This window comes from Mesorhizobium sp. M0208 (genome assembly GCF_040322015.1).
In the GTDB taxonomy this organism is placed as follows: domain Bacteria; phylum Pseudomonadota; class Alphaproteobacteria; order Rhizobiales; family Rhizobiaceae; genus Mesorhizobium.
The window spans coordinates 168,676-277,979 of the sequence record NZ_JAMYSP010000003.1 but is presented as its reverse complement, the minus strand read 5'-3'; the positions used below and the strand labels follow the sequence as shown (position 1 = coordinate 277,979).

Annotated in this window: 121 protein-coding genes, 1 tRNA gene and 3 pseudogenes (2 of these 125 only partly in view); 59 read left to right on the top strand and 66 right to left on the bottom strand. The window is 62.6% G+C overall.

Annotated elements, in window-relative coordinates; translation table 11 throughout:
* A protein-coding gene (locus NKJ17_RS05210; RefSeq protein ID WP_352687330.1) for an alkaline phosphatase family protein crosses the window boundary here: on the top strand, positions 1-1,375 show its 3' portion. It extends 203 nt beyond the left edge of the window; the window shows 1,375 of its 1,578 coding nt (coding positions 204-1,578); its start codon lies off the left edge, out of view; its stop codon occupies positions 1,373-1,375.
* A 50-nt stretch (positions 1,376-1,425) separates the two neighbouring features.
* Here the strand turns inward: NKJ17_RS05210 and NKJ17_RS05205 are convergent, their stop codons facing one another.
* Positions 1,426-2,784 carry a PRC-barrel domain-containing protein gene (locus NKJ17_RS05205; protein ID WP_352687328.1) on the bottom strand — a complete coding sequence of 453 codons (1,359 nt, stop codon included), beginning with the start codon at positions 2,782-2,784 and terminating at the stop codon, positions 1,426-1,428.
* A 254-nt stretch (positions 2,785-3,038) separates the two neighbouring features.
* Here NKJ17_RS05205 and NKJ17_RS05200 point away from each other — a divergent pair, with 254 nt between their 5' ends.
* Entirely contained in the window at positions 3,039-3,959 is a 921-nt protein-coding gene (locus NKJ17_RS05200) for a diacylglycerol/lipid kinase family protein (protein ID WP_352687326.1), read from the top strand.
* Positions 3,960-4,017: 58 nt separating this feature from the next.
* Here the strand turns inward: NKJ17_RS05200 and NKJ17_RS05195 are convergent, their stop codons facing one another.
* The gene (locus NKJ17_RS05195) at positions 4,018-4,191 is read right to left on the bottom strand and encodes a hypothetical protein (protein WP_292659198.1); all 174 of its coding nucleotides are present in this window, start codon (positions 4,189-4,191) and stop codon (positions 4,018-4,020) included.
* 146 nt (positions 4,192-4,337) lie between these two features.
* On the opposite strand from NKJ17_RS05195, the gene NKJ17_RS05190 reads away from it, so the two are divergent.
* Complete coding sequence (locus NKJ17_RS05190) at positions 4,338-5,864, top strand: sensor histidine kinase (RefSeq protein WP_352505032.1); 1,527 nt, start codon at positions 4,338-4,340, stop codon at positions 5,862-5,864.
* 56 nt (positions 5,865-5,920) lie between these two features.
* Here NKJ17_RS05190 and NKJ17_RS05185 read toward each other — a convergent pair whose 3' ends face one another.
* Complete coding sequence (locus NKJ17_RS05185) at positions 5,921-6,400, bottom strand: hypothetical protein (protein WP_352687324.1); 480 nt, start codon at positions 6,398-6,400, stop codon at positions 5,921-5,923.
* Between the two features lie 10 nt (positions 6,401-6,410).
* Positions 6,411-6,737, bottom strand: a complete 327-nt coding sequence (locus NKJ17_RS05180; protein WP_352505030.1) for an ElaB/YgaM/YqjD family protein — start codon at positions 6,735-6,737, stop codon at positions 6,411-6,413.
* A gap of 283 nt (positions 6,738-7,020) precedes the next feature.
* On the opposite strand from NKJ17_RS05180, the gene NKJ17_RS05175 reads away from it, so the two are divergent.
* The gene (locus tag NKJ17_RS05175; protein WP_502896068.1) at positions 7,021-7,341 is read left to right on the top strand and encodes a response regulator; all 321 of its coding nucleotides are present in this window, start codon (positions 7,021-7,023) and stop codon (positions 7,339-7,341) included.
* A gap of 29 nt (positions 7,342-7,370) precedes the next feature.
* Here NKJ17_RS05175 and NKJ17_RS05170 read toward each other — a convergent pair whose 3' ends face one another.
* Together NKJ17_RS05170 and NKJ17_RS05165 are read right to left on the bottom strand one after the other, a co-directional pair.
* Positions 7,371-7,922: a sigma-70 family RNA polymerase sigma factor gene (locus NKJ17_RS05170; RefSeq protein WP_023678544.1), complete on the bottom strand. Its 552-nt coding sequence runs from the start codon at positions 7,920-7,922 to the stop codon at positions 7,371-7,373.
* A gap of 3 nt (positions 7,923-7,925) precedes the next feature.
* The gene (locus NKJ17_RS05165) at positions 7,926-8,129 is read right to left on the bottom strand and encodes a NepR family anti-sigma factor (protein ID WP_023678543.1); all 204 of its coding nucleotides are present in this window, start codon (positions 8,127-8,129) and stop codon (positions 7,926-7,928) included.
* A 215-nt stretch (positions 8,130-8,344) separates the two neighbouring features.
* Here NKJ17_RS05165 and NKJ17_RS05160 point away from each other — a divergent pair, with 215 nt between their 5' ends.
* The 6 genes and pseudogenes from NKJ17_RS05160 (at position 8,345) to NKJ17_RS05135 (ending at position 11,651) form a co-directional block, all read left to right on the top strand.
* Complete coding sequence (locus NKJ17_RS05160; RefSeq protein WP_352476204.1) at positions 8,345-9,139, top strand: response regulator; 795 nt, start codon at positions 8,345-8,347, stop codon at positions 9,137-9,139.
* A 239-nt stretch (positions 9,140-9,378) separates the two neighbouring features.
* Complete coding sequence (locus NKJ17_RS05155; RefSeq protein ID WP_023678541.1) at positions 9,379-9,543, top strand: DUF1328 domain-containing protein; 165 nt, start codon at positions 9,379-9,381, stop codon at positions 9,541-9,543.
* Positions 9,544-9,734: 191 nt separating this feature from the next.
* Positions 9,735-10,760: a sensor histidine kinase gene (locus NKJ17_RS05150; protein ID WP_352687321.1), complete on the top strand. Its 1,026-nt coding sequence runs from the start codon at positions 9,735-9,737 to the stop codon at positions 10,758-10,760.
* 130 nt (positions 10,761-10,890) lie between these two features.
* Entirely contained in the window at positions 10,891-11,061 is a 171-nt protein-coding gene (locus NKJ17_RS05145; RefSeq protein WP_254816578.1) for a hypothetical protein, read from the top strand.
* Between the two features lie 55 nt (positions 11,062-11,116).
* Positions 11,117-11,323: pseudogene (locus NKJ17_RS05140) on the top strand (hypothetical protein); the annotation flags it as partial.
* A gap of 82 nt (positions 11,324-11,405) precedes the next feature.
* Positions 11,406-11,651, top strand: coding sequence for a YMGG-like glycine zipper-containing protein (locus tag NKJ17_RS05135; RefSeq protein ID WP_006328050.1), 246 nt, complete (start codon positions 11,406-11,408; stop codon positions 11,649-11,651).
* 97 nt (positions 11,652-11,748) lie between these two features.
* Here the strand turns inward: NKJ17_RS05135 and NKJ17_RS05130 are convergent, their stop codons facing one another.
* From NKJ17_RS05130 to xylF, 4 genes are all read right to left on the bottom strand, one after another.
* Positions 11,749-13,371 (bottom strand): CHASE domain-containing protein, encoded by a 1,623-nt coding sequence (locus NKJ17_RS05130; protein WP_352687319.1) that lies wholly within the window; start codon positions 13,369-13,371, stop codon positions 11,749-11,751.
* A gap of 129 nt (positions 13,372-13,500) precedes the next feature.
* A complete protein-coding gene (locus NKJ17_RS05125) occupies positions 13,501-14,301 on the bottom strand; it encodes an ATP-binding cassette domain-containing protein (protein ID WP_254816576.1) in 801 nt (266 codons plus the stop codon).
* 15 nt (positions 14,302-14,316) lie between these two features.
* The gene (locus NKJ17_RS05120; RefSeq protein WP_352505025.1) at positions 14,317-15,681 is read right to left on the bottom strand and encodes a sugar ABC transporter permease; all 1,365 of its coding nucleotides are present in this window, start codon (positions 15,679-15,681) and stop codon (positions 14,317-14,319) included.
* Positions 15,682-15,823: 142 nt separating this feature from the next.
* The gene (xylF, locus tag NKJ17_RS05115) at positions 15,824-16,864 is read right to left on the bottom strand and encodes a D-xylose ABC transporter substrate-binding protein (RefSeq protein WP_352505024.1); all 1,041 of its coding nucleotides are present in this window, start codon (positions 16,862-16,864) and stop codon (positions 15,824-15,826) included.
* A gap of 284 nt (positions 16,865-17,148) precedes the next feature.
* Between xylF and NKJ17_RS05110 the strand changes: the two genes are divergently transcribed.
* Entirely contained in the window at positions 17,149-18,393 is a 1,245-nt protein-coding gene (locus NKJ17_RS05110) for an ROK family protein (RefSeq protein WP_352505023.1), read from the top strand.
* A gap of 9 nt (positions 18,394-18,402) precedes the next feature.
* Here the strand turns inward: NKJ17_RS05110 and phoB are convergent, their stop codons facing one another.
* From phoB to pstS, 6 genes are read right to left on the bottom strand one after another with little or no spacing between them, the layout of a single operon-like run.
* Positions 18,403-19,092 (bottom strand): phosphate regulon transcriptional regulator PhoB, encoded by a 690-nt coding sequence (gene phoB / locus NKJ17_RS05105; protein WP_031212149.1) that lies wholly within the window; start codon positions 19,090-19,092, stop codon positions 18,403-18,405.
* A gap of 16 nt (positions 19,093-19,108) precedes the next feature.
* Positions 19,109-19,816 carry a phosphate signaling complex protein PhoU gene (phoU, locus tag NKJ17_RS05100; protein WP_023678534.1) on the bottom strand — a complete coding sequence of 236 codons (708 nt, stop codon included), beginning with the start codon at positions 19,814-19,816 and terminating at the stop codon, positions 19,109-19,111.
* Between the two features lie 32 nt (positions 19,817-19,848).
* Entirely contained in the window at positions 19,849-20,652 is an 804-nt protein-coding gene (pstB, locus tag NKJ17_RS05095) for a phosphate ABC transporter ATP-binding protein PstB (protein WP_352687316.1), read from the bottom strand.
* A complete protein-coding gene (gene pstA, locus NKJ17_RS05090; protein WP_023720929.1) occupies positions 20,649-21,500 on the bottom strand; it encodes a phosphate ABC transporter permease PstA in 852 nt (283 codons plus the stop codon). The genes pstB and pstA overlap by 4 nt, the downstream gene beginning before the upstream one ends.
* A 3-nt stretch (positions 21,501-21,503) precedes the next feature.
* Positions 21,504-22,493: a phosphate ABC transporter permease subunit PstC gene (pstC, locus tag NKJ17_RS05085; RefSeq protein WP_254816570.1), complete on the bottom strand. Its 990-nt coding sequence runs from the start codon at positions 22,491-22,493 to the stop codon at positions 21,504-21,506.
* A gap of 59 nt (positions 22,494-22,552) precedes the next feature.
* Positions 22,553-23,611 carry a phosphate ABC transporter substrate-binding protein PstS gene (gene pstS / locus NKJ17_RS05080; RefSeq protein WP_352687314.1) on the bottom strand — a complete coding sequence of 353 codons (1,059 nt, stop codon included), beginning with the start codon at positions 23,609-23,611 and terminating at the stop codon, positions 22,553-22,555.
* Between the two features lie 653 nt (positions 23,612-24,264).
* Here pstS and NKJ17_RS05075 point away from each other — a divergent pair.
* Positions 24,265-24,618, top strand: coding sequence for a hypothetical protein (locus NKJ17_RS05075; protein ID WP_254816568.1), 354 nt, complete (start codon positions 24,265-24,267; stop codon positions 24,616-24,618).
* A gap of 84 nt (positions 24,619-24,702) precedes the next feature.
* Here the strand turns inward: NKJ17_RS05075 and NKJ17_RS05070 are convergent, their stop codons facing one another.
* Positions 24,703-25,674 (bottom strand): DUF2865 domain-containing protein, encoded by a 972-nt coding sequence (locus NKJ17_RS05070; protein WP_352687312.1) that lies wholly within the window; start codon positions 25,672-25,674, stop codon positions 24,703-24,705.
* A 326-nt stretch (positions 25,675-26,000) separates the two neighbouring features.
* On the opposite strand from NKJ17_RS05070, the gene NKJ17_RS05065 reads away from it, so the two are divergent.
* The gene (locus tag NKJ17_RS05065; RefSeq protein ID WP_254816566.1) at positions 26,001-26,216 is read left to right on the top strand and encodes a hypothetical protein; all 216 of its coding nucleotides are present in this window, start codon (positions 26,001-26,003) and stop codon (positions 26,214-26,216) included.
* A 34-nt stretch (positions 26,217-26,250) separates the two neighbouring features.
* On the opposite strand, the gene tolA is transcribed toward NKJ17_RS05065, so the two are convergent.
* From tolA to NKJ17_RS05045, 4 genes are all read right to left on the bottom strand, one after another.
* On the bottom strand, positions 26,251-26,655 hold the full coding sequence (gene tolA / locus NKJ17_RS05060) for a cell envelope integrity protein TolA (protein WP_254816565.1): 405 nt from the start codon (positions 26,653-26,655) through the stop codon (positions 26,251-26,253).
* A 359-nt stretch (positions 26,656-27,014) separates the two neighbouring features.
* Positions 27,015-27,878 carry a glutathione S-transferase family protein gene (locus tag NKJ17_RS05055; protein WP_352687310.1) on the bottom strand — a complete coding sequence of 288 codons (864 nt, stop codon included), beginning with the start codon at positions 27,876-27,878 and terminating at the stop codon, positions 27,015-27,017.
* A gap of 27 nt (positions 27,879-27,905) precedes the next feature.
* The gene (locus NKJ17_RS05050; protein WP_352687308.1) at positions 27,906-28,487 is read right to left on the bottom strand and encodes a VOC family protein; all 582 of its coding nucleotides are present in this window, start codon (positions 28,485-28,487) and stop codon (positions 27,906-27,908) included.
* A gap of 417 nt (positions 28,488-28,904) precedes the next feature.
* Positions 28,905-29,345: an SRPBCC family protein gene (locus NKJ17_RS05045; protein ID WP_352687306.1), complete on the bottom strand. Its 441-nt coding sequence runs from the start codon at positions 29,343-29,345 to the stop codon at positions 28,905-28,907.
* 114 nt (positions 29,346-29,459) lie between these two features.
* Here NKJ17_RS05045 and NKJ17_RS05040 point away from each other — a divergent pair, with 114 nt between their 5' ends.
* Positions 29,460-30,527, top strand: a complete 1,068-nt coding sequence (locus tag NKJ17_RS05040) for an adenylate/guanylate cyclase domain-containing protein (RefSeq protein ID WP_352687303.1) — start codon at positions 29,460-29,462, stop codon at positions 30,525-30,527.
* A gap of 512 nt (positions 30,528-31,039) precedes the next feature.
* Here the strand turns inward: NKJ17_RS05040 and NKJ17_RS05035 are convergent.
* The 3 genes from NKJ17_RS05035 to NKJ17_RS05025 all read right to left on the bottom strand — a co-directional run bounded on the left by NKJ17_RS05035 (position 31,040) and on the right by NKJ17_RS05025 (position 31,992).
* Positions 31,040-31,114: transfer RNA gene (locus tag NKJ17_RS05035), tRNA-Glu, on the bottom strand.
* Between the two features lie 90 nt (positions 31,115-31,204).
* On the bottom strand, positions 31,205-31,612 hold the full coding sequence (locus NKJ17_RS05030; RefSeq protein ID WP_352505017.1) for a VOC family protein: 408 nt from the start codon (positions 31,610-31,612) through the stop codon (positions 31,205-31,207).
* On the bottom strand, positions 31,609-31,992 hold the full coding sequence (locus NKJ17_RS05025; protein WP_352505016.1) for a fimbrial protein: 384 nt from the start codon (positions 31,990-31,992) through the stop codon (positions 31,609-31,611). Before NKJ17_RS05025 ends, NKJ17_RS05030 begins: the two co-directional genes overlap by 4 nt.
* Before the next feature lie 26 nt (positions 31,993-32,018).
* Here NKJ17_RS05025 and NKJ17_RS05020 point away from each other — a divergent pair, with 26 nt between their 5' ends.
* From NKJ17_RS05020 to NKJ17_RS05010, 3 genes are all read left to right on the top strand, one after another.
* Positions 32,019-33,059 (top strand): RluA family pseudouridine synthase, encoded by a 1,041-nt coding sequence (locus NKJ17_RS05020; protein WP_352505015.1) that lies wholly within the window; start codon positions 32,019-32,021, stop codon positions 33,057-33,059.
* A 187-nt stretch (positions 33,060-33,246) separates the two neighbouring features.
* A complete protein-coding gene (gene rpoH, locus NKJ17_RS05015; protein WP_023678514.1) occupies positions 33,247-34,158 on the top strand; it encodes an RNA polymerase sigma factor RpoH in 912 nt (303 codons plus the stop codon).
* A 354-nt stretch (positions 34,159-34,512) separates the two neighbouring features.
* A complete protein-coding gene (locus NKJ17_RS05010) occupies positions 34,513-35,028 on the top strand; it encodes a hypothetical protein (protein WP_352687298.1) in 516 nt (171 codons plus the stop codon).
* 200 nt (positions 35,029-35,228) lie between these two features.
* Here the strand turns inward: NKJ17_RS05010 and NKJ17_RS05005 are convergent, their stop codons facing one another.
* The 4 genes from NKJ17_RS05005 to NKJ17_RS04990 all read right to left on the bottom strand — a co-directional run bounded on the left by NKJ17_RS05005 (position 35,229) and on the right by NKJ17_RS04990 (position 37,842).
* Positions 35,229-36,101 (bottom strand): MBL fold metallo-hydrolase, encoded by an 873-nt coding sequence (locus NKJ17_RS05005; RefSeq protein WP_352505013.1) that lies wholly within the window; start codon positions 36,099-36,101, stop codon positions 35,229-35,231.
* A 151-nt stretch (positions 36,102-36,252) separates the two neighbouring features.
* On the bottom strand, positions 36,253-36,912 hold the full coding sequence (locus NKJ17_RS05000; RefSeq protein ID WP_352476179.1) for a peroxiredoxin: 660 nt from the start codon (positions 36,910-36,912) through the stop codon (positions 36,253-36,255).
* A gap of 287 nt (positions 36,913-37,199) precedes the next feature.
* Positions 37,200-37,565 (bottom strand): cell division protein ZapA, encoded by a 366-nt coding sequence (locus NKJ17_RS04995; protein ID WP_254816554.1) that lies wholly within the window; start codon positions 37,563-37,565, stop codon positions 37,200-37,202.
* Positions 37,566-37,569: 4 nt separating this feature from the next.
* Positions 37,570-37,842: a DUF4164 domain-containing protein gene (locus NKJ17_RS04990; RefSeq protein ID WP_006200774.1), complete on the bottom strand. Its 273-nt coding sequence runs from the start codon at positions 37,840-37,842 to the stop codon at positions 37,570-37,572.
* A gap of 260 nt (positions 37,843-38,102) precedes the next feature.
* On the opposite strand from NKJ17_RS04990, the gene tkt reads away from it, so the two are divergent.
* The 3 genes from tkt (at position 38,103) to NKJ17_RS04975 (ending at position 43,370) form a co-directional block, all read left to right on the top strand.
* Positions 38,103-40,094, top strand: a complete 1,992-nt coding sequence (gene tkt, locus NKJ17_RS04985; RefSeq protein ID WP_352687295.1) for a transketolase — start codon at positions 38,103-38,105, stop codon at positions 40,092-40,094.
* Positions 40,095-40,251: 157 nt separating this feature from the next.
* On the top strand, positions 40,252-41,262 hold the full coding sequence (gene gap / locus NKJ17_RS04980; RefSeq protein WP_352505011.1) for a type I glyceraldehyde-3-phosphate dehydrogenase: 1,011 nt from the start codon (positions 40,252-40,254) through the stop codon (positions 41,260-41,262).
* A gap of 218 nt (positions 41,263-41,480) precedes the next feature.
* Positions 41,481-43,370: a potassium/proton antiporter gene (locus NKJ17_RS04975; protein ID WP_352505010.1), complete on the top strand. Its 1,890-nt coding sequence runs from the start codon at positions 41,481-41,483 to the stop codon at positions 43,368-43,370.
* Positions 43,371-43,542: 172 nt separating this feature from the next.
* Here NKJ17_RS04975 and NKJ17_RS04970 read toward each other — a convergent pair whose 3' ends face one another.
* Positions 43,543-44,460 carry a polyprenyl synthetase family protein gene (locus tag NKJ17_RS04970; protein WP_352505009.1) on the bottom strand — a complete coding sequence of 306 codons (918 nt, stop codon included), beginning with the start codon at positions 44,458-44,460 and terminating at the stop codon, positions 43,543-43,545.
* Between the two features lie 79 nt (positions 44,461-44,539).
* On the opposite strand from NKJ17_RS04970, the gene NKJ17_RS04965 reads away from it, so the two are divergent.
* From NKJ17_RS04965 to NKJ17_RS04955, 3 genes are all read left to right on the top strand, one after another.
* Positions 44,540-45,298, top strand: coding sequence for a biosynthetic peptidoglycan transglycosylase (locus NKJ17_RS04965; RefSeq protein WP_352505152.1), 759 nt, complete (start codon positions 44,540-44,542; stop codon positions 45,296-45,298).
* 139 nt (positions 45,299-45,437) lie between these two features.
* Entirely contained in the window at positions 45,438-45,620 is a 183-nt protein-coding gene (gene rpmF, locus NKJ17_RS04960; protein ID WP_006203806.1) for a 50S ribosomal protein L32, read from the top strand.
* A gap of 199 nt (positions 45,621-45,819) precedes the next feature.
* Positions 45,820-46,221 (top strand): hypothetical protein, encoded by a 402-nt coding sequence (locus NKJ17_RS04955; protein ID WP_023720966.1) that lies wholly within the window; start codon positions 45,820-45,822, stop codon positions 46,219-46,221.
* 10 nt (positions 46,222-46,231) lie between these two features.
* Here the strand turns inward: NKJ17_RS04955 and NKJ17_RS04950 are convergent, their stop codons facing one another.
* The 3 genes from NKJ17_RS04950 to NKJ17_RS04940 all read right to left on the bottom strand — a co-directional run bounded on the left by NKJ17_RS04950 (position 46,232) and on the right by NKJ17_RS04940 (position 47,592).
* Positions 46,232-46,663: a GlcG/HbpS family heme-binding protein gene (locus tag NKJ17_RS04950; RefSeq protein ID WP_352505008.1), complete on the bottom strand. Its 432-nt coding sequence runs from the start codon at positions 46,661-46,663 to the stop codon at positions 46,232-46,234.
* Positions 46,664-46,760: 97 nt separating this feature from the next.
* Entirely contained in the window at positions 46,761-46,991 is a 231-nt protein-coding gene (locus tag NKJ17_RS04945; RefSeq protein WP_023678501.1) for a hypothetical protein, read from the bottom strand.
* A 76-nt stretch (positions 46,992-47,067) separates the two neighbouring features.
* Complete coding sequence (locus NKJ17_RS04940) at positions 47,068-47,592, bottom strand: winged helix-turn-helix transcriptional regulator (RefSeq protein ID WP_352505007.1); 525 nt, start codon at positions 47,590-47,592, stop codon at positions 47,068-47,070.
* A 96-nt stretch (positions 47,593-47,688) separates the two neighbouring features.
* On the opposite strand from NKJ17_RS04940, the gene NKJ17_RS04935 reads away from it, so the two are divergent.
* The gene (locus tag NKJ17_RS04935) at positions 47,689-48,540 is read left to right on the top strand and encodes an alpha/beta fold hydrolase (protein ID WP_352505006.1); all 852 of its coding nucleotides are present in this window, start codon (positions 47,689-47,691) and stop codon (positions 48,538-48,540) included.
* A gap of 49 nt (positions 48,541-48,589) precedes the next feature.
* A complete protein-coding gene (locus NKJ17_RS04930; RefSeq protein WP_352505005.1) occupies positions 48,590-49,246 on the top strand; it encodes a glutathione S-transferase family protein in 657 nt (218 codons plus the stop codon).
* Positions 49,247-49,388: 142 nt separating this feature from the next.
* Here NKJ17_RS04930 and NKJ17_RS04925 read toward each other — a convergent pair whose 3' ends face one another.
* The 3 genes from NKJ17_RS04925 to NKJ17_RS04915 all read right to left on the bottom strand — a co-directional run bounded on the left by NKJ17_RS04925 (position 49,389) and on the right by NKJ17_RS04915 (position 51,246).
* Complete coding sequence (locus tag NKJ17_RS04925; RefSeq protein ID WP_023678497.1) at positions 49,389-49,676, bottom strand: ArsR/SmtB family transcription factor; 288 nt, start codon at positions 49,674-49,676, stop codon at positions 49,389-49,391.
* Between the two features lie 31 nt (positions 49,677-49,707).
* Complete coding sequence (locus NKJ17_RS04920) at positions 49,708-50,955, bottom strand: MFS transporter (protein WP_023678496.1); 1,248 nt, start codon at positions 50,953-50,955, stop codon at positions 49,708-49,710.
* A gap of 96 nt (positions 50,956-51,051) precedes the next feature.
* The gene (locus NKJ17_RS04915; protein WP_023678495.1) at positions 51,052-51,246 is read right to left on the bottom strand and encodes a DUF1192 domain-containing protein; all 195 of its coding nucleotides are present in this window, start codon (positions 51,244-51,246) and stop codon (positions 51,052-51,054) included.
* 124 nt (positions 51,247-51,370) lie between these two features.
* On the opposite strand from NKJ17_RS04915, the gene NKJ17_RS04910 reads away from it, so the two are divergent.
* The 3 genes from NKJ17_RS04910 (at position 51,371) to NKJ17_RS04900 (ending at position 53,703) form a co-directional block, all read left to right on the top strand.
* Entirely contained in the window at positions 51,371-52,381 is a 1,011-nt protein-coding gene (locus NKJ17_RS04910; protein WP_352452476.1) for an NAD(P)H-quinone oxidoreductase, read from the top strand.
* A 132-nt stretch (positions 52,382-52,513) separates the two neighbouring features.
* Positions 52,514-52,654 carry a DUF1127 domain-containing protein gene (locus tag NKJ17_RS04905; protein WP_023720976.1) on the top strand — a complete coding sequence of 47 codons (141 nt, stop codon included), beginning with the start codon at positions 52,514-52,516 and terminating at the stop codon, positions 52,652-52,654.
* Positions 52,655-53,007: 353 nt separating this feature from the next.
* A complete protein-coding gene (locus NKJ17_RS04900; protein ID WP_352505004.1) occupies positions 53,008-53,703 on the top strand; it encodes a DUF1013 domain-containing protein in 696 nt (231 codons plus the stop codon).
* Between the two features lie 58 nt (positions 53,704-53,761).
* On the opposite strand, the gene NKJ17_RS04895 is transcribed toward NKJ17_RS04900, so the two are convergent.
* From NKJ17_RS04895 to NKJ17_RS04885, 3 genes are all read right to left on the bottom strand, one after another.
* Entirely contained in the window at positions 53,762-54,481 is a 720-nt protein-coding gene (locus NKJ17_RS04895; protein ID WP_023678491.1) for a helix-turn-helix transcriptional regulator, read from the bottom strand.
* A gap of 18 nt (positions 54,482-54,499) precedes the next feature.
* Positions 54,500-54,814 (bottom strand): hypothetical protein, encoded by a 315-nt coding sequence (locus NKJ17_RS04890; protein WP_352687287.1) that lies wholly within the window; start codon positions 54,812-54,814, stop codon positions 54,500-54,502.
* Between the two features lie 235 nt (positions 54,815-55,049).
* Positions 55,050-55,217, bottom strand: a complete 168-nt coding sequence (locus NKJ17_RS04885) for a hypothetical protein (RefSeq protein WP_352505002.1) — start codon at positions 55,215-55,217, stop codon at positions 55,050-55,052.
* Positions 55,218-55,420: 203 nt separating this feature from the next.
* On the opposite strand from NKJ17_RS04885, the gene NKJ17_RS04880 reads away from it, so the two are divergent.
* Positions 55,421-55,582, top strand: coding sequence for a hypothetical protein (locus tag NKJ17_RS04880; protein WP_008873884.1), 162 nt, complete (start codon positions 55,421-55,423; stop codon positions 55,580-55,582).
* Between the two features lie 116 nt (positions 55,583-55,698).
* On the opposite strand, the gene NKJ17_RS04875 is transcribed toward NKJ17_RS04880, so the two are convergent.
* The 7 genes from NKJ17_RS04875 to NKJ17_RS04845 form a co-directional block, all read right to left on the bottom strand.
* Positions 55,699-56,430, bottom strand: a complete 732-nt coding sequence (locus NKJ17_RS04875; RefSeq protein ID WP_352505001.1) for an SGNH/GDSL hydrolase family protein — start codon at positions 56,428-56,430, stop codon at positions 55,699-55,701.
* 86 nt (positions 56,431-56,516) lie between these two features.
* Entirely contained in the window at positions 56,517-57,254 is a 738-nt protein-coding gene (locus NKJ17_RS04870; protein WP_352687284.1) for a DUF899 domain-containing protein, read from the bottom strand.
* Positions 57,255-57,405: 151 nt separating this feature from the next.
* Positions 57,406-58,431, bottom strand: a complete 1,026-nt coding sequence (locus NKJ17_RS04865) for a class I fructose-bisphosphate aldolase (protein ID WP_352504999.1) — start codon at positions 58,429-58,431, stop codon at positions 57,406-57,408.
* A 140-nt stretch (positions 58,432-58,571) separates the two neighbouring features.
* Positions 58,572-59,768 (bottom strand): phosphoglycerate kinase, encoded by a 1,197-nt coding sequence (locus tag NKJ17_RS04860; protein ID WP_352504998.1) that lies wholly within the window; start codon positions 59,766-59,768, stop codon positions 58,572-58,574.
* A gap of 161 nt (positions 59,769-59,929) precedes the next feature.
* Positions 59,930-60,784, bottom strand: a complete 855-nt coding sequence (locus NKJ17_RS04855) for a lytic transglycosylase domain-containing protein (RefSeq protein ID WP_352504997.1) — start codon at positions 60,782-60,784, stop codon at positions 59,930-59,932.
* Between the two features lie 4 nt (positions 60,785-60,788).
* Entirely contained in the window at positions 60,789-62,042 is a 1,254-nt protein-coding gene (gene ispG / locus NKJ17_RS04850; protein ID WP_352504996.1) for a flavodoxin-dependent (E)-4-hydroxy-3-methylbut-2-enyl-diphosphate synthase, read from the bottom strand.
* A gap of 207 nt (positions 62,043-62,249) precedes the next feature.
* The gene (locus tag NKJ17_RS04845) at positions 62,250-62,429 is read right to left on the bottom strand and encodes a YdcH family protein (RefSeq protein ID WP_254816530.1); all 180 of its coding nucleotides are present in this window, start codon (positions 62,427-62,429) and stop codon (positions 62,250-62,252) included.
* 239 nt (positions 62,430-62,668) lie between these two features.
* Between NKJ17_RS04845 and NKJ17_RS04840 the strand changes: the two genes are divergently transcribed.
* Positions 62,669-62,872 carry a YdcH family protein gene (locus NKJ17_RS04840; RefSeq protein WP_023678480.1) on the top strand — a complete coding sequence of 68 codons (204 nt, stop codon included), beginning with the start codon at positions 62,669-62,671 and terminating at the stop codon, positions 62,870-62,872.
* Positions 62,873-62,904: 32 nt separating this feature from the next.
* Here NKJ17_RS04840 and NKJ17_RS04835 read toward each other — a convergent pair whose 3' ends face one another.
* The gene (locus NKJ17_RS04835; protein ID WP_352504995.1) at positions 62,905-63,708 is read right to left on the bottom strand and encodes an IclR family transcriptional regulator; all 804 of its coding nucleotides are present in this window, start codon (positions 63,706-63,708) and stop codon (positions 62,905-62,907) included.
* 128 nt (positions 63,709-63,836) lie between these two features.
* On the opposite strand from NKJ17_RS04835, the gene NKJ17_RS04830 reads away from it, so the two are divergent.
* From NKJ17_RS04830 to NKJ17_RS04775, 12 genes are all read left to right on the top strand, one after another.
* On the top strand, positions 63,837-64,718 hold the full coding sequence (locus tag NKJ17_RS04830; protein WP_254816528.1) for a transporter substrate-binding protein: 882 nt from the start codon (positions 63,837-63,839) through the stop codon (positions 64,716-64,718).
* Positions 64,719-64,786: 68 nt separating this feature from the next.
* Positions 64,787-65,452, top strand: coding sequence for an amino acid ABC transporter permease (locus NKJ17_RS04825; RefSeq protein WP_352650808.1), 666 nt, complete (start codon positions 64,787-64,789; stop codon positions 65,450-65,452).
* Position 65,453: 1 nt separating this feature from the next.
* Positions 65,454-66,104, top strand: coding sequence for an amino acid ABC transporter permease (locus tag NKJ17_RS04820; protein WP_352650810.1), 651 nt, complete (start codon positions 65,454-65,456; stop codon positions 66,102-66,104).
* A 4-nt stretch (positions 66,105-66,108) separates the two neighbouring features.
* A complete protein-coding gene (locus NKJ17_RS04815; protein WP_352489302.1) occupies positions 66,109-66,903 on the top strand; it encodes an amino acid ABC transporter ATP-binding protein in 795 nt (264 codons plus the stop codon).
* A 34-nt stretch (positions 66,904-66,937) separates the two neighbouring features.
* Complete coding sequence (locus NKJ17_RS04810) at positions 66,938-67,396, top strand: RidA family protein (RefSeq protein ID WP_254816524.1); 459 nt, start codon at positions 66,938-66,940, stop codon at positions 67,394-67,396.
* Between the two features lie 26 nt (positions 67,397-67,422).
* Positions 67,423-68,628, top strand: coding sequence for an aminotransferase class V-fold PLP-dependent enzyme (locus NKJ17_RS04805; protein ID WP_352687277.1), 1,206 nt, complete (start codon positions 67,423-67,425; stop codon positions 68,626-68,628).
* Between the two features lie 166 nt (positions 68,629-68,794).
* The gene (locus NKJ17_RS04800) at positions 68,795-69,742 is read left to right on the top strand and encodes a metallophosphoesterase family protein (RefSeq protein ID WP_352687274.1); all 948 of its coding nucleotides are present in this window, start codon (positions 68,795-68,797) and stop codon (positions 69,740-69,742) included.
* Positions 69,743-69,756: 14 nt separating this feature from the next.
* Entirely contained in the window at positions 69,757-70,101 is a 345-nt protein-coding gene (locus NKJ17_RS04795; RefSeq protein WP_352687406.1) for a cupredoxin domain-containing protein, read from the top strand.
* Positions 70,102-70,126: 25 nt separating this feature from the next.
* Complete coding sequence (locus NKJ17_RS04790) at positions 70,127-70,687, top strand: sigma-70 family RNA polymerase sigma factor (RefSeq protein ID WP_352687272.1); 561 nt, start codon at positions 70,127-70,129, stop codon at positions 70,685-70,687.
* On the top strand, positions 70,684-71,517 hold the full coding sequence (locus NKJ17_RS04785) for an anti-sigma factor family protein (RefSeq protein ID WP_352687269.1): 834 nt from the start codon (positions 70,684-70,686) through the stop codon (positions 71,515-71,517). The genes NKJ17_RS04790 and NKJ17_RS04785 overlap by 4 nt, the downstream gene beginning before the upstream one ends.
* A 124-nt stretch (positions 71,518-71,641) precedes the next feature.
* Positions 71,642-72,139, top strand: a complete 498-nt coding sequence (gene purE, locus NKJ17_RS04780) for a 5-(carboxyamino)imidazole ribonucleotide mutase (RefSeq protein WP_023678468.1) — start codon at positions 71,642-71,644, stop codon at positions 72,137-72,139.
* Positions 72,136-73,212, top strand: a complete 1,077-nt coding sequence (locus NKJ17_RS04775; protein ID WP_352687266.1) for a 5-(carboxyamino)imidazole ribonucleotide synthase — start codon at positions 72,136-72,138, stop codon at positions 73,210-73,212. The genes purE and NKJ17_RS04775 overlap by 4 nt, the downstream gene beginning before the upstream one ends.
* Positions 73,213-73,303: 91 nt before the next feature.
* Here the strand turns inward: NKJ17_RS04775 and NKJ17_RS04770 are convergent, their stop codons facing one another.
* Positions 73,304-73,435, bottom strand: coding sequence for a hypothetical protein (locus NKJ17_RS04770; RefSeq protein ID WP_352687416.1), 132 nt, complete (start codon positions 73,433-73,435; stop codon positions 73,304-73,306).
* Between the two features lie 15 nt (positions 73,436-73,450).
* Positions 73,451-73,626 (bottom strand): annotated as a pseudogene (locus NKJ17_RS04765) (lysozyme inhibitor LprI family protein); the annotation flags it as partial.
* A 334-nt stretch (positions 73,627-73,960) separates the two neighbouring features.
* Here NKJ17_RS04765 and ykgO point away from each other — a divergent pair.
* Together ykgO and NKJ17_RS04755 are read left to right on the top strand one after the other, a co-directional pair.
* Positions 73,961-74,086, top strand: a complete 126-nt coding sequence (ykgO, locus tag NKJ17_RS04760) for a type B 50S ribosomal protein L36 (RefSeq protein ID WP_006203764.1) — start codon at positions 73,961-73,963, stop codon at positions 74,084-74,086.
* A gap of 94 nt (positions 74,087-74,180) precedes the next feature.
* Positions 74,181-74,780 carry a tetratricopeptide repeat protein gene (locus tag NKJ17_RS04755; RefSeq protein ID WP_352687263.1) on the top strand — a complete coding sequence of 200 codons (600 nt, stop codon included), beginning with the start codon at positions 74,181-74,183 and terminating at the stop codon, positions 74,778-74,780.
* A gap of 124 nt (positions 74,781-74,904) precedes the next feature.
* Here the strand turns inward: NKJ17_RS04755 and NKJ17_RS04750 are convergent, their stop codons facing one another.
* From NKJ17_RS04750 to NKJ17_RS04740, 3 genes are all read right to left on the bottom strand, one after another.
* Positions 74,905-75,987, bottom strand: a complete 1,083-nt coding sequence (locus tag NKJ17_RS04750; protein WP_352687260.1) for an NAD(P)H-dependent flavin oxidoreductase — start codon at positions 75,985-75,987, stop codon at positions 74,905-74,907.
* A 218-nt stretch (positions 75,988-76,205) separates the two neighbouring features.
* Entirely contained in the window at positions 76,206-77,636 is a 1,431-nt protein-coding gene (gene pyk / locus NKJ17_RS04745) for a pyruvate kinase (protein ID WP_352687257.1), read from the bottom strand.
* Positions 77,633-78,097, bottom strand: a complete 465-nt coding sequence (locus NKJ17_RS04740; RefSeq protein ID WP_502894192.1) for a DUF1036 domain-containing protein — start codon at positions 78,095-78,097, stop codon at positions 77,633-77,635. The genes pyk and NKJ17_RS04740 overlap by 4 nt, the downstream gene beginning before the upstream one ends.
* Before the next feature lie 268 nt (positions 78,098-78,365).
* Between NKJ17_RS04740 and NKJ17_RS04735 the strand changes: the two genes are divergently transcribed.
* The 4 genes from NKJ17_RS04735 (at position 78,366) to NKJ17_RS04720 (ending at position 81,299) form a co-directional block, all read left to right on the top strand.
* Positions 78,366-79,163 (top strand): N-formylglutamate amidohydrolase, encoded by a 798-nt coding sequence (locus tag NKJ17_RS04735; RefSeq protein WP_254816514.1) that lies wholly within the window; start codon positions 78,366-78,368, stop codon positions 79,161-79,163.
* Between the two features lie 26 nt (positions 79,164-79,189).
* Positions 79,190-79,498: a DUF1244 domain-containing protein gene (locus NKJ17_RS04730; RefSeq protein ID WP_254816513.1), complete on the top strand. Its 309-nt coding sequence runs from the start codon at positions 79,190-79,192 to the stop codon at positions 79,496-79,498.
* 11 nt (positions 79,499-79,509) lie between these two features.
* On the top strand, positions 79,510-79,971 hold the full coding sequence (locus tag NKJ17_RS04725) for a cupin domain-containing protein (RefSeq protein ID WP_352687254.1): 462 nt from the start codon (positions 79,510-79,512) through the stop codon (positions 79,969-79,971).
* A gap of 146 nt (positions 79,972-80,117) precedes the next feature.
* Entirely contained in the window at positions 80,118-81,299 is a 1,182-nt protein-coding gene (locus NKJ17_RS04720) for an MFS transporter (protein ID WP_352687251.1), read from the top strand.
* On the opposite strand, the gene NKJ17_RS04715 is transcribed toward NKJ17_RS04720, so the two are convergent.
* The gene (locus tag NKJ17_RS04715; RefSeq protein WP_352650941.1) at positions 81,257-82,168 is read right to left on the bottom strand and encodes a LysR family transcriptional regulator; all 912 of its coding nucleotides are present in this window, start codon (positions 82,166-82,168) and stop codon (positions 81,257-81,259) included. The two genes, NKJ17_RS04720 and NKJ17_RS04715, sit on opposite strands and share 43 nt — an antisense overlap.
* A gap of 94 nt (positions 82,169-82,262) precedes the next feature.
* On the opposite strand from NKJ17_RS04715, the gene NKJ17_RS04710 reads away from it, so the two are divergent.
* Entirely contained in the window at positions 82,263-83,225 is a 963-nt protein-coding gene (locus tag NKJ17_RS04710) for an SDR family oxidoreductase (protein ID WP_352650943.1), read from the top strand.
* Positions 83,226-83,288: 63 nt separating this feature from the next.
* Here the strand turns inward: NKJ17_RS04710 and NKJ17_RS04705 are convergent, their stop codons facing one another.
* From NKJ17_RS04705 to NKJ17_RS04680, 6 genes are all read right to left on the bottom strand, one after another.
* Positions 83,289-83,447, bottom strand: a complete 159-nt coding sequence (locus NKJ17_RS04705) for a DUF3309 family protein (RefSeq protein WP_023678456.1) — start codon at positions 83,445-83,447, stop codon at positions 83,289-83,291.
* Between the two features lie 98 nt (positions 83,448-83,545).
* Positions 83,546-86,722 carry an efflux RND transporter permease subunit gene (locus NKJ17_RS04700; protein WP_352687248.1) on the bottom strand — a complete coding sequence of 1,059 codons (3,177 nt, stop codon included), beginning with the start codon at positions 86,720-86,722 and terminating at the stop codon, positions 83,546-83,548.
* Between the two features lie 2 nt (positions 86,723-86,724).
* Positions 86,725-87,936, bottom strand: a complete 1,212-nt coding sequence (locus NKJ17_RS04695) for an efflux RND transporter periplasmic adaptor subunit (protein WP_352687245.1) — start codon at positions 87,934-87,936, stop codon at positions 86,725-86,727.
* A gap of 384 nt (positions 87,937-88,320) precedes the next feature.
* Positions 88,321-89,451, bottom strand: a complete 1,131-nt coding sequence (locus NKJ17_RS04690; RefSeq protein WP_352476433.1) for a patatin-like phospholipase family protein — start codon at positions 89,449-89,451, stop codon at positions 88,321-88,323.
* 26 nt (positions 89,452-89,477) lie between these two features.
* Positions 89,478-90,260, bottom strand: a complete 783-nt coding sequence (locus NKJ17_RS04685; RefSeq protein ID WP_352687242.1) for a 3-hydroxybutyrate dehydrogenase — start codon at positions 90,258-90,260, stop codon at positions 89,478-89,480.
* Positions 90,261-90,459: 199 nt separating this feature from the next.
* Positions 90,460-91,548 carry a citrate synthase/methylcitrate synthase gene (locus tag NKJ17_RS04680; protein ID WP_352687239.1) on the bottom strand — a complete coding sequence of 363 codons (1,089 nt, stop codon included), beginning with the start codon at positions 91,546-91,548 and terminating at the stop codon, positions 90,460-90,462.
* A gap of 93 nt (positions 91,549-91,641) precedes the next feature.
* Here NKJ17_RS04680 and NKJ17_RS04675 point away from each other — a divergent pair, with 93 nt between their 5' ends.
* Entirely contained in the window at positions 91,642-92,790 is a 1,149-nt protein-coding gene (locus NKJ17_RS04675; protein WP_352687236.1) for a citrate/2-methylcitrate synthase, read from the top strand.
* 43 nt (positions 92,791-92,833) lie between these two features.
* Here NKJ17_RS04675 and NKJ17_RS04670 read toward each other — a convergent pair whose 3' ends face one another.
* On the bottom strand, positions 92,834-93,487 hold the full coding sequence (locus NKJ17_RS04670; RefSeq protein ID WP_352687233.1) for a TetR/AcrR family transcriptional regulator: 654 nt from the start codon (positions 93,485-93,487) through the stop codon (positions 92,834-92,836).
* Positions 93,488-93,588: 101 nt separating this feature from the next.
* Here NKJ17_RS04670 and NKJ17_RS04665 point away from each other — a divergent pair, with 101 nt between their 5' ends.
* On the top strand, positions 93,589-94,035 hold the full coding sequence (locus NKJ17_RS04665; protein WP_352687230.1) for a hypothetical protein: 447 nt from the start codon (positions 93,589-93,591) through the stop codon (positions 94,033-94,035).
* Between the two features lie 109 nt (positions 94,036-94,144).
* On the opposite strand, the gene phaR is transcribed toward NKJ17_RS04665, so the two are convergent.
* Positions 94,145-94,753 (bottom strand): polyhydroxyalkanoate synthesis repressor PhaR, encoded by a 609-nt coding sequence (gene phaR / locus NKJ17_RS04660; protein ID WP_254816501.1) that lies wholly within the window; start codon positions 94,751-94,753, stop codon positions 94,145-94,147.
* A 278-nt stretch (positions 94,754-95,031) separates the two neighbouring features.
* Here phaR and NKJ17_RS04655 point away from each other — a divergent pair, with 278 nt between their 5' ends.
* The gene (locus NKJ17_RS04655; protein WP_254816500.1) at positions 95,032-96,216 is read left to right on the top strand and encodes an acetyl-CoA C-acetyltransferase; all 1,185 of its coding nucleotides are present in this window, start codon (positions 95,032-95,034) and stop codon (positions 96,214-96,216) included.
* Between the two features lie 104 nt (positions 96,217-96,320).
* A complete protein-coding gene (phbB, locus tag NKJ17_RS04650; protein WP_352504974.1) occupies positions 96,321-97,046 on the top strand; it encodes an acetoacetyl-CoA reductase in 726 nt (241 codons plus the stop codon).
* 65 nt (positions 97,047-97,111) lie between these two features.
* Here phbB and NKJ17_RS04645 read toward each other — a convergent pair whose 3' ends face one another.
* Positions 97,112-98,311: an FAD-dependent monooxygenase gene (locus NKJ17_RS04645; RefSeq protein WP_352687225.1), complete on the bottom strand. Its 1,200-nt coding sequence runs from the start codon at positions 98,309-98,311 to the stop codon at positions 97,112-97,114.
* On the opposite strand from NKJ17_RS04645, the gene NKJ17_RS04640 reads away from it, so the two are divergent.
* From NKJ17_RS04640 to NKJ17_RS04620, 5 genes are all read left to right on the top strand, one after another.
* A complete protein-coding gene (locus NKJ17_RS04640) occupies positions 98,298-99,029 on the top strand; it encodes a TetR/AcrR family transcriptional regulator (protein ID WP_352687222.1) in 732 nt (243 codons plus the stop codon). The genes NKJ17_RS04645 and NKJ17_RS04640 overlap by 14 nt on opposite strands.
* A 697-nt stretch (positions 99,030-99,726) precedes the next feature.
* The gene (locus NKJ17_RS04635) at positions 99,727-103,125 is read left to right on the top strand and encodes a helicase-related protein (RefSeq protein WP_352687220.1); all 3,399 of its coding nucleotides are present in this window, start codon (positions 99,727-99,729) and stop codon (positions 103,123-103,125) included.
* Positions 103,126-103,137: 12 nt separating this feature from the next.
* Positions 103,138-103,524, top strand: a complete 387-nt coding sequence (locus NKJ17_RS04630; RefSeq protein ID WP_023680553.1) for an RNA-binding S4 domain-containing protein — start codon at positions 103,138-103,140, stop codon at positions 103,522-103,524.
* Between the two features lie 148 nt (positions 103,525-103,672).
* A complete protein-coding gene (gene fdxA / locus NKJ17_RS04625) occupies positions 103,673-104,011 on the top strand; it encodes a ferredoxin FdxA (protein ID WP_254816494.1) in 339 nt (112 codons plus the stop codon).
* Between the two features lie 368 nt (positions 104,012-104,379).
* Positions 104,380-104,961, top strand: a complete 582-nt coding sequence (locus NKJ17_RS04620) for a CarD family transcriptional regulator (RefSeq protein WP_006327799.1) — start codon at positions 104,380-104,382, stop codon at positions 104,959-104,961.
* 76 nt (positions 104,962-105,037) lie between these two features.
* Here NKJ17_RS04620 and NKJ17_RS34010 read toward each other — a convergent pair whose 3' ends face one another.
* The 4 genes and pseudogenes from NKJ17_RS34010 to NKJ17_RS04605 all read right to left on the bottom strand — a co-directional run bounded on the left by NKJ17_RS34010 (position 105,038) and on the right by NKJ17_RS04605 (position 107,383).
* Positions 105,038-105,322 carry a hypothetical protein gene (locus tag NKJ17_RS34010; RefSeq protein ID WP_502906525.1) on the bottom strand — a complete coding sequence of 95 codons (285 nt, stop codon included), beginning with the start codon at positions 105,320-105,322 and terminating at the stop codon, positions 105,038-105,040.
* A gap of 36 nt (positions 105,323-105,358) precedes the next feature.
* A pseudogene (locus NKJ17_RS34005) lies at positions 105,359-105,810 on the bottom strand (ATP-binding cassette domain-containing protein); the annotation flags it as partial.
* Positions 105,807-106,487, bottom strand: a complete 681-nt coding sequence (locus tag NKJ17_RS04610; RefSeq protein WP_352471183.1) for an ABC transporter permease subunit — start codon at positions 106,485-106,487, stop codon at positions 105,807-105,809. The pseudogene NKJ17_RS34005 and the gene NKJ17_RS04610, both read right to left, overlap by 4 nt.
* Before the next feature lie 122 nt (positions 106,488-106,609).
* Complete coding sequence (locus tag NKJ17_RS04605) at positions 106,610-107,383, bottom strand: amino acid ABC transporter substrate-binding protein (protein WP_352454874.1); 774 nt, start codon at positions 107,381-107,383, stop codon at positions 106,610-106,612.
* 325 nt (positions 107,384-107,708) lie between these two features.
* Between NKJ17_RS04605 and NKJ17_RS04600 the strand changes: the two genes are divergently transcribed.
* Positions 107,709-108,566, top strand: coding sequence for an RNA polymerase factor sigma-32 (locus NKJ17_RS04600; protein WP_254816490.1), 858 nt, complete (start codon positions 107,709-107,711; stop codon positions 108,564-108,566).
* Between the two features lie 13 nt (positions 108,567-108,579).
* Here NKJ17_RS04600 and NKJ17_RS04595 read toward each other — a convergent pair whose 3' ends face one another.
* Positions 108,580-109,304, bottom strand: partial view of a M48 family metalloprotease gene (locus NKJ17_RS04595; protein WP_254817057.1) — the 3' end only. It continues 745 nt past the right edge of the window; the window shows 725 of its 1,470 coding nt (coding positions 746-1,470); its start codon lies beyond the right edge, outside the window; it ends in the stop codon at positions 108,580-108,582.

Sequence of the window (109,304 nt, the reverse complement as noted above, 5' to 3'; positions counted from 1 at the left end):
GAACAATCGTGTCTGCCGCAACGGCACACCGCTCGACGCCCGCCACGGCAACATAGCGCTCTGGGCGCGCGCCCTCGGCTATGATCCGACGCTGTTCGGTTATACCGACACGGCGCGCGACCCGCGCACGCTGGCGCCTGGCGATCCGCAGCTGAAGAGTTATGAAGGCGTGCTGCCGGGCTTTACCGTGCGCCAGCTTCTGCCCGAGCATCAGAGGCCCTGGCTGTCATGGCTCAAGGCGCGCGGCGTCGATGCCGGCGCCGGCTCCCCCGACATCCACCGCCCGGCGGGCGAAATCCTGGAAAACGACGGCGAGATCAGCAACGCCCCGCCAATCTATTCGAAGGACGAGACGCCGTCGGCCTTCCTGGCTGGCGAATTCATCCGCTGGCTCGGCGAGCAGGAGCACGATGCGCCGTGGTTCGCGCACCTTTCCTTCATCAGCCCCCATCCGCCCTTCATCGTGCCGGCGCCTTACAACACCATGTACGATCCGGCCGTCGGCCCAGCTTTTGACCGCGCTGAAAGCTGGCAGGCCGAAGCAGCAAGCCACCCCTATCTCGCCTATGAATTAGACCGGCAGGAACGGTCGAAATTCCGCCCCGGCTCGGAAGGTAAGGTGCGCGACTGGAGCGACGATAGTTTTCGCCGCATCCGGGCGCTCTATTACGGCATGATCTCGGAGGTCGACGCGCAGCTTGGCCGTGTCTGGCAAGCGGTCAAGGCGGCCGATGCATGGGACGACACCGTCATCGTGCTGACCTCAGACCACGCCGAGATGATGGGCGATCATTTCATGCTGGGCAAGGGCGGCTTCTTCGACGGCAGCTTCCATATTCCGCTGATCATTCGCGATCCGCGCCGCCGCAAGGCTGCCGGCAGCAGTGTCGACCGCTTCACCGAGGCGGTCGATTTGGCACCGACCTTGCTCGAGCTCACTGGGCTCGAGCTCACCGGCGGCGAAGTGCTGCCGCGGCTCGACGGCCGCTCGCTGGCGCCTTTCCTGGACGCAACGGAGCCGGACGATTGGCGCGATGCGGCGCATTGGGAGTTCGATTTCCGCTCGATCGCCGATGGTGATGCAGAACGCTATTTCGGTATCGGTCCGCGTCAGTGCAATCTCGCTGTCATCCGCACCCAAAAGTTCAAATATGTGAATTTCGGGGGCGGCCTGCCGCCCTTGCTCTTCGACCTGGAAAAAGATGCCGGCGAGCTGGCCAACGTCGCTGACGACCCAGCCTATCTGCCGGTGCGGTTGGAACTTGCCGAAAGGCTGCTTGCCTGGCGGGCCGAGCATCTCGACCAATCTCTGGCGCTCGCCGAATTGACGGACAATGGCGTTGCCGGCCATGTCGCCGGCTTTCCCTCGCCATAAACAAAGCCCGCGCCGTTGCCGGCGCGGGCTTCTATCGACCTGTGTGCTGCTTAGCGCATGATCATGCGCTGTTTGTCGCGGTTTTGCGCATAGCTGGCCTTGTCATAGGGGGCCTGCGCTTCGAGCTGCTCCTTGGTGAAGTTCGTGTAGAGATAGCGCTTGCCGTTCTTGTCGGTCATGAATTTCAGGTTGTCCATGCCGACCGCCACCTCCTTCTCGCCGACACCGAGGAACCCGCCGACATCGATAATGACTGCATCGACCTTTTTATCGGCGCCCAGCACGATATCGCCGATCTCGCCGACATTGACATCGTTGGCGCCATAAACGGTGGTGCCAACCAGATCCTCGGCCCGGATCTGGCCGATCGGCATTTCAGTCAACGTCGACTTGTCGATCGACCCGGTCTTGGTCTGGTCGGCCGTTGCGGGCGCTGGGGCGTTTTGAGCCGTCTTGCCGGCCTGGTCGGCGTTGTTGGTCGTCGCGGTGTTGTTGGTCGGCGCGGTGTTGCTGGCCATCACGGTAGGCGTGACGGTAGCAGGCGCATTGGCATCGTTCGACGCAGTGGATGCCGGCGCCGGATCATAGGCCTTGCGGTTGAAGTCCGGCTGCGCCTGCAGCTCTTCCTTAGTGGTTTGCGCGACCAGCCAGCGATCGCCGTTCCTCTCGGCCCACTGCGCCTTGTCGAAATCATAGGCGACGTTCTTTTCGCCGATGCCGAGGAAGCCGCCGACGCCGATGATCAGCGATTGCGCTTTGGCTTCCTTGTTGATGACGATGTCGTTTACGTCACCGATGTTTTGGGCGTCGTCGCCGGTGCCGTTATAGACGGTCTCGCCGATGATATTGGTGGCGAGATTGCCTTCGGCGCGCTTCACTGGCTCAGCCGGCGCGGCAGGCGCTGGCGTTGTATTTTGCGCGCTGGTGGAAGCCGAAGGGGCGGCGGGTGCCGCATTATCGGCCGAAGCTGGCGGCGGAGGCGGATCGTAAGGCTTCCGGTCGAAATCCGGCTGAGCCGTCAACTCATCCTTCGTCGTCTGAGCTATCAGCCAGCGGTCGCCGTTCTTTTCTGCCCATTGCATCTTGCCGTAGTCGAAGGCGACATTCTTGGTTCCGATGCCCAGGAATCCGCCGACGCCGATGACGACGGATTTTACCTTGCCGCGCTCGTCGAAGACGATGTCGCTGACGTTGCCGATATTCTGGGCATCGGCGCCGGTGCCGTTATAGACGGATTCGCCGATGATGTTGGTAGCAAGGCTGCCCTCGGCCCGTTGCACCGGAGCGGCTGGAGCGGGGTTCTCTACTGCGGGTGGCTGCGCCGGCGCCGGGGTCGTCGCCGACTGCGCAAAGGCACCCGTCGCAATCAATGTTGCGACTGCTGTCGTGGTTAAAAGGGTGCGGATCATCTTAGTGTCTCCTCGTCGGTGATTTCGTGCACGCCCTGCCCGCCTGGCGTCACTGCGGGCGCAGCGTCTTCTGCATGTTCACAACGTTGTGACCACACTGTTGTTCCGAAAAAAGCCGTGGTGCACCCGGTACGATGTCAATGGTTCTCGGATTCACTGCGCTGGTCGAAAGGAACATTTTCTCGGCCGCGCCGTTCCACTCCCGGCTGGGACCCCGTCCCGGCCGGATAGGTGCTGGAAAAAATGGAACGGCCATGCGGTTTGCAGCGGTGCTGAACAAGGACGGCGGCACCCTGCGCACCATCGATCTTGAGGCCTTCGCCAGTCGGATGCGCAGCACGCTTGAGACTGCCGGCCACTCGATCGATATCGAAATCGTTGCCGGCAAGGATATCGTCGCCACACTGGACGGCGTAGCTTCCAGGCGCGACATCGACGCCGTGCTGGCCGGCGGCGGCGACGGCACCATTTCGGCCGCGGCAGCCCGTTTGATGAATGGGGAGAAGGCACTGGCAATTCTGCCGGCTGGCACAATGAACCTTTTTGCGCGCGGCCTCGGCATTCCGCAGACCCTCGATGCGGCGCTGAAATCGTTTGCCGACGGCGAGGTGATGGCGATTGACATTGCAACAGCCAACGGCCGGCCTTTCGTGCATCAATTCTCGATCGGCATGCATGCCAGGATGGTGCAACTGCGCCAGAAGATGGAATTCGGCTCGCGGCTGGGGAAAATGCGTGCCTCGGTGCGAGCCGCTTGGGCAACGATCAACAACCCGCCGGCGATGAACGTAACGCTGACGATCGGCGAGGCCGAGATCAAAACCCGGATCACCGGTATCGGCATCACCAACAATCTGTTTGGCGAGGGCCACCTGCCCTATGCCGATGATCCGGCAGGCGGCGTGCTGGGCATCTATGTCACCGTAGCACGGCGGCGCGGCGAATTGATCAGGTTCCTCTTTGACGTCGCCCGTGGGAAATGGCGCGGCAACGAACATGTCGAAATCCATCAGGCAAACCGCGCCGTTTTGAAAATCCATTCGACGAACAGGAAAGTTCAGGCCGTCATGGACGGCGAACTGGTAAAGCTCGATCGCGAGACGACCGTCGAAATCCATCCGCGCGCGTTGAATGTTCTCGTCCCGGCGCGCGCCGCCGAGGCAAAGGTTGCCTGACGTGGGATGCCTGATGTGGGGCTGCGTGATGCGAGCTGGCACGAGCGATGGGGAGAACCTAGCCGCTGGGCGTGTTGCCCTGTTCGGTCTTCGGCGTCTCGATCATCCAGCCGTAGATTTCGGCGACGCCCCAGGCGATAAAGGCCAGCAGCAGCGCGGCGATCAGGATACGAAGGACATGCCGACCCCGCCGCCCTTGACGGGCTTTGTTTTCAGGAATGGTTTTTGGCATTGTCTGGCTCCATATTTGGCGCCGGCAGGCGTAACTGGCGGGGCGTTGGCTGGTAACGGTCCCCCGCAGCGAAAGTTCCGGCTCTGCAAGGCGGCAAACGGGCCGGTTGGCCTGATCAATCAGCGGAGCCGGCCACTGGGGGCATAGTGGACGACAATAGCCAGAACACGCCGGGTCTGCCGGCCGATATTCGCCGTGTGGTGGGCGCCGCGGACCGTCTTGCCGTGCTGCACGGCCTCGACGCGCTGGACAGGGCTGCCGACCCTGATTTCGATCGCATTGGCGGTCTTGCCGCTTCGGCGATGCAAACGCCTGTCGCACTGATCACGCTGCTCGACGCCGAGCGGCAGTGGTTCAAGTCCTGTATCGGCCTCGACCAGACCGAAACCGCGACCGAGACATCGTTCTGTGCCTATGCCATCGCAGCCGGCAACGTGCCGATGGTGGTGGCCGACGCGGCGGCCGATCCGCGGTTCAAAGCCAATCCGCTGGTCACCGGCGAGCATCATATCCGCTTTTACGCAGGCGTGCCGATCATGATCGACGGCGCGCTGATCGGCACGCTGTGCGTGCTCGACCGGAAGCCGCACGCGCATCCCTCCTCTGTCCAGCTCGACCAGTTGTCGGCGCTGGCTGGACTCGCCGCCAGCCTGTTCACGCTGAAGGATGCAACCCGCAGCGCGGCGATCGCCAAGGCCGCATTGGTTCGAGAGGAAAAGCGGCGCGCTATCGCGCTCGACGCGGCTTCGCTTGCCAGCTGGGCATGGGATATCCGCAGCGACATGATCGACTGCGACGTCCTGCTGCCCGAATTGTTCAACCTGCCGAAGTCGAACAGGCTGAGGGCGCGCGACATCCTGACCGCCATCGACCCGCGCGACGTTCACCAGACCGAAACACGCTTTCGCGACGCGCTGACCGGCAGCGATGACTATTTTGGCGAATACCGTGTCAGAGGCCTCGATCCGCCACGATGGGTCGCAACGCGCGGCCGCGTCATAGAGCGCGACGGCGAGGGCAAGCCGACGCTGATCTTCGGCGTCAATTACGACATCACTGAACGCAAGCTAGGCGACGAACGCCAACGGCTGTTGCTGCGCGAGCTCAATCATCGCGTCAAGAACACGTTGGCAACTGTACAGGCGCTGGCCACGCAGACCGTTCGCCATGCCCGCCAGCCAAGCGAATTCCTCGGCGCCTTCAGCGCCAGGCTGCAGGCACTGGGCGTTGCGCACAGCCTGCTGTCGGACCGCGAGTGGCGCGGCATCGGCATCCGCGAGCTGGTGCAGATCGAGGTAAAGCCGTTCCAAGCCGCCGGACAATCGCGGATGGCGATCTCCGGCGCCGATGTCTTGCTCTCACCCGACCAGGCAGTCGGACTCGGGCTGATCCTGCATGAACTGGCAAGCAACGCACTGCAATACGGGTCGCTCTCGGTTTCTTCCGGAAAGGTCGATCTCGATTGGAAGGTACAAGGCAGGAAGGGTGCACGGCGTCTGTTGCTGGCCTGGCGCGAAAGCGGCGGCCCGCGGGTTGCGCCGCCCGAACGCCATGGCTTCGGCTCGATCCTGATCCGCCGCAGCCTGGCCAAGGTCATTTCCAGCGAGGTGACCCATGAATTCCGGCCGGATGGCGTGGTCGCGGAAATATCGATTCCGCTCGAAGATTTGTAACGCCGGCATTTTGCGACCGGCGCCAGAACCGTTTGCCCTGAACTATCCCCTCCGAACTATTCGGGTTTGCCGGTATCCGGATTATCCGAGCCGCGCTTCACATTCTCGCGGTAGATGGCGTAGGCAGCGAGTGCTATCGCCGGGCCGAGAATGGCGCCCAACCCGCCCTTCGCCAGGCCACCTTTGCCCTTGAGCAGCGCCGGCAGCACGGCGAGTGCCGCAGTGATGCCGATAGCCTTCATGTCGGCGTTGCGTCGCTTCGCCCGGCGCCTGGCGCGCGAGCCGGCCGACATCCGGTAGACGAGCAGGATGAGACCGGCGATTGCCAGAAAGCCGATCCCGAAGCTCAGGCAAGCTGCCATCGGCCCATAGCGGGCCGCCGCCCAGATATAGGCCGCCCCGACGAGGAACCCGAGGCCGCACAGCGCCGCGAGCGCTGCGACCGAATAGACAATCCCAGCGACGCGCACGCGTTGCACCGCCGCAATGGTTTCGCCCGAGGCAAGGCCCGAGATCAGCGATGCAAGCATTCCCATGCGTGCAGAACTAGCGGCGCGCGAGAAGCGCGAAGAGGAATCCGACGCCTGCGGCGATCGCCAGCGAAGTCACCGGTTTTTCGCGCATATGCGCTATCATCTGCGCCTCGATGTCCCTGGCGTTGGCGCGCAAGCTATCGAAAGCTGCCTCGCCTTGGGTTCGCAACTGCTCGACGCCTTCGGCGGCGGCTCGCCGCGCTGCCCCGTAGCCATGTTCGCCAGTTTTGGCCAACAGCTTGGTAAGTTGATCGATGTCGGCCTTCAATTGTGCGATGTCGGCCTCAATATCGGAATTCGTGCGGGCTTCGTTCCCGGCCTTACCTGCGGCAGTCGCCATTGCTTCACTCTCCATGATTTTGCTCGGTCGAAACGCCCGACAGACCCCAAGGTTCCGGCGCGAACCTCTTCTAACCCTATCTCCGGCAGCGCGCGTTGCAAATGCCTTGCATGGGCCGAGGCCGACGCATCCGCGCCGGCACGTCTTTTTTAAATGACAGCATGCCAAATAACGATCATGACTTCCCTCGTTTCACGATACGCATTTAAGGAGATATTGCTGCGTGCGCGCATCACTTGACGGTTTGCGGATTCTTATCCTGGAAGATGAGTTCCTGATTGCCATGGATATCGAGCAGCTTTGCCGCGACTACGGCGCGCTCAATGTGGTCATCGCCCGTGATCTGACTGAGATCGAACAGCAAGACGTTGCCGCGCAGTTCGATGTCGCCATCGTCGACCTCATGCTGAGCGGCGTTTCGACGCTCCAATTTGCTTCGCGGCTGCGTGAAGCGGGCATCCCGTTCGTCTTCGCCTCGGGCTATTCGGATACCGATGAGATCAAGAAATCCTTTCCCGGCGTCAGGCTGGTCACCAAGCCCTATTCGGGAGACGATCTCCTCGAGGCAGTGGCGGCGGCCTGCAGGCGAACGCCTCTCCGCTGAGGCGCGGAGCGGTTCGAACACGCCGCGCCTCACGCAGCCGTCGACCCGGTTACCTGAGCCGAAATTGCGTCCGGGCCATACTCGTCTTCACCGGAGATCTTCAGGATTTCCTGCAGCCGTGTGCGGGCGCGGCTGACGCGGCTCTTGATCGTTCCGACGGCGCAGCCGCAGATCTCGGCCGCTTCCTCGTAGGAGAAGCCGGACGCGCCGATGAGGATAATGGCTTCGCGCTGGTCTTCTGGCAGCAATTCGAGCGCGCCGCGAAAGTCCTCGAGGTCAAGCTGGCCGTGCTGGGCCGGGTGAACGGCAAGCCTGGCCGTCATGACGCCATCGCTGTCCTGCACCTCGCGGCCGCGCTTGCGCATCTGCGAATAGAATTCGTTGCGCAAGATCGTGAACAGCCATGCCTTCAGATTGGTGCCGGGCTGGAAGCTTTCATGCTTGTCCCAGGCCTTGACCAATGTTTCCTGCACCAGGTCGTCGGCCTTGTCGGCGTTTTGCGTCAGCGACACGGCAAAAGCCCGCAGGCTCGGGATCGAGCCGAGCAAGTCGGTCTTGAAGCCCTGGGAGACGGCCGCCATGCCTCAGTCCTTCTTTTGTACAGGTTCGGCCTTTTCCAACTGGCTGAGCAGTTGGGCGAAGCGATCCGGCACATTGTCGGAGACCAGCTCGTCGTAGTATTGTTTGAGTTTGCGGCCGATTTCCGAGTTCGGCCCAAGCGGGTCGCGGGAAGCAGCCCGGCGCCCGTTGCCAACGCCACCCATGGTAGCTTTCGTCATGTTCTTCATTCGCCCTTTTGTCCCAGCCTTAAGCCGCCCTTCAACACATAACGCAAGGCAAGCGGCAGCCTCGTCTGGTTGCCCAACCCGCCCTTAAACGCCAGCCCATATACTTAGTTCCGCATGATCGGAACTTTTTCGCAGAACCTGCGTTTTCACCCTTGGGCCCTGCGAACCGTTTTTAGCTGTAACATGCATCACGTCATATGAGGGAGACGTCCAATATGAGCCTATCAGCAACCATCGCTCCGCACCTGCCGTTCCTGCGTCGCTTCTCGCGCGCTGTATCCGGATCGCAGGAGAGCGGCGACGCGCTGGTCGCCGCAATGCTCGAGGCCATCATTGCCGATGTCGACATCTTTCCGAACGCATCGAACGACCGCATCGCGCTCTACAAGGTCTTTGCCAAGCTCTTCACCTCAGTGGCCATTCGCGTTCCGCAGGAGCATGCCCAGTCGGCATGGGAACAGCGTGCCGCGGCCAATCTGAATGCAATTGCGCCTCGTCCCCGCCAAGCCTTTCTGCTGGTCGCGGTTGAAGGCTTCAGCGAAGATGAGGCGGCGGAGATTCTCGACGTCGACGAACAGGAATTCTCCGAACTTCTCGCGCAGGCGAGCAACGAGATCTCCCGCCAGGTGGCAACCGATGTGCTGATCATCGAGGATGAGCCGCTGATCGCCATGGATATCGAGGAAATGGTCGAAAGCCTCGGCCACCGCGTCGTCGGAACGGCGCGCACCCACGCCGAGGCGGTGGCGATGTTCGGCAAGACGCGGCCAAAGATGGTGCTTGCCGATATTCAGCTTGCCGACGGCAGTTCGGGCATCGCGGCCGTCAATGAGATCCTGTCGTCCACCTCGGTGCCAGTGATCTTCATCACCGCCTTTCCCGAGCGCCTGCTCACCGGCGAGCGGCCGGAACCGGCTTTCCTCGTTACCAAGCCGTTCAACCCGGATATGGTCAAGGCTCTTATCAGCCAGGCCCTGTTCTTTGACCGGCACGCGAAAGCCGCGGCATGAACAGCGGGCGGCCGAGTTGCCGCCGCCAGGGTGTGGGATAGCCACTCCTCTTGGACCAGATGGGGCGTGACGCCGGCTTAACACACGACAGCCAACTGCTGCCGAACCTGACGAGGACCTTTTCGCACACATCGCAGCAATTCGGGCCGCAACGATTTTCAGCATCGTCTTTTTCGGGAAATGGTGGAACAAACGGAGGCGAATCACGTTTTCACCGCAGCATTGGAAGGAGATGGATCATGCTTTACTGGGCGCTCGTATTTCTAGTCGTGGCGATTATCGCCGGTGCGCTTGGTTTCGGCGGCATCGCTGGCACCTCGGCCGGCATAGCGCAGATATTGTTCTTCATCTTTCTCGCCTTCCTGATCATATCGCTAATTGCCGGCCTGATCAGACGGGCGTGAATGCCAAGCGGCCATTCAAGCGAACACTGGAAGCCGCACCCCTCAAACGGTTTCCAGCCACCGCCGGGCAGTGTCCTCCAACGGGATGCCGCTCGGCGGACCGCTTTTAGGGCTTGATCCGCAGCTCCTCCTTTTGGAACCCATTTTTCCGTGAGCCGTTCAGCCTGACGTGGGTTGAGCAAAATTGACCGATGCGTTCCAGAGTCGGAAAAATGAAAGACCGCGGCCGGAGTGATGAGATCATCGCTTTGCATCCCGGAATGCAGCTTGGCCGGGCCCTTCTCCATGCACTGCACAATACCGGGATTTCCGTTCTATACCAGGATCGCGAGATGAAAACTGTGTGGGCGCGCAACATGCGCGCACCATGGACTTCCGATGCCTCCGACAACAACGGCATCTTGCCACCGGCGCAGGCAGAGCGTATCGGCGCCGCCAAGCACGACGTCATCGTCTCCGGCAATCCTCAACATCTCGAACTCAGCGTGCCGGCCGATGATGGCGCCCGCTGGTTTCAGGTGTGGATCGACGCCGACCGCAGCGACACCGGCGCGGTGCAGGGCGTCGTGACCACCATGGTCGAAACAACCGAGCAGAAACGCCGGGAGCAGACGCTGAAGGCGCTGCTGCGTGAAGTCAGTCATCGCTCCAAGAACCTTTTGGCCATCATCCAGAGCATCGCCACCCAGACAGGCCGTTATTCCGGCAGCATTGATGATTTCCTGACGCGTTTCCGTGGCCGATTGCAGTCGCTGGCCTCCTCGCAGGACCTAGTCACGTCATCCAACTGGCGGGGCGCAGCGCTGCGCGAGCTGGTTTCCGGTCAGGTCGGCAGGTACGGCGCCGACCCTTTACACAGCCTGCGTTTCCGCGGCGCAAATCCATATCTCAACCCCAATGCCGCCTTGCACATCGGCTTGGCCATGCATGAGCTCGCCGTCAATTCGGTCAGCTATGGCGCGCTGTCGCGCAGCGACGGTTTCGTCGAGGTGACGGCCGATCTGACGGCAGCTTCCGCTGGCGAGCCTGCGCTGTCGCTGACATGGGCCGAAGTGATCGGAGCCAACGACAATCAGCGCAATGAGAAGCGTTTTGGCAGCGTCGCGCTTGAACGCGTCGTACCCACATCGTTGAATGGAACGGCGACACTTGAGATCACCGGGAACCGCCTCGAATACCGCCTTGTCGTTCCTCACGGCAATTTCGAGACGGATTGAACGAGCGGCGGCCGCCGCGAGAAGGCTTCTGCGCATCGCCAACTTTAACCGACTGTTCACCATAAAGTCCGATCCTGTCCGACGTGTCGATCCATCGATTGAGTTTGGCACAAAATGAAAGGAATGGGCCTTGACGGCTGCCGACTTGAACAGACTGGAACAGGCCGCTCGCGTCTCGATGGGCGGTTTTCAGGATCCTGAAGCGTCCGCAGCGCCCGCGCCTCGTGCTTCGCCCCTCCGCTTCGCCGCCGTCGCGCTTATGGTCGCGATCGTCCTGACCGCCGCGTCCCAGCTGATCTGATCGAGCTCGCCTCTGCTTGACCGCTTTGAAACCACTGCCCGAGTACTGGCCGTGCCCATTCGCGGTCACCGACCTGCAAGGCCAGGCCCAACATCTCGTCGCCAAATGCCTTGCCGTCGATCCGGCGCTCGAGGACGACTATGACAGGATGGTCTGGAACGTGCGTCCCGACGGCACGCTCGATGCGTCCTTGGAGATTTCCGGGTTCGTGGTAGCATCGAACGGCGCACGCCCCGAAAAAGACTATCTTAATCAACAATGAAATCGTGCGGGCAAAGGCCGTACTTTCATGCTAAATGGCGGCTGGAGCTTATTAAAGTGAGGACAAAAGTGAGGATGACTTCATGCGGAAGATGATTATTGCCATGGTTGCCGTGGTTGCGGTCAGCGGCTGCACCACCACGGAAGAGAACGTGGGTATCGGCACTGTGGGCGGCGCGCTCATTGGTGGCGCTGTCGGCGGCGGCAAGGGCGCTTTGATCGGCGCTGGCGCTGGTGCGATTGGCGGTCTGCTGGTTCGCCGTCTGCAAAATGGCTACTGCCAATACAGAGATCGTCACGGCCGGATTTACACAGCTCGCTGCAACTAGTTTCGAGCTCCAGGCGAATAGCAAACGCGGAGGCAGGCCACCTGTCTTCGCGTTTGCCCTTTGAAGCGCTGTTGCGACGCGGCCCGCGAGAGGCGTTTCAGGCCGGCAGCGGAACCCTGATTTCCACGTTCAAACCATCTTCGCGAAAATCGCGCCTGATTGTGCCCCGCAATTCGCGTGTGATGTTGAGATCGATCAGTCTGGTGCCAAAACCGCTCTTTGCCGGTGTCGCGAGCTTCTTCTGACCGGCCTCGCGCCAGTTGAGGGCCAATGTCCGGGCGCCGCTACGGCCTTCGAGCGACCAGTCGACCTTCAGCGCACCGACTGAATTGCCGGCTTCGCCATGCTTCAGCGCGTTAGTCGCCAGTTCGTGAAAGACGAGGCCGAGTGCCTGCGTCGTCTTTTCATCGAGAAGAACCTGCGGTCCCGACAGCAGCCCTTCAGGAAGCTCACTGCCGAACACCTGGCCTAGCTCGATGCGCAGCAGGTCGCCGAGATCGGCTTTCTGCCAGCGTGAGCGCGTCAGCATGTCCTGGGAAGCCGCCATCGCCTGCAGCCGGGCCGAGAAAGAAGCCGAGAATTCCTGGACGTCGGTAGTGTGCGATGCTGTCTGGCGCGCGATTGCCAGCACCCGCGTGATCGAGTTCTTGATGCGATGCTTCATCTCCTGCAGCATCAGGTCTTTTTCCAGCAGGCTCTTTTCGGTCGTTTCGTGAAGCAGCGAGATCGCCTCATAGGCCCGCTCCTGATAGCGGGCCACCAGCGCGATGGCGCCCGCAAGCAGCAGTCCGAACAATCCGAGCATCACCGGGATGGCGCGCGAGGAAGGTTGCGAGAAAGCACTTGTCGGCCTGAACAGGACGACCCACGGCCGGCCGGCGACGGTGATCTTGCGGGTGACCAGCAGCCTGTCGCCGAGGCTCGAAACAGGCGGCGTTTCCGATTGGAACAGCAGGTTGTCGCTGTCCACCGTGCCGTCATAGATCTCGGTGTTAACCGGCAGCAATGGTGCCCGACTGAGCGCAGCCTGGAACAGGTCACGGGCGCGGAAGGCCGCATAAAGGAGGCCGGCAGTCGAGGATCTCGTCGCGTTCACGGCGTCCGGCGCGGTTTCGACATTGAGCCGGACGAAGACGAGGAACCCGGTAAAGGTCTGCGCGGCACCCGTATCCTTGCCGAGCTGCACGAGCCCGCTGGCGTGCTGCTGGTCGTCGGCCATCGCCTTTTCGATCGCCTCGCGCCGCGCCGGCCCGGTGAACATGTCGTAGCCGATGCTGGATTTGTTGGACGGATCCAGCGGTTCGAACAGCACGATGGGCGTACGCCACGGTAAGTTCGTGTCGGGGTAGATCGGGTGGCTTGCGCCGTGATCGTGCAGGATGTCGCGCTCGACCGCCGCCTCGTTGCCAGTTTTCGCCAGGCGGAGGAAACCGATGCCGCGCAGACCGGCGAAATTATTGTCGATGTCGAGCGCGTTGAAGAAAGCCTTGAACTCGCCTTGCGAGATACCGCCATTGCGCGCGTCGAACAGCGCTCGCGTTGCGCGCAGCAGCGACAGGTCCAGGTCGATGCGGCTTTCGATCCGGTTAAGCGCGTCGTCCGCCGTCGCCTCGAATTTAATGCGGGCCGCCTCCTGGGTGGCAAAATAGGCAAAGCCCGCCATCGTCAGGCTGATCAGCGCGACGGCGATAAAAGCGACGGTCGGAAACAGCTTCTTCAATTGCAGATACGTCCCGTGGACGGTTCGGCATCTTTATGGGCAAGTCCCGACGCCAACACAATGCCCAGGCCAAAGCATGGTGACGACTGGCACATTTTGGCGGCTTGTGATTAGCCGGCTAATTCTCGTTCATGCGGCGATCTTCAGCGCGCCCGGCCCCGGAATGGCGCCGGGTGGGCACTTGCCGAGGATGATCATACCGAGCACTTCGTCCTGGGTGACGTCGGTTGTGCGCGCCGTGCCGACAACCCGACCGTTCTTCATGACGCAGACACGGTCGGCAAGCTCGAACACGTCGTGAATATCATGGCTGATCAGGAAGATGCCGATGCCGTCGGCCTTGAGCTGCTTGACCAGTTCGCCGACCTGCGCCGTCTCTTGCGGCCCAAGTGCCGCCGTCGGCTCGTCCATGATCAGGATGCGAGCATTGAACAGGATGGCGCGGGCGATCGCCACCGACTGCCGCTGGCCGCCCGACAGCTTTACCACCGGCTCCTTGAAGCGTTGGAAACGCGGATTGAGCCTGCCCATCACCTTACGCGCCTCGGCCTCCATGGCGACGTCGTCGAGCGTACCCCAGCCGGTCATCAGCTCGCGGCCGAGAAAAAGGTTGGCGGCCGCATCGACATTGTCGGCCAGCGCAAGCGTCTGATAGATCGTCTCGATGCCGTACTTCTTGGCGTCGCGGGGGTTGGAGATCGAAGCCTCCTCGCCGTTGACGAAAATCTGGCCCGCATCGCGCTTATAGGCGCCGGACAGGATTTTTATCAACGTCGATTTGCCGGCACCGTTGTGGCCGAGCAAAGCCATCACCTCGCCCGGGAAAAGATCGACCGAGGCATCGTCGACGGCGCGAATGCCGCCGAAGGCGATCGAGATGTTGCGCATGTCGATCAGCGGCGTGCCCGTGGGAGCGGTCTTGTCGGCCATGATCGTTCCTCCTCCCTAAACGCGTTTGCGATAGACGGTATCGAGCCAGACCGCGAGCACCAGCACGGCGCCGACGACGATGCTCTGCAGCGGTGAATCGATGCCGAGCAGCACCATGCCGGATTGCAGCGACTGCATCAAAAGTGCGCCGAGCATGGCGCCGAGCACCGTGCCGGAGCCGCCTGCAAGTGACGTGCCGCCGATGACCGCGGCGGCGATGACCAGCAGTTCGTCTAGCGTGCCCAGCGCATTGGTCGACGAGTTCTGCCTGGCTGACGAGATCGCCGCGGCGATCGTCGCCAGCACGCCCATGATCATGAACACCTTCATGGTCACCCAACGCGTGTTGATACCGGCAAGGTTGGCGGCTTCCGGATTGCCGCCGATGGCGAAGACATAGCGGCCGAAACGGGTACGCTTGGTGATGAAGGTCATGATCAGCCCGACGGCCACAGCCATCAGCACGGGTATGGCGATGCCATGGGCGATGAACAGCCCGCCTTCGGGAACTGTTATATTGTTGGCCGCCGCGTATCTGTTCACGATGCCGACCGGCCAAGGATAGGAATTGGCGAGCCATATGGCGCCCATGATGACAGCGCAGGTGAGGACACCGAGGAACGTCTCGGCCCAGATCGGGCGCAACGGAAAGCGGAACCGCTTGCGCTGCACCCGTCCGTTGAGCAGCATGAACACAACCGCCAGGCACGCGATAATTCCGACGATCCAGCTCCATCGCGCGCCGATCGAACCCGCCGGCCCACCGCCCATCAGCTGGAAAGTGGCATCAAGCGGCGCAATCGTCTGACCGCTGGCGACCCACCATGCGGCACCCCGCCAGACCAGAAGGCCGCCCAGCGTCACGATGAAGGCCGGCACCTCGAGGTAAGCGATGATGTATCCCTGGAACGCTCCGATCAGAAGGCCGAGCGCCAGGCCAATGGCCAGCGCCAGGATCCAGATCCAGGGGTTGCCGAGTTGTAGACCGATCATTCGCACCAGGAAATGCACCTGCGCAAAGCCCATGACCACGCCGATCAGGCCTTCGGCGGAACCGACCGACAGGTCGATATTGCGCATGACGATAACCAGCACCATTCCGGCGGCCATTATGGCCACGGCGGAAGTCTGCACCGAGAGGTTCCAGAGATTGCGTGGCGTCAGGAAGGTCCGGCTGTCGAAGTCGAACGGATTGACGCCGAGCCGTACGCTGGAAACGACATGCAGGCCGACCCAGATGACCAACAGCGCGCCGACCATGCCGAGCATGCGGGTGTCGATCTCGGTTGCCTTGAGAAACCGGGCAACGATGCCGAGCTCGGATTCCCGCGCCCGGTCTGCCGTGCTGTCGACCGGCGTGTTGGAAGTCGTGTCGGTCATCATGTTTCTCCCGCCGGGTTGCCGTCTGCCGCGGATGCCGGAAGCAGCCTAGAAGTTATCCGCCGGAAGCGGAAAAACAATTCTTTTTGAAAAAACGCCGCGGCGAGCGGCCGCGGCGTTCGGACTTCTCGGAAACGTCGGCTCAGTTGCAGACCGCAACAGTGCCAGCCGCCACGCCGGCGCAGACCTCTTCTTTCTTGATCCAGCCGGCGTCGATGACGACGTTGAGGTTATCCTTGGTGATGGCGACCGGAGTCAGGAACAGCGACTTGACCGTGTTGCCGCCGGGCGTGGTGAAATCCTTCACGCCGGCAATGTCGGTCATCTGCTTGCCGTCGGCAAGCTGCGAGGCGATCTCGGCGGCGTTCTTGCCGAGCTCGCGCGCGTCCTTCCACACCGACACGGTCTGTGTGCCAAGCGCGATGCGGTTCAGTGCGGCGTGGTCGCCGTCCTGGCCCGAGACCGGAACCGATCCGGCCAGCCCTTGCGCCGTCAGCGCGGCGACGACGCCACCGGCGGTGCCGTCATTGGCCGCGACCACGGCATCGACCTTGTTGTCGTTGGCGGTCAGGAACTGTTCCATGTTCTTCTGAGCGTTGGCCGGCAGCCAGCCGTCCGTATAGGCCTCGCCGACATTCTTGATCTTGCCGCTGTCGATGGCCTCCTTCAGCACCTCCATCGAACCGGCAAACAGGAAATCGGCATTCGGATCGGAACCCGAACCCTTGATGAAGACGTAGTTGCCTTCCGGCTTCACCTTGAAGACTTCGCGGGCCTGCATGCGGCCGACTTCCTTGTTGTCGAAGGTCAGATAGAACACGTCCTTGTTCTCGATCAGCCGGTCATAGCCGACGACCGGGATGCCTTCGTCCAGTGCCTTCTGCACGGCCGGCCCGATGGCCGAGGCATCCTGTGCCAGGATGATCAGCGCATTGGCACCCTGCGAGATCAGGCTCTCGACGTCGGTGAGCTGCTTGCCGGGGTTGGACTGTGCGTCGGCGGAAATATACTTGTCGCCGGCGGCCTCGATGGCCGCCTTCATTGCGGCCTCGTCGGTCTTCCAGCGCTCTTCCTGGAAGTTCGACCAGGAAACGCCGATGACCTTGTCTTTCGCCTGCGCCACCGACGCCAGCGCCAGCGTCATGGCGACACCCGCCAGAATGGCGGTCGTGAATTTCTTCATCATATCCTCCCTGCGCCGCGTACGGCGTGACCAATTGCTCAACGACCAGCTTAGAAGCTCTAATTTTTTCGAGCCTCGAAAAAATACTGGCCCGATCTCCGGCTGCTGTCAACATCGATTGTGATGGATTTTGATGACTGTGCGAGTTTTTTCGAGCGTCGGAATAAACGATGACAGCGCCACCTGCATCTGACACTATTTGCCGCATCCGACACTATTTGTCGGACATTACCGACGGCTTCCGGTTCATGAGCGGCCGCGGCAACCGGGAGGAAAGCAAAACGATGTCGGTCGGAATCCGCCACGACGATTTGCGCCGGCGCAACCGGGCGATGGTGATCTCGGCGGTGCGCCGGGCCGGCCAGCCGTCGCGTACGGAGATCGCAGCCACCACCGGCCTCAGTCATTCAACCATATCGGCGATCTCCTCCGACCTGATACGGGAAGGCATCCTCGCCGAGAGCAAGGCAAGTGAGGCCGTTTCGTTGAAACGCGGTCGTCCGCAGGTCGGCCTCGCCCTCAACCCGGAAGCGGCGGCGGTGCTGACCGTGGTGTTGTCACTGAATTTCCTGTCGGCCGCCATTATCGACTATGCGGGACAGGTGGTCGCCGAGGAACAGCGCCGGCTGGACACGCTGACCATGCCGCGCGACGAGCTGATCCGCGAATGCATGGCCATCGTCCGGCGCCGGCTCGAGGACCCAGACCTTGACGCCCGCAGTGTCGCCCGCATCGCCCTGGCGATTCAGGGCATTACCGACTCCCCTGCACGCGCCATGCTGTGGTCGCCGATCACGCCGCAGACCGACATCGCCTTTGCCGACATGCTGGAAGACGAATTCGGTATCCCGGCCACGGTGGAGAACGACTGCAATATGATGGCGGTGGCTTTGCGCTGGCGCGATCCGGATCGCTATCGCGACGACTTCATCGCCATCCTGCTTTCGCATGGCATCGGTATGGGGCTTGTGCTGAAGGGCGAACTGTTCACCGGGACGCATTCCTCGGGCGGCGAATTTGGCCACATGATCCATCGTCCGGGCGGAGCGCTCTGCCGTTGCGGGCGGCGCGGCTGCATCGAAGCCTATGCCGGCAACTATGCCATCTGGCGCAACGCCAGGCAGATGAGCGAAGACAGCGAACCTATCGCCGACGTCAGCGACGCCGACATGCGCGCGCTGGCCGCCCGCGCGCGCGAGAAGGATGGGCCGGAACGCGAGGCCTACCGCAAGGCCGGCGAAGCGCTGGGTTTCGGTCTCGGCTCGCTGTTCGCGCTGATCGATCCGGCACCGGTCGCGATGGTCGGCGCCAGTGCCGCCGCCTTCGATCTGATCGAGCCGGCCTTGCGCAAGGCCATCGCCCAGACCGCCGGCGGCCAGCACTCGGGCTCGATCTCCTTCGATACCGAGCCGAACGAATTGCCGCTGATCCGCGAAGGCTGCGCGATGCGGGCGTTAAGCTTCGTCGACCAGGAGATTTTCGCGCCGGGCGCGCAAATGAGGCCCGGCGTCAGAAAGAACGTCGCCTGACCAGGCGGGTCAATCTTCCCTGATCGCATAGCCGGCACCGCGGATGGTGCGGATGACATCCGGCATGCGGCCGTTATTGACGGCTTTACGCAGCCGCCCGACATGGACGTCGACGGTGCGTTCGTCGATGTAGATCGTCTCGCCCCAGACATTATCGAGCAACTGGCTACGCGAGAAGACGCGGCCCGGATGCCGCATCATGAACTCGAGCAACCGGAATTCGGTCGGCCCGAGCCTGATTTCGCTCTTCTTGCGATAGACCCTGTGCGATTCGCGATCGAGCACGATGTCGCCGACCTTCAGCACGCTGGACAGCACTTCCGGCTTGGCGCGCCGCAGCAGCGCCTTGACCCTGGCCATGAATTCCGGCGTCGAAAACGGTTTGACGAGATAGTCGTCGGCGCCGGTCGAAAGACCGCGCACCCGATCGCTCTCCTCGCCGCGCGCGGTCAGCATGATGATCGGCAGCCGCTCGGTTTCGGGGCGCACGCGCAACCGGCGGCAGAGCTCGATGCCGGAAACCGCCGGTATCATCCAGTCGAGCACCAGAAGGTCGGGCACATTCTCCTGCAAACGGATCTCGGCTTCGTCGCCGCGTGTCACCACCTCGACCTGGTAGCCTTCGGATTCGAGATTGTAGCGGAGCAGCACGCCCAACGGCTCCTCGTCCTCCACCACCATTATGCGTGGTGCGATCATCGGCTGGGCACCCCCATCATGTCACCGGCGCGGACATTGTCGTTTCGTCCTGCTTCGGACGATTGACCGGCAATTGTTCGCCGGTCAGCACATAATACGCATTTTCGGCGATGTTGGTGACATGGTCGCCGATCCGCTCGAGATTCTTGGCGCAGAACAGCAGATGCGTGCAAGCAGTGATGTTGCGCGGATCTTCCATCATGTAGGTTAACAGCTCGCGGAACACGGACGTGTATTTGACGTCGATACGCTCGTCGGCGGCGCGCAGCTTGGCCAAGGCGGCCGCATCGCCTGCAGCATACTCCTCGATGACGCCCTGCACCTGGATGAGCACTAGCTGCGCCATCGCATCGATGGAATGCGATAGGTCGCGCGGCGTGGCGCTGAGGCCGACCGCGCTCACACGCTTGGCGATATTCTTGGCAAGGTCGCCGATGCGTTCGAGGTCGCCGGCCATGCGGATCGCTCCGACGACATGGCGCAGATCGTGAGCCATTGGCTGGCGCTTGGCGATCAGGGTGATGGCGCGATCGTCCAGTTCGCGTTGACGCGCATCCATGATGGCGTCGTCGGAGACGACGCGTTGCGCCAGCACGTTATCGGAATTCAACAGGGCCTTGGTCGCCCCGCCGACCATCGAACCGGCGAGGTCGGCCATGTCGCGGATCAGCTTGCTGATCTGCTCGAGATCCTCGTCGAAAGAAGCGACTGTGTGTTCGCCCATGGTCCTGTCCTCATATGCATGATCGGAACGGCTCAGCCGAAGCGGCCAGTGATGTAGTCCTGCGTGCGCTTCTCGCGGGGCGACGTGAATATCTTCTCGGTCCGGTCGAACTCGACCAGTTCACCCAGATACATGAAGGCGGTCTGGCGCGACACGCGCGCCGCTTGCTGCATGTTGTGGGTGACGATGACGATCGTGTAGTCGGCTTGCAACTCGTCGATCAGTTCCTCGATCTTGGCCGTCGACAGCGGGTCGAGGGCCGAAGCCGGTTCGTCGAGCAGGATGACTTCCGGCTTCACTGCCACGGTGCGGGCAATGCAGAGCCGCTGCTGCTGGCCGCCGGACAGGCTCAAGCCGCTGGCGTTTAGCTTGTCCTTGACCTCGCTCCACAGCGCGGCCCGCTTCAACGCTTGCTCGACGCGGCCGTCCATCTCGGACTTGCCGAGATTCTCGTAGAGCCTGACGCCGAAGGCGATGTTCTCATAGATCGACATCGGGAACGGCGTCGGCTTCTGGAATACCATGCCGATCTTTGTCCTGAGGAGGTTGAGATCCTGCGACCGGTCGAGAATGTTCTTGCCGTCAAGCAGCACCTGGCCCTCGGCGGTCTGTTTCGGGTAGAGCTCGTAGATGCGGTTGAAGACGCGCAGCAGCGTCGATTTCCCGCAACCCGAAGGGCCGATGAAGGCCGTGACGCTGCGCTCGGGCAGCGACAGGCTGATGTCCTTAAGCGCCTTGCTCTGGCCGTAGTAGAAGTTGAGGTTCTTGACCTCGATCTTGGTCTTCTTGGCGACCGTTTCGGTCATCGTCATGTCTGGGGACAACATCTGTGTCATCTGTCCTCTCTGCGTCCGGTAAGGCTGCGGGCGAGGATGCTCAAGCCCAGAACCGTCAGGGTGATTATGAGTGCGCCGGTCCACGCCAGTTGCTGCCATTCCTCGTAAGGGCTGAGAGCGAACTGGAAGATGGTCACCGGCAGGCTGGCCATCGGCGCGTTGATATTGCTGCTCCAGAACTGGTTGTTGAGCGCGGTGAAAAGCAGCGGCGCCGTCTCGCCGGAAATGCGTGCTATCGCCAGCAATATGCCGGTGACGATGCCGGACAATGCGGCGCGGTAGGCGACCGAACGGATCACCACCCAGCGTGGCGCGCCGATCGCGGCACCGGCTTCACGCAACGCGTTCGGCACCAGGTTGAGCATGTCTTCAGTGGTGCGCACGACCACCGGAATGACCAGGATGGCAAGCGCCACGGCGCCGGCAATGGCCGAGAAATGTCCCATTGGCCGCACCATCAATTCATAGACGAACAAGCCGATGATGATCGACGGCGCCGACAACAGGATGTCGTTGATGAAGCGGACGACGGTGGTGATGCGCGAAAAGCGTCCATACTCGGCCATGTAGGTTCCCGCCAGCACGCCGATCGGCGTGCCGACGACAACGGCGATGATCGTCATCAGCAGGCTGCCCGCGATGGCATTGAGCAGGCCGCCGGCTTCGCCCGGTGGTGGCGTCATCTCGGTGAAGACCGCGAACGAAAGCCCGGCTGTGCCCTTATAGACCAACGCACCGAGAATGAGCGCCAGCCAGGCAAGTCCGATGCCGGCGGCGACGACGCAAAGCGCCATCATCACCGAATTCCTGGCTTTGCGGCGGCTGTGGAGCGATGAGGATGTCGACATCGGTCAGGCTCCCGTACGGGCGTCGATCCGCATCAGCATATAGCGGGCGGCGGCAAGGATCAGGAAGGTGATGACGAACAGGATCAGGCCGAGCGCGACCAGCGAGGAGGTGTAGAGGTCGCCGTCGGCCTCGGTAAATTCATTGGCGATGGTCGCCGAGATCGTCGTGCCCGGTGCGAACAGGGAGGCACTGATGCGATGCGCGTTGCCGATGACGAAAGTCACCGCCATGGTTTCGCCGAGTGCCCGGCCGAGGCCAAGCATGACGCCGCCCATGATGCCGATGCGGGTATAGGGAATGACCACGCGCCGGGTCACTTCCCAGGTCGTGCAACCGATGCCGTAGGCCGATTCCTTCAGCACCGCCGGCACCGTATCGAAGACATCCTTGGTGATCGAGGTGATGAAGGGCAACACCATTATGGCGAGGATCAGCGCCGAGGTCAGAAGGCCGATGCCGTAAGGAGGGCCGGCGAAAAGGCTGGATAGTCCCGGCACGCCGTGGAAGATGTTGATGATGAAGGGCTGTATCGTCGTCTGCAGGAATGGCGCGAACACGAACAGGCCCCAGATACCATAGATGATCGAGGGAATGCCGGCCAATAGCTCGACCGCTATGCCGATCGGGCGCCTGAGCGGGCGCGGGCAGAGCTCGGTGAGAAAGATCGCAATGCCGATGCCGATCGGAACCGCGATCAGGATGGCGATGGCCGCCGTCACCAGGGTGCCGTAGATCGGCGCCAGTGCGCCAAATTTTTCCGTGACCGGATTCCAGCTCTCAGTCGTCAGGAAAGAAAAGCCGAAGGACGACAGCGCCTGCCATGAGCCGGCAAACAGCGAGATCGCGACACCGCCGAGGATGACCAGCACAAGGATTGCGGAAGCGCGGGTGAGTCCGCGAAATATGGCATCTGTGAGCGCGAAGCGCCGCACCGTAGCGTCCCTGGCCCGGGCTGCTGCAGATGATGGCATGGCATCGGAAGCGATGGTCATTGGGTCCTCGCGATTAAAGGCAACAGGGAGGGCGCCGTCGACGCCCTCCCTGGAGGAGATTACATAGCCGAGTAGAGCGGCTTGCCATCATCGCCGACGACTTCCTTGGCCCACATGGCCTTGACGCTCTCAACCACCTTGTCGGGCATCGGAACGTAGTCCAGCTCGCCGGCCATCTCGTCGCCCTTGTCATACGCCCAGGCGAAGAATTTGAGCGCTTCGGCGGTGGCCGCCGCGTCGTCCGGCTTCTTATACAGGAGGATCCACGTCGCCGCCGTCATCGGCCAGGACTCGGCGCCCGGCTCATTGGCGAGGATCACCCCATAGCCCGGCTGCGAGCTCCAGTCGGCATTGGCCGCTGCCGCCGAGAACGCGGCTGCGGTGGGCTCGACCTTCTTGCCGTCCTTGTTGATCATGTCGGTGTGGGTGAGCTTGTTCTGCTTGGCGTAGGCGTATTCGACATAACCGATCGCGCCGCCGGTCTGGGAGACGTTGTTGGCAACGCCCTCATTGCCTTTGGCGCCGATGCCGACCGGCCATTCCACGGCCTTGTCGACGCCGACCTTTTCTTTCCAGTCCGCGCTGACGTCGCCGAGGTAGTATGTGAAGTTGAACGTCGTGCCCGAACCATCGGAACGGTGAACGACCGCGATCGCCTGCGAAGGCAGCTTGACGTCGGGATTGAGCTTCTTGATCGCCTCGTCATCCCAGCTCGTGATCTTGCCGAGGAAGATGTCGGCCAGCGTCGGGCCGTCGAGAACCAACTCGCCCGGCTTGAGGCCTTCGAGGTTGACGACCGGAACGATGCCGCCCATCACCATCGGGAACTGAGCCAGTCCGGACGCTTCAAGCTCGTCGCCCTTGAGCGGCGCATCCGAAGCGCCGAAGGTAACGGTCTTGGCCTTGATCTGCTTGATGCCGCCGCCGGAACCGATCGACTGGTAGTTGAGGCCAACGCCGGTGTCTTTCTTGTAGGTGTCGGCCCACTTCGCATAGATCGGGTAGGGGAAGGTGGCGCCGGCGCCGGAGATGTCCGCGGCGAGCGCGGCGGACAGGGTGAGGGTGGTCGTCGCCGCCATTGCAATCGCAACGGCCGCCGAGCGGATGAAATGTCTCATGTGGCCTGCTCCTGTTCGGAATATGGTCTCTCGGCGCCATTCCTCCGGCGCCCGCTGAGGCCAATAGCCCCCGATTATTACAGTCGCATGACAGTTTCATGTCGCTCCGGTAACGTCGTCCAGCCGGGTTAAGAAGGAGCGGCCGCGGGCTTTGTCGGCATGGGCCGCGGTTTGCCGCTGGAATCAGCAGCTTGCGTGATTTCCGGCCGGCATCGTCGGCTCGGCGATCGCAGCCACCGGCTTTAAAAGAAAAAAACCGGACGGGAGCGCGTTGCATGCAGCCAGAACGTGTCATGGCCGCGCCATCGCCGAAACAGGTCCGTTGGGGTAAATCTGACCCTGTTTCTTGCCGGCGGTCGCTGCTCCCGCCCGTAACTGGAGGAGCGGAACTTCGAACATCCCATTGTCGCCACTGAGCGCGGCTTTGGTATGGTGCGATCGCACCATGGCCTTACGCTGGAAGCGTTGACGAATCGCAAGTTTCTAACTCGCGCTGGATCCCCATTCGCGCCCGACTCGGCGCTCGATCTTCGAGCAAGGCCTTCGACGGGAAGCGCGACGACTTCTACTTCACGGTATCTACTCCCTTCGCCCTATTCCGCCGGTTGTCGGTTAGGCCGAAGCGGCGTTATAAGCTTGCAGGGGTATTGCTGATGTCTCGACGGATTCTGCCTGTCTTCCTGTGCCTGGCGCTGCCTCTGGGAAGCGGCTGCGCTCGCAGCTATGACGGCACCGTGATCATTCCCAAGCCGCTCGATGTTCGCCGGTTCTGGGACCGGCCTTCGCCGCAGGCGCAAGCCGAACAGTCGCAACTGGAGACCGACGTCTTTCCAGTGGCGCCGCAAACGACGAAAAGGCCGGCGATGCGCAGGAATGCAGCTTCCGTTGCAGCGCCACGGAGGAGGGCCACCAACAACCCACCCGTGCTGTCGCCGGAGCCGACGAAGGCGCTAACTTGCAGGAACGTCAGCGAGCCCGGCAAACGTGCCCGCATGGTCTGCGAATAACCAGCCGACGTCGGTCGACGGCCCTACGCCTCGAAGCGGCTATCCGGTCAAAAGTTCGCCGTCTCGGAACATCGCCCGCCTGAATCAGTCCGCCGGGAAAAAGGCCGGCCCGACCACTCTCACCGGCCGCGCGCCGATCGCCGTTTCGATCGGCTGATGCTGGGCGGCGCCTTGCACCTCGGCAACAGGCGTTTTTGCCTCTGCGGGAACGGCACCGGCGGTTTCGATCCCGGATTCAGGAATTTCCGCGACGATGCCAAAATCCGGCTTTGCCGTCGGCAAGGGAATGATGGCGTTGGTCATGTTGGCCGGTGTCACGGTTCGTGCCCTGAGTTCGGCGACGCGCCGATAATAGCGCTTGACGTCGCAGGCCTTGAAGTTCGCGTCGTCGCGGTACCGGAACGCGGCAGGTAGCTCCACATAGGGTTTTCCCGACTGGAGCGCGACCATCTCTTCAGTCTCGCGAGTGGCGTCGCTCAGCGTGTAGAGGTCGACGCCGGCATCGTCGCAGATATAGCGGCACTGATCGACCGTTTCCTTCAGATCGTCGCTCTTGGCGAACTGCGATTTTGGCGCGGGGAAGAAATATCCGTCCGACAAGCGAACGCAAAACAGCATCCGATTGCCGCCCATTATTGTGCCTGCGAACTGGGGTTTGGGTGCTGTGCGCTGCTGCGCCGGCTGTTTCTTGGCAGCGGGGGCGGCGCAGCCCAGCGCGACAAACCTGGCCTTCAATCCGGACGTGTCCCTGCCCGAATTCGACAGTCTGGCGATCTGGCGTTGCACCTCCGCCTTGCTGGCGACCAGGTCGGCGCAGGGGTTGAAGAAGAAGCCGGCCGTTTTTGCCGTGCATCGGCGTTGTCTCTCCAGCTTTTGAAGCGCGGCGAGTTGCCGGCGCAGTCGGGCAAGCTCGGGGCTGGTCCCGCCGCTGCGCCCCGCCGAAAACAATTGGCTCCTGATAGCACCGCAGCTATCCGCGTAGGAGAAGGATGTCCCGAGCGCAATGGCTATTGCCGACACCAGCATCAGAATCGTGAGGAACCAGAAGCGTGTCATTGGAACGACCATTGTCCTTGTTGCACCGAGAACAGGATTTCTTTGTCGACTATGGATAAGTGCTGGCTAAATCAGTTATACCTAATTGAAGTAGACCACAACACCATCGGAGACTTCAGTTCTAGTGTAGTAAATCCACTCGCGTGAATTCAATATTACATTTTTATTTCAAGATTGAGACGAACCGGCAGCAACGACGCCCGCCACGGCGAAATTTGAAGCGCGCGGCTGGTTCCGCACCGCGATCAATCCGGCGTTGCCGGCCGGCCGTTGCTGAAACCTTAGCCCCAGGTTCGGCGTTGAGCGGCCAAAGGAGGAGACCGAAGATGTCGATCCACTTCACTGTCGCGGGGCTGACCAGGAATCTGTTCCATTCACTTGGGCTGGACCATGAACGCGCACCAAGGCCACTCGATCACGAGCAGAGGCTTTTGCTGGAGTGCTATCTCGCCGGCCAGATTCCGGAATCGGCCTGGAGCGACTATGTCTTCGAGATGCCGGAACTGGCGCGACATGTCGAGGCCAGACGAAGCCGCCACTAGATCCCGAAAAGTGGAATCCGGTTTTTGGAAAAGATCAAGGCGAAGCCTTCACTCGCGGTGCAGCCTGTTCTTGTTTGGGCGAGTTGAATTGCAGAGTGAACACCTTGCCCGGGATGCCTTGAGCCAGCGCCGGTGAAAAGCTCAACGGCAGGCAATGGTCCACGGCCGCGACCGCCGCGTCGACAAAAGCTTGGCGCGCCTTCTCCTCGCCGGCGACGCGGATGGCGGTCGGCTTGGGCCGGCCGATCAGCGTGCCATCGCGCCTGAAGCTGAAGCTCAGGGTGACGGTGGAATTCCCGGCATTCGCCGGAGGGGTCCAGCACGCCTGGATGGCAGCCCCGACCTCGGGCATGGTGTTGAGCGTCGCTGCATTCGATTGACCGGTTGCGCCCACCAGCATGGCGCCTGCAATCACGATCATTCCAGCAATGCTTTTCATGGCAGGGCCTCTGTCCTTGAACCGCCCTCGAGGACGGGACGAACTTCGATGGTAGGGCCGACGGCGGCGATGACAAGATGGCGGCGACGCGTTTCATCAGCCATGCAGGCGTCGTGAAACGCCGTCTGGCGCAACTTCGGCAGGGGCTGAAATAAGCAAAAGGCCGGCGCGCAGCCGACCTTTGCTTCCCATCCGCGCCAGTACATCCGTGGTCGCGGGCTGGAGGTGGATTCAGTAGAAAGGGTTTAGGTTAACGAAACCTTAAGCTCCCCACATCGTGCAAACAGGGGAGATTAAAAAAATCCCCAATTCATTACCGGCTCCTGCAGACGTGCGGACGACCGCTATTGGCATGTGCCTCAGGCGTTGGCCTGCGACCTCACATAGGCGATATAGCCGCGCACGTCGCCGGCCGGCTCGGCATAGGCCTTGCCGAGCTTCTTCTCGATCGCCGCCATATAGTCTTTTGCCCATTGGGGCAACGCATAGTCGATGACGGCGAGGAACTCGAGCGTCGCCGCCAGACGGATGTCGGCGATCGACGGGTCCTTGCCGCCGATGAACGGCTTGCCGTTCCTGAAGAAGGAGTGAAACACCTCCAGCGGCTCGGCTATCGCTTCTATAGCGGCCTTCTGGGCTTCCGACTTCTTGTCGGGATGAGCGTCGCTGTGCCCGACCTCGCCGGCATATTGCGGGAAATTCAGTGCAGGATAGGTGGCGCGCGCCACATAGGGGTAGAGCGTCCCGATCAGGTAGAACATGGCACTGTCGATCATTGCCCGCTTGGCCGGCGCCTTGGGATATAGTTTCTCCAGGCCGTGCTTGTTGGCGAGGTACTGCATGATGGCGCAGCTTTCCCACAAGACACCTCTCGGCAGGCCCTTGTCCTCGATCATCGGCGTCAAATGGGCCGGGTTTCGCGCCATGTATTCGGGCGAGCGCGTGAGGCCCCATACGTCGGTCTCGGAATGGTCGAGCCCGGCGGCGCGTGCAAACACCCGAACGCTCATATTGTTGACGCTCGGCTTCAGCATGCTGAGCGTGAGCGCCGGCTTTTTCGCCGGTTTCGCCTTGGCCTTCGCGGTCTTTTTGGTGGAGACTTTCGTCGCCGGCTTTGCCACTTTCGCCGCTGACTTGGCGGCGGCTTTGGCCGCCGGCTTCGCTCCTGGCCTGGCTGCCTTGGCCGCGGGCTTCTTTGCACTCATGGTTGCTGTCTTTGCCATTATATCCTCCCTTTGTTCGGCGTGCCGTCAGTACGGATTTTTCGGTGCGCGATCCTCCGACAAGGTCGTGCGCGAACGCTCGACCAGCGCCTGGATCGCATCGGCAAGGTGCACTTCGGCGATGTTGTAGTCGCCGCGCGCGACACGCAGCTTGTGCGCCTGCATCAGCACGTCGGCATGGCTGAAGCCGGCCGGCGGCTCGAAGCGGTAGGAGGCGAGCTCGATCAGCAGGCCGAGCGGATCCTCGAAATAGATCGAGTCCATGAAGCCGCGATCCTTGACGCCACTGTGCTTGATGCCGCGCTCGTCGAGCCGGGCGACCGCCTGCAGGAAGGTGACGCGCGACACCGCAAACGCGATGTGATGCACGCAGCCCGTATCGGTCGGCGTGCGCCGTTTCTCCGGCGTGCGGCTCTCGTCGGTGAAGACGGTGATCAGCCGGCCATCGCCCGGATCGAAATAGAGATGGCTTTCGGTGGCTTTGTCGAGGTTGGGCTGCTCGAAGATGAAAGGCATGCCGAGCACGCCCTCCCAGAAATCGATCGAGGTCTGACGCCCGGCGCCGACCAGCGTGATGTGATGAACGCCTTGTGACTGCAGCTTCTGCATCTGACTCCTCCCGGCCACGCCGTCTTGCCGCCGAACGGAAGTTCGGATGCCCAGTCGCGCTTGGATCGGCGCCCGGCATGTGACCGCGCCCGGCCTCGCGCGCCTGCGCTCCGCATTCCGCATCCTGCAGGAGTTCGGCCGGAGCTTTGATGAACGGATGCTAATTCAATCCGAGGCGTTGCGCCAGAAGCGCTGAGTTTTAAGAACTCCACGCAGGCGCCAAGAGCAGCACCGGGATCGCGGACGCCTTCGCCGAGCTCGCTGAAACGATCCGTCGCCGGCAGCTGTAATGGTGCGGCGGCCCGCAGGTCGCTGGGTTTCCCGAGCGGCCGGTTTGGCGACTGCAGGTCAAAGGGGCCTCGTTGACGCATGCCGCGCCTGGTTCGGATTACGGGCATCCGCGGCCCTTAGATGAAATCACATATTCTTCATCGGCACGTCGGGGCCGACATGTCCCCCATCGGCAGTGATCTTCAGCCTTGAGAGGTAGTGCTCCCATCCCCTTCGGTGGCTGTCACGCTCCTTTGCGTTCGGCAGTCCACTGTGCGTGAAGCGGATCAGTGTCCCCGCATCCCTCGCGATCAGGTCGATCTCGACATGACTGGAGCCGGGCGGCACGGTCTCGTTGTCTTCCCAGCCAAAACTGTAGGCAAGACGGTGGACCGGGATCACCTCGGTGAACTCACCGCGCGCCATATGGCGACCACCGACATTGACGAGGAACAGACCGCCCGGCGTTGCATCCAAATTCGCTTCGGTCCCGATCCATCGCACGATCTGGTCCGGATCCGTCAAAAGCGCGAACACGGTCGCTTGTGGCGCGGCGACCTCAATCTCTGTGTAAACCGATTCCGCCATAGCTCACTCCAGGTCACATCCGCATCGAATACCGTGCTATTTAAGCGAATATGGGGAGTTGCAAGAAGATGTTCGAGGCGTAAGCATAAGCCGGTGCCGAGTGACCTTCTACCGATGCTTCTCGCAAAGTCGCTTTCATTCCTTCTGGACGACGCCGCGCATATTGGCGACGGTGGGCGACTTCTATTGCAGCTCTCAACGCATTTGATGGAAGACGGCTTGCCGATCATCGCCGGCGCGCTGGCGCAGGATGCTCCCGACCCAATCATTTCACGCCGTATCTGGCTCTGGCGAGCGCCTGGGGGTGAAGTGGTCGAGGCTTTGGGAATAGGCGCCGACCGTCAGAATGCCGATCCCCGGCTCGTGCTGCGGGAGTGGCTTGGCACGACGCGGGCGATCATGTTCGACGAGCGAGCGGGCGGTGTCGCACCGACTTTGGTGTGGGCCTTCGATCATACTCCGGATGAGGCGCAGTCAGAGCTGCTGCGGCAAATCTCCCGGTTTGCTGCGGCTCCGATGACCGCACTCGCAGAACGGTCCGCGAAACGCGCATTGCTCGAAGCATATTTGGGAAAGCGCAGTGCAGCACATGTGCTCAACGGTCATTCGCGTCGAGTAAAGGGAGAGACGATACGGGCTGCGCTTCTGTGCGCGGACCTTCGAGGTTTCACCGATCTATCCGAGGTTCATGATGCAGACGAGATCGTATTGGTACTTGATGCCTGGTTCGATTGCGTCGCCGGCGCGGTGCACGCATTTGGTGGTGAGGTTCTCAAGTTTATAGGTGATGGCGTCCTCGCGATTTTCCCGATTGGCGAGCGCGATGCAAATGCCGCATGTGACGCTGCGGTCCGAGCCGTGAAGGCTACGCGCGCCGGGATAGATCATCTCAACCAAACTCGGCGCCGCAATGGCGGCCCTGAGCTCGGATATGGCATTGGCCTGCATGTCGGCGAGATACTCTGGGGGAATATCGGCACTGCCGGCAGGTTGGACTTCACCGCGATCGGCAAGGCTGTAAATCTTGTCAGCCGCATCGAAGGGTTGTGCAAGCCGTTGGGACGGACGGTGCTCGCGTCGACAGTGTTCGAAGCAGAAACTACCGAGCCGATGATCGCCATGGGCAGTCATCCGCTCGGAGGAATAGCAGGCGCGCACACACTTTTCGGCTTGCCGGAATAGATCGAATGGTTGAGCGCGCCGTGGATGTGTCGTTCGCAGCACATCTTGGTATCGTGCGAAACCATGAGAGAAGTTCGAACGGCAAAGAAACTACGATACTGCAACTGGAGTATGGCGCGTTTAGAGCCCAGCCATGCGCGTCGCGCGCAGCTTCGCTGGCCGGTGCTAAGGGCCGAGTATTCCCGGCATCCACCCTTCAAGGGAGAGGCGCCTTCGCCGAGCTCGCCAAAACGATCCGCCGCCGGCCGCTGTAGCTCAGGTCGGCTCCAGGCAGTGCCGACCAGCGTGATGGACGCCTGGCGATTGTAGTTTCTATATCTGGCTCCTCCCCGCGTGGCATCGACTGCCCTGTTCAGCGCGACGTTCTGCGCGCCGCTAATTCTGTGCCGCAAGACCCATGATGCAATACTAATGCAATCGGCTCCGCTGCGTCAGAAGCGGCAATGAGCCAAATCCGCCGCGACCTAAGGCGATGGATCGGATTGATGGTTTGCCGAGAGCTTGGAGAGACTTGGTACGCCCAAGGGGAATCGAACCCCTGTTCCCGCCGTGAGAGGGCGGTGTCCTGACCGCTAGACGATGGGCGCGTTCAAGAACCGGCGATATAGGCTGACGGCTGGGAAAAAGCAACTAGGCTCAGGGCCACTGCTCGCACAGACGAAAAATCCGCTGCAAGCCTATCGTTTTGGCTCGATCAGGTCCCAGAGATTTCCATAAAGGTCGGCGAAGACCGCGACCGTGCCATAAGCCTCATGGCGTGGCGCTTCGCGGAACTCGACGCCTTTTTCGAGCATCAGCGTATGGTCGCGGGCAAAATCGTCGGTTTCGAGGAACAAAAAGACCCGCCCGCCGGTCTGGTTACCGACGGCGTGCCTTTGCGCATCGCCGGATGCTTCGGCGAGAAGCAGCCGCGCGCCCTGCCCTTTGCCCGGCGTGATCGTGACCCAGCGTTTGCCGCCGCCGAGATCGATATCTTCGGTGAGCACAAAACCCAGCCGGTCGACATACCAGGAAATCGCCTCGTCATAATTTGCGACGACAAGCGCGACCGTGGCAATGCTGCGGTGTTCGGCAAAACCGGTCATTTGTTCCTGATCGAAAAACGGCCGACGATGCGGCGCTCGGTAATGTCATAGACGAAGATGGCGCGGCTGCCGTCGGGCAGCTCGGCGTCGATCGAAAGGTGATTGCCGGAGAGCGATTGGCTGACCACCCTGGCGCCGACCGGCAGCACGATGTCGCCGTTGACCGGCTCGCCTGCCGGCACCTGGAAGTCACTGGTCAACGGCGGGGCGGCAGGCGGCGCGTTGCGCGCTTTGTAGACAAGTGCTGCTATCACCACCATAAGGGCGAGGAACAGCAGGCCGAGATTGATGGCGACGAAGCGAACGAGCTTCGTCCGCACCTTTTCGACCTCGGGGTCGAGTGGCTTTTCCTCGTCTTCGTCGGCAAGCGGCCGGGCCATGGCAGCAGATTCCGGAACTGTTTTCGATGAGCGCTCATAACGAAGAGGTCAGACAATTAATAGGGGCCGGACCGATCGTGCTGGAGGCGGGCGCCGATGCCGCCGGCCAGCGGCTCGACCAATGGCTGGCGGCCAGGCTCGGCCCCGACATGTCGCGCAGCCGGGTGCAGATGCTGATAAAGCAAGGCGCGGTCAGGATCGGCGGAAGGCAGGTCGAAGAGACGAAGCGCAAGATGGCACAAGGTGACAGCGTGTCGGTCGACATGCCGGAGCCTGAACCGGCGGCGCCGCAAGGCGAAGATATTGCGCTGGACGTCCTCTACGAGGACAACGCGCTAATCGTCATCAACAAGCCGGCCGGGCTGGTCGTACATCCCGGCGCCGGCAACTGGACCGGTACGCTGGTCAACGCGCTGATCCATCATTGCGGCGACAGCCTGTCCGGCATCGGCGGCGTGAGACGGCCGGGCATCGTCCACCGCCTCGACAAGGAGACCAGCGGCGTCATGGTCGTCGCCAAGACCGACCGCGCCCACAAGGCGTTGTCGGAGGCCTTTGCCGACCACGGCCTGACCGGCGATCTCGAGCGCGCCTATCTGGCGTTGGTCTGGGGCATACCGGCAAGGCCGACCGGGACGGTCGACGCGCCGCTCGGCCGCGCCGCCGACCGGGTACGCCGTGCCGTGGTGCCGCAAGGCCGCGACGATGCGCGCCATGCCATAACGCATTTCACCGTCGTCGAGCGCTTTGGCGAGCAGCAGCAGGAATTCGCCACGGCGAGCCTAGTCGAATGCCGGCTGGAAACCGGTCGCACTCACCAGATACGCGTCCACATGGCCCATATCGGCCATCCGGTGATTGGCGACCCCGAATACGGCCAGGCTTTCCGCACCAAGGCCAATCGGTTGCCCGAGCCGCTAAAGAGCAAGGTAAAGGCGTTTCCGCGACAAGCTTTGCACGCCCGCCTCCTTGCATTTCGCCATCCCGATACCCATCTAACGATGAGGTTCGAAGCACCGATACCGTGGGACATGGAGGAACTCGTCGACGGCTTCCGCAAGCTCTGAACCAACCACCTGAAAACCTGACCGGCGTTGTTCACTTCAGCGTGACACACTGTTTCGTGTTGAACAAATGCCTGTCTTTCTGGTTTTGTTCCTATATATGTCGGTTGGCGCGAATGTGCCTTTGGCATTCGTGCCACATGCCCGCCGCGTTTCGGGGGCATCACTCCAATAGAGAGGGGGCGCTATCATGGCCCAGTCATTACCCAGTATCGTTTCCGGCGAAGGCGGTCTCAGCCGCTACCTGGAAGAAATCCGCCGCTTTCCGATGCTTCAGCCGCAGGAAGAGTACATGCTCGCCAAGCGCTACGCCGAGCATGAGGACACCACGGCTGCGCACAAGCTCGTCACCAGCCACCTTCGGCTCGTCGCCAAGATCGCCATGGGCTATCGCGGCTACGGCCTGCCGATCGGCGAAGTGATCTCGGAAGGCAATGTCGGCCTGATGCAGGCCGTCAAGAAATTCGAACCGGAGCGCGGCTTCCGTCTCGCCACCTATGCGATGTGGTGGATCAAGGCCTCGATCCAGGAATACATCCTGCGCTCGTGGAGCCTGGTCAAGATGGGCACCACCGCCAACCAGAAGCGCCTGTTCTTCAACCTGCGCAAGGTGAAGGGCAAGATCCAGGCGCTCGATGAAGGCGATTTGAAGCCCGACCAGATCACCGAGATTGCCACCCGGCTGAACGTCTCGGAAGCGGAAGTCGTGTCGATGAACCGCCGTCTGTCGGGCGACGCCTCGCTCAATGCGCCCATCCGGGCCAGTGAAGGCGAGTCCGGCGAATGGCAGGACTGGCTGGTCGACGACCACGAAAGCCAGGAAGAGATGCTGATCGAGCAGGACGAGCTGGAAAACCGGCGCGGCATGCTGTCCGGCGCTCTTGCCGTGCTCAACGACCGCGAACGTCGCATCTTCGAGGCGCGCCGCCTCGCCGATGAGCCGTTGACGCTGGAAGAGCTGTCGGCCGAGTTCGATATCAGCCGCGAGCGGGTGCGGCAGATCGAGGTGCGTGCCTTCGAGAAGGTGCAGGACGCGGTCAAGGCCGCGGCCAAGCGCCAGACGCAGGCGTTGCGCACGATTGAGGCGCAGCCGGCGGCATAAGGCCTCCAAGAGAACCAAAAAAACGGCGGCGTCAGGTAACTGGCGCCGCCGTTTTTTCCAAAGCGGCGTCGCGTTCGACCGGCGGCGCCTTCGCGGATGTCCGATCCGCCGCCGTAACTGCCGTAGCCTCGCCATGGCGTCCGCAGACGATCGCATTGATAACGGCATTACCGCAATTTTCCCCAAGCCCTGAAAACCGTAACGCTGCAAGCTGTGGCGTCGATATTCCGGCGCCGACCGGCGCATTCCACAACCCGGCGCTCGCAGCAAGTGGCGCGATAACGGGCCGCTGATAACGGGCCGCTCGGGCTGCCTCAGCCAGTTGGAGCTCGTCTGTTGGAAACGAAAGGCAGTATGACGATGACGATTTCCCCGTTTCTGACCGCTCTTGGATCCGAAGGCCCCCCAGCCGATCGGGCGAAAGACATGGCCCTCTATGGGTGGCTAATTGGAAGCTGGGAAATGGACTCGGTCCACTACCTCGACGACGGCACAATCCAGAAATGGGATGGCGAATGCCATTTTGGCTGGGTGCTCGAAGGCCGCGCGATTCAGGACGTTTGGATCAGGCCCAGGCGCCCTGCGCCGTCCACGATGTACGGCACGACCCTGCGCATCTTCGACCCTGGGATCGATGGCTGGCACATCATATGGAACGACCCGCTCAACCGGGATCACTCGCGCCAGATCGGCCGAGCCGAGGGTAAGGACATTGTCCAGCTCGGCGATGACTCGCGCGGTCTGAAAACTCGTTGGCGTTTCACAGAGATCACTGCCAACAACTTCCATTGGATCGGCGAGGAAAGATCTTCCGAGGGCGACCCTTGGCAAAGCACGTATGAACATTTAGCCCGCCGAACAAAACCCTGACGCTGAGTAAACACCTAGCTGGCGTTCTGCGCCGCTCCTCATCCGGCTGCCGCCACCGTCTTCCCGCATGGACCTATCGGATTCAAACATCGCAAAAATCGAATCAGGATCAATAACGATCAATAACTTGGATGACCGTCGCAGAACGATGAGGGCGGCGCCAAGTTTGGATGGCACTGTAGTGCCAGCGACCCATCTCCTCACAGGCAATCGAGCGGAAACTTCAGATAGCGCCGCCCGTTGGATTCCGGTTCCGGCAGGCGTCCGCCGTTCATGTTCACCTGCAGCGCGTGCAGGATCAGCCGCGGCATCGGCAACGTCCTGTCGCGGGCTTGGCGGAGCGCGACGAAGTCGGCTTCCGTCTTGCCGCCGGCAACATGGATGTTGCCGGCTTTCTGCTCCGCGACCGTGCTTTCCCAGCGCGCTTCACGACCGCCCGGCTGGTAGTCGTGACCGACGAACAGACGTGTCTCGTCCGGCAGCGCCAGGATGTCCTCGATCGAACGCCAGAGCCGCTCGGCACTGCCGCCCGGAAAGTCTGTCCTGGCGGTGCCGCTGTCCGGCATGAACAACGTGTCGTGGATGAAGGCGGCGTCGCCAATGACGTAAGTGATCGAGGCCAGTGTGTGGCCCGGCGAGAACAGCACTCTCGCCGGAAGGCCGCCGACCGAAAAAGTTGCGCCATCGGCGAATAGCCTATCCCATTGCGAACCGTCGGCGGAGAATTCCGGCCAGTTGTAGATCACCTTCCACAATTTCTGGACGTCGATGATCCTTTCGCCGATTGCCGTCGGCGCTCCGGTTCTCCCCCTCAAATAATGGGCGGCGGAGAAATGATCGGCATGCGGATGCGTGTCGAGGATCCACTCGACCTCCAGCCCGCTTTCCCTGACGAAGTCGAGCAGGGCGTCGGCGTTCTTCGTTGCCGTTGCACCGGCCCTTTCGTCGAAGTCGAGCACCGGATCGATGATGGCGCATTTGCGGGTCGCCATGTCGGCGACCACATACTGGACGGACCCGCTCGGCTCGTCATAGAAGCCGGTGACCTGCGACCTGGCCGATAATGCGTCCAATCCCAGCCTCCTTCGCCCCTCACCACGGCAGGAAGGATTTTCTCTGCCACGGCAAATGAAAGGCATGGTTGTCCGTCAACCAAGCGCCGTCAAGCACCTCATGCTCATAGGGTCAGGAAAACCGAAAATTCTCCGTGCCGCCCCTGCCTGCTCAGGCGGAAGGCTGCTTGGTCTTCCTGAGATATGGCAGGATCGTCTCGTAGGCACCGAAGCGCTTGATGGCATCCTCATTGGAGACGGCAGCGGTGATGATGACGTCCTCGCCCTGCTTCCAGTTCGCCGGCGTCGCCACCTGGTGTTTGGCGGTCAGCTGCATGGAATCGATGGCGCGCAGGATTTCGTCGAAGTTGCGGCCCGTCGTCATCGGATAGGTGAGAACCAGCTTGATCTTCTTGTCGGGCCCGATGACGTAGACCGAACGCACCGTGGCATTGTCCGCCGGCGTGCGGCCTTCCGAGCTCTCGCCGGCACCCGCCGGCAGCATCTCATAAAGCTTGGCGACCTTGAGATCCTTGTCGCCGATCAGCGGGTAGTTCAGCGAATGGCCGGTCGCGGTCTTGATATCGTTCTGCCACTTTTCGTGGCTTTCGACGGGATCGACCGAGATGCCGATGATCTTGACGTTGCGCTTCCTGAACTCGCCTTCGAGCCCGGCCATCGTGCCGAGTTCGGTCGTGCAAACCGGCGTAAAGTTCTTCGGATGGCTGAACAATACCGCCCAGCCGTCGCCGATCCATTCATGGAAGCTGATCGGTCCTTGCGTGGTCTCTGCGGTGAAGTCCGGTGCGATGTCGTTGATGCGAAGGCTCATGGCGTGTCCCTACCTGTTTGGCTTGCCGCTGGCATTGAACGCCCCACCGGCGTTGCTTGCATTTCTAACACTGCGGCGTCATCCTTCAAGTGGCTGTTGACGCTAGGATAGTGGCCGGCCTCAAAAAAATTTTTGTCACTTAGGCGGGAAATACAGCAGTGATTTCCGCGCTGGCGAAAAAGCACCGGAGGTTGGTTGAACGCGCAGGCATTTCCGCCGATTGTTCGGCTCAGATGCTGCCCATTCCGCCGTTAAGTGGCGTCGGGTCGATGAGGCGACGCGACGCGCTACGCCTTGTTCACTGCCAGCGTCGTCGCCAGGTCTTCCATGCGCTGGGCCAGCGCGCCGAGCGCCCCGGTCAGCACGGAATCGTTCTTATCGGCCTTGGTCAGTGCATCGTCGCGCGTCTTGCGCAGCGTCAGCACTTCGCTTTCCATGCCCTTGACGCGCTTTTGCAGTTCCGAAAGCTCGTCCATGACCATGATGCCGGCCATCACAGTCAGCCGCTGGTCGCCGATCTCGCCAAAAGAATCCTTCAGATGCGAGACATAGCGGTCGAAGCGCTCGGCAAGATCTATCAGATGCTCTTCCTGGCCCTCGTCGCAGGCCATCCGATATTGCTTGCCGTCGATGGAAACCGTGACTTGTGCCATTAGCCTACCTGTCCAGTACCGCGCGGATGGTCTCCATGGCTGTCACCAGCCTTCGCGACACTTCTTTGTTGGCATCTTCCAGCCGTTCGGCGCGAGCTTCGGAATTGTCGAGCTCCTGCGCCAGCCGCGAGCGGTCGGCGTTCATCCGCTGCACTTCGGCCTCGGCTTCCGAATAGTCCCGCTCGTGCTCGAGCTTGGCCGCGACGGCGTTTTCCAGCCCTTCGATGGCCTTACCCAGCCTGGCAATGACTTCCTTGAGGGTCGTTTCCCCGGTCATGGCTTTCGTCCTGCGCCCTGCCCATCACCGAATCATCCACGTTCAGAACGCGTTATCCTTGAAACATTACGCGTCGTGTAAACCGCACGTCAATAAAGCTGTCGCGACTGTCCCCTGCTAACGCTAATGTAAGTCGCGCATGGCCATCACAAGACCGGCAAAAGCACACCGATTTGTTGACTAAAAGGCCGCGCCTGTTATGTGTCGCGCACCCTTTTCAAGGGCTTTCCCAAGGCCCAAACCCCCATTTTGGAGGAAGCATGACCTCGCGCGAACAACATGACCGGATGGCCAATGCGATCCGTTTTCTCGCCATGGACGCCGTCGAGAAGGCAAATTCCGGCCACCCCGGACTGCCCATGGGCTGCGCCGACATCGCCACGGTGCTGTTCACCCGCTTTCTCAAATACGATCCGAAAAACCCGCATTGGCCGGACCGCGACCGCTTTATCCTGTCGGCCGGCCACGGCTCGATGCTGCTTTACTCGCTGCTCTATCTGACCGGCTACGAAGACATCACCATCGACCAGATCAAGCAGTTCCGCCAATTGGGGTCGAGGACGGCGGGCCACCCGGAATACGGCCATGCCGCCGGCATCGAGACGACGACCGGCCCACTCGGCCAGGGCCTTGCCAATTCGGTCGGCTTCGCGCTCGGCGAGCGCATCATGAATGCCGCTTTCGGCAAAGATCTCGTCGACCACTACACCTATGTGCTGGCCGGCGACGGCTGCCTGATGGAAGGCGTATCCCAGGAAGCCATCGCGCTTGCCGGGCATCTGAAGCTGAACAAGCTGATCGTCTTCTGGGACAACAACAACATCTCGATCGATGGCCCGGTGTCGCTCGCCGATAACACCGATCAGGTCGCCCGCTTCCAGGCGTCCGGCTGGAATGCCAGCCATATCGACGGCCAGGACCCGGAAGCGATCGCCTATGCCATCGAAGCGGCCCGCCACTCCGACAAGCCGACGATGATCGCCTGCAAGACGACGATCGGCTTCGGCGCGCCGACCAAGGCCGGCACCAACAAGGCGCATGGCTCGCCGCTCGGCGCCGAGGAAATCGCTGGCGCCAGAAAATTCTTCGGCTGGGATTATCCGCCCTTCGAGGTTCCGGCCGATATCCTCGACGCATGGCGTACCGCCGGGCGGACCGGCGTCAAGGCGCGCACCGACTGGGAAAGCCGGCTTGCCAAGGCCGACGCCAAATTGCGCGCAGAGTTCGAACGCCGCATCAGTGGCACGCTGCCGGCCAACTTCGACGCCGTCATTGGCGACTACAAGAAGAAGCTCGCCGCCGACAAGCCGAAGGTCGCCACCCGTAAGTCATCGGAAATGGCGCTGGAGGTCATCAACGGCGCAGTGCCCGAAACCATCGGCGGCTCGGCCGATTTGACCGGCTCCAACAACACCAAGACCAGCCAGACCAAGAACATCACCGCCGACGATTATGGCCAGCGCTATGTCCACTACGGCATTCGTGAGCACGGCATGGCGGCAGCGCTCAACGGCCTGACATTGCATGGCGGCATTATCGCCTATGGCGGCACTTTCATGTGCTTTTCCGATTATGCCCGTCCGGCGATGCGGCTTGCTTCGCTGATGGGCATCCGCTCGATCTTCGTCATGACCCATGATTCGATCGGCCTTGGCGAAGACGGCCCGACCCATCAGCCGGTCGAGCATCTGGCAGCACTTCGCGCCATCCCGAACCACAATGTCTTCCGCCCGGCCGACGCGGTCGAAACCGCGGAATGCTGGCAGTTGGCCATTGAGTCGGAAAAGACGCCTTCGACATTGGCGCTGACCCGGCAGAACCTGCCGACGGTACGCAACGACTTCGTTGCGGAAAACCTCAGCAGCCGCGGCGCCTATGAACTTGCCGCCGCGAGCGGTGAAGCCGCGGTGACGATCTTCGCTTCCGGCTCCGAGGTCGAGATCGCGCTGGCCGCCCGCCAGGCGTTGGAAAAGCACGGCCATGCGACCCGCGTCGTCTCGGTGCCGTGCTTCGAATTGTTCGATAAGCAGAGCGCCGACTATCGCAGCAGGACGATCGGCAATGCGCCGCTCAAGATTGCCATCGAAGCCGGCATCCGCCAGGGCTGGGATCGCTTCATCGGCACCGACGGCATCTTCATCGGCATGACCGGGTTTGGCGCCTCCGGCACCATCGAACAGCTCTACCCGCATTTCGGCATCACCGCCGAAGCAACGGTGAAGGCGGCGGAAGCCCGTCTGCACGGCAAATGAAGGTGAGCCCGCCCGGCAAGGGCTGGCATAGCGGTTTTGCCGGGCGGTGGAGCATTAATCGATTTAAATCCAAGCCTCGGCGGCTGGATTCTTTGCCCGTCCGCCGTTATGAAGCTGCGGACTTGATCTTCGGCCTCCAGCTCCCAGGGAGAGAACAATGACCGTCAGAGTTGCCATCAACGGATTTGGCCGCATCGGCCGCAACATTCTGCGCGCCATCCATGAATCCGGCCGCAAGGATATCGATGTCGTCGCGGTCAACGATCTCGGCCCGGTCGAGACCAACGCGCATCTGCTGCGCTTCGACAGCGTGCATGGCCGCTTTCCGCATGAGGTGACGGTTGACGGCGACCAGATCATCGTCGGCAAGGAAAAATTCAAGGTCACCGCGATCAAGGATCCGACGCAACTGCCCTGGAAGGAGCTCGGCATCGACATCGCACTCGAATGCACCGGCATCTTCACCGCCCGCGACAAGGCCGTCGCCCATCTGACCGCCGGCGCCAAGCGCGTTCTCGTCTCCGCTCCGGCAGAGGGCGCCGACCTCACCGTCGTCTATGGCATCAACCACGACAAGCTGACCAAGGACCACATCGTCATCTCGAACGCCTCCTGCACCACCAACTGCCTGGCGCCACTGGCGGCCGTGCTGAATGAGGCGGTCGGCATCGAAACGGGCATGATGACGACGATCCATTCCTACACCGGCGACCAGCCGACGCTGGACACCATGCACAAGGACCTCTACCGCGCCCGTGCTGCCGCGCTGTCGCAGATTCCGACCTCGACCGGTGCCGCCAAGGCCATCGGCTTGGTACTGCCCGAGCTCAAGGGCAAGCTCGACGGCATCTCCATCCGTGTGCCGACGCCGAACGTTTCGCTCGTCGATTTCAAGTTTATCGCCAAGCGGCCGACCACCGTCCAGGAGATCAATGACGCGGTGATCGCTGCCTCAAATGGCAAGCTGAAGGGCATCCTCGCCGTTACCCGTCACCCCAATGTTTCGATCGACTTCAACCACGATCCGCATTCTTCGATCGTGGCGCTCGACCAGACCAAGGTCATGGACGGCAACTTCGTTTCGGTGCTGTCGTGGTACGACAATGAGTGGGGCTTCTCGAACCGCATGGGCGATACCGCCGTCGCCTTCGGCAGGACCATCGCCTGATCGCAGAACCATCTTCTCGACCTGGAAGACGCCCGGCTCAGTCCGGGCGTTTTTCGTTGCAGCACGAACCGCCAACGCACGCTCTGCTGCTCGGGGATGCCAAAACTTTCGACGATCGGCAGCGTGGGGCAAAAAGCCACGCTGCTGCCTTGCAGCGGCCATGTCTTCGCCCCACTCTCCCGTGATGCCGGAGCATATCGACTAGGGGCGACCAACGAATGGAGCATGGTATCTATCTGGTGACGCTTGTTGGAGCAGCACTTGTCGTTGCCGCCGCGTTTTCGAGCTTGATCGCCTTCCGTTTCGGCGCCCCTCTCCTGCTGCTGTTTCTCTGCATCGGCCTCGCTACCGGAACCGACGGTCTCGGCATCCACTTCGACAACGCCCGAGTTGCTTATTTTGCCGGCTCATTGGCGCTGGCGGTCATCCTTTTCGATTCCGGCTTCGGTACGCCGCTCAACGCCTTGCGGCAGGCGGCCGGGCCGGCGCTGTCGCTCGCGACATTCGGCGTCCTTTTGACCACCGGCCTGTTCGGCGCCGCCGCCTATTATCTGCTCGACCTGACCTGGCTGGAATCCTTCCTGCTCGGTGCCGCCGTCGCCTCGACCGACGCCGCGGCGGTGTTCTTCCTGCTGCGCGCCGGCGAGATCAATTTGCGCGAGCGCGTGCGGTCCACGCTCGAGGTGGAATCCGGCACCAATGACCCGATCGCCATCTTCCTGACCATCACGCTGGTCGAGGTCATCGCCGCCAACATCCACCCCGAGGCAAAGGTGCTGGTTACCGATCTTGCCGTCGGTTTCCTGGTCAACATGGGCCTCGGTGCGGTCATCGGCATTCTCGGCGGCATGGCCATTGTGCGTCTTGTCGATCGCCTCAATCTCGATCACGGCCTGCTGCCGATCTTCGTACTGACGCTGTCGCTGATGGTGTTTGCTGCCGCCGGCGCCGTCGGCGGCTCCGGCTTCCTGGCGGTCTATCTCGCAGGCCTGATTGCCGGCAATTCCGATATCCGGGCCGTCACCATCCTCAAGCGCTTCCAGGACGGCATGTCGTGGCTGGCGCAGATCATCATGTTCCTGATCCTCGGCCTGTTCGCGACGCCTTCGCAATTTCCGGCGATCCTGATGCCGGCAGTGCTGCTCGGCCTGTTCCTGATATTTGTGGCACGGCCAATCGCGGTCTGGCTGTGCCTAGTGCCGTTCCGGCTGCCACGCCCGGAAGTCGCCTTTGTCTCATGGGTTGGCCTGCGTGGCGCCGTGTCGATACTGCTTGCCATCACGCCGCTGCTCGGCGGCCTTGAGAACGGCCGCCTCATCTTCAACACCGCCTTCATCATCGTGCTGGTCTCGCTGATCATCCAGGGATGGACCGTCGGGCCGCTGGCGCGCCGCCTCGGCCTTATCGTGCCGGCCCGCCTGGGACCGCTCGACAAGGTCGAATTGGAACTGCCGGGCTCCGCCCATCATGAGCTTCTCGCCTACCGCGTGGCACCCGGCAGCCCGGTGGCGCGCGGCGAACGCATTCCGCGCTGGGCGCGGCCATCGCTTGTGTTGCGCGACGGACGCTCGATGCGCTTCCAGGATATGGGCCGGCTGGCGGCCGGTGACCACGTCTACATCTTCGTGCCGGACCGCTATCCGCGCCTGCTCGACAAGCTGTTCGCCAGCCGTGCCGTGGTCGATCCCGAGGATGCCGACTTCTTCGGCGCCTTCGCTGTCGATCCGTCACGCTCCGCCGAGGAACTGGAGACCGCCTATGCGCCGGGCCTGACCGAAGCGGAACGCAAGCTCAGCATCGGCGACCTGGTCACGACGCGGCTCGGCGGCCACGCCGAATACGCCGACCGCGTGCTGCTCGGTCCGATCGAGCTGATCGTGCGCGACGTCGACGACAAGGGCAGGATCACCGGCCTTGGCCTGTCCTTCGAGCCGACCGCGCCGGTGGCGCGCGTTCCGGTGTTCCTCAGCGCCGGCGAAATCCGCGACCGCATCGCCGCCTTCATCCGCAACCGGCGCAAGCCGGCCGAAGCGCAGGCGGTCGAGGCGGAGGCCGAGCTGGTACCGGTTCCGCAGCCCGTGGCGGAAAAGGCAACTGGCGAAGGCTGACCGCTGTCGACGCTAGCCGCGGAACCCTGCCGCCGAGGGTTGAAGAATGGCTCGGCAACTGGCGTGGCGAGCCATATGGTCCGACATCGCCGGAGTCCCGATCGGCTGCTCCAAGGCATCTGGCCGAACAGTCGGCAATTCTCCGTGACTGTACGGCGCCATGGGAGCGCTTTTAATTGTTGCGGGCTGCTACGAACTGCGCCGCTTGTTTCAGAAGCGCGGCTTGTGCGCCAAAAGGCTCGAGCAGCGCATGAGCCTGGTCGACGAGGCCCTGGAGCTGGTCCCGCGCCCAGCCCGGTCCGTGCAGCGCGACCAGCGTCGCCTTGCCGGCCGCGGCGTCCTTGCCCGTGGCCTTGCCCATCTGATGCGCGTCGGCGGTCAGGTCGAGCAGATCGTCGGCAAGTTGAAAGGCAAGCCCGATCGCCGAACCAAATTCGGCCAGCCTTTCGCGGTCGCCCGACGGCGCGCCGGCAAGCATGGCTCCCGCTTCGCAGGCAAAGCGGATCAGCGCACCGGTTTTCATCGCCTGAAGCCGGATGATGCCGGCCTCGTCCGGCCGGCTTTGTTCGGCCTCGAGATCGAGCATCTGGCCGCCGACCATGCTTCCCGCCCCGGCGGCACGGGCCAGTGCCAGCACCAGCGCTGCCCTGCGCTCGGCCGGCAGCATTGTCGCCTCGTCGGCAAGGATGTCGAAGGCAAGTGTCAGCAAGGCGTCGCCGGCAAGAATGGCGGTCGCCTCATCGAAAGCCCTGTGCACGGTCGGCTGGCCGCGGCGCAAATCGTCGTCGTCCATGGCCGGCAGATCGTCATGGATGAGCGAATAGCAGTGCACGCATTCGAGCGCCGCCGCCACGCGCAGCGCCGCCTCGCCGTCGGCTGAAAACAGTGCAGCACTTTCCATAACCAGGAAGGGACGCAGTCGTTTGCCGCCGTTCAGCACGCCATGTCGCATTGCCGCCATCAGGCGTTCGGGCCGCGCGACCTCGCCTGAAAGCGTGCGTCCGTCGAGCAACCGCCTCAGCAGCGCCTCGAGCGGAACTGCCCGGGCAATAAGTGCAGCTTCGAACGCCATTTGGTCGTCTTTCGTCATGGTCGGGAGCGGTAGCCGACACTCAGACGTTGCGCAAGAAGCCAAGCGCCATTATGCCGGGGGCAGGGAGTAGCGCGGACTGGGTGGCTTGGCGGAACCGATCGTCGATCACGAAACCGAAGGGTTGGACATGGCGAGACCGAGACGCGGCAGCCGCATCGGTCTTCAACGCTGGGTCCGGCGCGGCATCGCCGTCGCCGTCGTGCTGGCGCTGGTGCCGGTGCTGCTGACCTTCCTGTACCTGCCGTCATTCGTGCATCCGGTGTCGACATTGATGCTGAAGGACCTGGCGACGTTTTCCGGCTACGATCGGCGCTGGGTTTCCATCGACGAGGTCGCGCCGGTGCTGGCATATTCGGTCATCATGTCGGAGGACGGGCAGTTCTGTTTCCATCGCGGCGTCGATCTGGGCGAGTTGCGCGGCGTTGTCGACGATGCGCTCGCCGGCGAGATGACACGTGGCGCCTCGACCATCACCATGCAGACGGTAAAGAACCTTTATCTATGGTCGCGGCCGTTGGGCTCGGTCCGTAAGGTCGTCGAACTGCCGCTGGCCGTCTATTTCGATGCGGTGCTGTCGAAACGGCGGATCATGGAGATCTACCTCAACATCGCCGAATGGGGACCGGGCGTCTACGGCATCGAGGCCGCCGCCCAGCATCATTTCGGCGTCTCGGCAAAACAGCTGTCGCGCCGGCAGGCAGCGCTGCTTGCCGTCACCTTGCCGAACCCGATCGTGCGCAATCCAGCGAAGCCCGGGCCAGGACTGAGGCGGCTTGCCGCGTTGATCGAGCGGCGCGCGGGCCGCGCCGGCGCCTATGTCGGTTGCCTGCGATAGTGTCAAAAAAAAACACGGCGACGCTGGCCAAAACGCCATCGGGCGTGTATAGGCAGCCGACTTTCTCAGATTCCGGCCCCTGATGTGGCCCTTTCACGAGGGCCGCCGGGGCGTTTTGACCATGTAGTGGAGCATATCCATGGCCGTTCCGAAACGAAAAACCTCTCCGTCGAAGCGCGGCATGCGCCGTTCCGCCGACGCACTGAAGGCCCCGACCTATGTCGAGGACAAGAACTCCGGCGAGATGCGCCGTCCGCACCATATCGACCTGAAGACCGGCATGTATCGCGGTCGCCAGGTTCTGGAGCCGAAGGAAAGCTGAGAGAGCTTTCGACGGTTTACAGGTTGCGAAGCGACCGGCCATTGGCCGGTCTTTTTGCGTTTGTGACAACTGATCGTATCAGCCGGGCCTGACATTGTTGTTTCACGCCGTCTTTGTCCGTGTTTATCGGTCGCACGAAAATTCTTGACGGCGAACGCCGGGCGCACTCTACAAAGATCAGTCCAACCGGAGCCGCCACATGTTCGGTGCCATCCCGCTGCTGATCGTGCCTTTCATCCTCTACAATCTCGGGCTTCTAGGAATATTCGGTAGCGGCGACGATCCGTGGGCGACCGAAATGTTTTCGGTCCGGATGATGTCGGGTGGCGTGTTCTCGATGACCCTGGGCGATCTCATCGTGCTGATCGCACTGATCTTCTTGTTCGTCGAAGTAGTGAAGTCGACGCGTACGACAAATGCCTCGATCATGGACCACCTTTTGTCGACCTTCGTCTTTGTGGCCTATCTGGTCGAGTTCCTGCTGGTGAAGGGCGCCGCCCATTCTGTTTTCTTCACACTGATGGTCATAGCGCTGATCGACGTGCTGGCCGGCTTTTCGGTGTCGATGCGGTCGGCCAGCCGCGACATCAATATGAATTAAGGATCCCGGCTCAGCCCGGGTCGGCGCCAAAGCCAGCCGCCTCGATGCCGGCGATGGCTGCCGTTTCGTCATTGTCGGACGTGTCGCCGGAAATGCCGACGGCGCCGATGATCGTGCCGGCCTCGTCGCGGATCAGCACGCCGCCGACGACCGGCAGGACGCGCCCGCCCGACACGTCGGAGACGCCGGCGATCAGATGCGGGCGCTCCTTGGCGAAGGCTTCCACCCGGCGCGAGCCCATGCCGATAGCGAGCGCGCCATAGGCCTTGCCGGCCGACATTTGCGGACGCAGGAACGACGCGCCGTCCTGACGCTGGAACGCGACCAGATGGGCGCCGGCGTCGAGCACCGAGACGCCAAGCGGCCTGAGCTTGAGCTCGGCACCCTTGGCAAAGGCGGCGGCGATGATTTCAAGGGCTTTGTCGAGCGTCAGTGCGGTCATGGCCGTCTCCTAAACGCCAGTTATCAACCGGCAGAACAGATCGCGGTGAAACTGTTTCGCGTACGAAAGGAAGCAGTGGGATCCAGGGAGCGCCGGCTTATTTCTTCTTGGCGCGAGGCTTCTTCACCGGCGCCGGAGGCGCATTGGCCAGGTCTTCCGCTTCCTTGGCGAGGCGCAGCGCCCGCAGCTTGTTGGTTTTGGCTTGGCGCGCGTCGCTCTCGGCGACATATTCCGCCATCGCCTTCTGGCGCACCGTGGCTGCCTCTTCCTGTTTCTTGAAACGCAAATCGGCCCGCGCACGGGCAGTGTCCTTAGAGTTCTCGACCAAGAGCGTTATCCAATCCCGTAAATTATCTTCAGTCCCTTGATAGCAGAGCCAGCCCGCAATTGGGAAAATAAGTTGGTCATGGCGCCGGATCGCAGCCGACTCGCTCCGCGTTGCGGGCGACCACCGCATCGTATCCGGCCTGCAAGATCGCGCGGACAGCGGGTCCAGTTGGCGCGGGAGATGTGCCCAGATGCTCGTAGCGTAACTCGTTCATGAACTGCTCCCACATCGGCGGGCCGCCTTTTTCCAGAAGCTCGGCACGGATCGAGAGCTCGTCGCTGACCGGCAGCCAGACGCGGCCCCAGGCGCCGAGATGGGCCAGGATCGGCACCAGCGTAATCGCCATTTCGGTCAGGCTGTAGATCGCCTTTTGCTTGTGGGAGGGATCGCCCGTCTTGGTCAGCATGCCGAGCTCCATCAGCCGCTTCAGCCGGTCGGCGAGGATGTTGGAGGCGATGCCCTCCATCGAGCCGTTGAGCAGTTCGCGAAAGTGGCGTCTGCCGCCGAAGATGATGTCGCGAAGGATGATCAGGCTCCACCGGTCGCCGAACACTTCGAGCGACAGGTTGATGGGGCATCCGGACCGACGATCGATGTTCATGCGAATCTCCAAAACCGGTTGCATTATTGTATCGGTTTTAATATCGTGCAACTGATTGCAATTTGCAATCGGATCGGAAGCCCACGGAGGAAAACCATGAAAAGCGCCGGACACCCCGAAATCGTATCGCAGACCTTCGGCGACCCGGCCCATCCGGCGGTGTTGTTGATCATGGGCGCGATGGCTTCCATGCTTTGGTGGCCCGAAGCGTTTTGCCGGAAGCTGGCCGGCGAGGGTTGCTTCGTGATCCGCTATGACAATCGCGATACCGGCCGTTCGACCAAATACGCGCCGGGCGAGCCGCCTTATACATTCGACGACATGGCGGACGATGCTATCAGCGTCCTTGACGACCATGGAATCCGAAAGGCGCATATGGTCGGCATGTCGATGGGCGGCATGATCGCGCAGCTCGTTGCGTTGAAATACCCGTCGCGTGTCACTTCGCTGACGGTGATCAGCAGCTCGCCCTTGGGCATCGATACGTCGCATCTGCGCGGAACCACCGAGGCCTATAGGAGACATTCGGCCGAAGGCGCGAAGGTCGACTGGTCGGACCGGGGCCAAGTGGTCGATTTCATCGTTAAGGACGCGCATGCGCTCACCGGTGCGGCGCACTCTTTCGACGAGCAGCGAACACGGGCTTTCGTCGAACAGGATTATGACCGGTCCGGCGGTTTTCTAAGTGCGACCAATCATTTCATGCTCAAAAGTGGCGAAGATGGGAGCGGCGAGGACTGGACCGGTCGGCTGCGCGACATGAAAATCCCACTCCTTGTTATCCACGGCACCGACGATCCCATCTTTCCAGTCGAGCATGGCGCCGCTCTTGCCGACGCGGTCGCCGGTGCAAGGCTGCTCCGGATCGAGGGCGGTGGCCACGAACTGCATCCCGACGACTGGGCTGCGATCATCGATGCCATCGTCGCCCACAGCCAGGCCAGATAGTTATCCGACCCCGACACCGCGAGACAGACCACCCAAGGAACGAAAAACAATGTCCCTGATTATGCACCTTCATCCACTGGCCTCCTTCTGCTGGAAACCGCTGATCGCGCTCTATGAGAACGGCACGCCATTCACATCCGTCGTTGTCGATCTCGGCAATGAACAGTCGCGCGCCGCGTTTCTGAAATTGTGGCCGCTCGGCAAGATGCCGGTGCTGCGCGATGAAGCGCTGGACCGGACCGTGCCGGAATCGACGATCGTCATCGAATATCTCAACGCGTATTATCCTGGGCCGGTCGAACTGATCCCCGCCGATCTCGATCTCGCTCGCCAGACCCGGCTCGCCGACCGCTTCTATGACTTCTATGTCCAGGAACCGATGCAGAAGATCGTTGGTGACCGGCTGCGGCCGGAGGGCAAGACCGATCCGTTCGGCGTCGAGCAGGCCCGCGCCCAGCTGCGCAGCTCCTACGCCATCATTGAACAGGACATGCAGTCGACGACATGGGCGGTGGGTGCGAGCTTCACCATGGCCGACTGCGCTGCCGCCCCCGCGCTGTTCTACGCCAACAAGGTCGAGCCGTTCGGAGACGAATATCCTGCGGTCAGGCGCTATCACGACCGGTTGCTGCAACGCCCCTCGGTTGCCCGTGTGATCGAGGAAGCGCAGCCGTATTTCAAGCTCTTCCCCTACAACAATGGCTAGAGTAGTTCATCGTTCACGGAAACGCCGAACCGCTCTGTCTCTTTGTTTTTGCGCAATTCCGCACGGAAAACCGTTTCACACTTTTCCTGGAATTGCTCTAGGCCCGATGCTGCATAGTTGCTCGACGCGCTGACGATGCCTCTCAGCTTCCGGGTGAACCGAGCTGCTCCGCATCCCAGAACTGGTCAAGCCAGATGTTGAGCTTCAGGAAGCCGGCATTGCTGACCGTATAGACGCGCCTGGTGCCTTCCGGCTTGGCGTTGACCAACCCCGCATCAAGCAGCACCTTCAGGTGCTGCGAAACGGCCGGGCGGGACACCGGCAAGCCGGATGCCAATTCGTTGACGGTCTTCGGTCCGCGCCGGAGCTCTTCCAAGAGATGGCGCCGGTTGGGATCGGCAATCGCCATGAAGGCGTCGGAAAGCATCATGCCTTATTTGTGGGGCAAAGCGCCTCGAATCTCAACTGTCGGCTTCAGCTTTTCTACGCGGGTCGAGCCGCAACGCTTCCGGCGTCACCGAGCGATCGGCGGGCTGGGTCTTGAAGGCATCGCGGCCTTCGATCGGCACCGGCGCGCGACGGCTGATGCGCAGCAGCGTATAGCCAGCCAGGCTGAGATGCGCGAGCGCAGTGGCCAGGAACAGCCCCTCAGGGCGCATCCAGCCCATCAGGCCGGCGGCCACCAGCGGACCGATCATCGTGCCGAAGCCATAAAGCAGCAGCAGGCCGCCCGACACTTTGACGAAGTCCTCCGATCGCGCATGGTCATTGGCATGCGCCACCGCGATCGAATAGAGCGTGTAGGCGAAGGCGCCGTAGGCGGCGGTGCAGACGATGACGAAGACGCCGGAGCGCGGTTCGAACAGGAAGATGGCGATGGCAAACAGCGCAGCGCCGAAGGCCGCGCCCGCCAGCACGAAACGACGGTCCGTCGTGTCGGAGAGCCGCCCGGCCGGAAGCTGCATGGCAGCGCCGGCGATGACCACGAGGCTCATCATCAGCGCGATCTCGGCTGTCGAGATGCCGATGCGCGCTCCATAGACGGCACCAAGTGTACCCCAGGCGCCGTTGGCGATGCCGATCAGCACGCAAGCGATCGCCGACACCGGCGAATTGACGTAGAGCCCCTTGACGTCAAGCGACACGTCCTGCAGCGGCTTGGGGTGAGACGCCGTCGAGACCGCCGTCGGGATCAGCGACAGGCAGAACAGAATGCCGGTGATCATGAACAGCGACGCCGATCTCACATCGCCGCCGGCAACGATCATCTGACCGCCCATGATCGAGGCATAGGTGACCATCATGTAGAGGCCGAAGACGGTGCCGCGGTTTTCGTTGGTGGCCTTCTCGTTGAGCCAGCTTTCGATGACCATGAAGGCGCCGGCCATGGTGAAGCCGGTGAAGGCGCGCAGCAGGATCCAGGTATATTCGTCGATGATCAGGCCGGTGAGCAGTGCGACGATCGCTCCCGATGCGGCAAAGGCGCCGAAAGCCCTGACATGACCGGCGCGGCGCACGATGCGTGGCGCAAAGAAGCAGCCGGTGACGAAGCCGCCGGCCCAAGCCGTGCCCATCAGGCCGAGCGATGCCGTCGAGAAGCCCTCCACCTGGCCGCGCAGCGGCAACAGCAGACCGTGCAGTCCGGATGCCGCCAACAGGAACGCGGTGCCGCGCAGCAGCGAGAGGATCGGTCTGTAGCTTGCGAACATTTTTCAATCCGGCTGGGGTTTAGGGCACAAGTCTGGAGACAGCGGCATTCGGGCTTTTCGGCGGCGTGCCCGAGCTTTTGGAATTACCCGCAGTAACTACCCACGGCGAAACAGCGCCTCTGCCGCCGACTTGGTCGAGCCCTTGGTCTTGAGCTCGGCTTCCAGCCGGGCGATCTCGTCGCGCAGGATGCCGATCCGTTCGGACAATTCATCGACAGAAAGCAGCGACAGATCCTGCCCGATCTCGTGCGGGCGCGCTTTCTTCTTGGGTTCGTCGTCGAAGATCGCCATCGTCGCTCCTCCGTGATTGCCCATTTGCCTGATTTGCCAATGAGCATACATAGGGCAAGGGTATGGATGCAAATGGCGGGCAAGAGCTGGCACGAGAAACCGGCGGAGCACGACGGGAAAATTCATGGCGAACGCACAGAAAATTCCGGCGAAGATGATGGCGATCGCCATATCGGAACCGGGCGGGCCGCGGGTGCTGAAAGCGGAAACCCGCGACGTACCGGTTCCCGGTCCCGGCGAGATCCTGATCCGGGTGCGGGCCGCCGGCGTCAACCGGCCGGACGTGCAACAGCGCAAGGGCGCCTATCCGCCACCGCCGGGAGCGTCGGATCTGCCGGGCCTGGAAGCAGCAGGCGAAGTCGCTGCCCTTGGTGATGAGATATCGCGCTGGCGCGTCGGCGATCGGGTCTGTGCGCTGACGGCGGGCGGCGGCTATGCCGAATATGTCAGAGTGCACGCCGGCAGCGTGCTGCCGCTGCCCGCCGGCTTTACCTACACCGAAGCGGCGGCGTTGCCGGAGAACTACTTCACTGTTTGGCACAATGTCTTCGAGCGCGGCGGCCTGAAGAGCGGCGAGACCCTGCTCGTGCATGGCGGCTCGTCGGGTATCGGCACCACGGCGATCCAGCTTGCTGCCGCTTTCGGCGCCTATGTCGTCACCACCGCCGGCAGCAAGGAGAAATGCGACGCCTGCCTCAAGCTCGGCGCCGACCGGGCGATCAACTACCGCGAGGAGGACTTCGTCGCCGCAGTCAAGGAGGCAACCGGCGGCAAGGGCGCCAATGTCATCCTCGACATGGTCGGCGGCGACTATGTGGCGCGGAACTATGAGGCTGCAGCCATGGAAGGCCGCATCGTCCAGATCGCGACGCAGGGCGGAGCGGTGGCGAGCGCCGATTTCTTCAAGATCATGGCAAAGCGGCTCGTGCACACGGGATCGCTGCTCCGGCCACGCACCGTGGAGTTCAAGGCGGCAGTCGCGGCGGCACTGGAGGCGCAGGTTTGGCCGCTGCTCGGCACGCGCAAGGTTGCGCCGGTGATGGACACGATCTTCCCGCTCAAGGAAGCCTGGCGGGCGCATGAGCGGATGGAGGAGGGTGAGCACATCGGCAAGATTGTGCTCGATGTCGCCTGACGACCGGCAAACAGACTGAACGAAAGCTTAATGGTGCAATGCAACAAACGCATTGCGGCCATGCAAAAGCGTCTGTTCAATTTTTCATCGCCGATGCCTACTTACGCGGCATCGAAACGATGGAGGACTACCATGAACCCGATCCGCGCTTTCCGTAACTGGCGCATGTACAACGAAACCGTGCGCGAACTGAACCGGCTGAACGCTCGTCAGCTCAACGACCTCGGCATCAACCGCGGCGACATCGAGAGAATCGCCCGCCAAGGGCTTTGATCTCGAGCACGATCCCGCCCGAAGACCGGGCGTTGCTTTTCCGCAACGCCGAGCCGCGGTTCGGGATCAAGCTTTAGAAGCCAGAGCCGCAGCAGACGGATTTCCGTCGCCGGTTCCGAGCCCGCCCGACCTTGGTCTGGCGGGCTTTGTCTTTTTGAAGCTTTCGACTGCATGGCGTCATCTGCCGACCCTTCGCGGTCTGCTGGTCGCGCTGCCGTGCCGTCCTTGACGCGCGCCTGCCAAAAACATTGCGAAACGGCGAGCGAGCGGTTATATAGGCCGCGATTTTCCCATTTGGTGGCTCTAAACCACCGCCCGCGCGGGAACGCGGGCGAACGAGAAGGATTTTTGTAATGGCCAATACGCTGCTGATGCCAAAGGCGACCGCCGTCTGGCTGGTTGACAACACAGCGCTTTCCTTCGAGCAGATCGCGCAGTTCTGCGGACTGCATCCGCTTGAGGTCAAGGCGATCGCCGACGGCGAGTCGGCGCAAGGCATCAAGGGCATGGACCCGATCATGACCGGCCAGCTCACTCGCGACGAGATCGCGCGCGCCGAGAAGGACGCCAACCACCGGCTGAAGCTCTCCGATCCCAAGGTGCGGGTGCCGGAATCCAAACGCAAGGGTCCGCGCTACACGCCGCTGTCGAAGCGCCAGGACCGGCCCAACGCCATCCTCTGGCTGGTGCGCAACCATCCCGAGCTCAAGGATGCGCAGATTGCCCGCCTTGTCGGCACAACGAAGTCGACGATCGACCAGATCCGCGACAGAAAGCACTGGAACTCCGCCAATCTCCAGCCGATGGATCCAGTGACACTCGGCCTGACGTCGCAGATCGACCTCGATATGGAAATCAACCGCGCCTCGCGCGGCCGTGAGCAGGCGCAGCCGGTCGGCGATACGCTGCTGCCGGCCGCCTTGACCGAACGACTGGTGCCGGCGCCGGAAAAGCCGAAAGACGAGGACCAGGAACTCGACGCCAACGCCGTCTTCGCCAAGCTTTCGGCGCTGAAGTCGAAGGACAAGGACGCCGACGAAGAGGAATAGGTCTGGCATCCAAAACAAAAAGCCCGCTTTCAAGCGGGCTTTTTTGTGATCTTCCGTGTCAGCTTCGCGCCGCCCGGTCCGGCGCCATGCCGTAATCCTCGCTGCGCTCCACCGCGCGATAGAAATCGGCGAGCTGCTTGCCGCGCTCCGGCTTGAAGGTGCGGCCGGCGATGACCACCGAGGCGATGCGGTCGATGCGGAAGGCGCGGAAATCGCCGCGCATCTCACACCAGGCGACCAAGGTCCACACCTTGCCCCAGAACCACAGGCCGAGCGGGCGGATGTCGCGCGCGGTGCTGCGGCCGGCCTCATCCGAATAGTCGATGGTCAGCACCTGACGTTTCTCGATGGACCGCTCGATCAGGTCGATGGCTTCGCGGGCGGCATCGCTTACCACCCACATCGGCGTGTGGATCTCGGTACGGGCGATGCGGTCCTTTTCGGCGTCGGGCAACACGGCGCCTATCTTGACCAGCGCCTCGTCGGCGGCTCGCGCCATGGCCGCGCCACCAAAGGCGCGCACCATGCGGGCGCCGGCGACCAGCGCGACGATCTCGTCACGCGTGAACATCAGCGGCGGAAGGTCGAAACCCTCCCTCATCATGTAGCCGACACCGGCCTCGCCGTCGATCGGCACGCCGGTCGACTGCAGGTCTGCGATGTCGCGATAGATCGTCCGCTCGGAAACCTCGAGCCACGTGCCCAGCTTCTGGGCGGTGACCAGACGACCACCACGCAGATGCTGCACGATCTGGAAGAGCCTGTCGGCGCGGCGCATCGTATGGTCCCTCGGCGTCTATCGTTCCAGCCCTTCGCGCTTGCGCTGCGCGGCGACGAAGGCCGCGCCGAAGGACAGTTTCTTCGTTGTCGGCGTGCTTGCGTCGACCACCCGCCAGAACGGCGCAACGTCGCCCAGCGCCATACCACGCTCAAGATCCTCGTTGGCGGCCTCGGCGACGGTGCGCAGATGATAGCCGATGGTGACCGGACATGCCATCTCGGCATCGTGCTCGATGGCGAGAGCGGTGCGCAAAGCGCGGATATCCACGTCCATGCCTTCGGGGATGGAGCGGATGAATGCATGGACCTGGCGAGCTGTAGGAACCAGCATCGGCTGGCCTTCGACGACGTCGCCGATGGTGCGTGGCGACGGTCTTAATGCCGTTGAGGCCAGGCGTGTTCAGCCTGTCGTTCCAGCTTTTCATCGATCGTCCTCTCGGCCATCCGGCTTCGGCGGCCATCGCACTATGGCACGAGCCTCCTGACACCATACTGTCAGGAGGCTTCAGCATGCCCATTTCAGCTCGTCGCCAGGTCGCATCCAAACGCCACGCAGAAAGCTTGCCTCAATTGCTGCCATTGCGGCGGTCGCCATACATGTCCGGCCAACCAATATCCTTGCGGATGTCCGCCGGCAGGGTGTTCATGAATCGCTGGGTGCGGATCTCATTGCGGATCGTCCGGATCTTGCCGACATAGTGCTGCACGCTACGCAGAATGGTAATGCCGTTCATGGCTGGTCTCCTCTCTTTCGATGCAGGCACTATCGCACACCCCTGCTGACAGCAGTCTGTCAGGAGGGTGCGGCTCTCATGACCGGCGTTCCGATTTATCCATCGAAGTGACAAGGCAGTGCTGAAAAGAGGCCTGCCGCACTGGAAAGACGGCGATCGCGGAGCCGCTTTGACAGCCAGCCGCGATGCTGATCAAAGGCTGCATGTCGAAACTTCTCGCGCTCGTCATCATCGCCATGATGGTCATCCAGCTCATCAAGCCGCTCGGCTGGCCCGGACTGAAGCGGCGCAGCGATTTCTGGAAGCTGGCGCTGCTGGCGATGGCGGCGATTTCGATTACGGCGGTGCTCGGGCACTGGACGTGATGCATGTCGCGCAAACGTGTGCAGCGGTTTTGCGACAACGACATGCATGGAAACAGTACCTGAAGCGCGTCGGATGAGGCCAATCGAACGCGACGCGCTTTAGTGCCGGCGGCCCGCTACGCGACGCCCGGTTCGTTGCCGAGCACCAGGCTGACCAGATGTTCCGCCCAGGCTCGGTAGCCGGCTTCCGAAGCATGAAATCCATCCGACGCAAAGCCGGCCTCGGCATCGGTGATCGGCAGGCGGGGCGCCGGTATGGCGCCGCGCTCGAGGCAAAGGCGCGCGCCCATCCGGTTCATTTCGACGGCACGGATTTCGAGAATCTTGCCGAGCAGCGGCGGCATCGCCGGCGCCCGGGTGAACTCAAGCACCGGCGACCACACGACGCGCGCCTCCGGCCATTTGGCGCGCAGCGCGTAAAGCAGCCCGCCAAACTCGCGCTTGAACCGCGGTACCGAATGAAAATTCTTGGTGTCGTTGGTGCCGATGGCCAGCACGATATGCGTCCACGGATCGGCCGATAGATTGGGCAGCACATGATCGCGGATCTGGCCGGAGGTTGCCGAGTTGAAGCCGGCTGACCGCCAGCGCACGATGCGGCCGGTGCGTTGCGCAATCAGAACGGCCAGTTGCGCGGCCAATCCGTTTTCGGAATTGCCGATGCCTACCGAGGCGGCGGAGGAATCGCCAAGCACCAGAACCGAGATTGCTGGCGTCAGGCCAGATATCTCGTGAATGACCGGACCTTGTGCCGGCAGCATGCGGGTGGTGCGGCGACGCACGCCAAGTCCTTGCCAGACATAGACCGGAAAGGCGAACCAGGTGAGAAGGGTCGGAAAGCGCCGCATGGCAAGTCCCTTTTAGGGCATAGCGAACAGCACTTAGCGCATGTTGCATTGGAGGTGAACGACCTTACAGTGACACCCTTGTCGCCTCAATGGCAGCAGTCATGTGTCCCGGATTGATCTTCGTACTCGTCATGCAGCCGCACCCAGTCGACGAGGCTATGATGCGGGCCGGTTTCGTTGCGACCCTTCGGCGTCAGGTCGAGATAATGATAGGCGCCGATCAGCGGATCGCCGCCTCGGGAGCGCAAGACGAAGGTCAGGAAGATGTCGCCCTTCTCGTCGCGATAGAACACGCTGGCGCCGGGAAGGTCTTTCGAGTTTCGCGCGCGCCGCTCGAAATTGTAGGTCGTATCGCCGACCGCGATCTGCTTGTCCGTGAATGACACCTGCATATCGAAGTTGAAGTCCGAGGCGTAGGACGACACCCAGTCGAATTTCCAGCCCATACGCTGCTTGTAGGGCAGCAATTCGGCCAATGGCGCCCGCGCTACCACGACAAGTGAGACATCGTGGTGCCTGAGATGCTGGTTGGCGCCGTCGATATGATCGGCAAGGAATGAGCAGCCCTCGCAGCGATAATCGGCGCCCGGCCCGAACATGAAATGGTAGACGATCAGCTGGCTGTTGCCGCCAAACAGGTCGGGCAGTTTCTTTGGCCCTTGCTCGGTTTCGAAGACGTAGTCCTTGCGGATCTTCAACCACGGCAGTTCGCGGCGTTCGGCGGCGACACGATCGCGAAAGCGGGTCAATTCCTTTTCGCGCGCCAGATGCGCCTTGTGCGCCTGAAACCAGTCTTCCTGCGAAACGGTCTTGTTGTTTGGCATAGGTCTGCTCCTCTTTTCACGGAGGACGTTCGGCAGCGAGGAATACCGACACCGGGCTGCATTTCAGTTGCAAGAAATTGCACCCCTTGCTGCTTTCAAACAAAAACCCGGGCACGTGGCCCGGGTCGGGAGAAACGCAAGATGTCTTCGGTCAGGCGGCTTGCTCAAGCTTCGGCTGCCATTGTCCAAGCGCTGCCAGATGATTCATGTGGGCGCGATGGGCGAAGGCGGCCTGCGCGGCGGCGACGTTCGCTGCCTTGCCGCCCCAGGCCTTCTGCGGAGCGGCCTGCAAGGCGCGGCCATAGGAGAAGGTCAGCTTCCACGGATGCGGGCCGATGGCGTTGATGGCATTGAGGTTGGCGGTCGCCTCCTCGTCCGATTGTCCGCCCGAAAGGAAGGCGATGCCTCCAATCGCCGCCGGCACCGTCTCGCGGAACAGTTTTATGGTCCTTTCGGCAACTTCCTCGGGGCTGCTGACCTTGCCCGATTTCTTGCCGGCGAGGACCATGTTCGGTTTCAGGATGGTGCCTTCGAGCGCGACGCGGGCCGCATAGAGCTCGGCGTACAACTTTGTCAGTGTCGCCTTGCTGATCTCGTAGCACGTGTCGATGTCGTGGGCGCCGTCCATCAGCACCTCCGGCTCGACGATCGGCACGATGCCGGCTTCCTGGCAAAGCGCGGCGTAACGGGCGAGCGCATGGGCGTTCGAGGCGATCGAGGTGGCGGAAGGCACGCCCTTGGAAACATCGATGTCGATCACCGCGCGCCATTTGGCAAAGCGGGCGCCGAGCTTGTAATAGTCGGCGAGGCGTTCGCGCAGGCCGTCCAGGCCTTCGGTGATGGTGTCGCCGGGAAAGCCGGCCAGAGGCTTGGCGCCGGCATCGACCTTGATGCCGGGGATGGCGCCTGTTGCCTTGATGATGTCGACCAGCGGCGTGCCGTCGGCGGCCTTCTGGTGGATGGTCTCGTCATAGAGGATGACGCCGGAAATGTATTTGGTCATTGCCTCGCTGGCGCGGAACATCATCTCGCGATAGTCGCGCCGGCTGTCGGCGGTCGACTCGACGCCGATGACGTCGAAGCGTTTCTTGATGGTGCCGGAGCTTTCGTCGGCCGCCAGCAAGCCTTTGCCATCGGCCACCATCGCGGCGGCAATGTCCTCGAGACGTTCGCTCATCGTGCTTCTCCTGAAAGAATTGATCCGCGCCCAGCAGACCACCAGAGCCACGCAGGTTCAAGTCGAACCATTTCGTCAAACAAGCGCGAATCGATTGAAAGTCGCGGGGGCACTCCTTCGCGCTGCTCTTGCGGTCGCGCTCAGCGCTTCAAGACGTCGACGCCGGGCAAGGGCTTGCCTTCCATCCATTCGAGGAAAGCGCCGCCGGCCGTCGATACATAAGTAAAATCATCGCTGACGCCGGCATGATTGAGCGCTGCCACCGTGTCGCCGCCGCCAGCGACCGAGACCAGTCTGCCGGCCTTGGTGCGCGCTGCCGCGTGCCTGGCCGTCGCCACCGTTGCGTGGTCGAATGGCTCGATTTCGAAGGCGCCGAGCGGCCCGTTCCAGACCAGCGTCGCGGCGCGGTCGATCCATTCGGCAATGGTCTTCACGGTTTTCGCGCCGACATCGAGGATCATGCCATCGGCCGGCACGTCTGCTATGGCGACGGTCTCGCTGGCAGCACCGGCCTTGAACTCCCTGGCGACGACGCCGTCGGCGGGCAGGATGATGGCGCAGCCGGCCTCGGCCGCCTCGATCATGATCTGCTTGGCGGTGGTCGCGAGATCATGCTCGCACAACGATTTCCCGACGTCGGTGCCGCGCGCCGCTAGAAACGTATTGGCCATGCCGCCGCCGATGACCAGCGCGTCGACCTTCTTCACAAGGTTCATCAACAGGTCGATCTTGGTCGAGACTTTGGCGCCGCCGACGATGGCGACAACCGGACGGACTGGATTGCCAAGCCCCTTTTCCAGCGCATCGAGTTCGGCCTGCATGGTGCGCCCAGCGAAGGCCGGCAGCACATGCGCCAGCCCTTCTGTCGACGAATGGGCACGGTGCGCAGCGGAGAAGGCGTCGTTGACGAAGATGTCGCCATTAGCGGCGAGCTTTTCGGTGAAGGCCGGGTCGTTCTTCTCCTCGCCCTTGTGGAAGCGGGTGTTCTCGAGCAGCAGCACGTCGCCGCCGTTCATGGTAGCAACGGCATTTGCGGCCTTGTCGCCGATGCAGTCGGCGGCAAAGCCGACGGGGCGGCCGAGCACGTCCGCCGTCGCCCTGGCGATCGGTTCGAGTGAGAATTCGGGCGCCGGTCCATCCTTGGGCCGGCCGAAATGGGCAAGCAGGATGACCTTGGCTCCCTTGCCGGACAGCTCGGCGATGGTCGGCGCAATGCGCTCGATGCGGGTGGCGTCGGTAACCTTGCCCTCGGTGACGGGAACGTTGAGGTCGACACGCACCAGCACACGCTTGCCGCTGATATTGCCGATGTCGTCCAGTGTCTTGAAGCCGGCCATGCTGATCCCTTTCGCGAAAAATCGCGGGGACCTTACCCCGCATCGACAACGATGCAAGACCTGGCTAACGGCTCACCGAAAATATGATTTCACGTGTCGAGGACGAAGTGCCCACGGGGAGCAAGATGGCAGCAATGGCGCGAAACGCACCGACATATGGCTTACCGATTGCGCACCACGATGCATGCGCCGCCCACGCTGTGCAGTTTCTGGCAAATATCGTCGGCCTTGGCTTTAGTGTCGGCGCCGATCCGCACCGCATAGATGCCGCGTCTGCCGATCGGTGTGCGCACCCGGCTGACCACCGGATCGCGACCGCTGAGCAAGGCTGGAAACCGGCGCTTCACGTTGCTCCACTGATTGAGCGCCGCGGCGCGACGGAAATTGCCGGCCACCTGCACGCCCCACGGCTTGATGTTGATCGACGACATCGGCACGGTTCTGGACATGATCACCGGCAGCTCGCGGCAAGCGGCAGCGAAACTCGCCTTCTTGTCGAGCGGCCGGATGACGCCGGCATACGCGGCATCGGTGAACTTGTCGGCCGGCTCGCCCATAACGTCCAGGACGTAGCTTTCGGTCTCCATCGGGAGGAATCCGCCGGAATTCAGCCAGCGCGTCACCCGGCTCTCGCCAGCATTGTAGGCTGCGGCGGCGAGGCCCAGATTGCCAAAGCCGGTCTTCATTTCGGCGAGATATTTTGCCGAGGCCGGGATAGCCTGCTCGATATCGAACGAATTGGCGAGCCCGCGCATCTTGGCGGTGCCCGGCATGAATTGGGCGATACCCTCCGCGCCGACGGGGCTGACCGCGTTGGGATCGAAACGACTCTCCTTCCAGATCAGCCGGGCAAAGAAATCCCGGGGCAGGCCGTTCTGGTCGGCATGCGTCTCGATAAGATCGCAAACTCGATCGATCAGCTTCTGCTTGGCGGGCCGCGGCGGATCGGCCTGGACGGCCGCCGCCCAGCCCAGCCCGGAAATGACAACCAGCGTCGCCCCAAGCAAACGCCGCATCGAACTACTCCGCCGCGGCTTTGCCGTGTTGCCCAAACCGCCGTTCGATGTAGTCGGAAACCATTTTCTCGAAATCCGCGGCGATCGACGGGCCGCGCAGGGTCGCCGCCTTCTTGCCGTCGACGAACACCGGGGCGGTCGGCGTCTCACCGGTGCCGGGCAGCGAAATGCCGATATCGGCGTGCTTGGATTCGCCCGGACCGTTGACGATGCAACCCATCACCGCGACCTTGAGGTTCTCGACGCCGGGATATTGTTCGCGCCACACGGGCATGTTCTTGCGCAGGTCGGCCTGGATGTTCTGGGCAAGCTCCTGGAACACGGTCGAGGTTGTGCGCCCGCAGCCCGGGCAGGCGGCGACGATCGGCACGAACTGCCGGAAGCCCATGGTCTGCAACAGCTCTTGCGACACCTGCACCTCGCGCGTGCGGTCGCCGTTTGGCTCCGGCGTCAGCGAGATGCGGATGGTGTCGCCAATGCCCTGCTGAAGCAGGATGCCCATGGCCGCGGACGAGGCGACGATGCCTTTCGAGCCCATGCCCGCCTCCGTCAGGCCGAGGTGCAGCGCATGGTCGGAACGGGTGGCAAGCTCGGTGTAGACGGCGATCAGATCCTGCACGCCGCTGACCTTGGCCGACAGGATGATTTTCTCGCGGGCAAGGCCGATCTCTTCAGCCATTTCGGCCGACAGGATTGCCGACTGCACGATTGCCTCGCGCGTCACTTCCTGGGCGGTCAGCGGAAAGCCCTGGGCCTGGTTGTCGTCCATCAGCCGGGTCAGCAGGTCCTGGTCGAGCGAACCCCAATTGACGCCGATGCGCACCGGTTTGTCGTATCGGATCGCCATCTCGACGATCGCGGCGAACTGCCGGTCTCTCTTGTCCTTGAAGCCGACATTGCCGGGATTGATGCGGTATTTGGCCAGTGCCTGGGCGCAGGCCGGGTGGTCGGCCAGGAGCTTGTGGCCGATATAATGGAAATCGCCGACCAGCGGCACGTCGATGCCGAGTCGTTCCAGCCGCTCGCGGATGGCCGGCACGGCGGCAGCGCTTTCGTCGCGATCGACGGTTATGCGCACGATCTCGGAGCCGGCGCGATGCAGCGCCGCCACCTGTGCGACCGTCTGATCGACATCGGCCGTGTCGGTGTTGGTCATTGACTGGACGACGACCGGCGCGCCGCCGCCGACAATCACGCCGCCGACATCGACACCGATCGACCTGCGGCGTGGGAAGGGTGAGGAAAAATATCCGGTCATGCCGGCTGCCTTTAATCTTGAAGGTCCGGGCATGAGGTGGAGGAGCAAAGATGGCTTGTCAATGGCGACTGGCGCGCAGGCCTAGCAAATCGGAAATGACAAGACGGCAGCTTGCCGCAAATCCACAGGCATTTCCGGCAGCATAGCGGTATGCCACCGGAAAGGGACGCGCGCCGGGCGGCGCGCGCTTCTAGTCCTGGAAGGGCTTCAGTGCGTCGTCGGTTTCGCCTTCAGTTTTTCAATCTCGTCCTTGAGCGCCAGCTTGCGCCGCTTGAGATTCACGATTTCGAGGTCGTCTACCGATGGATGGGCCATCGCATCGTCGATTTCCCGTTCGATGTCGCCGTGTTTCCGCTGCAGCTCATCAAGATGGGATGCAAGAGACATGATTGGTTCTCCCTTTCATGGTTTCCTCGATTGCAGCCGCCAAGGCACGTCCACCGCAGGCTCGCTTCTGTGACGGCATAATGACAGTGTGCCACCATCGAGCACCGATGTCGAATGCTGCGTGGTAGCATTCCACGACAATGTGAAATGTGGTATGGGCTGCGCGCCGGTGCAAGAAGGCCCCGGTCCCGCCCAATCAGGCCCAGTGTTTGGGCGCCGCAGACGTGCAGACGGTAAAAATGTCCGATCAGGAACAGGCTGATATCCGCCTCGAATATTCCCGGCTGAAGCAGGAACACGCCGATTTCGATGCGGCCATCAATGCGATGATCGCCATGAATTGCGACCCGCTGCAGATCCAGCGCATGAAGAAAAAGAAGCTTTTCCTGAAGGACAGGCTGATGGCGCTGGAAGACAAGATCATTCCAGACATTATTGCTTGAACGAACGCCGGCGCCGGCCTGCTGGAAAAGCGCTATGCCGCGATCGAAAGCCGTGCGGCGCGCTCGCGCAACAACGCTATCAGATCGTCGGTCTTTTCGGTCGAGGTATCGATCGGAACCACCAGGCACATCGTCGCCTCGACCCTGCCCGGCGCTGAAAAAACCGGCGCGGCCAGGCATTTCGTATAGGCATCGACAAGGCCGGAGGTGACGCAGTAGCCGGCCGACTTGGCGACGGCGATGTCAGCTATGAAATCGTCGAGCCGCAACCTGCGGCCGTCCGGCAGCACGAGATCGTCTTCCGAGACCATATCCTCGATCGCCGCCCTGTCGAACCCGGCGAGGAGCAGCCGCCCGGAAGCTGTCCAGGGAAGCGGTATTTGCAGACCCGTCGCCGAACTGATCCTGAATGGCCTCGTTCCCGGGCTTGAATGGACGATGGTGTAGCGGCCGCTTTGCAGCATGCACAGCTCCGAGGTCTCGCCGGTCTCGCGCGACAGATGGTCGACTTCCTGGCGCCCTCGCCTGAGCAGGTCGTTGCCCCGCACATAGTCCATTCCGTAGAGATAAAGCTTCTTTCCGAAATAGACCCGATTGCCGTCTCCGGCCATCTCAAGCAGGCCTGCGTCGACCAGCGAGCGCACCAGCGTATAAGTCGTCGAACGCGGCGCGTTCACTCCTTTGGCAAGGTCGCCAACGCCGATCGCGCGCTGGGTCGTGTGGAGAAACTCCAAAATCTGGAGAACCCGGTTGAGACCCTTCTCCCGAGAGCCCGAGGTCTTGTCTTCGTCCAGTCCGGCGTCCGGTCGAGCGGCCAATGCATTGCCATCTTGCATTATCGATCCCTGATGTTAATCTGTCTTGTACAGAGTACAGGCGTCTCTTGTAAGAGACAATTACATCAGTTGCAACCGATGCCTGTATCGCTGGTCCAAAGGGGAACACAACACGAAAGGAGGTCGCCGTGAACGACACATCCAAAAGACGTGAATTTCTGAAACTGGGAATGGCCGGGCTTGCAACGGCCGGAGTGATGAGCGCCGCTACCGCGGTCGACGTTCAGAAAGCGGCGGCCCAGGCAGCGCCGGACAGCCTGCTGCGCACCGTCCTCGAGCGCGGCAAGGTGATCGTCGGCACCGGCAGCACCAATGCGCCCTGGCATTTCGAGAACGACGCCGGCGAACTGGTGGGCATGGACATCACCATGGGTCGCATTCTCGCCAAGGGGCTCTTCGACGACCCGACCAAAGTCGAATTCGTCATGCAGGATCCGGCTCAGCGCATTCCGAACGTGACCACCAACAAGGTCGACATCACCATCCAGTTCATGACCATGACCGCCCAGCGCTCGCAGCTGATCCACTTCTCCAGGCCCTACTACGTCGAAGGCATCGCCTTGCTGACCCTTCCGAACGCCGAAAACAAGACCTTCGACAAGCTGCTTGCCGCCGGTTCGGCGACCCGGATTTCCATCCTGCAAAACGTTGATGCCGAGGCAAATGTGCATATCGTGCTGCCGGAGTCGCAGGTGATGCAGATAGACACGCAGGCCAACGTGCTGCAGGCCCTGGAATCCAAGCGCGTCGACGCTGCCGCGGTTGATCTGTCAACGGTCCGCTGGCTCGCCTCGCGCAATCCGGACAAATACTTCGATGCCGGCAAGAGCTGGTTCTCGATGCTTTATGGCGCCGCACTGCGGCAGGGCGACCTCGACTGGCTGACCTTCGTCAACCAGACCTTCACCATCGCCATGTTCGGCCATGAAACGGCACTCTACGACGCTGCGTTCAAGGATTATTTCGGACAGGAGCCGCCGGCCCGCCATCCCGGTTTCCCGGTCATCTGATGCAAGCAGGCGGAAGGACAAACGTCCTTCCGCCCCCCTCTCATCACAGCCCTCTATGACGGGGATGCATGGGTTATACCCTCAACTTCAACCTGATCTGGCGGCATTTCGACAAGCTCTGGGGCGGACTGCTGTTAAGCCTCGAACTGGCCGTCATCTCGATCGCGATCGGCATCGTCATCGGGCTCGTTCTGGCGGTCTGGTACGTATCGGCCGGACGTGCGGTGCGGACCATCATCGCGGCCTATGTCGAGTTCATCCGCAACGTGCCGCTGATCCTGCTCGTCTATCTGGTCTTCTACGGCCTGCCGACGGTGATCGACATTGCCTACAGTGCGCAAACCTCATTTATTGCCACGCTATCGCTCTACAGCGGCGCCTACCTGGTCGAGGTGTTTCGCTCGGGGCTCGAGGCGGTGCCGCGCGGACAGCTCGACGCCGGCAAGGCAATCGGCCTGACGCCATGGCAAAGGCTGCTCCACGTGCGCCTGCCGACGATGCTGCGCATAACCCTGCCGGCGCTTTCCAACACATTCATATCGCTCTTCAAGGACACGTCCGTGGCATCGGTCATCTCGGTACCCGAGCTCACCTACGGCGCCCAGTGGATCAACTTCAACACGTTCCGCATTGTCGAGGTCTATCTGGTGGTGACGGCGATGTACCTGTTGACCGGCTATGCACTGCTTTTCGCCTTGCGGCTGGTCGAGCGCCGGTTCAAGGCGGCGCGCTGAGATGCTGAGCCAGATCATCTACGCCTTGCCGTTCCTCGCCCAGGGCTTTGCGGTAACCTTGTGGGTGTCGCTGCTGGTCGTGGTGTTATCGCTCATCGCCGGCGTGCTGATGGGCGTCGGCCTTGTCTACGGTCCGGCTCCGCTGCGCTGGGCAGTGCGCATCTTCAGCGACACCATACGCGGCATTCCGATCCTGGTGCTGATCTTCTTCGTCTATTACGGCCTGCCCGCGGTGGGGCTGCATCTGGAATCCTTTTGGGCGGCCGTACTCGCCCTCACCCTCTTCAAGACCGCACAGGTGGTCGAATATCTGAGGGGCGCCGTCGGCTCGATTCCCAAGGGTCAGTCCGAGGCGGCGATGGCGATCGGACTGACCTTTCGCCAGCGGCTGGCCTACGTCATTTTTCCGCAGGCGTTCAGGCGCTTCCTGCCACCCTGGATAAATGGCGTGACCGACGCGGTGAAGGGCAGCGCGCTGGTCTCGCTGCTCGGCATCACCGACCTGATGCAGGCGATCAACCAGGTCATCGGCCGCACCTATGAGGCGATGCCGCTCTACATTCTCGGTGCGCTCGTCTACTTCGCCGTCAACTACGCCCTCTCCTTGGCCAGCCGGCGGCTGGAGCAGCGTTTCTCATTCATCCGGGAATAGCAAGATGTCCAATGCCTCGCACCAGAATCCGGCACTTCTCGATGTCTCCGAGGTTTCCAAAGCCTTTGGATCCGTCGAGGTCCTGCGCTCGGTCAGTCTCAAGGTGACACGCGGCGAGGTGGTGACTGTCATCGGCCCTTCCGGCAGCGGCAAGACCACGCTGCTGCGCTGCGTCAACTTCCTGGAGAGCTACGACAGCGGCTCGATCCGTATCGATGGCAAGGAGGTCGGCTATCGCGAGACGGGAACACGCCAGCGACGCAGCGAGCGCGACCTGGCGGCGATGCGAGCCGAGACCGGAATGGTGTTCCAGAGCTTCAATCTGTTTCCGCATTTGACTGCCGCCGGCAACATCATGCTTGGCCTGCGCAAGGTGCGCGGCAAGAGCAATGCCGAGGCCCGCACCATTGCCGAGCACTGGCTCGGCCGGGTCGGCCTCGCCCATAAGGCCGACAGCCTGCCGGCCGAGCTGTCCGGCGGCCAGCAGCAGCGCGTCGGCATCGCCCGCGCGGTGGCGATGGAGCCGAAGATACTGCTTCTCGACGAGATAACTTCGGCGCTCGACCCCGAACTGGTTGGCGAGGTGCTCGAGGTCGTTCGCAGCCTCGCCGAAGACGGCATGACGATGCTGATGGTCACGCATGAGATGGCTTTTGCACGCGATGCATCGAGCCGCATCGTTTTCATGGCGGACGGCGGCGTCAGCGCCGTCGGACCACCCGCCGAGATTCTGGCGGCGGGCTTCGACAATGAACGCCTTCGCAGCTTCCTGGCGCGATTTCGCGCCTCGCATTTTTGACATCGGACGGCGAAAGCTGTCGCAAGGAGCTTTTATGACGCCTTACATCCGGCTCGCGGAATTGGGCCTGACACTGCCCGAGCCGCCGAAGCCCATCGCCAACTTCGTCACCTATGCCGAGAGCGGACGGCTGATCTTCCTCTCCGGCCAGGGGCCGTTGCGCGCCGACGGCGCGCTCTGCACCGGCAAGGTCGGCGACGACGTCAGCGTTGAAGAGGCCTATGGGCATGCGCGTCTGACCGGCCTGAACCTGCTCGCCGTCATGCATGCGGCGGCCGGCGACCTCGGCCGCGTCGTGCGCGTCGTCAAGCTGCTTGGCTTTGTCAATGCGACGCCGACATTCAGCGAGCACCCCAAGGTGGTGAATGGCTGTTCCGATCTTTTCGCCGCCGTCTTTGATAAGATCGGCGGACATGCCCGCTCGGCAATCGGTGTCGGCTCGCTGCCGGGCAACATCACAGTTGAAATCGAGGCGGTCGTCGAGATCGCCTGAAATCGTTCGAAACAGGATCTGCAGAGATGACGACCTATGCCGCTGACCGTTCCAACACGACAATACGCGAACGGCTTGGCCTTCGCCCGATCATCAACGTTTCCGGTACGATGACGGCGCTCGGCGCTTCGATCATCGTGCCAGAAGCGATTGCCGCAATGTCGGAAATCGCCTCGCAATGGGTCGAGACGGACGATCTGCAACGCGCCGCAAGTACTGTGATTGCACGCCTCACCGGCGGCGAGGCCGGCTTCATCACCGCGTGCTGCGCCAGCGGCATAACCATGGCGATTGCCGGCGCGATGACCGGAACCAGCCTTCTTGCGATCGAGCGGCTGCCGGACGACACTGAGGGCCTCAAGTCGGAGGTCATCGTCCAGCTCGGTCACATCGTCAATTATGGCGCGCCGATCGACCAGTCGATCCGGTTGGCCGGGGCGAAGACAATACCCGCCGGCACGGTCAGCGTGACGCAGGATTATCATGTGCGCGACGCGATCCGCGACCGCACCGCAGCCGGCCTCTACGTAGTTGCGCACCACACGGTGCAATACGGCATGCTTTCGCTCGAGGAGTTCTGCGAGATCTGCCACGCCAAGGGCGTGCCGGTGATCGTCGACGCCGCCTCCGAATACGACCTGCGCGGCTTTCTCGCACGCGGCGCCGACATCGTCGTCTATAGCGGGCACAAGTTCCTCAGCGGACCGACAAGCGGCATCGTGACGGGGCGCACGGATCTGGTGCGGGCCGCCTATCTCCAGAATCGTGGCGTTGCGCGGGCGATGAAGGTGGGCAAGGAAAGCATTGCCGGTACCATGGCGGCCCTGGAAGCCTGGGAGCGGCGCGACCATGCCGGCATCCGTCAGCGGGAGGAAGCCGCCCTGCATCTGTGGAAAGACGCATTGCAAGGACTGCCTGGTATCGCCGCGCATATCATTCCCGATCCGACCGCCAATCCGCTCGACCGCCTGCAGGTGTTTGTTACGCCTGAAAGCAGGTTCACCGCCGCCGGCCTTGCCTCGGCGCTGGCGGCGGGCTCGCCCCCCATCATCGTGCGCAACCACGAGGTCGAGCGCGGTCACTTCTTCCTTGATCCGTGCAACCTGCACCCCGGCGAGGCAGAAATCGTCGCCGAGCAGCTTCGCGCCGTGCTGACCGCGAAGGAGCGTCCTGCGGATGCGATGAAACCCGCTCGCAAGCAGTCCGCCGGGGCCTTGCGCTGGCCGGACTAGATATCGCCAGAACGTGGTCGAGCCAGTGCCTTCCAGCGCCGGCTTGGCATCGGGCCATTGCGCCATCACGGCACTGTGAATGACTTTTTGGTCGTCGGGCGGAATAAACCACCCCGCCCATTGGTCTCCCAAGCAGACGCCATTTCCGGCGTTGCAGGAGACCGGTATGACCCACCACCACGACAATGAAGCTGACGGCATCAGCCGCCGTCATGCACTGGAATGCATGATCTGGGCCGGCACGGGAGTGCTGTGGACGATTTCGGCCGGCGTGCCGGTTTCGCTGAGCCTGCTCGGCGCGGCGCAAGCCGCAGAGGCCTTGGCCACCGGCTTCACTTTCCTTCAGATCTCCGACAGCCACATCGGCTTCGACAAGGCTGCCAACCCGCACGCCATCGACACGCTGAAGGAGGCCATCGGCAAGATCCAGGCGTTGCCGCAAAAGCCCGCTTTCATGATCCACACCGGCGACATCACCCATTTGTCGAAAGCCGCGCAGTTCGACAACGCTGCCCAGATCATCGGCGGCGCAGGCTTCGACGTACATTATGTGCCCGGTGAGCACGACCTGATCGACGACGGCAATGGCCAGGCCTATCTCGACCGCTACGGCAAGGGCACCAAGGGCGCCGGCTGGTATTCGTTCGATCAGAACGGCGTCCATTTCATCGGGCTGGTCAACGTCGTCAACCTGAAGGCTGGCGGGCTGGGCAATCTCGGCGCCGACCAGTTGGCATGGTTGGCCGATGATCTGAAGGCGGTCACCGCCTCGACGCCAATCGTCGTCTTTGCCCACATCCCGCTATGGGCTGTTTATCCCGAATGGGGCTGGGGCACCGATGACGCGGCGCAGGCCTTGGCCCTGCTCAAGCGCTTCGGCTCCGTCACCATACTCAACGGCCATATCCACCAGATCATGCAGAAGGTCGAAGGCAACGTTACCTTTCATACCGCGCGCTCGACCGCTTTCCCGCAACCGGCGCCGGGCACCGCAGCCTCACCCGGGCCGATGACGGTACCTGCCGGCCAGTTGCGCAGCCTGCTCGGCACGAGCAGCGTGACAGTCAAGCAAGGCGGGCAGGACCTCGCCATCATCGACAGCACGCTGGCCTGAGGGGAAATGCGATGATGCGCTTCCCATCCCGCGTCTTGGTCGTATCCCCTGTCACGCTCGGTTTGGCGGCGATCCTGATAATGGTTGCCATGCCACTGAACGCAGCAGACCAGTCAATGATCAAGATCGAGAACTTTGCCTTCACACCGGCGGTGCTGACGATAAAGCAGGGCACTACTGTAACCTTCGAGAATGACGACGACATCCCGCATCTGGTGGTCGCCAACGATGCCTCGTTTCGCTCCAAGGCGCTTGACACCGGTGACACATATGCCTTCACCTTCACCAAAGTGGGCGACTATGCCTATTTCTGCGGGCTTCACCCGCACATGCAGGGCAGGATCACCGTCGCTCCGTGAGGATTTTCGGAAGGTTCTGCCCGGGATGCCGGGCGATGCGACGGTGTTGAACCAAGAGGCCGCGACCGAGCGCTTTCGCGAGGTGGTTCTGCCCCATCTCGCGGATGCGCTTGCGCTTGCCCGCTGGCTGACGGGCAACGCCGCCGATGCGGAGGATGTGGTGCAGGAGGCCTGTTTGAAGGCGCATGCGGGCATCGCCGCCTATGCCGGCGGCAATGCGCGCGCCTGGCTGCTGGCGATCGTGCGCAACGCCTCTTACTCCTGGCTGGCGCGCAACCGGCCGCGCAGTATCGTCGCCGTCGGCGGCCTGAGCGACCTCGATGACATGACGGCTGCATATGGCGCCGGCCTGCCCGATACGGATAATCCTGAGGCAAGCCTGATCGCCAAGGCCGACACGGCCGCACTCGAGGCGGCGATCGCCGCGCTGCCGCACCAATTTCGCGAGACTGTGGTGCTGCGCGACGTCAACGGCCTCAGCTATCGCGAGATCGCGACGCTGCTTGGCGTGCCGCTAGGCACGGTGATGTCGCGGCTGGCGAGGGCGCGCGGTCTGCTGATATCCCAACTTGGGAGGGCGCCATGAGCGCGCACAACGATGGACTGCCCGATGACCCGGCGGGCGTGGCGCTGATGATCCATGCCTTGGTCGATGGCGAGCTCGACGCAGCAGCAGCATTGGCTGTCGAGCGACGCATCGCGGCCGACCCGGCGCTCGCCGCCGAGCATGCCCGTATCGTTGCGCTGCAGACGGTCGTCAGCGGGCTGCCGAGGCTCGATGTCCATGAGGATTTCAAGGCTCGCATCACTGCAATCGGGACAGCCGGTATGGAGAAAGTGCTGCCGGCGCCGGCGCCCGCCGCTCGAGTGCCGCCGGCACACAGAGCCGTGCACCGATTTGGCGCGTTCGACTGGCGCGCGCTGGCGGCGTCGATCGTCGTTACGGCTGTGCTGGCCAGCGGCGCGACGCAATGGATGATGCTGAGCAGGGCGCCCGACAGCTTTGCCGCCGCGGTCGCCAACGGCCATCGCCGCAGCCTGCTGGCAGCCAGCCCGGTGGACGTCGTCTCGTCGGACCGGCACACGGTCAAACCCTGGCTGGATGGCAGGGTCGGCCTGTCACCGCCGGCACCTGACCTTGCCAGTGACGGCTTCGCGTTGCTCGGCGGCCGGGTCGAGGTGATCGCGGACCAGCCAGTGCCGGCACTGGTCTACAGGCACCGCGAGCACCTGATCACTCTCGTCGCCGCGCCCGAGGAAACCGGCTCGACAGCCGGACCGGTCGATCTTTCTGCTGGTGGCTTCTCGCTGGTCCACTGGAGCGACAGCGGCTTTTCCTACTGGGCGATTTCCGATACCGAACGGCCTGAACTTGACGACTTCGTCAACCGCTTCCGAGCAGCGGCCGCCCGATGACAGACCGCGCAAGTCCATGTGCGTGGCCACGCAGACGGCACAAGCGGCTTTGCCGTTTCCGGCCATCCTTGCGGCTCCCCTCGATTTCCGCTAATGCGCGCCTTTGCCGCCGGAGAGCAGAAGCTTGGACGATCACCGCGCCGACGTCGCCATCATCATGGGCAGCCAGTCCGACTGGGCGACGATGCGCCACGCCGCCGAAACGCTTGAGGCGCTTGGCATTCCGCACAAGCGCCTGATCGTCTCGGCCCACCGCACGCCCGACCGGCTCTATGACTTCGCCAAGGGCGCCAAGGCGGCCGGCTACAAGGTGATCATCGCCGGTGCCGGCGGTGCGGCGCATCTGCCGGGCATGACGGCGGCGATGACGCCGCTGCCGGTGTTCGGCGTGCCGGTGGAATCAAAGACGCTGTCGGGCCAGGATTCGCTGCTATCAATCGTGCAGATGCCGGCCGGCATTCCGGTCGGCACTTTGGCCATCGGCAAGGCCGGCGCTGCCAACGCTGCCCTTCTCGCCGCCGCGGTGCTGGCGCTGAGCGACGAAAAGCTCGCCGCCCGGCTGGATAGCTGGCGCGCCGCGCAGACCGCCAAGGTGGCCGCCGAGCCCACGGACGCGCCGTGAGCCTGCCGGCGGGATCGAGCATCGGCATCATCGGCGGCGGCCAGCTGGGCCGCATGCTGGCGATGGCCGCGGCCCGCCTCGGCTATCGCATCGTCGTGCTGGAGCCGCAGCCGGATTGCCCGGCGGCACAGGTCGCCAACCGGCAGATCGTCGCCGCCTACGACGACGCGGCCGCGCTTGGCGAGCTGGCTGCGGCCAGTGCCGTCGTTACTTATGAATTCGAGAACGTTCCGGTCGCGGCTGCCGCGGCACTTGCCTCTACGGTGCCGGTCTATCCGCCGGCACGCGCACTGGAAGTGGCGCAGGACCGGCTGGCGGAAAAGAAATTCCTCAATGGTATCGGCATACCGACCGCGGATTTCAGTCCCGTCGACAATGACGAGGAACTGACGGCTGCGCTGAAACAGTTCAACGGCAGCGGCATATTGAAGACGCGCCGCATGGGCTATGACGGCAAGGGCCAGCGTGTCTTCCGCAACATGGAAACAGGCGGCTTTGCCGGCACTTGCGAGGCGATGGGCAACGTGCCGTTGATCCTGGAATCCTTCGTCACCTTCGAGCGCGAGGTTTCGGTGATCGCCGCGCGCGGCAGCGACGGCTCGCTCGCCGCCTACGATCCAGCGTGGAATGTCCATCGCAACGGTATTCTGCACAGCTCGACGCTGCCGGCCGGAGTAGAATCCGAGACGGCGGCTGCGGCTCAAACGGCGGCGGCGGAGATCCTTGCAGCGCTCGACTATGTCGGCGTCATCGGCGTCGAATTCTTTGTCCTTGCCGACGGTTCGCTGTTGGTCAACGAGATAGCGCCGCGCGTCCACAATTCCGGTCACTGGACGGAGGCCGCCTGCACCATCTCGCAATTCGAGCAGCACATCCGCGCCGTCGCCGGCCTGCCGCTGGGAAGTCCCGCCCGGCAGTTCGACTGCGTCATGGAAAACCTGATCGGCGACGACATCCGGCGCGTTGCTGAGCTGCTCGCCGAGCCCGATCTGATGCTGCACCTCTATGGCAAGGCCGAGGCGCGGCCCGGCCGCAAGATGGGCCATTTTACGCGCGTGAGCCGCCGCAGCTAGAGCATGATCCCGAACCGAAGGTCCGCGCTAGCGAAAAGTGGAATCCGGTTTCGGAAAAGATCATGCTCAAACACAAAGTTAGAACCTACGCTTACTGGATGTCGCCGCTCTCGTCCTCGTCGGGGCTGGCGCAGCTCACATCGCCTTCTGCGCAGGTCGAATCGGCGGTGAGCTGCTTAGTGCGATCGTCGGTCAGCCGCGTCAGGCATTCCGATATCAGCATCGGATAGATCGAGCCGCCTTCGCTGTCCGCGGCGGATAGCTGCATTCCGCGTCGCGAAAAGCGATCCAGGCGCGCTGCGCCGTCTGCAACAGCTTCCTGGCTTTTGCGTCACTTCCGCCGATGAGATCCTGGTAGGCCTTGTTGAGCTTGGCGTCGGCGGATTTGTAGTCCGCGTCGGCGCAGATGTTCATCATCTGCTGGCTGTCGTCGTTGCGGTCGCATTCCTGCGCATGGGCAACAGAGCCTGCCGCGAGGACGACAAGACAGGCGGACACAAGAATTCGGCGCATGACGATCTCCAATTCGCAACCGCATCATTCCAGCCGTCGCAAGCCTGCGCAATGCCGCAAGGCGCCAGTGGCGGATATTTGATGATACGAAACGGTCCGTATCGTTTAGGCAACGCGCTTGCGGTTGACACGGGCAACGCTCCTCGTCTATGAGCCACGCACAGTTCAAAGGCGCGTCTGTGGGCGCGCCTTAATAATTCGGCCCGTGACCGGGCCCAGACCGACGGGCAAGACCATGAAAATCAAGAATTCGCTCAAGGCGTTGAAGGCGCGTCACCGCGACAACCAGCTGGTTCGTCGCAAGGGCCGCATCTACATCATCAACAAGACCGCGCCGCGCTACAAGGCGCGCCAGGGTTGAGTTTTCGACGGAGGCTGCGCGCCTCCGTTCGCATGATACGACACTCACGCTAAATTCAGTTTGACGATCCGGCGTCGGGGGCTAGATTCCCGCGATGCGGATTCTTTTTGCATTTTTCACGGCTTTCCTCGTTTCCGGCGCTGTCTCGCTGCCGGCGTGGGCTGAAGATCCGACCACAACTCCGCCGACAGCACCTCCGGTCGTCAAGACGAAACAGGCGCGGCTCGATCAGCTGTTTGCCGATCTCAAGCGCGAACGCAATGAAAAGGCGGCCGAGCGCATCGCCGGACGGATCGGCAGCGAGTGGTCCCAGTCGGGCAGCGCCTCTATCGACCTGATGATGCAATGGTCGCAGAAGGCAATCGAAAATCAGAAATTCGATGTCGCGCTCGATTTTCTCGATCAGGCGGTGACTTTGCAGCCGACCTATGCGGAAGGCTGGAACCGGCGCGCCACTGTTCATTTCATGATGAAGAACTACGGGAAGTCGATGGCGGACATCGACCGCACCCTGCAGCTCGAACCACGCCATTTCGGCGCGCTTTCGGGCCTGGCTCAGATCATGGCCGAAACCGGCCACAAGCAGTCGGCACTTGAAGCCTGGCAGCGCGTTCTCGGCATCTACCCGATGATGCGCAGCGCCCAGGACCAGGTCGCCGCACTTTCCGAGGAGCTTGCCGGCGAAGGCATTTGAAGCCAGTAGGGCAATAGGGGAGTAAGGCAGTATGTGAGGTGTAGATTGCACTGCGGAACGCATGCCCCCTACTCCCCTACTCCCCTACTCCCCTACTCCCCTACTCCCCTACTCCCCTACTCCCCTACTCCCCTACTCCCCTATAGGCCCGATCTACGCCGCTTGCTTCCGTGACGAGTTTCTCCACAAGCGCGGCGGCCGGCATCTGCCGCAGCTTCGCAACGCCCTGCCCGGCCCAAATGGGCAAGAAGTCAGCCCGCTTGCTTTCATCCTTCGCCATCGAAAGCGGCATGACCAGACTCGCCTGTAGCGGAAACGCCAGCGCAGCATCTTCCTCACCAGCCATTTCCATCACAAACCGGTTGCGCACCACGCGCGCTGGGCGGCCAGTGAAGCAGCGAGTCACCGACGTGCTCTCGTCGTTGGCCGAGCGCAATGCTGCGCGATAGACTGGCTGCACATTGGCTTCAGGACAGGCCAGGAAAGCCGTGCCGATCTGCACACCAGATGCACCAAGTGCAAAGCTGGCGGCAATGCCGCGACCGTCGAAGATACCGCCGGCGGCAATTACAGGCACCCGCACGGCATCAACAATCTGCGGTACGAGGGCCATGGTGCCGGCTGTGCCGATAGCAGGGTCGCCAGTGAATGTGCCGCGATGCCCACCGGCCTCGTATCCCTGGGCGATAATGGCGTCCACCCCTCCTGCCTCAAGCTGGCGCGCTTCCGAGACGGTGGTAGCCGAACACAAGACAGTACAGCCGGCCGCTTTCAACTGCTGCACAATTGCGGTGTCGGGTAGGCCGAAGTGGAAGCTGACCACCTTCGGGCGCAGCTCGAGCACAATTTCGAGACGCTCACGATCGAAGGTGGGGAAGGGCTCGCCCGGCTCGGGCACCGGTCCGAGGCCGACCTCCTCATAGCAGCCGCGAAGGCGGTCTCGCATGCTTTGGGCTGCCGCATCATCGCGTGCCGGCGGCGGGTGCGCAAAGAAGTTGACGTTGATCGGACGATTGGTCGCGTGCTGCGTCGCCGTGAGCTGCTCGCGGATAGCCGCCGCAGGCAGAATGCCGCATCCGAGCGAGCCAAGCGCCCCGGCATTGCTGACTGCCGCCGCCAGTTCCGGCGTGGTGATGCCGCTCATCGGCGCCTGGATTATCGGGTGCTCAATGCCGAGGAGTTCCAGAAGATCAGTGCGCATCCACATTGGATCACCCTCCTCTTTCTCCCAGGAGAGATTTTACCCTAACTGACCTCCAGCTCAAGTCGGATGGGGCCTCCGAACCGGCTCGCGGCCGGCCACAGGCTGATGCACGCGGGCGGGAGTTCGGCGTCGACCCTGATCTACCTGCCGTCGATGCGCCGGGCTGGCGCCGCGTTTACGACGCGCCATGCAGCCGGCCCATCCGGCAGCCGCCGCCGACATTAGCGGCCGACTTCCGATCCGACATAGGCGATGCGCAGCATGTTGGTCGAGCCGGGCGTCCTCAGCGGAACGCCGGCCGTGATGATGACGCGGTCGCCGGGCTTGCCGAATCCTTCGTCCAAAGCGATGCGGCAGGCGCGATCGACCATGTCGTCGAGGTCGATGGCATCGGGAGAAACGACGCAATGCGTGCCCCACAACAGCGACAGCCGCCGCGCCGTGTTGAGGATCGGCGACAGCGCCACGATCGGCACTTGCGGCCGCTCGCGCGCGGCGCGCAGGCCGGTTGTACCCGAGGCCGTGTAGGTGATGATGGCCGACAGCTTCAGCGTCTCAGCGATCTCGCGGGCAGCAAGCGAAATGGCGTCGGCGCCGGTCGCTTCCGGTTCCGAGCGCTGCGCGTTGATGATGCCGGCATAGGTCGGGTCGGTTTCGACCTTGGTGGCGATCCGGTTCATCATCGCCACCGCTTCGACCGGGTAGGCGCCGGCGGCGGACTCCGCCGAAAGCATGATCGCGTCGGCGCCTTCAAACACGGCGATCGAGACGTCCGAGACTTCGGCGCGGGTCGGCACCGGCGCGGTGATCATCGATTCCAGCATCTGCGTGGCAACCACCACAGGCTTGCCGGCGCGGCGGGCGGCGCGGGTGATCTGCTTCTGAATGCCAGGCACGGCTTCGAGCGGCATCTCGACGCCGAGATCGCCGCGGGCGACCATCAGCGCATCCGAAAGCTCGATGATCTCGGCCAGCCGGGCGACGGCCTGCGGCTTTTCGATCTTGGCCATGATCAGCGCCCGGCCGCGCGCGATCTTGCGCGCTTCGGCCAGGTCCTCGGGCCGCTGCACGAAGGACAGCGCCACCCAGTCGACGCCGGTCGCCAGAACCGCGTCAAGATCCCGGCGGTCCTTTTCCGTCAGCGCGCCGACCGGCAGGTCGGTGTCGGGCAGGCTGACGCCCTTCTTGTCGGAAATGGTGGTGCCGGCGACGACGGTGCAGACGATCGCCTTGCCGTTGCTGCTGACCGCCTTGAGCTCGAGCTTGCCGTCGTCGATCAGCAGGCGATGACCGGCCTCGACCGAACGCAGGATTTCGGGATGCGGCAGGTAGACCCTCTTCGAATTGCCGGGCTCGGGATTGTCGTCGAGCGTGAAGGTCTGGCCGACGGTCAGCACTTCTTTGCCGTTGGCGAACTTACCGACGCGCAGCTTTGGCCCTTGCAGGTCGGCGAGAACGCCGATCGGCCGGCCGACCGCCTCCTCGACGGCACGAATGCGGCCGACAAGCGTCCGCATCAATTCATGGTCGGTGTGGCTCATATTGATCCGGAACACGTCGGCGCCGGCTTCGAACAGCTTCTTCAGCATCTCCTCGGACGAGGAGGCCGGACCGATGGTGGCGAGGATCTTGACCTTGCGGCTGCGTCTCATTGACTGTTTGTTCCCGGGGCGGCTGCAGCGCCATCCGTTGCGGGCTCGTCAGTCAGCTGGACCATCCAGCTTGCCTGCTCGCCCGTGTCATATTCCTGAAATCCGGCGCGCTGAAAGCCCCGGGCGACGCAGTCGGTAACGCCGGCAATCTTAAACTCTTTTTCGGCCACGCACATGTTGATCGGGCCATCCCAGCGTCCGCCGCGCTCGGCGTCTTCTGCATAAAGATAGTAAAACCTTGATGACAACGGTCCCTCGATCAGCGTCTTGCAGCTCGATCCTTCGATGTGCCACCAGCCTTCGGTGATCCAGCCGGCCTTGGCGCGATAGCCGATGCCGACGCCTACCAGGTTCTGCGTGGCGTTGCAGACCCGGAAATCGGCCCGTGCCGGCGAGGCCGTGATCACCGCGAAAAGGCCCATTGCCGGTATCAGGAGCGGCATGGCCAAGGCATGGCGCACACGCAGCCTGCCGGCGAAACCCATCCTGAAACCCCTCAAGAACCACATTTGCATCTCTCAACGCCCCTTTTCGGAAAAGTCCGTACGCATGTCAACGCGCCGATCTGTCCAATTCCAATCGATTTAGAAGGCTCCGGCGCGCTTGCGGTCGCCCCTGCTCAGTTTTTTGGCAGAAACCGTGGCCAAACAACGGCATTGCGCAAGCGTTCTCTTCGTGGAATGACGATACCACCCTCCCAGGAAGCCCGCGAACAGACCTTTCCCGCCGATGACCCGATCCACAGTTTTCGCGCCTTTCGACATCGTCGAAGGCGACCGCAAGCGCGGCATGGTGCTTTTGGCCGATCACGCTCGCCGCGACCTGCCGGAGGAGTATGGCAGCCTTGGCCTGCCAGCGGCGGAGTTCGACCGCCACATCGCCTACGACATCGGCGTCGAGACTGTAACCCGCGAACTCGCAAGTCTGCTCGGCGTTCCGGCGGTGCTTGCCAATTTTTCACGGCTGCTGATCGATCCCAATCGCGGCGAGGACGATCCAACGCTGATTCGCCAGCTCTATGACGGCACCATCATCCCGGGAAATTATCCCATGGCGCCGGAGGAACGCGAAAGACGTCTGGACCGCTTTTACCGCCCCTATCATGATGCCGTCGGCGCCATGATCGCCTCGGTGGCGCAAGCGTCCGCGCAGGCACCTTTCATCTTTTCGGTGCATTCCTTCACGCCGACCATGCAGGGCTTCGTGCGGCCGTGGCACGTCGGCATATTATGGGATCTCGACGATCGCGTTGCGCGGCCGCTGATCGACATGCTCGCCAAGGACAAGAGCCTCATCGTCGGCGACAACGAACCCTATGACGGCGCACTGCGCGGCGACACCATGTTCAGGCACGCCATCGTCAACGGATTTGCCCATGCGCTGCTCGAGATCCGCCAGGACCTGATCGCCGACCTTAAGGGTGCCCTCGACTGGGCCGAACGGCTGGCGCCGATCGTTGACGCGATCGATCGACGTGCCGATATACATGCGGTGAAAATATTCGGCTCGCGCACCGGACCGGTGTGACGGAAGGCCCAAGGGACGCCAAAGACATGACCGAACTCAGCGACGAACAAAAGCGCGATTTCGAAGCCGCTGCCTTCCGCCGGCTGGTCGCGCATCTGCGCGAGCGTTCCGACGTGCAGAACATCGACCTGATGAACCTCGCCGGCTTCTGCCGCAACTGCCTGTCCAACTGGTACCGCGATGCGGCGCAGGCCGAGGGTGTCGAACTCAGCAAGGAACAGTCGCGCGAGATCATCTACGGCATGCCCTATGCCGAGTGGCAGGCACTGAACCAGATCGAAGCCTCCGATGCCAAGAAGGCCGAGTTCGAGGCAAGGCGCCCCAGGGATCACTAGGGGAGGACGCCGTGCCTAAAATTGACGTTGCCGACGTGCCCGGACGCAAGGGCTCATCCTATCCACCGCCGTTCGATGCACCCTGTGCCGAACGCGTGCGGCAGCAGCTGGGCAACGCAGGCGGGCTCACCGACTTCGGCATCAATCTCATGCGCCTGCCGCCGGGCAACTGGTCGAGCCAGCGCCACTGGCATTCGCACGAAGAGGAATTCGTCTACGTGCTTGAAGGCGAGCTGACGCTCGTCGAAGATGCCGGCGAGACGGTGCTGCGCGCTGGTGACTGCGCGGCCTTTCCGAAAGGATCAGGCAACGGCCATCACATGATCAATAAATCGGGCGCGATGGCGATCTATCTCGAAGTCGGTTCGCGCTGGCCCGATGACGTCGCCACCTGCTCCGACATCGACATGATGAGCACCAACGCTGATGGCCGGTTTGTGCACAAGGATGGCGCGCCTTATCCCGAGCCGTAAGGATTTCGGAGTGGACCGCCGAGATGGTTGGCCGACGCGAGAGGACGTAGCGTCTGGTCCAAGCACTTTCGGCAAAGAGCGCTTGACTGTGAATTGAATCGATCTAATTTGCCGCGCGAAGCCATTTCCGGACCGGATTCTACCCGATGGACGCGCAGAAAATGACGCAGACCGCGATTCGTGGACGCTGGGCAGTGGCCGGCATCTTCCTCGCCAATGGCTTCCTGACCGGCAGCTGGGCGCCGCAGATCCCGGTGTTCCTCACCCGGCTGGACATCAGCAAATTCACGCTCGGCCTGTTGATTCTGTTGTTCGGGGCCGGGGCCGTAACCGCCATGACCTGGTGCGGCCATCTGATCTCGAAGCATGGCTCGCGCACTGTGCTGCGCTGGTTCGGACTTGCCGGCAGCTTCGGCCTGTTGGTCGTGGCTCTGGCCCCCAACGTGCCCCTCGCGGCCGTCGCCATGTTCATCTTCGGCGGTTCGATCGGCGGCATGGACGTCGCCATGAATGCCAATGCAGTGGCAGTCGAACGGCGGCTGTCCCGTGCCATCATGTCGTCCTCGCACGGCTTCTGGAGCCTTGGCGGTTTCGCTGGCGGCGCTTTGGGCGGTTTCGCCATCCAGAACTACGGTCACCTCGCCCATGCGACGGTGGTGACGGCTCTTGCCTTTGCCGTCATCGCCGTAGCGATCCGCTACCTGATCGCCGAGGACAAGCACCCAGTCGCCGAGCACCACAAATTCGCGCTGCCGGCAAACCCGCTGGTCTATCTGGTTGGGCTGATGGCACTGCTGACGATGATCTCCGAAGGTGCGGTGCTCGACTGGGCGGCGCTGTATCTCAGGCAGGAGCTCGGCGCCGATCTTGCCATCGCAGGCCTGGCCTACGCCGCCTTTTCCGGTGTCATGGCCGTCATGCGCTTCCTTGGTGATGGCGTCCGCAACCGTTTCGGGGCCGTTACGACGTTGCGCGCCTCGGCTCTTGCCGCTGCTGCCGGCATGCTGGTGGCCGGGCTGGCTCCCTCGCCGTGGCTCGCCATTGCCGCCTTCGCCTTTTGCGGCCTCGGCATCGCCAACATGGTGCCGATCATCTTTTCGGCCGGCGGCAACCAGGAGGGCATGGCGTCCGGCACCGGTATGAGCGTCGTCACCACAATGGGTTACTCAGGCATTCTGGTGGCGCCGTCGGCGATCGGCTTCATCGCCGAACACTCGAGCTTCGGCCCGATCTTCGTCGCTCTGTCCGGGCTGCTGATCGTCGTGCTGTTGATGGCCGGCCTCGCTCACCGCGCTGAATTTGCTGCCGAGCCAGCACCGGCTGAATAGCGCTTGAGCTCTTCGTAGAGGAAATCCGCGACGCGGCGGATGCGGACGCTTGTACGCACGTCGCGGTGCATGGCGAGCCACACCGGCAGCGTCGGCAGCGGGAGACCCGGCAGCACTGTCTCGACCAGCGGATCACGGTCGGCGAGCGGCTCCTGGCCAAAGCCGATGCCGTTTCCCGACCGCACCGCTTCCCACAGCACGATCTGATTATCGGTCCTGAAGCGGAAGGCATTGCGGGCGAGCGGGACGCCGAACTGGGCAAAGCCGCGAATGATCTCATCGCTGCGATCGAAGCCGACCAGATCATGGCCGGCGAGATCCCGGGCCTCGCGCGGACGGCCACGCCGGTCGAGATAGGATTTTGCCGCGCAGGCGCGGAGCGGAATGTCGGTCACCTTGCGCGCGACCAGTTCATTCTGCGCCGGCTTGACCATGCGAATGGCGATATCGGCATCGCGACGCAGCAGATTCTCGACCTGGTTCGAGGCGACGATCTCGACCTCGATGCCCGGCTCCTCGAAACCAAGCCTCGCCATCATTTCCGGCAGCACATAGGCGGCCACCACTTCGCTGGCGGCAATGCGCACCGTACCCTCTATCGCCTCGACCGATCCCAGCGCCAGCAGCGAAAAGGCGCTCGCCTGCTCGCTCACCGCGCGACCCTGTTCAAAGAGCGTGCTGCCTGCTTCCGTGAGCGCATAGCCACGCCGCCCACGCCGGAACAGGGTGACGCCGAGCGCCTGTTCCAGCTCGGCGATGTGGCGGCCGAGCGTCGGCTGGCTTGCGGCAAGTTTTCGCGCGGCGGCAGACAGGCTGCCGGTCTCCGCCACCGTGACGAAACTCTTGATCAGGTTCCAATCGATATCCATTCAAAATTGAATATCAGAACGCCAGCCTTAGTCAATTTTCATTCGCTTGCGAAGAGGCCACAACAGGGTCGCAACACAAACACGGAGACGAACAATGACCAAGATCGCAATTCTCGGCGCCAACGGCCGGCTCGGCCGTGCGGTGGCCAAGGCCTTCCTCGATGCCGGCTACGATGTCCGCGCCGTCACCCGCGGCGGCAAGGTGCCGGCCGAGCTCAAAGGCGCCACGGCAATCGCCGGCGACGCGCTCGACCGCAACGCGCTGATCCGCGCCACCGAAGGCGTCGACATCATCTTCAACGGCCTCAACCCGCTCTACACCGACTGGGGCAAGTGTCTGCCGATGGCGGAGAACGTCATGGCTGCCTGCCGGGCGAACGGCGCACTGCATCTCTTCCCGGGCACCGTCTACAATTACGGCTCGCCGATGCCGGCGGTGATCGCCGAAGACACGCCGTTTCGCCCGACGACGGAAAAGGGCCGCATCCGCGTCGCCATGGAAGATCTGTTTCGCCGCGAGGCGGACGCGGGTCGGGTGCGCACGATCCTGCTGCGCGCCGGTGATTTCTTCGGCGGCACCGGCAGCGGATCGTGGTTCGATCTGGTTGTCGCCGCCAAGATGACCAAGGGTATCTATACGGCACCGGGACCGGTCGATCTCGTGCATGAATGGGCCTATCTGCCCGACCTGGCCAAGACCTTCGTCGGGCTGGCTGACAATCTCGACAAGCTCGGCTCATACGAGGCGCTGAATTTTCCTGGCCATGCGGTGACCGATCTGGACATCAAGGCGGCCGCGGAGAAGGCGCTCGGGCACGCGCTGAAGCTGACGAAGATGCCGTGGTGGGTGCTGCGCGCCGGCAGCCCGTTCGTGGCGATGTGGCGCGAGATCGTTTCGATGTCCTATCTCCGCTTCGAGCCGCACCGGCTGGCTTCAGCCCGGCTGGAAGGCATTATCGGTACGATCCCGCACACGCCGCTGGAAGATGCAGTATCGGAAGCGCTTGAGGATATCGGCGTCGCCACAACCAAGCCGGTGCAGCAAGCTGCCCAATAAGGAAGTTGAAAAAGACGGATGGTCTGACGGTCATCCGCCGCTTGTCCGGACCAATGATTGCGCTCAGATCCGGCCCATCAACAGCAGCACCAAGACAACGATCAGGATGACGCCGACGATGCCCGATGGGCCGTAACCCCAGGACCGAGAATGCGGCCACGCCGGAACCGCGCCGATCAGGATAAGAATAAGAATAATGATGAGAATGGTGCTGATCGTCATCAGAAAATCCTCGCTTTGAGGTTGCAATGACGAAACAATGCAGAAGGCCGCCCATTGTTCCCGGGCGGCCTTTGCTTGATCAGGGCAGCAATCGGACTCTATTCGGCGGCCTTCGGGAAGGCGATCGCCGGCTCGGCGCCCAGATCGGCGTCCAGGCCTTTCGACGGGATGTCGGCCTTGCGACGCCCCAACAGGCTACTGAACCAGCCACGGCGCGCACCGGGTTTGACCTTGGCGCGCGTGAACACCATCAGCATCGACGGCGTCACCACCAGCGTCAGCACGGTGGCGAAGGACAGCCCGAAGACGATAGCCGAAGACAGCGAAATCCACCATTGCGTCGACGGCGCGTTGATCGTCGTCTCGTGGTGGAAGATTTCGAGGCCGAGGCCGAAAGCGATCGGCAGCACGCCGAGGATCGCCGACACTGCCGTCAGCACCACCGGGCGGGCACGTTCGCGGCAGGTCTGCAGAACGGCTTCGTATTTGTCCCAGCCCTCTTCGCGCAACCGGTCATAGGTGTCGATCAGCACGATGTTGTTGTTCACCACCACGCCGGCCAGCGCAATGACACCGATGCCCGACATGACGATGCCGAATGCCTCTCCCGTCAGCAGCAGCCCGAGGAACACGCCGATCGTCGCCATGACCACGCAGGACAGCACCAGCCAGACGCTGGTGAACTTGTTGAACTGCGCCAGAAGCACGATGAAGATCAGGAAGATCGCCGCACCGAAGGCTTTGCTGAGGAAGGCCCCGGCCTCCGCACTGTCCTCATTCGAACCGGCAAGCTTCCAGCGAATGCCGCTGCCGAGGTTCATGTCGGCGACAGCTTTGGTGACCTCCTGCTGGACGGCAGCCACCTGGGCGCCGGCAGCGACGTTGGCCTGGACGACCACCGTTCGCGCGCCGTCGATGCGGTTGAGGATACCGACCGTCGGCTCCGGCTTGCGCACGACGAAGTTCGAGATCGGCACCGAGCCTTGCGCGGTCTGCACCCTGAGTTCGTCGAGCGTCGACAGCGTGCGCCGATCCTCGGGCAGGCGCAGCCTGATGTCCACCGCATCGTCGGCGCCGGCTGGCCGGTACTCGCTGAGCTTCAGCCCGTTGGTCACCAATTGCACGACCGTCCCGACCGCGGTCGGACTGATGCCGTACTGCGCCGCCTTGGCGCGATCGACCTCGAGCGCCCAGTCGACCCCGGGCGGCGCCAGACCATCGGAAATATCGATGACGCCGGGCACCTTGGCAATGCGCGCGGCGACGGCGCGGGCCTTGTCGTCAAGGCCCTTCGGATCGACGGCCGAAAGCCTGATCTGGATCGGCTTGCCGGTGGGCGGGCCGGCTTCCGGCACGCGAACCTCGACGTCGACACCGGGAATGCCGGCCATCACGCCGCGCAGTTCGTCCAGGATTGAGTTCGCCGATTTGCGCTCGCGCCAGTCGACGAATTCGTACTGGATCACGCCGACCACGTCTTCCGGAACGTCCTGGCCGCCGCCCTGCGTCTTGCCGACACGCGTATAGACGGACTTCACGCCCGGCCAACCGAGCAGCCGATTTTCCGCCGTCTTGGTGGCCGCGTCCATTTCGGCAAGCGAAAGATTGCCGCGGGCGTGGACATAGAGCAGGCCGTAGTCAGGCTCGACATTCGGGAAGAATTCGACGCCGGCGCCGAATTTCGAATAGGCGTAGCCGACGCCGAACAACAGCGCCACAGTGAGGACAAGCACGGTGATGGGATAGTGCACCGCCTGCTTGACCACGGCCATGTACCAGCCGTCGCGATTGTCGTCGGGGTGATGGGCCGGCGCCTTGGCAAATATCGCGCCCAGCGTCGGCGCGAAGACCAGCGCATAGAGCATCGAGGCCGAGAGCGTCACGATCAGAGTGATCGGCATATATTTCATGAAGTCGCCGATGATGCCCGGCCAGAACAACAGCGGCGAGAAGGCGGCAATGCGCGTCATCGTCGCCGCGATGACCGGGCCGGCCATGCGCTTGGCGGCAAGCGCGAACGCCTCTTGCTTCGGCATGCCCTCGCTCATGCGACGCTCGGCGAATTCGGTGACGATAATGGCGTCGTCGACCAGCATGCCGACCGCCAGGATCAGGCTGAACAGCACGATCATGTTGATCGTGTAGCCCATCATTGCCAGCAACAGGATACCGATCAGGAAGGATGAGGGGATGGCCAGTCCGATCAGCAGCGAGGCACGGCCGGACAGCGCGTAGAGGATAACGATGAACACCAGGATGACGGCGATCATCACGTGGTTCTGCAGGTCGCCGAGCAACTGGTTCACGAAAACGGACTTGTCTTGCGTGTAGGTGACGTGCATGCCCTCCGGCATCGTCTTGATGAAGGCGTCGGACACCTCCCTGACCTTGCCAATCGTATCGATCAGGTTGGAGCCGATGCGCTTCTTCACCTCGATGGCAATCGCCGGCTTGCCGTCGAGGCGGGTAACCGTCTCGGCGTCCTTGAAGGTCGAGCGGATGGTGGCGATATCCTTGGCCTGCACCACGGCATTGGGGCCGGCGACGACCGGAAGCGCCGCCACATCCTCTGGCGTCTCGATAAGCGACGGCACCTTGACTGCGTATTTGCCCTCGGACCCTTCGATATTGCCGGCGGCGACAAGACTGTTGGAAGCGCCGACCGCACCGATCAACTGGTCGAGCTGCAGCCCGTAGGAAGACAGCTTCATCGGATCGATGACCACTTCGACGAGGTCGTCGCGCGCACCCTGCAGCGAGCCCTCGAGCACACCAGGCACTTCCTCGATGCGGTCGCGCAACTCGCGCGCCGCCGCCGTCAGCACGCGCTCGGGCACCTCGCCCGACAGCGTCACGACCAGGACGGGGAACTCGGAGATGTTGACCTCTGAGACCACGGGCTCCTCGGCCGCTTGCGGCAGGTCGGCCTTGCCGTCCTGCACCTTGCTGCGCGTGTCCTGCAGCGCGGTGGCGAGATCCGTCTGTGGCTGGAATTCGACCAGCACATAGCCGCCGCCCTGGAAGGCGGCCGAGCGCATCTCCTTGAGGCCCTTCAGGCTCTTCAGCTTGGCTTCCATCGGCCGCAGCAAGAGGCGCTCGGAATCTTCCGGCGAGATGCCTTGGTAGATCAGGCTGATATACATCATCGGAATCGGAACGTCCGGTTCCGCTTCCTTCGGCGTCGACTGGTAAGCGACCGCACCGGCAAGGATGAGAAAGACCAGGACCGATATGGTCAGCCGGGCATTGCTGATTGCAAGTTTGACGATGTCCATGATTACTGCGTCCCGGTCGTCGCTTCGCCCAACAGCTTTTGGATGGTCGCCTGGTCCGCTTCGACCGGCTTGACCACTTCGCCTTCCTTCACCAGCTCCTGGCCGGCGACGATGATGCGGGCGTCGGTCGGAATGCCGCCAAGCACCAGGCCGGTCGGCGTGTCGTCGACCAGGTCGATCGGGAAGAACACGACCTTGTCGTCCTTGCCGACGGCGCGGATGCCGAGGTCGCCCTTGTCGCCGAGCGTCACCACCGAGCGCGGCAGCATGACGGCATCGGTCGGCTGGGCGCTGAGCGCGATTTCGGCCGTCATGCCGGCCGGTACGGAACCATCTGCATTCGGGATGGCGACTTCGACCCGGAAGGTACGGGTTGCCGATGATGCATCCCGGCTGATGTAGCGCACGATGCCCTCGACGTTCTGGCCGCTGACCAGACGCACATTCGCCTTGTCACCGATCTTCAGATAGCCGAGATCGCGTTCGCTGACCTCGCCGCGCGCAATCACCGGGTCGAGGCTGAGAATAGTAGCCACCTCGCCGCCCTGCATCACGGAACTGCCAAGCTCCACCGGCACCCGGTCGATAACGCCGTCGAAGGGCGCCTTCACCTCATTGCGGTCGAGTTCGGCTTGCGCTGCGTCCAGTTGCGACTTGGCCAGCGTCAGGTTGGAGCGGGCTGTATCGAGCTGCAACTTGGGCAGATTGCCGGTTTTCATAAGCCGCAGGGCAGCAGCCAGCTCTGCCTCCCGCTGCACGACAAGCTGCTTGGCATTGTCGACCGCCGAGATTTTTTCCTCGGCGGCAAGCATCAGGATCAGGTCGCCGGTCTTGACGTGCTGACCCTGCTTGACCGGCAGCTTGTCGATGACGCCGGCGACGCGTGTCGCCAGGACGGCGCGCTTGTCGGCTTCGGTCAGTCCGGAAATGCGGATAGCGCGTGCATAGGTGCGCCGCGGCGGGGTTATGACCGCGACCGTACGTAACGGCGCCTTGGGCTGTTCCGCCTCGGCAGTCCCCGGCTTGGCAGCCCCCTCTTCGCCAGTTTGGGGCTTGCCTGCGTCGGCTGTCTTGGGCTGCTCGACCTCTCCTGCCTTGGGCTTGTTATCGGCGGACGCGCTGCCGACGGACGAGAACTCGCCTGTCACCATCCAGCCGGCGAAACCGATGAGCACAACAATGGCAGCAAGCTTGTGAAACCTGAATTTCGGCATCGTTATTTTTCCAGTGCGCGGGGTTCGGCCAAGCCGCATCTTCTACTTGGGGCGCGTCGCCGATATGGGTGCGCGCGAGGCCGTATTCAAATTGCCGTGATCGGCGAAGCGCGCTTCTACCGCAAAGTTGCGGCGCAATATAGTCAGAAAAGTTGATGGATTGTTGCTTTGTCCGCAAAGATGCGGCTGCAGCATCGGCTGTTGATCGCCAAAACAGCGGTATGGCAGCAAGTGTCAGGATGATTGGACAGATTGCGACGTCATCTGCTTTGCGGAGGAGCGAGAGCAATTCCAGGAAAATGTGAAACGGTTTCCGTCCGGAATTGCGTCAAAACAAAAAGAAAAAGATAGAGCGGTTCGGCGTTTCCGAAACGATTAACCGTTCTAGGCCGGACGGCGGGCGGCCTCGGGCTGCTTGCGCGCCGCAAGAAACTCCTTGACCCGCCGGCCCGGCGCGGGCCCGCGTACCGGCTTCAGGCCGTCATCGAGCTCGCCGGACAGATCGATCGTCGGCCGCTTGCCGACGGCGTCGTAGTTTTCTTCCAGCCAGTCACTGGCCGCGGTGCGGCCGAGGTCGCGCAGATAGGCAAGGAACGCCCATTCGGCATTGACCTTGGACGATGCCGACAAATCCTTGAACGCTTCGTCGGCGTCGATGCGGTGCATGCGTATGTCGCGATATTCGCCGTGCGGCAGTCGGCCGGCGGCGATCAATTCCTTGACGAAGGCGATCGAGCGGAATTCGCGCAACAGCCCGGCATTGAAGGTGATCTCGTCGATGCGGTTTTGAATCTCATTGGCGCTCTTCGGCGTCCCCTCGCGGACCACCGGATTGATCTGAACCAAAAGCACGTCCTCGGTGGCCGCCGTCTTGAAGAACGGGAACAGTGCCGGGTTGCCGCCATAACCGCCATCCCAATAGGGCACGCCCTTGATCTCGACGGCACGGAACAATTGCGGCAAGCAGGCCGACGCCATCACCGTGTCGAGGTCGATCTCGCCGTCAGAGAAGACCCGCAACTGGCCGGTCTCGACATTGGTAGCGGAAATGAACAGTTCAATCGACTTGCAGGCGCGCACATTGTCGAAATCGATCTCACGTTCGACCACGTCGCGCAGCGGATTGATGGCGAGCGGATTGGCGACATAGGGCGAAAATACCCGAGACATCGTATCGAACAGGAAATAGCCGGGCGTGTTCTCGATCGACCAATTGCCCCAGGCGACGTCCCAAGGCATGCGCTGCACCGGGCTGAAGCGGCCCTTTGCCGCCACCGCACGCCAGAAATCGTCGAGCTTGCGCCGCGCACCCTCGACGCCGCCGCGGACAAAGCCGTCGGCCAGCGCCACAGCATTCATGGCACCGGCGCTGGTGCCCGAAACCGCCGTTATGTCGAGGCGCCCGTCCTCCAGCAGCCGATCGAGCACGCCCCAGGAAAACGCCCCGTGCGAGCCGCCGCCTTGCAGCGCGATGTTGATCTTCTTTGGCTCTTCCACCTTGCCGTTCTTCGGCATGGCGTGGCCCTTGACCGCTGGATGGCTCACTGAGCGGTCCAGCCGCCATCGACAGAGATGTGCGTGCCGTTGATCTGCGCCGCCGCATCCGAGCATAGGAACACTGCCACCGCCGCAACCTGCTCGACGGTAACGAACTCCTTGGTCGGCTGCTTTTCGAGCATGACCTCGCGGACCACCGTCTCGCGGTCCATCTTGTTGGCCTTCATCTGGTCGGGGATCTGCGCCTCGACCAGCGGCGTCAGCACATAGCCCGGACAAATGGCATTGCAGGTGATCTTGTCGCGCGCCAGCTCCAGGGCGACAGTCTTGGTCAAGCCCATAATGCCATGCTTGGCCGAGACATAGGCCGACTTGAACGGCGACGCGACTAAGCCGTGGGCCGAGGCGACGTTGACGATCCGGCCGCCACCGGCCTGTTTCATCAACGGAATGGCGGCGGCGATGGTGTGGAAGGCCGATGACAGGTTGATGGCGATGATCGCATCCCACTTCTCGATCGGGAAGCTTTCCACCGGCGCGACATGCTGGATGCCGGCATTGTTGATCAGGATGTCGACCGAGCCGAATGCCTCGGCTGCCTTCGCCACCAAAGCCCGGCACTCGGCCGGCTTCGACATGTCGGCTTTGACATAGGCGGTCCTCACCTTGTGGTGCTTCGCGATCGCGTCTGCGATGGCGTGGTCGTCTGCGGTATCGGAAAAGGAATTGACGACGAGGTTGCAGCCTTCGGCCGCGAGCGCGTGGGCAATGGCCAGGCCGATGCCCGAGGTAGAACCCGTGACGATGGCGGTTTTTCTGGTAGTCAAGGCTGGCTATTCCTTTGAAGTGGGTTCCCGCGGAACCATGTTGCACTGCAGCATATAGGTTCTCTGCCATCCAAGAACAGCGGATGTGTGGGGCAATGACATGAAATTTTTGTCATGAGGACCTCTCTTATCTCGACGAGAGAGGTGTCCAGCACCGGCTATTGCGACCGGCTTCCGCAAGTATGCGAGGGAAAAATCCTCAAGCGACGAGGTCTGGGACCGGCCCGATATAGCGCGACTGCGGCCGGATCAGCCGTCCGCTCGTCTGCTGCTCGCGCGCATGGGCAATCCAGCCGGCGACGCGCCCGGCAGCAAAGACATTGGTGAACGCCTCTTTCGGAAAGCCCGCCGCTTCCAGCAGAAGTGCTGTGAAGAACTCGACATTGGTCTGGAGCGAGCGCGACGGCTTGGCGATGCGAAGCACTTCGAGCGCCGCTTGCTCCACGCTCTCGGCAAACGCCAGCCGGTGGCCGGCTTCACCCTTGGCGCCGAGTTGCCGCACCACCGCTTTCAGCACGTCGGCACGCGGATCGCGCACGCGGTAGATGCGATGCCCGAAGCCCATGATGCGGCGGCCGCGCCCGATCTCGTCACGCAGCCAGCCGGCGGCGTCGTCATGCGCCTCGATCGCATCCAGCATCTCGATCACCGGACCTGGGGCGCCGCCATGCAGCGGCCCCTTGAGCGCTCCGAGCCCGGCCAGCACCGCCGAAGTAAGCCCGGCCTGCGTCGAAGCGACCACGCGCGTGGCGAAGGTCGATGCGTTGAGGCCATGGTCGCAAACCGTCACGAGATAGGCATCGAGTGCCTTCGCCAACTTCGGCGAGGCCGCAATGCCGGTCAGCATCCGCAGCATGTCGGCGGCATGATCGGCCTTGCTATCGGGCGCAATCGGGCTTTCGTCGCGCTGCAAGCGCAGCAAGGCCGGCGTCAGCACGGCAGGCGCCGCAACCAGCCGCAGCGCGTCCGGCAATTTGCCGCCGTCCGGCAGCAGCGCAATGCCGGCGCGCATCGCGCTGTAGATATCGAGGGATGCGAGAAACGGCAGCAAGGGTTCGATCTGCCCGAACACTTCGCTGCGCGCCCGACCGATCGCGTTCGCCAGCTCCTTGTCGCCGGGAAAATCGTCAAAAAAGCCGTCGAACAGCAGATGGACCACCTCGGCGTATTTCCAGCGGCCTGCCAGTTCGGGCAACGAATGGCCCCGGATGGTCAGGCGGCCGCCAAGACCGTCAACATCGGAGAGCACCGTTTCCGCCGCCAGCACATCATCGAGCCCATTCGCCATTGGTTTTCTCCTTGACCCTTTCCGCGCGGTAGATAAGGGTTTGGCGACTCGATCATCAATCTTGATCAACAGAATCAACATGACAGGACTGACATGACAGAGTGGCTGACGCGGGACGAAGCCCTGGAGCGTCTCAAGGTGCGCGCCCAGACGCTCTATGCCTATGTCAGCCGCGGGCGCATCGGCATGCGGCCGGATGGGGCGGATCCACGCCGTAGCCAGTATCGCGCCGACGACATCGCGGCGCTGGCGAGCCGCCGGGCGCGCGGCCGAAATCCCCAGGCCATCGCCGAAAGTGCAATTGCCTGGGGTGAGCCGGCGATAGCCACCACGATCTCGACCGTTTTGCACGGCCGCCTCGTCTATCGCGGCCAGGATGCGGTTGCACTCTGCGAGGCTGCCACGCTGGAGCAGACGGCAAACCTGCTTTGGGCGTCTGACGCACCAGTGTCGTTCGTGTCGGCGAGCCGCCATGGCAACGGCGCAACTGGCCGGCCGGCCGCCTTCGCGGAATTGGCCGCGTTGGCGGCCCCCGGCCGGCCTTCGCTCGGCCGCCGATCAGCTTCGCTCAACCACGATGCGGCCGGCGCCATCGCCGCCCTGGCCCAGGCGCTCGGCGCGATTCCCGGAACCGGTGCCGTGCACGAAAGGCTGGCGCGGGGATGGTCGCTCGATGCGGCCGGCGCAGACTTGATCCGCCGCTCGCTCGTACTGTTGGCCGATCACGAATTGAACGCATCGACCTTCGCCGCGCGGGTCGCCGCGTCCACCGGCGCACCTGTTTCGGCCTGCCTGCTTGCCGGCCTCGCCACGCTCTCCGGTCCGCGCCATGGCGCCGCCGCGGAGGCCGTCATGATATTGGGTGAGGATGCGCAGAGATTGGGGCCGGATGCGGCCGTCGGACGCTGGCTCGGTCACGACATGCCACTGCCCGGATTTGGCCATCCGCTTTATCCCGAAGGCGATCCGCGCGCCGAACCTTTGCTGGCCGTTATCGATGTCGATGATGGCCTGCTGCGGCTTTGCGATGCGGCCTTTGCGGCAACGGGCATGCGCCCGAACGTCGATTTCGCCTTGGCTGCGCTGACGCGCAGCCTCCGCTTGCCGTCCGATGCGCCGTTCCGTCTGTTTGCGCTCGGCCGCAGCGTCGGCTGGGCCGCGCATGCCGTGGAGCAGGTGACAAGCAACGGCCTGATCCGGCCCCGCGCCCGCTACCAGGGACCGCTGCCGGAGTTCCATTAGCTGGCGGCGCAATCCCGGGCCCTTTTTTTGGGTGCTGGCGAATTTAAGCTTTAGATGGAATGGTCATACGGCTCATGAAAAGTCGGAGAGCCCGCTGCGCGGCCAGGGCTGGCGGCTCGGACGGATGCCATTCCCGGAAATGACCATCGAGCGCCATGCGTGCCAACCCATACACGAGTGCACGCGCGGCAAGCACAAGATGATCAAAGTCGGTGTCGGGAGCAAGCCGACCGTGTTGTTGCGCTTGCGTCAGCAAGTCGATCATCCTCCGCCGAATAGCCTCATTCTGATGACGAAGGCTGTCCGACGCTTCAAAATCAATTAGGGTTCTGGAACTGATGATCTGGAAATGCGTGGGGTTGGTAATTGCCCATTCCAGATAGCCTTGTCCGATTGCTTCGAAAGCCTCAATAGGATCTGCGCTGCCGATTTTCGCCTGCGCCTTGGCAACAGCCTCTGTCAGCCGATCCATGGCCTGTTCGGCGACCGCGGTTAGCAACGCTGTTTTCGATCGAAAATGCCGGAATGGTGCGCCGGGTGAAACGCCGGCACGTTTTGCGGCTTCGCGTACGGAGACATGCTCGGCTCCCCGTTCCTCGATGATCTCCACGGTTGCCGTGATCAAGGCCTCGACGAGATTGCCGTGATGATATCGCTTGGCATGTCCGGCTTCGTCGGAATCAGTAGTCTTGGTCATCTCAGCCAAATAGCACGAGAGCGGAATGTAAACACTGATTATTTCCCTTGCGTTCGAGCGCTGCGTATGTAATCAATGTTTACATCGCAACGGAGGTTACCATGTTTCGCATCACCGCAACGACTGCCCTCGCTTTCTCCTTATTGTCGCTCGTGTCTGCCGAGGCCGAGGATCGGCCCACCCTGGAAATCGCCTGGCCGGCCGCAGGTTCAGTTGTCGAACTGGGCAATGCCCCTGAGAAGGCGATAGGCGTCGTCGTCAGGAGCAACTTCAGGCTGCTCCCTGCGGGTGAGTGTGGGGAAATCAGCCAATGCGGCCACGTGCATATGAAGATCGATCCCGACGGAGACACCTGCAACATCCCCGGCAAGCCGTACAACAGCATGAACAGCGACTTTGGCGGTGACCTTATCAAGGCCCGTTTCGGCCATTGCCCGAATGCCGCCGGCAGACACGTAATCGGCGTGCTTCTTGCCGATGATCATCACCGGCCCATTCTAGTAGACGGCAAACCTGTTACCGCTCTGGTGACGGTGACCACGAAATAGAGCATGCCACGAAGCATAGCATGGATGACATCTCCGCCTTTCGAGACGAAGATGTTTTATCACATGGTCTGCTGAAGGAAGTTTCGGCCGGCACTTCGCCAGCCGGCAGTCAGGACATCGTGTCGAGCTTGCGCTGCATCGCGGCGATCTGCTCCTTCAGTTCCTGAAGGTCGTCGGGTTTTTCCGGTGTTTCCTTCCTGGCCGGTTCGGCCGGCGCTGCTGCCGGCGCAGAGCCCGCAGGCGGGAACGGTGTGAACAGCCGCATGGCGTTCTGGAACATTTCCATGTTGCGCCGCGTCTGCTCCTCCAGCACCTTGATCGGCGTGGCGATCTTCATCATGTCCATCGGGGACTTGCCGAGCGCATCTTTCATCTGTTCGCGAAAGCGTTCCTGCTCCTTAGAGAAGGCCAGCATCGACTGCTCGAGAAAGCTCGGCACGATCATCTGCATCTGGTCGCCGTAATAGGCGATGAGCTGACGCAGGAACGGGATCGGCAGCATGTTCTGCCCGTCCTTGTTCTCCAGCTCGAAGATGATCTGGGTCAGCACCGGATGCGTGATGTCGTCACCGGTCTTGGCGTCCTGGACAGTAAAGTCCTCGCCTTTTTTGACCATTTCAGCGAGATCCTCGAGCGTCACATAGGTGCTGGTGCCCGTATTGTAGAGACGGCGATTGGCATATTTCTTGATAACAATAGGTTCGTCTTTTGCGGCCATCTGCATCCTCCCCGGACACCGGGCAGCTTAAGTAAGCCGCCGGTAACGATTGCGCCTTTTTAAAGGATATGCGCAAAAGCGTCATGAATCCAAGCAGTTTGTGCAGTGCGGGAACATTTTATGCTGCGCAGCACGGACGGGCCGCCGTTGCAGCGACGGGCGGCATGCTTGCGGCAGTGGGACGCCATGCCCATTTCGGGTTTGACTCGAGTTGTGGAAAGGGCAAGAAAAGTCCCCGACGGCACCCGAAATCGTTCCCCGAAAGCCTGGAGAAGAACATGTCCGCTTCCAACGCCATCGTTGTCGCCAGTGCAGCGCGCACGCCTGTCGGCTCCTTCAACGGCGCCTTCGCCAACACGCCAGCCCATGAATTGGGTGCGGTCGCCGTCAGGGAAGCGCTTGTCCGTGCCGGCGTCGAGGGCAAGGAGGTGGACGAGGTCATTCTCGGCCAGATCCTGACCGCGGCCCAAGGGCAGAACCCGGCGCGGCAGGCGGCTATGGCCGCCGGCGTGCCGCAGGAGGCTACCTCCTGGGGCCTGAACCAGCTCTGCGGCTCGGGCTTGCGCGCCATCGCGCTCGGCATGCAGCAGATCGCCCAGGGCGACGCGAGGATCATCGTTGCCGGCGGCCAGGAATCGATGTCGATGGCTCCGCATGCGCAACATCTGCGCGGTGGCGTCAAGATGGGCGACTTCAAGCTGATCGACACCATGATCAAGGACGGCCTGACCGATGCCTTCTACGGCTATCATATGGGCAACACCGCGGAGAACGTCGCTCGCCAGTTCCAGATCACACGCGACGACCAGGACCAGTTCGCACTGGCTTCCCAGAACAAGGCCGAGGCCGCGCAGAAAGCCGGAAAATTCAAGGACGAGATCGTTGCCTTCACAGTCAAGGGCAGGAAGGGCGACACCGTCGTCGACCAGGATGAATACATCCGCCACGGCGCGACAATCGATGCCATGACCAAACTCAAGCCGGCCTTCGACAAGGAAGGCACGGTGACAGCAGCCAATGCTTCCGGCATCAACGACGGCGCCGCAGCCGTGGTGCTGATGACCGAAGCGGAAGCCGCAAGGCGCGGCATCACACCTCTGGTGCGTATCGTTTCCTGGGCGACCGCCGGCGTCGACCCGCAAATCATGGGGACGGGACCGATCCCCTCCTCGCGCAAGGCGCTGGCCAAGGCCGGCTGGTCGGTCGGCGACCTCGATCTGGTCGAAGCCAACGAGGCCTTCGCTGCGCAGGCCTGCGCCGTCAACAAGGACATGGGCTGGGACCCGGCGATCGTCAACGTCAATGGCGGCGCCATCGCCATCGGCCATCCGGTCGGCGCCTCGGGCGCCCGCATTTTCAACACGCTGGTCTACGAGATGCGCCGCAGAAGTGCCAAGAAAGGTCTTGCCACGCTGTGCATCGGCGGCGGTATGGGCGTTGCCATGTGCGTGGAAGCATTGTGATGAGATAGGCGATACGAGTAGGATACTGGCGCAAAGCGAGTAGGGAATAGAGGGCAAACCCCACCGCTTCAACGCGCAGTCATCTGCATTTCCCGGGAGGACACATGACAAAGGTTGCAATCGTCACAGGCGGGTCGCGCGGCATCGGCGCGGCGATATCGGTCGCCTTGAAAAGCGCCGGCTATTCGGTGGCCGCGAACTACGCGGGCAATGAGGATGCGGCGGCAAAGTTCAAGGCAGCGACCGGCATCCCGGTCTATAAATGGTCGGTCGCCGACTATGAAGCCTGCACTGCCGGCATCAAACAGATAGAGGCCGATCTCGGTCCCGTCTCGGTGCTGGTCAACAATGCCGGCATCACCCGCGACGCGATGTTCCACAAGATGACGCGCGAGCAATGGAAAGAGGTCCTCGACACCAACCTTTCCGGCGTCTTCAACATGACGCATCCGTTGTGGGGTGGAATGCGCGACCGCAAGTTCGGCCGCATCATCACCATCTCCTCGATCAACGGCCAGAAAGGCCAGGTCGGCCAGGTCAATTATTCGGCTTCGAAGGCCGGCGACATCGGCTTCACCAAGGCACTGGCCCAGGAAGGCGCGCGCGCCGGCATCACCGTCAACGTCATCTGCCCCGGCTATATCGCCACCGAGATGGTCAAGGCGATGGACGAGAAGGTGCTCAACGAGCGTGTCATCCCGCACATCCCGGTCGGCCGTCTCGGCGAGCCGGAGGAGATCGCGCGCTGCGTCGTCTTCCTCGCATCTGACGACGCCGGTTTCATCACCGGCTCGACCATTTCAGCCAATGGCGGCCAGTACATTAGCTGAGGCTTGGGATGTCGCGGATGCCCCCGTACCGGCCCGACGGCAGATACGGGCAGATAACCGGGCTGTCACGCGGCAAGCTTCAGCGCTGGGCTGGCTTCAGGCTGGGTTCGGGTAATTGAACCTGCCTCGCACGCGGGTGCCGGCAGACGGGCAAGCGGCGCCCGACTGAGGCCCGACAGCTTCAATGCGATGCGGCGCTTCAGGAATGGTGTGAGGTTCAGCACCGACAGCACGAGGTTGCGAACGAACCGCTTCACCGGACTGCGGGCAAGCGCCATGCCGGTCATCATGCCAGCCAGGTCAAGCACCTCTTGGGCTGCCGGGCGTCGCAGCGTTTCATAGAGTTCGAGCTCCGCTTCGGGGCGCACGCCGTTCACCACGTCGCCAAGCAATTGGCCAAGCACGACCGCGTCGACGATGCCGGTATTCATGCCTTGCCCTCCCGCCGGACTGTGCACGTGCGCGGCATCGCCCATCAGGAACAACCGGCCCTTGCGGTATGACCGGACCAGGCGGTGATGCACGCGAAACCGCGAGCTCCACGACAGGTCGAGCACGCGGGTTCTTTCTTTGGTCGGCCCACGGCTGTCGAGCAGCACCTGTATGTCTGCGACTGCGGGTTTTTCCGGTGCATCGTCCATTGTCGCGACGACGCGGTACGATCCGTCTGGGAGCGGCGCCACCACCACCAGTCCGGCTGGCGCAAAGAACAGCGACACTTCGGTTGGCCCAACCGGCCAGTCGAGACGAACGTCGGCGAGAACGAACGACGCCTCATAGGCCGCGCCGTCGAACTCTATGCTGGCCGAGTTGCGCACCAGGCTGTGCATGCCGTCGCCGCCAACGACGTAACGTGTCGATATGATCTTCTCGCGGCCGTTTTCGACCACCGTCACGCGCGCACCGTCAGTGTCCTGAAGCACCGCTTTGGCCTCGACCATGCGGTGGATCACGCCGCCCAGGGCCGTAATCCGCTCGGCAAACACCTGCTCGGTGAGATTCTGAGGCAGCATCATCAGATAGGGATGCCTCGACGGAAGCTTTCCGAAATCGAGCTTGAGCAGTGCCCGGCTGCGATCTCGGATGGCGAAATTCTGCAGCTTCAGGGCAAGTTCGCTCAGCCGCTGCGTGACGCCCAGAGGCTCCAGCGCTTCCAGCGTCTGAGCGTGGATGACGCCGGCCCGCGAGGTCTGAAGGCCCTCCCCAAGCCTGTCGATCAGAACATGGTCGACCCCGGCCTGGTGCAGCACGATGGACAGCGCCAAGCCGGTCGGGCCCGCGCCAATAATCAGGACTTCCGTTTTATCTGGCAACATTTTCTCTCTCCATTTATCAACACATGTTGACTTTCTAGTCGAAGCCATTGCATTTGTCAACAACCGTTGGCATAGGGATTTCATGAGCGAGAATCAGCACAAGAAAACCAGCAAGTCGGACCGCACCCGCGCCCAGATCCTCGAAGCCGCGAGGCTGCTGTTCGCCAGGCACGGCTATGACGGCGCCTCCATCCGCGACGTCGCGGCCCACGCCTCGATCGATCCGGCCATGGTGATCCGCTATTTCCGCAGCAAGGACGAGCTATTCGCCAGAGCGGCGGTCGTCGACCTGAGATTGCCGGCACTGCGGGTGATCGATCGAACCGCCATCGGCAAGACACTGATCAGGCGATTTCTCGAAATCTGGGAAGATCCGGCCAACGGTACCGGCATGGCAATTCTGCTGCGGTCGGCGACGTCGAACGAATTCGCCGCCGAAAAGTTGCGCGATGTATTTGCCAACCAGGTGAGGCCACTGGTTGCGGCGGTCGCTGATCCCGCCGATGCGGGCCGGCGGGCCGGGCTCATTTCCAGCCAGCTGCTGGGTTTGGCGATGTGCCGTTACCTGCTGCGCCTACCACCGGTCGTCGCCCTGTCTCACGAAGAAATCATCCAGACCGTCGGCCCTACATTGCAGCGCTATGCCGTCGGCGAGGATGTGCCTTGAACAAGCCGTTCAGCGTGGGGCCGAGTCTGAGCCTCATGCGGCAAGTGCGCCGACCGATGGCCATGACGCCGGTGTGTGCCGAACCAGCACGCAAAGGTTAATGGCCGCTGCGCAGCCTGTGCACAATCCGTCCCGCAGCCTGTGGATTCTCGGTGGAGAAGCTGTTCACAACACAACATGTTGCGGTGAACAAACCAAGAAACTTCGGCTATCTCTGATTCGTCGCCGATTCGTTCCGGCTTTGAGCGGAACGTTAACGACGAGAGCTGAAAACTCCCTCGAAACGATTAAAGCGCGTTAGGAAACATCAATAATTTCATAATGTTGTGCGAAGCAGATTGGCCACCCACGACCATTCGGCAAAGGTTAACCATGGTGCTCGCCTGGATGCCGCTTGCATGAATCGGGCCAGTTCCCGTGATTCAGCATGTGGTGAGGTACGCCGGCAGAAAACCCAGATGTAGCCGTGAACAAAACCTGAATCGGCGAGAGTCAGTGATTCGTCGCTGATTCGTTCCAGACTCGTTCCAACTGTTAATCGGGAACAGATTTTCTGGCTTGGAAGCGACCAATCGGCCTGCCCTCGGCACATTCCGCTTTCGCTTCGCGCCCGAAATCCCTATGTGTCGCCTGTCATACGCGGCCAATATGGGCGCGCTCCCGACAATGCGAGGCGGAGAGCCTTATTTCCAGGCCGATGAACATCCATCCGAAACACACTGAACCGCTGATCCTGACCGGCCGGGACGTGACGGCCGTGCTCGGCCCGACCAACACCGGCAAGACCCATCTCGCCATCGAACGCATGGTGGCGCATGAAAGCGGCGTCATCGGCCTGCCGCTCAGGCTGCTTGCCCGCGAGGTCTATGCGCGCGTCTGCGAGAAGGTCGGCGCCCATAAGGTTGCGCTCATCACCGGCGAGGAAAAGATCCAGCCGGCTGGCGCGAAATACTCGGTCTGCACCGTGGAAGCGATGCCGCGCGAGACCGACGCCGCCTTCGTTGCCATCGACGAGGTCCAGCTCGCCGGCGATCTCGAACGCGGCCACATCTTTACCGATCGCATCCTGCATCTGCGCGGCCGCCAGGAGACGCTGCTGCTTGGCGCGGCCACCATGCACGGCATCCTGCAGCGCCTGCTGCGGGGCGTGTCGGTGGTGACCCGGCCACGGCTGTCGCATCTTGCTTATGCCGGCTCGAAGAAGCTGACCCGCCTGCCGCGGCGCACCGCGATCGTCGCCTTCTCGGCCGACGAGGTCTATGCCATTGCCGAGCTGATCCGCCGCCAGCAAGGCGGTGCCGCCGTCGTGCTCGGCGCACTCAGCCCGCGCACCCGCAACGCCCAGGTGGCGCTGTTCCAGTCGGGTGACGTCGACTACCTCGTCGCCACCGACGCCATCGGCATGGGCCTCAACCTCGACCTCGACCACGTCGCCTTCGCCCAGAACCGCAAATTCGACGGCTACCAGTACCGCAACCTGACGGCAGCCGAACTCGGCCAGATTGCCGGCCGCGCCGGCCGGCATTTGCGCGACGGCACCTTCGGCGTCACCGGCCAGGTCGATCCGCTGGATGAGGAACTGGTCAAGAAGATCGAGGCGCATGATTTCGACCCGGTGAAAGTGCTGCAGTGGCGCACCGCGCATTTCGATTTCGCCAACCTCGATGCGCTGAAGCGCTCGATCGAGACCAACGCCCCGGTCGAAGGCCTGACGCGCGCGCTGCCGGCCGTGGACGCGCAGGCGCTCGAGCATCTGTCGCGCGACGAGGACGTCCGGGCACTCACCACCGATGCCAGACGCGTGGCGCTGCTGTGGGAAGCCTGCGCGCTGCCCGACTACAGGAAGATCGCGCCGGCCCAGCACGCCGACTTGATCGCCTCCATCTACATGGACCTTGCCAGGCATGGCCATGTCGACGAGAACTACATGGCCGAGCAGGTGCGCCGTGCCGACACCACCGAAGGCGACATCGACACGCTGTCGCACAGGATTGCCCAGATCCGCACATGGACCTTCGTTTCCAACCGGCCCGGCTGGCTGGCCGATCGGGCACACTGGCAGGAAAAGACGCGCGAAATCGAAGACAGATTGTCGGATGCGCTGCATGAGCGGTTGACGAAACGTTTTGTAGACCGCAGGACTTCCGTCCTCATGCGGCGCCTTAGAGAAAACACGATGCCTGAAGCCGAAATCAGCCCAACCGGAACCGTCCTCGTCGAAGGCCATCATGTCGGCGAGCTGCAGGGTTTCCGCTTTACCGCCGACCAGAGCGCCGGCGGCGAGGACGCCAAGGCGGTGCGGGCGGCGGCGCAGAAGGCGCTTGCCGCCGAGTTCGAGGCGCGGGCCGAGCGCTTCGGCGCCTCTGCCAATGGCGACATCGCCCTGGGTTCGGATGGCACGCTGCGCTGGATCGGCGCGCCGATCGGCACGCTGGTCGCCGGCGAAGACGCTTTGAAGCCGCGTCTTGTCCTGCTGGCCGACGAGCAGCTCACCGGTCCGGCCCGCGACAAGGTTGCGGCGCGCGCCGAGCGCTTCGTCAATTTCCAGATCGAATCCCTGCTGAAGCCTCTGGTCGACCTTAAGAATGCCGAGCAGATCACCGGCATCGGCCGCGGCATCGCTTTTCAGCTTGTCGAGCATTTCGGCCTCATCAACCGTCGCGACATCGCCGACGAGATGAAGTCGCTCGACCAGGAAGGCCGCGCGGCGCTTCGCCGCCTCGGCGTGCGCTTCGGCGCCTACCATGTCTTTGTGCCGGCGCTGATCAAGCCGGCGCCGGCCGGGTTAATCACGCTGCTGTGGGCGCTGAGAAACGACGGCAAGGACAAGCCCGGCTTCGGCGATGTCGTTCACGCACTGGCCTCCGGCCGCACGTCGGTGGTCATCGATCCGACCTTCGACAAGACCTTCTACAAGCTTGCCGGCTACCGCAATCTTGGCCGGCGTGCTGTACGCGTCGATATTCTCGAGCGGCTGGCCGACCTGATCCGGCCGGCGACCAACTGGAAGCCGGGCCTCGGGCCTCGCCCCGACGGCGCCTATGACGGCCAGTCCTTCATGGTGACGCCGCCGATGATGTCGATCCTCGGCGCGACCGCCGACGACATGGAAGAAATCCTGAAGGGGCTCGGCTATCGCGCTGATGCCAAACCGGCGGCCGAGGTCAAGGCGCGGCTCGAAGCACAGGACAATGCCGCGCGCGAAGCGGCCGCTGCAAAGCAGGCGGCTGAAGACGCAACACGAGTCGAGCAGGCGAGGATGGCGGAAGCATCTGCCGCGGCAGAGCTGCCGGCGGAGGCTTTGGAACCCGTGTCGAATGCGGCTCCCGTTGCGGAGGCGGCGGCCGAAGCTGTAACCGAAGCGACGGCAGAGCCTGTCGCGGAAGCTCCAGCCCCTGAAGCTGCGGCAGAAGTCACGCAAGAGATCCTGCCCACCGCCGAAGCGGTTGCAGAACCAGCGGCCGAGCCAAGGGCGGCGGAACTTGGGGCGGAAACTGAGGCTATGGCACCGGCAGAGCCGCCGATCTTCGAAACGACGGAAGCATCGCCGGCCGAACCTGCAGCGACGGCGGAAGCAGTCGCCGACGACGCTGCCCCGAAGGCGGAGGAGCCAAAACCTATCCTGTTGTGGCGGCAGGGTCGTTTCGACCAGCGCCCGCGTCATCGCCAGCATGACAACCGCCCCCGGGACAATCAACGGGGCAATCGCGCGCGCAATGGTCAAGCTGCGCCGGACAGTCGCAGCGATGCGCCGGTAGATGCGGGCGGGCAACCGACACCAGGCGACCGGGCCGCCCGTCAGGGGCGCCACGACCCGCGTGACGGCGCCGGCAAACCGCGCTTCGATCGCAGCAAGTTCAAGCCTAAACCGCAAGGCGAGGCTGGAGAGCAGCGCGCCGGCAAGCCACAAGGCGACCGCCCCGACCGGCGCGAAAACCGGCCCGACTGGAAGGCTGGCCGGCAGGACGGCAAAGGCAGCGCCCAAGGCGCAAAGCCCGCCTTCCAGCCGAAACCGCGTGAGGAACGCCCGGTCCGCTTCGACCCGGACTCGCCCTTCGCCAAGCTCGCCGCCTTGCGCGACCAGCTGAAGAAGTAAGCTGCTCGTCCGATGGTCACTGATGCCCGCCAGCGCATCGACAAGTGGCTGTTCTTCTCGCGCGCGGTAAAATCGCGCACGCTGGCAGCCAAGCTGGTCGTCGCCGGACGCGTCCGCATCAATCGCGACAAAGCAGCGCAGGCTTCCGATACGGTCCGGCCGGGCGACGTTTTGACCATCACGCTGGAGCGGCGGATCTTCGTCTGGAAAGTCCTTGGCACCGGCGTACGGCGTGGCCCGGCCGAAGAGGCCCGCCTGCTCTACGAGGACATGTCGCCGCCCCCCGCGCCCAAGGGCGAGGCGCTTCCGGATGCGGTGCCGCCGTTGCGCGAGGCCGGCAGCGGTCGCCCGACCAAGAAGGAACGCCGCCAGACCGACCACCTGCTCGGCGACGATTGAGCAAGGTCGAACGCCCGCTTTGCCGGCCTTCCGGAATTCCATTCCGGAAACCGCGGCACCGCTGGCAGGGGCCGCCCTTGCCACCAGCGGACAAAGGCGTTACCTCACCAAAAAAGCCCAACAAAATGGGACGTCCCGGAGCCGACCAATGACCTATGTCGTGACCGACAATTGCATAAAATGCAAATACATGGACTGCATCGAGGTCTGTCCGGTCGACTGCTTCTACGAAGGTGAGAACATGCTCGTCATCCACCCGGACGAGTGTATCGATTGCGGTGTCTGCGAACCGGAATGCCCGGCCGACGCGATCAAGCCCGATACCGAACCGGGCCTTGACAAATGGCTGCAGATCAACACCGAATATGCCGAGAAATGGCCCAACATCACCGCCAAGAAGGAGCCGCCGGCCGACGCTAAAACTTTCGATGGCGAAACTGGCAAGTTCGAGAAATATTTCTCCCCCGAGCCCGGCGAAGGCGACTGACGAGCCGGCCAGCTGCGGCGGCCTGACGCCGCTTAACAGACGTGATACATTAACTGCCTTGACAGGCGGCGACGGCGCGTGGCCTTCGCGCGTGCAGCAAAACCTTGATTCTTCCGACTTTTTGTGTTATATGAGCCAAACATGCCGGTGACACAACGTCGATTTATGGCGCAAACGCCCCAAATCACTGAAAGGTGAATTTCTCAATCCGGACCAGAGCGATCTGGGGCAGGCGGTCGCAATGTTGCGATTTGCCGGTCCTGGCCTTTCCGGTGAGTTCATCGTTGTGTGGCTAGGGACCGGTCACCCCGGTCGCACGAGTTCGGGCCGGCACGATGCCGGTACCACAACAAGGAGTTCAGGGCGTAATGGCAACGATCACCCCGCAGAAGAAATCCACCGCAGCGCGCCACGGTTTCAAGACCGGCGAGTACATCGTTTATCCGGCGCATGGTGTCGGCCAGATCGTCTCGATCGATGAGCAGGAAGTCGCGGGCCACAAGCTGGAGCTGTTCGTCATCGACTTCCAGAAGGACAAGATGCGCCTCAAGGTGCCGGTCGCCAAGGCGACCTCGATCGGCATGCGCAAGCTGTCGGAAGAGGACTATGTCGAGCGCGCGCTGAAGGTCGTGCAGGGCCGCGCCCGCGTCAAGCGCACCATGTGGTCACGCCGCGCCCAGGAATATGATGCCAAGATCAACTCCGGCGATCTGATCTCGATCTCGGAAGTGGTGCGCGACCTTTACCGCGCCGATAACCAGCCGGAGCAGTCCTATTCCGAGCGCCAGCTCTACGAGGCGGCCCTCGACCGCATGGCCCGCGAGATCGCGGCCGTCAACCGCATGTCGGAGACCGAAGCGGTGCGCCTCATCGAGGTGAACCTCAACAAGGGGCCCAAGCGCGGCGCCAAGGCCGACAACGAGGAAGCCGAGCAGGAAGAAGCTGCCTGAGCCTTTTCGCCTTCGAATTCAGAAAAACCCGGCCTCGCGCCGGGTTTTTTGTTTTGGCTGACCGGTAATGGCCATTCTAGCTCTTGCCGCCGCCTTCCCGTTCCGCCTCCTGCTTCAGCGTGGCGATGAACCGCTTGGTCCGCTGGCGCTCGGGGTTGCTGAACAGCACCGCGGCCGGCCCTTGTTCGACGATGTTGCCGGCATCGAGGAACACCACTTCCCGCGCGATCTTCGAGGCGAGCCGCAGATCATGCGTCGCCATCACCATGGTCGTGCCCTCGCTGGCGAGCTTGCCGAGCACGTCGACCACCTCCTGCGCCAGTTCCGGATCAAGTGCAGAGGTCGGCTCGTCGCAGAGCAGGACTTTCGGCGAAGGCGCCAGCGCCCGGGCAATCGCTACGCGCTGCTGCTGGCCGCCTGACAGCGTCGCCGGCCAGGCGTCGGCCTTATGCGCCATGCCGACCTTTTCGAGCAGGGCGAGCGCCCGTCCGGCGCTCTTTCCTTGGGCCATTTCAGCACCGTCACCAGCCCCTCCATGATGTTCTCGATCGCAGTGCGATGCGGAAACAACTGGAAATTCTGGAACACCATGCCGGTCTGCAGCCGCAGTCGCTGGATATCCCTGGTCGAGACCCTGCCGCCGGGGTGGAATTCGAGTGCATCGTCGCCGATCCGCACCGTGCCTGAAGTCGGCAGCTCGAGCAGGTTGATGCAGCGCAAAAGCGTGCTCTTCCCGCCGCCCGACGGCCCGACAAGCGCCGTGACGCTGCCTTCCTCGATGGTGACGGTCACGCCCTTCAGCACCAAATTGTCGCCGAAACGCTTTTCGATGTTGGTGAGGCCGATCATGCGCGCGCCTCCAGGAAGCCGCCATAACGGTTGAGCCGCGTTTCCAGCCGCGCCTGCAAGGCCGACAGCACGGAGCTCATAATCAGATAGAGGGCCGCTGCTTCGACATAGAGGATCAGCGGCTCATAGGTGGTGGCGACGATGCGCTGGGCCGCCTGGAACATCTCCGGCACGGTGATGGCGGCAGCGAGCGAAGTGTCCTTGACCAGCGAGATGAAGGTGTTGGACAGCGGCGGCACGGCGACGCGCCCCGCCTGTGGAAGAATGGTGCGCCGCATTGCCTGGGCCCAGGTCATGCCGATCGAATAGGCCGCTTCCCACTGGCCCTTGGGCACCGAACCGATGACGGCGCGGATGATTTCCGACGAATATGCGCCGATGTTCAAGGTAAAGCCGATCAGTGCTGCCGGAAAGGCGTCGAGCAGGATGCCGACCGATGGCAGGCCGTAGAAGATCAGGAACAGTTGCACGAGAAGCGGCGTGCCGCGGAATATCCAGACGTAGAAGCGGACCACGGCGACCAGCGGTTTGGGACCGAACAGCCGGACAAGCGCCACAACCAGGCCTAGGACAAGACCGAATGCAAACGACAGCAGCGTCAACGGCACGGTGAAGATCAGTGCGGCCCACAGCAGTGTAGGCAGGGATTCCAGCATCAGTTGCAGCCAGTGCGGCACGAAGGCTCCTCCTTGCCAGATTGCCGTCGCTCATATCACGCGAAAGCGGCGGGCCGTCAAAAGACAGCTCGCCGCGATATGAACGACGCGGGCCGGCGTTCGGCCCACACGAGAAAGCCGTTTTACTTCGAAACGTCCTGGCCGAAATAGGTGTCGGCGATTTTCTTGTAGGTGCCGTCGGCCTTGATGTCGGCCAGCGCCTTATTGATGGCGGCCACCAGTTCCGGATCGCCCTTGCGCACGATGACGCCGGAATAGTCGGCGTTTTCCTCCTGCGCGGCAATCTTCACATTGGCGTCGGGCTTGTGCTTCTTGAAGTCGAGGAAGGACAGGCTGTCGTTGATGGTGGCGTCGGCGCGGCCGGTAAGAAGAAGCTGGATCGACTGGTCGAAGCCGTCGGTGCCGACGAGTTCGGCGCCGTTGGTTTCAGCCAGCTTGCCGAAGTTCGAAGTCAGCGACTGCGCCGCCTTCTTGCCCTTGAGATCGGCGAAGCTCTTGATATCGGTGTTGTCGCCACGCACGATCAGCACCGCCTTGGAGGCGATGTAGGGATCCGAAAAGTCATATTTGGCCTTGCGCGCCTCGGTGATGCCGACCTCGTTGATGACGGCATCATAGCGGTTGGCATCGAGACCGGCGATCAGCCCGTCCCATTTGCCTTCGAGGAACTGGGCTTTGACGCCGAGGCGCTCGGCGATGGCCCGCGCGATCTCGACGTCGAAGCCGACGAGCGCGCCGGAAGCATCATGATAGGTGAAGGGCGCATAGGTTCCTTCCGTGCCGACCTTGAAGACGCCGGACTGCTTGATCTGGTCGAGATTGGCGCCGGCATGACCGGCGGCGATGGCCAGAACCTGCAGCGTTCCGGCGATAATAAGCGATTTGAGCCATTTCATTTTTCTGTGATCCCGTCCTTGGCCGATGTCCGGCGTCATTGCGAGTGCCGGAAAATGACAGATGCGCGATGCCGGAATAAGAAACTAAATTTCAAAAATCTCGCGCCCTTGAAATCCAATTCTCAACCAGCAGTTCCCGGCGCCATCCGGCTGAGTCAAGGCCGGTGGCGAATCGCCTGGAACAGCGCAATCGACATGACAGTCCGGGGGAACATTCCCCCGCATGGCACGTTCTTCGCTGTTGTAGGGCGCGGCGCCGCCATTTCAACCATCGGCGCCAACTCACGATTCGATCGCACCGCAACGCCTGAAGCAGGAGCGCGGCATGATGGAAGACAGTGCAGGACGGACCATGGTTCGCGCGGCGATGAAAGCCCCTTATCTGGAACGTGACGAAGAGCATCTCCTGGCGCTGCGCTGGAAGGAAAACAATGACCAGCACGCGCTGCACCGCATTACAGTCGCGCATATGCGGCTGGTCATTTCCATGGCGTCGCGGTTTCGCCACTATGGCCTTCCGCTGGGCGACCTGATCCAGGAAGGCCATGTCGGGCTGCTGGAGGCCGCGGCCCGTTTCGAGCCCGAGCGCGAGGTGCGGTTCTCGACCTATGCGACATGGTGGATCCGCGCATCGATGCAGGACTATATCCTGCGCAACTGGTCGATCGTGCGCGGCGGCACCAGCTCCGCGCAAAAGGCGCTGTTCTTCAACCTGCGGCGTCTGCGCGCCCGCCTGGCAAACGGCGCCGAGCAGACGTCGAATGCCACGCTCTACCGCGAAGTGTCGGCGGCTCTCGGGGTATCGGAGGCCGATGTGGCGATGATGGATTCCCGCCTTTCGGCGCCGGACAGCTCGCTCAACACGCCGCTTGCCGACGATGCGGGCGCAACCGAGCGGATGGAGTTCCTGGTTTCGGATGACCCGCTGCCCGATGAGGTGGTCGGCGACACGATCGACGTTGAACGCCGCTCGGTGTGGCTGAAGACGGCGCTCGGCGCTCTCAATGCGCGAGAGCTCAGGATTATCGAGGAACGCCGGCTGAGCGACGAGGGCGCGACGCTCGAAGCGCTTGGCGAAACGCTCGGCATCTCGAAGGAACGTGTCCGGCAGATCGAGGCGCGCGCCATGGAAAAGCTCAAGGCGGCGCTGGTAAAGCAGAATCCGGAATTTCTCGCGGCCTGAATCGCGTCGGCTGCTATTTGTCGGTGACGATCTTGACCTTGTCGCCGGCCGAAACCGCCGCACCCGGCGACAGCGCGTTGAGCACCCTGAACAAATCCAGCTTGCGGTCGACGCCGACCATCTGTGCGGCCAGGGAGCCCATTGTCTGGCCGGGCTGCACCGTGACGATGCGGATACGCAGTGGCTTCAGTGCTGCCTTCTCGGCAGCACTCAGGATGCGGAATGAGCCGCTGACCGAGCGCGCCACCGTGCTCAGCGACGTGCTGGCCGACGGTGCAGCAGTCAGCAAGCGGTAGACCTGGCCGCCGGCGCGGATCACCGCAATATCGAATTGCCAGCCATCGGCGCCGGCATGCGCGGTCGCCGCTTCGTTGCCGTTGATCGTTTCCTGACGCACGCTGCTGTCGTCGAGGCCGGCAACCCAGCCGCTGCGGATGTAGTCGGTCAGCGAGCGGTCCTTGTCGATCGAAACGCCGTCGAAGCGGATTGCCATGTCGCCCGGGCCTGTGGCCGTCACCGCCGCCGCCGAATTGTCGATGATGAAGCCGTTGGGCACTGAGAACGACACGCCGAGGCCAGGATGCAGGAAGGTTTCGCCGCGCACATAGCCTTCCTCCGGCGTGTCGCCGTAGAGCAGCCCGTCTATGCCGGCAAGGAATGAATCGCGGTCGCGCGACCCGACACCGGGCGCGCCGAACTGGCGGGCGTGGCGCTGCGCGAGATCGATACGCTGCGGCG

Coding starts and splice junctions, on each gene's coding strand:
- NKJ17_RS04840 (WP_023678480.1), top strand. CDS start 62,669: ATGTCCGATCAGGAACAGGCTGATATCCGCCTCGAATATTCCCGGCTG.
- NKJ17_RS04700 (WP_352687248.1), bottom strand. CDS start 86,722: ATGGACATCGTCAAACTTGCAATCAGCAATGCCCGGCTGACCATATCG.
- NKJ17_RS04860 (WP_352504998.1), bottom strand. CDS start 59,768: ATGGCCGGCTTCAAGACACTGGACGACATCGGCAATATCAGCGGCAAG.
- NKJ17_RS04675 (WP_352687236.1), top strand. CDS start 91,642: ATGACAGAGTGGCTGACGCGGGACGAAGCCCTGGAGCGTCTCAAGGTG.
- NKJ17_RS04805 (WP_352687277.1), top strand. CDS start 67,423: ATGACGACCTATGCCGCTGACCGTTCCAACACGACAATACGCGAACGG.
- NKJ17_RS05070 (WP_352687312.1), bottom strand. CDS start 25,674: ATGACACGCTTCTGGTTCCTCACGATTCTGATGCTGGTGTCGGCAATA.
- NKJ17_RS04970 (WP_352505009.1), bottom strand. CDS start 44,460: ATGACGAAAGACGACCAAATGGCGTTCGAAGCTGCACTTATTGCCCGG.
- NKJ17_RS04990 (WP_006200774.1), bottom strand. CDS start 37,842: ATGACCGGGGAAACGACCCTCAAGGAAGTCATTGCCAGGCTGGGTAAG.
- NKJ17_RS04655 (WP_254816500.1), top strand. CDS start 95,032: ATGTCCGCTTCCAACGCCATCGTTGTCGCCAGTGCAGCGCGCACGCCT.
- NKJ17_RS04635 (WP_352687220.1), top strand. CDS start 99,727: ATGAACATCCATCCGAAACACACTGAACCGCTGATCCTGACCGGCCGG.
- pstC (WP_254816570.1), bottom strand. CDS start 22,493: ATGACCATCGCTTCCGATGCCATGCCATCATCTGCAGCAGCCCGGGCC.
- NKJ17_RS05175 (WP_502896068.1), top strand. CDS start 7,021: ATGGATATCGAGCAGCTTTGCCGCGACTACGGCGCGCTCAATGTGGTC.
- NKJ17_RS04730 (WP_254816513.1), top strand. CDS start 79,190: ATGACCGAACTCAGCGACGAACAAAAGCGCGATTTCGAAGCCGCTGCC.
- NKJ17_RS05195 (WP_292659198.1), bottom strand. CDS start 4,191: ATGCCAAAAACCATTCCTGAAAACAAAGCCCGTCAAGGGCGGCGGGGT.
- NKJ17_RS04975 (WP_352505010.1), top strand. CDS start 41,481: ATGGAGCATGGTATCTATCTGGTGACGCTTGTTGGAGCAGCACTTGTC.
- NKJ17_RS04950 (WP_352505008.1), bottom strand. CDS start 46,663: ATGACCGCACTGACGCTCGACAAAGCCCTTGAAATCATCGCCGCCGCC.
- NKJ17_RS05160 (WP_352476204.1), top strand. CDS start 8,345: ATGAGCCTATCAGCAACCATCGCTCCGCACCTGCCGTTCCTGCGTCGC.
- phaR (WP_254816501.1), bottom strand. CDS start 94,753: ATGGCCGCAAAAGACGAACCTATTGTTATCAAGAAATATGCCAATCGC.
- NKJ17_RS04995 (WP_254816554.1), bottom strand. CDS start 37,565: ATGGCACAAGTCACGGTTTCCATCGACGGCAAGCAATATCGGATGGCC.
- NKJ17_RS04900 (WP_352505004.1), top strand. CDS start 53,008: ATGGCCAATACGCTGCTGATGCCAAAGGCGACCGCCGTCTGGCTGGTT.
- NKJ17_RS04620 (WP_006327799.1), top strand. CDS start 104,380: ATGGCAACGATCACCCCGCAGAAGAAATCCACCGCAGCGCGCCACGGT.
- NKJ17_RS04735 (WP_254816514.1), top strand. CDS start 78,366: ATGACCCGATCCACAGTTTTCGCGCCTTTCGACATCGTCGAAGGCGAC.
- NKJ17_RS04895 (WP_023678491.1), bottom strand. CDS start 54,481: ATGCGCCGCGCCGACAGGCTCTTCCAGATCGTGCAGCATCTGCGTGGT.
- NKJ17_RS04680 (WP_352687239.1), bottom strand. CDS start 91,548: ATGGCGAATGGGCTCGATGATGTGCTGGCGGCGGAAACGGTGCTCTCC.
- pstA (WP_023720929.1), bottom strand. CDS start 21,500: ATGTCGACATCCTCATCGCTCCACAGCCGCCGCAAAGCCAGGAATTCG.
- NKJ17_RS04855 (WP_352504997.1), bottom strand. CDS start 60,784: ATGCGGCGTTTGCTTGGGGCGACGCTGGTTGTCATTTCCGGGCTGGGC.
- NKJ17_RS05165 (WP_023678543.1), bottom strand. CDS start 8,129: ATGAAGAACATGACGAAAGCTACCATGGGTGGCGTTGGCAACGGGCGC.
- NKJ17_RS05030 (WP_352505017.1), bottom strand. CDS start 31,612: ATGACCGGTTTTGCCGAACACCGCAGCATTGCCACGGTCGCGCTTGTC.
- NKJ17_RS04880 (WP_008873884.1), top strand. CDS start 55,421: ATGTCGAAACTTCTCGCGCTCGTCATCATCGCCATGATGGTCATCCAG.
- NKJ17_RS05200 (WP_352687326.1), top strand. CDS start 3,039: ATGCGGTTTGCAGCGGTGCTGAACAAGGACGGCGGCACCCTGCGCACC.
- NKJ17_RS04920 (WP_023678496.1), bottom strand. CDS start 50,955: ATGTTCGCAAGCTACAGACCGATCCTCTCGCTGCTGCGCGGCACCGCG.
- NKJ17_RS04815 (WP_352489302.1), top strand. CDS start 66,109: ATGTCCAATGCCTCGCACCAGAATCCGGCACTTCTCGATGTCTCCGAG.
- NKJ17_RS04890 (WP_352687287.1), bottom strand. CDS start 54,814: ATGCTGGTTCCTACAGCTCGCCAGGTCCATGCATTCATCCGCTCCATC.
- pyk (WP_352687257.1), bottom strand. CDS start 77,636: ATGAGACGCAGCCGCAAGGTCAAGATCCTCGCCACCATCGGTCCGGCC.
- NKJ17_RS04940 (WP_352505007.1), bottom strand. CDS start 47,592: ATGAACATCGATCGTCGGTCCGGATGCCCCATCAACCTGTCGCTCGAA.
- NKJ17_RS04665 (WP_352687230.1), top strand. CDS start 93,589: ATGTTTCGCATCACCGCAACGACTGCCCTCGCTTTCTCCTTATTGTCG.
- NKJ17_RS04915 (WP_023678495.1), bottom strand. CDS start 51,246: ATGGCGATCTTCGACGACGAACCCAAGAAGAAAGCGCGCCCGCACGAG.
- NKJ17_RS04695 (WP_352687245.1), bottom strand. CDS start 87,936: ATGCCGAAATTCAGGTTTCACAAGCTTGCTGCCATTGTTGTGCTCATC.
- NKJ17_RS04795 (WP_352687406.1), top strand. CDS start 69,757: ATGCGCTTCCCATCCCGCGTCTTGGTCGTATCCCCTGTCACGCTCGGT.
- NKJ17_RS04875 (WP_352505001.1), bottom strand. CDS start 56,430: ATGCGGCGCTTTCCGACCCTTCTCACCTGGTTCGCCTTTCCGGTCTAT.
- NKJ17_RS04640 (WP_352687222.1), top strand. CDS start 98,298: ATGGACAGCGCCAAGCCGGTCGGGCCCGCGCCAATAATCAGGACTTCC.
- NKJ17_RS05055 (WP_352687310.1), bottom strand. CDS start 27,878: ATGGCAAAGACAGCAACCATGAGTGCAAAGAAGCCCGCGGCCAAGGCA.
- NKJ17_RS05025 (WP_352505016.1), bottom strand. CDS start 31,992: ATGGCCCGGCCGCTTGCCGACGAAGACGAGGAAAAGCCACTCGACCCC.
- NKJ17_RS05065 (WP_254816566.1), top strand. CDS start 26,001: ATGTCGATCCACTTCACTGTCGCGGGGCTGACCAGGAATCTGTTCCAT.
- NKJ17_RS05150 (WP_352687321.1), top strand. CDS start 9,735: ATGCGTTCCAGAGTCGGAAAAATGAAAGACCGCGGCCGGAGTGATGAG.
- NKJ17_RS05040 (WP_352687303.1), top strand. CDS start 29,460: ATGCTTCTCGCAAAGTCGCTTTCATTCCTTCTGGACGACGCCGCGCAT.
- NKJ17_RS05075 (WP_254816568.1), top strand. CDS start 24,265: ATGTCTCGACGGATTCTGCCTGTCTTCCTGTGCCTGGCGCTGCCTCTG.
- NKJ17_RS04935 (WP_352505006.1), top strand. CDS start 47,689: ATGAAAAGCGCCGGACACCCCGAAATCGTATCGCAGACCTTCGGCGAC.
- NKJ17_RS04825 (WP_352650808.1), top strand. CDS start 64,787: ATGGGTTATACCCTCAACTTCAACCTGATCTGGCGGCATTTCGACAAG.
- NKJ17_RS04750 (WP_352687260.1), bottom strand. CDS start 75,987: ATGTGGATGCGCACTGATCTTCTGGAACTCCTCGGCATTGAGCACCCG.
- NKJ17_RS05050 (WP_352687308.1), bottom strand. CDS start 28,487: ATGCAGAAGCTGCAGTCACAAGGCGTTCATCACATCACGCTGGTCGGC.
- gap (WP_352505011.1), top strand. CDS start 40,252: ATGACCGTCAGAGTTGCCATCAACGGATTTGGCCGCATCGGCCGCAAC.
- NKJ17_RS04925 (WP_023678497.1), bottom strand. CDS start 49,676: ATGATGCTTTCCGACGCCTTCATGGCGATTGCCGATCCCAACCGGCGC.
- pstB (WP_352687316.1), bottom strand. CDS start 20,652: ATGACACAGATGTTGTCCCCAGACATGACGATGACCGAAACGGTCGCC.
- pstS (WP_352687314.1), bottom strand. CDS start 23,611: ATGAGACATTTCATCCGCTCGGCGGCCGTTGCGATTGCAATGGCGGCG.
- NKJ17_RS04955 (WP_023720966.1), top strand. CDS start 45,820: ATGTTCGGTGCCATCCCGCTGCTGATCGTGCCTTTCATCCTCTACAAT.
- tkt (WP_352687295.1), top strand. CDS start 38,103: ATGACCTCGCGCGAACAACATGACCGGATGGCCAATGCGATCCGTTTT.
- NKJ17_RS05135 (WP_006328050.1), top strand. CDS start 11,406: ATGCGGAAGATGATTATTGCCATGGTTGCCGTGGTTGCGGTCAGCGGC.
- NKJ17_RS05180 (WP_352505030.1), bottom strand. CDS start 6,737: ATGGCGACTGCCGCAGGTAAGGCCGGGAACGAAGCCCGCACGAATTCC.
- NKJ17_RS05045 (WP_352687306.1), bottom strand. CDS start 29,345: ATGGCGGAATCGGTTTACACAGAGATTGAGGTCGCCGCGCCACAAGCG.
- NKJ17_RS04800 (WP_352687274.1), top strand. CDS start 68,795: ATGACCCACCACCACGACAATGAAGCTGACGGCATCAGCCGCCGTCAT.
- NKJ17_RS04605 (WP_352454874.1), bottom strand. CDS start 107,383: ATGAAATGGCTCAAATCGCTTATTATCGCCGGAACGCTGCAGGTTCTG.
- NKJ17_RS05010 (WP_352687298.1), top strand. CDS start 34,513: ATGACGATGACGATTTCCCCGTTTCTGACCGCTCTTGGATCCGAAGGC.
- NKJ17_RS05205 (WP_352687328.1), bottom strand. CDS start 2,784: ATGATCCGCACCCTTTTAACCACGACAGCAGTCGCAACATTGATTGCG.
- fdxA (WP_254816494.1), top strand. CDS start 103,673: ATGACCTATGTCGTGACCGACAATTGCATAAAATGCAAATACATGGAC.
- rpoH (WP_023678514.1), top strand. CDS start 33,247: ATGGCCCAGTCATTACCCAGTATCGTTTCCGGCGAAGGCGGTCTCAGC.
- NKJ17_RS05170 (WP_023678544.1), bottom strand. CDS start 7,922: ATGGCGGCCGTCTCCCAGGGCTTCAAGACCGACTTGCTCGGCTCGATC.
- NKJ17_RS04715 (WP_352650941.1), bottom strand. CDS start 82,168: ATGGATATCGATTGGAACCTGATCAAGAGTTTCGTCACGGTGGCGGAG.
- NKJ17_RS04770 (WP_352687416.1), bottom strand. CDS start 73,435: ATGCTGATATCGGAATGCCTGACGCGGCTGACCGACGATCGCACTAAG.
- NKJ17_RS04705 (WP_023678456.1), bottom strand. CDS start 83,447: ATGACGATCAGCACCATTCTCATCATTATTCTTATTCTTATCCTGATC.
- ykgO (WP_006203764.1), top strand. CDS start 73,961: ATGAAAATCAAGAATTCGCTCAAGGCGTTGAAGGCGCGTCACCGCGAC.
- NKJ17_RS04785 (WP_352687269.1), top strand. CDS start 70,684: ATGAGCGCGCACAACGATGGACTGCCCGATGACCCGGCGGGCGTGGCG.
- NKJ17_RS04690 (WP_352476433.1), bottom strand. CDS start 89,451: ATGCCGAAGAACGGCAAGGTGGAAGAGCCAAAGAAGATCAACATCGCG.
- ispG (WP_352504996.1), bottom strand. CDS start 62,042: ATGACCGGATATTTTTCCTCACCCTTCCCACGCCGCAGGTCGATCGGT.
- NKJ17_RS04910 (WP_352452476.1), top strand. CDS start 51,371: ATGGCGAACGCACAGAAAATTCCGGCGAAGATGATGGCGATCGCCATA.
- NKJ17_RS04710 (WP_352650943.1), top strand. CDS start 82,263: ATGACCAAGATCGCAATTCTCGGCGCCAACGGCCGGCTCGGCCGTGCG.
- phoU (WP_023678534.1), bottom strand. CDS start 19,816: ATGGGCGAACACACAGTCGCTTCTTTCGACGAGGATCTCGAGCAGATC.
- NKJ17_RS05110 (WP_352505023.1), top strand. CDS start 17,149: ATGTCGGTCGGAATCCGCCACGACGATTTGCGCCGGCGCAACCGGGCG.
- NKJ17_RS04820 (WP_352650810.1), top strand. CDS start 65,454: ATGCTGAGCCAGATCATCTACGCCTTGCCGTTCCTCGCCCAGGGCTTT.
- NKJ17_RS04845 (WP_254816530.1), bottom strand. CDS start 62,429: ATGTCTCTTGCATCCCATCTTGATGAGCTGCAGCGGAAACACGGCGAC.
- NKJ17_RS05125 (WP_254816576.1), bottom strand. CDS start 14,301: ATGGCCGACAAGACCGCTCCCACGGGCACGCCGCTGATCGACATGCGC.
- NKJ17_RS04630 (WP_023680553.1), top strand. CDS start 103,138: ATGGTCACTGATGCCCGCCAGCGCATCGACAAGTGGCTGTTCTTCTCG.
- rpmF (WP_006203806.1), top strand. CDS start 45,438: ATGGCCGTTCCGAAACGAAAAACCTCTCCGTCGAAGCGCGGCATGCGC.
- NKJ17_RS05155 (WP_023678541.1), top strand. CDS start 9,379: ATGCTTTACTGGGCGCTCGTATTTCTAGTCGTGGCGATTATCGCCGGT.
- NKJ17_RS05120 (WP_352505025.1), bottom strand. CDS start 15,681: ATGACCGACACGACTTCCAACACGCCGGTCGACAGCACGGCAGACCGG.
- NKJ17_RS04755 (WP_352687263.1), top strand. CDS start 74,181: ATGCGGATTCTTTTTGCATTTTTCACGGCTTTCCTCGTTTCCGGCGCT.
- NKJ17_RS04600 (WP_254816490.1), top strand. CDS start 107,709: ATGATGGAAGACAGTGCAGGACGGACCATGGTTCGCGCGGCGATGAAA.
- NKJ17_RS05020 (WP_352505015.1), top strand. CDS start 32,019: ATGAGCGCTCATAACGAAGAGGTCAGACAATTAATAGGGGCCGGACCG.
- xylF (WP_352505024.1), bottom strand. CDS start 16,864: ATGAAGAAATTCACGACCGCCATTCTGGCGGGTGTCGCCATGACGCTG.
- NKJ17_RS05000 (WP_352476179.1), bottom strand. CDS start 36,912: ATGAGCCTTCGCATCAACGACATCGCACCGGACTTCACCGCAGAGACC.
- NKJ17_RS04905 (WP_023720976.1), top strand. CDS start 52,514: ATGAACCCGATCCGCGCTTTCCGTAACTGGCGCATGTACAACGAAACC.
- NKJ17_RS04865 (WP_352504999.1), bottom strand. CDS start 58,431: ATGAGCGAACGTCTCGAGGACATTGCCGCCGCGATGGTGGCCGATGGC.
- phoB (WP_031212149.1), bottom strand. CDS start 19,092: ATGATCGCACCACGCATAATGGTGGTGGAGGACGAGGAGCCGTTGGGC.
- NKJ17_RS05185 (WP_352687324.1), bottom strand. CDS start 6,400: ATGGGAATGCTTGCATCGCTGATCTCGGGCCTTGCCTCGGGCGAAACC.
- NKJ17_RS04670 (WP_352687233.1), bottom strand. CDS start 93,487: ATGACCAAGACTACTGATTCCGACGAAGCCGGACATGCCAAGCGATAT.
- NKJ17_RS04790 (WP_352687272.1), top strand. CDS start 70,127: ATGCCGGGCGATGCGACGGTGTTGAACCAAGAGGCCGCGACCGAGCGC.
- NKJ17_RS04870 (WP_352687284.1), bottom strand. CDS start 57,254: ATGCCAAACAACAAGACCGTTTCGCAGGAAGACTGGTTTCAGGCGCAC.
- tolA (WP_254816565.1), bottom strand. CDS start 26,655: ATGAAAAGCATTGCTGGAATGATCGTGATTGCAGGCGCCATGCTGGTG.
- phbB (WP_352504974.1), top strand. CDS start 96,321: ATGACAAAGGTTGCAATCGTCACAGGCGGGTCGCGCGGCATCGGCGCG.
- NKJ17_RS04835 (WP_352504995.1), bottom strand. CDS start 63,708: ATGCAAGATGGCAATGCATTGGCCGCTCGACCGGACGCCGGACTGGAC.
- NKJ17_RS04810 (WP_254816524.1), top strand. CDS start 66,938: ATGACGCCTTACATCCGGCTCGCGGAATTGGGCCTGACACTGCCCGAG.
- NKJ17_RS04720 (WP_352687251.1), top strand. CDS start 80,118: ATGGACGCGCAGAAAATGACGCAGACCGCGATTCGTGGACGCTGGGCA.
- NKJ17_RS04885 (WP_352505002.1), bottom strand. CDS start 55,217: ATGAACGGCATTACCATTCTGCGTAGCGTGCAGCACTATGTCGGCAAG.
- NKJ17_RS04930 (WP_352505005.1), top strand. CDS start 48,590: ATGTCCCTGATTATGCACCTTCATCCACTGGCCTCCTTCTGCTGGAAA.